This window comes from Mycobacterium sp. shizuoka-1, assembly GCF_002723835.1.
In the GTDB taxonomy this organism is placed as follows: Bacteria; Actinomycetota; Actinomycetes; order Mycobacteriales; family Mycobacteriaceae; genus Mycobacterium.
Window position 1 is genome coordinate 57672 of record NZ_BEWG01000115.1, and the last position, 113010, is coordinate 170681.

116 protein-coding genes (1 of these 116 cut by a window edge) are annotated in these 113010 nt (G+C 68.1%); 71 read left to right on the forward strand and 45 right to left on the reverse strand.

Annotation, left to right across the window (positions count from 1 at the left end; all coding sequences use genetic code 11):
• Positions 1-422: the 3' end of an AbrB family transcriptional regulator gene (locus tag MSZK_RS28860; protein WP_099251951.1), read on the forward strand. 691 nt of this gene lie to the left of the window's left edge; the window shows 422 of its 1113 coding nt (coding positions 692-1113); the start codon falls outside the window, past its left edge; the stop codon is at positions 420-422.
• Here the strand turns inward: MSZK_RS28860 and MSZK_RS28865 are convergent.
• A complete protein-coding gene (locus tag MSZK_RS28865; protein ID WP_099251952.1) occupies positions 341-1126 on the reverse strand; it encodes a purine-nucleoside phosphorylase in 786 nt (261 codons plus the stop codon). The two genes, MSZK_RS28860 and MSZK_RS28865, sit on opposite strands and share 82 nt — an antisense overlap.
• A gap of 37 nt (positions 1127-1163) precedes the next feature.
• On the opposite strand from MSZK_RS28865, the gene MSZK_RS28870 reads away from it, so the two are divergent.
• The 4 genes from MSZK_RS28870 to MSZK_RS28885 all read left to right on the forward strand — a co-directional run bounded on the left by MSZK_RS28870 (position 1164) and on the right by MSZK_RS28885 (position 5472).
• Positions 1164-2351 carry a M20 family metallopeptidase gene (locus tag MSZK_RS28870; RefSeq protein WP_099251953.1) on the forward strand — a complete coding sequence of 396 codons (1188 nt, stop codon included), beginning with the start codon at positions 1164-1166 and terminating at the stop codon, positions 2349-2351.
• Positions 2348-3517, forward strand: coding sequence for an amidohydrolase (locus MSZK_RS28875; RefSeq protein WP_099251954.1), 1170 nt, complete (start codon positions 2348-2350; stop codon positions 3515-3517). The genes MSZK_RS28870 and MSZK_RS28875 overlap by 4 nt, the downstream gene beginning before the upstream one ends.
• Positions 3517-4476 carry a UDP-glucose 4-epimerase GalE gene (gene galE / locus MSZK_RS28880; protein WP_099251955.1) on the forward strand — a complete coding sequence of 320 codons (960 nt, stop codon included), beginning with the start codon at positions 3517-3519 and terminating at the stop codon, positions 4474-4476. Before MSZK_RS28875 ends, galE begins: the two co-directional genes overlap by 1 nt.
• A 108-nt stretch (positions 4477-4584) precedes the next feature.
• A complete protein-coding gene (locus tag MSZK_RS28885; RefSeq protein ID WP_099251956.1) occupies positions 4585-5472 on the forward strand; it encodes a hypothetical protein in 888 nt (295 codons plus the stop codon).
• A gap of 57 nt (positions 5473-5529) precedes the next feature.
• On the opposite strand, the gene MSZK_RS28890 is transcribed toward MSZK_RS28885, so the two are convergent.
• Positions 5530-6015 (reverse strand): gamma-glutamylcyclotransferase, encoded by a 486-nt coding sequence (locus MSZK_RS28890; protein WP_099251957.1) that lies wholly within the window; start codon positions 6013-6015, stop codon positions 5530-5532.
• 152 nt (positions 6016-6167) lie between these two features.
• Here MSZK_RS28890 and MSZK_RS28895 point away from each other — a divergent pair, with 152 nt between their 5' ends.
• The 3 genes from MSZK_RS28895 to MSZK_RS28905 are packed head-to-tail and all read left to right on the forward strand — an operon-like array spanning position 6168 to position 10204.
• Positions 6168-7583 (forward strand): NAD(P)H-quinone dehydrogenase, encoded by a 1416-nt coding sequence (locus MSZK_RS28895; protein WP_099251958.1) that lies wholly within the window; start codon positions 6168-6170, stop codon positions 7581-7583.
• Positions 7584-7593: 10 nt separating this feature from the next.
• Positions 7594-9339 (forward strand): glycerol-3-phosphate dehydrogenase/oxidase, encoded by a 1746-nt coding sequence (locus MSZK_RS28900; protein ID WP_099251959.1) that lies wholly within the window; start codon positions 7594-7596, stop codon positions 9337-9339.
• Positions 9340-9346: 7 nt separating this feature from the next.
• Positions 9347-10204, forward strand: coding sequence for a pseudouridine synthase (locus MSZK_RS28905; RefSeq protein ID WP_099251960.1), 858 nt, complete (start codon positions 9347-9349; stop codon positions 10202-10204).
• Here the strand turns inward: MSZK_RS28905 and MSZK_RS28910 are convergent.
• Complete coding sequence (locus MSZK_RS28910) at positions 10190-11191, reverse strand: AraC family transcriptional regulator (protein WP_099251961.1); 1002 nt, start codon at positions 11189-11191, stop codon at positions 10190-10192. The two genes, MSZK_RS28905 and MSZK_RS28910, sit on opposite strands and share 15 nt — an antisense overlap.
• Positions 11192-11271: 80 nt before the next feature.
• Here MSZK_RS28910 and MSZK_RS28915 point away from each other — a divergent pair, with 80 nt between their 5' ends.
• The 3 genes from MSZK_RS28915 to MSZK_RS28925 are packed head-to-tail and all read left to right on the forward strand — an operon-like array spanning position 11272 to position 13155.
• Positions 11272-12147 carry an alpha/beta fold hydrolase gene (locus MSZK_RS28915; RefSeq protein WP_099251962.1) on the forward strand — a complete coding sequence of 292 codons (876 nt, stop codon included), beginning with the start codon at positions 11272-11274 and terminating at the stop codon, positions 12145-12147.
• Complete coding sequence (locus MSZK_RS28920; RefSeq protein WP_099251963.1) at positions 12144-12548, forward strand: DUF1330 domain-containing protein; 405 nt, start codon at positions 12144-12146, stop codon at positions 12546-12548. The genes MSZK_RS28915 and MSZK_RS28920 overlap by 4 nt, the downstream gene beginning before the upstream one ends.
• A 49-nt stretch (positions 12549-12597) precedes the next feature.
• A complete protein-coding gene (locus tag MSZK_RS28925; RefSeq protein ID WP_099251964.1) occupies positions 12598-13155 on the forward strand; it encodes a DUF1269 domain-containing protein in 558 nt (185 codons plus the stop codon).
• Here MSZK_RS28925 and nei2 read toward each other — a convergent pair.
• Both nei2 and MSZK_RS28935 read right to left on the reverse strand, forming a co-directional pair.
• Complete coding sequence (gene nei2 / locus MSZK_RS28930; protein ID WP_099251965.1) at positions 13124-13891, reverse strand: endonuclease VIII Nei2; 768 nt, start codon at positions 13889-13891, stop codon at positions 13124-13126. The genes MSZK_RS28925 and nei2 overlap by 32 nt on opposite strands.
• A gap of 215 nt (positions 13892-14106) precedes the next feature.
• A complete protein-coding gene (locus MSZK_RS28935; RefSeq protein WP_099252060.1) occupies positions 14107-18636 on the reverse strand; it encodes an ATP-dependent helicase in 4530 nt (1509 codons plus the stop codon).
• 114 nt (positions 18637-18750) lie between these two features.
• Here MSZK_RS28935 and MSZK_RS28940 point away from each other — a divergent pair, with 114 nt between their 5' ends.
• The gene (locus MSZK_RS28940; protein ID WP_099251966.1) at positions 18751-21924 is read left to right on the forward strand and encodes an adenylate/guanylate cyclase domain-containing protein; all 3174 of its coding nucleotides are present in this window, start codon (positions 18751-18753) and stop codon (positions 21922-21924) included.
• Between the two features lie 91 nt (positions 21925-22015).
• Here the strand turns inward: MSZK_RS28940 and MSZK_RS28945 are convergent, their stop codons facing one another.
• The 5 genes from MSZK_RS28945 to MSZK_RS28965 are packed head-to-tail and all read right to left on the reverse strand — an operon-like array spanning position 22016 to position 27989.
• A complete protein-coding gene (locus MSZK_RS28945) occupies positions 22016-24631 on the reverse strand; it encodes a LuxR family transcriptional regulator (RefSeq protein WP_099251967.1) in 2616 nt (871 codons plus the stop codon).
• A gap of 21 nt (positions 24632-24652) precedes the next feature.
• Positions 24653-25915, reverse strand: a complete 1263-nt coding sequence (locus MSZK_RS28950) for a cytochrome P450 (RefSeq protein WP_099251968.1) — start codon at positions 25913-25915, stop codon at positions 24653-24655.
• A gap of 13 nt (positions 25916-25928) precedes the next feature.
• On the reverse strand, positions 25929-27299 hold the full coding sequence (locus tag MSZK_RS28955) for an FAD-dependent oxidoreductase (protein WP_199203537.1): 1371 nt from the start codon (positions 27297-27299) through the stop codon (positions 25929-25931).
• Between the two features lie 35 nt (positions 27300-27334).
• Positions 27335-27550 carry a ferredoxin gene (locus tag MSZK_RS28960; RefSeq protein ID WP_099251970.1) on the reverse strand — a complete coding sequence of 72 codons (216 nt, stop codon included), beginning with the start codon at positions 27548-27550 and terminating at the stop codon, positions 27335-27337.
• A gap of 58 nt (positions 27551-27608) precedes the next feature.
• Complete coding sequence (locus MSZK_RS28965) at positions 27609-27989, reverse strand: heme-binding protein (protein ID WP_099251971.1); 381 nt, start codon at positions 27987-27989, stop codon at positions 27609-27611.
• 72 nt (positions 27990-28061) lie between these two features.
• Here MSZK_RS28965 and MSZK_RS28970 point away from each other — a divergent pair, with 72 nt between their 5' ends.
• Together MSZK_RS28970 and MSZK_RS28975 are read left to right on the forward strand one after the other, a co-directional pair.
• Positions 28062-28325 carry a hypothetical protein gene (locus MSZK_RS28970; RefSeq protein ID WP_099251972.1) on the forward strand — a complete coding sequence of 88 codons (264 nt, stop codon included), beginning with the start codon at positions 28062-28064 and terminating at the stop codon, positions 28323-28325.
• Entirely contained in the window at positions 28325-29416 is a 1092-nt protein-coding gene (locus tag MSZK_RS28975; protein WP_099252061.1) for an epoxide hydrolase family protein, read from the forward strand. Before MSZK_RS28970 ends, MSZK_RS28975 begins: the two co-directional genes overlap by 1 nt.
• 3 nt (positions 29417-29419) lie before the next feature.
• Here MSZK_RS28975 and MSZK_RS28980 read toward each other — a convergent pair whose 3' ends face one another.
• The gene (locus MSZK_RS28980; protein ID WP_099252062.1) at positions 29420-30070 is read right to left on the reverse strand and encodes a TetR/AcrR family transcriptional regulator; all 651 of its coding nucleotides are present in this window, start codon (positions 30068-30070) and stop codon (positions 29420-29422) included.
• 49 nt (positions 30071-30119) lie between these two features.
• On the opposite strand from MSZK_RS28980, the gene MSZK_RS28985 reads away from it, so the two are divergent.
• On the forward strand, positions 30120-30566 hold the full coding sequence (locus tag MSZK_RS28985; RefSeq protein WP_099251973.1) for an ester cyclase: 447 nt from the start codon (positions 30120-30122) through the stop codon (positions 30564-30566).
• Here MSZK_RS28985 and MSZK_RS28990 read toward each other — a convergent pair.
• Positions 30563-32116 carry an aldehyde dehydrogenase family protein gene (locus MSZK_RS28990; RefSeq protein ID WP_099251974.1) on the reverse strand — a complete coding sequence of 518 codons (1554 nt, stop codon included), beginning with the start codon at positions 32114-32116 and terminating at the stop codon, positions 30563-30565. The two genes, MSZK_RS28985 and MSZK_RS28990, sit on opposite strands and share 4 nt — an antisense overlap.
• On the reverse strand, positions 32113-33357 hold the full coding sequence (locus MSZK_RS28995) for a VOC family protein (protein WP_099251975.1): 1245 nt from the start codon (positions 33355-33357) through the stop codon (positions 32113-32115). The genes MSZK_RS28990 and MSZK_RS28995 overlap by 4 nt, the downstream gene beginning before the upstream one ends.
• Positions 33358-33495: 138 nt before the next feature.
• Between MSZK_RS28995 and MSZK_RS29000 the strand changes: the two genes are divergently transcribed.
• The 3 genes from MSZK_RS29000 to MSZK_RS29010 are packed head-to-tail and all read left to right on the forward strand — an operon-like array spanning position 33496 to position 36064.
• Positions 33496-33969, forward strand: a complete 474-nt coding sequence (locus tag MSZK_RS29000; protein ID WP_099251976.1) for an Lrp/AsnC family transcriptional regulator — start codon at positions 33496-33498, stop codon at positions 33967-33969.
• 48 nt (positions 33970-34017) lie between these two features.
• Complete coding sequence (gene lat / locus MSZK_RS29005; RefSeq protein ID WP_099251977.1) at positions 34018-35379, forward strand: L-lysine 6-transaminase; 1362 nt, start codon at positions 34018-34020, stop codon at positions 35377-35379.
• Positions 35380-35389: 10 nt separating this feature from the next.
• Positions 35390-36064: a sensor domain-containing protein gene (locus MSZK_RS29010; protein WP_099251978.1), complete on the forward strand. Its 675-nt coding sequence runs from the start codon at positions 35390-35392 to the stop codon at positions 36062-36064.
• Between the two features lie 56 nt (positions 36065-36120).
• On the opposite strand, the gene MSZK_RS29015 is transcribed toward MSZK_RS29010, so the two are convergent.
• The 3 genes from MSZK_RS29015 to MSZK_RS29025 all read right to left on the reverse strand — a co-directional run bounded on the left by MSZK_RS29015 (position 36121) and on the right by MSZK_RS29025 (position 36852).
• A complete protein-coding gene (locus tag MSZK_RS29015) occupies positions 36121-36360 on the reverse strand; it encodes a CsbD family protein (RefSeq protein ID WP_099251979.1) in 240 nt (79 codons plus the stop codon).
• 16 nt (positions 36361-36376) lie between these two features.
• Entirely contained in the window at positions 36377-36559 is a 183-nt protein-coding gene (locus MSZK_RS33640) for a Rho termination factor N-terminal domain-containing protein (RefSeq protein WP_099251980.1), read from the reverse strand.
• A gap of 80 nt (positions 36560-36639) precedes the next feature.
• Positions 36640-36852: a hypothetical protein gene (locus MSZK_RS29025; RefSeq protein WP_099251981.1), complete on the reverse strand. Its 213-nt coding sequence runs from the start codon at positions 36850-36852 to the stop codon at positions 36640-36642.
• A gap of 65 nt (positions 36853-36917) precedes the next feature.
• On the opposite strand from MSZK_RS29025, the gene MSZK_RS29030 reads away from it, so the two are divergent.
• Together MSZK_RS29030 and MSZK_RS29035 are read left to right on the forward strand one after the other, a co-directional pair.
• On the forward strand, positions 36918-38414 hold the full coding sequence (locus MSZK_RS29030) for an FAD-dependent oxidoreductase (RefSeq protein WP_099251982.1): 1497 nt from the start codon (positions 36918-36920) through the stop codon (positions 38412-38414).
• A 94-nt stretch (positions 38415-38508) separates the two neighbouring features.
• Positions 38509-39711 (forward strand): glycosyltransferase, encoded by a 1203-nt coding sequence (locus MSZK_RS29035; protein ID WP_099251983.1) that lies wholly within the window; start codon positions 38509-38511, stop codon positions 39709-39711.
• 49 nt (positions 39712-39760) lie between these two features.
• Here MSZK_RS29035 and MSZK_RS29040 read toward each other — a convergent pair whose 3' ends face one another.
• Positions 39761-39910: a hypothetical protein gene (locus MSZK_RS29040; protein ID WP_371411411.1), complete on the reverse strand. Its 150-nt coding sequence runs from the start codon at positions 39908-39910 to the stop codon at positions 39761-39763.
• 206 nt (positions 39911-40116) lie between these two features.
• Between MSZK_RS29040 and MSZK_RS29045 the strand changes: the two genes are divergently transcribed.
• Together MSZK_RS29045 and MSZK_RS29050 are read left to right on the forward strand one after the other, a co-directional pair.
• Positions 40117-40554, forward strand: a complete 438-nt coding sequence (locus tag MSZK_RS29045; protein WP_099251984.1) for an ATP-binding protein — start codon at positions 40117-40119, stop codon at positions 40552-40554.
• A complete protein-coding gene (locus tag MSZK_RS29050; RefSeq protein ID WP_099251985.1) occupies positions 40551-41342 on the forward strand; it encodes an RNA polymerase sigma factor SigF in 792 nt (263 codons plus the stop codon). Before MSZK_RS29045 ends, MSZK_RS29050 begins: the two co-directional genes overlap by 4 nt.
• Here MSZK_RS29050 and MSZK_RS29055 read toward each other — a convergent pair.
• Positions 41313-41714 carry an STAS domain-containing protein gene (locus MSZK_RS29055; RefSeq protein WP_233211574.1) on the reverse strand — a complete coding sequence of 134 codons (402 nt, stop codon included), beginning with the start codon at positions 41712-41714 and terminating at the stop codon, positions 41313-41315. The genes MSZK_RS29050 and MSZK_RS29055 overlap by 30 nt on opposite strands.
• 270 nt (positions 41715-41984) lie before the next feature.
• On the opposite strand from MSZK_RS29055, the gene MSZK_RS29060 reads away from it, so the two are divergent.
• Positions 41985-42542, forward strand: coding sequence for an NTP transferase domain-containing protein (locus tag MSZK_RS29060; protein ID WP_099251987.1), 558 nt, complete (start codon positions 41985-41987; stop codon positions 42540-42542).
• Here the strand turns inward: MSZK_RS29060 and MSZK_RS29065 are convergent.
• The 8 genes from MSZK_RS29065 to MSZK_RS29100 all read right to left on the reverse strand — a co-directional run bounded on the left by MSZK_RS29065 (position 42526) and on the right by MSZK_RS29100 (position 49172).
• Positions 42526-42852, reverse strand: a complete 327-nt coding sequence (locus MSZK_RS29065; protein WP_099251988.1) for a hypothetical protein — start codon at positions 42850-42852, stop codon at positions 42526-42528. The genes MSZK_RS29060 and MSZK_RS29065 overlap by 17 nt on opposite strands.
• Position 42853: 1 nt before the next feature.
• Entirely contained in the window at positions 42854-43201 is a 348-nt protein-coding gene (locus tag MSZK_RS29070; RefSeq protein WP_199203531.1) for a DUF1707 domain-containing protein, read from the reverse strand.
• 51 nt (positions 43202-43252) lie between these two features.
• Positions 43253-45040 carry an acetyl/propionyl/methylcrotonyl-CoA carboxylase subunit alpha gene (locus MSZK_RS29075; RefSeq protein ID WP_099251990.1) on the reverse strand — a complete coding sequence of 596 codons (1788 nt, stop codon included), beginning with the start codon at positions 45038-45040 and terminating at the stop codon, positions 43253-43255.
• A 114-nt stretch (positions 45041-45154) separates the two neighbouring features.
• Complete coding sequence (locus MSZK_RS29080) at positions 45155-45574, reverse strand: SufE family protein (RefSeq protein WP_099251991.1); 420 nt, start codon at positions 45572-45574, stop codon at positions 45155-45157.
• A gap of 2 nt (positions 45575-45576) precedes the next feature.
• Entirely contained in the window at positions 45577-46473 is an 897-nt protein-coding gene (locus tag MSZK_RS29085; protein ID WP_099251992.1) for a sulfurtransferase, read from the reverse strand.
• Positions 46474-46493: 20 nt separating this feature from the next.
• A complete protein-coding gene (locus tag MSZK_RS29090; protein WP_199203538.1) occupies positions 46494-47138 on the reverse strand; it encodes a nucleoside triphosphate pyrophosphatase in 645 nt (214 codons plus the stop codon).
• Positions 47135-47413 carry an acyl-CoA carboxylase epsilon subunit gene (locus MSZK_RS29095; protein WP_233211576.1) on the reverse strand — a complete coding sequence of 93 codons (279 nt, stop codon included), beginning with the start codon at positions 47411-47413 and terminating at the stop codon, positions 47135-47137. Before MSZK_RS29095 ends, MSZK_RS29090 begins: the two co-directional genes overlap by 4 nt.
• A 130-nt stretch (positions 47414-47543) precedes the next feature.
• Positions 47544-49172 (reverse strand): acyl-CoA carboxylase subunit beta, encoded by a 1629-nt coding sequence (locus MSZK_RS29100; RefSeq protein WP_099251994.1) that lies wholly within the window; start codon positions 49170-49172, stop codon positions 47544-47546.
• Positions 49173-49259: 87 nt separating this feature from the next.
• On the opposite strand from MSZK_RS29100, the gene MSZK_RS29105 reads away from it, so the two are divergent.
• The gene (locus MSZK_RS29105) at positions 49260-49778 is read left to right on the forward strand and encodes a PH domain-containing protein (RefSeq protein ID WP_099252064.1); all 519 of its coding nucleotides are present in this window, start codon (positions 49260-49262) and stop codon (positions 49776-49778) included.
• Here the strand turns inward: MSZK_RS29105 and MSZK_RS29110 are convergent.
• Positions 49733-50383, reverse strand: coding sequence for a GtrA family protein (locus MSZK_RS29110; protein WP_099251995.1), 651 nt, complete (start codon positions 50381-50383; stop codon positions 49733-49735). The genes MSZK_RS29105 and MSZK_RS29110 overlap by 46 nt on opposite strands.
• 57 nt (positions 50384-50440) lie before the next feature.
• Here MSZK_RS29110 and MSZK_RS29115 point away from each other — a divergent pair, with 57 nt between their 5' ends.
• Genes MSZK_RS29115 through MSZK_RS29125 form a run of 3 tightly spaced genes read left to right on the forward strand, consistent with a single transcriptional unit; the run spans position 50441 to position 53359 of the window.
• Entirely contained in the window at positions 50441-51658 is a 1218-nt protein-coding gene (locus MSZK_RS29115; protein WP_099251996.1) for a 5-(carboxyamino)imidazole ribonucleotide synthase, read from the forward strand.
• Positions 51651-52157: a 5-(carboxyamino)imidazole ribonucleotide mutase gene (purE, locus tag MSZK_RS29120; RefSeq protein WP_099251997.1), complete on the forward strand. Its 507-nt coding sequence runs from the start codon at positions 51651-51653 to the stop codon at positions 52155-52157. The genes MSZK_RS29115 and purE overlap by 8 nt, the downstream gene beginning before the upstream one ends.
• 41 nt (positions 52158-52198) lie before the next feature.
• On the forward strand, positions 52199-53359 hold the full coding sequence (locus MSZK_RS29125) for an acyl-CoA dehydrogenase (protein ID WP_099251998.1): 1161 nt from the start codon (positions 52199-52201) through the stop codon (positions 53357-53359).
• Here the strand turns inward: MSZK_RS29125 and MSZK_RS29130 are convergent.
• Genes MSZK_RS29130 through MSZK_RS29145 form a run of 4 tightly spaced genes read right to left on the reverse strand, consistent with a single transcriptional unit; the run spans position 53356 to position 57328 of the window.
• On the reverse strand, positions 53356-54150 hold the full coding sequence (locus MSZK_RS29130) for a biotin--[acetyl-CoA-carboxylase] ligase (RefSeq protein WP_371411412.1): 795 nt from the start codon (positions 54148-54150) through the stop codon (positions 53356-53358). The two genes, MSZK_RS29125 and MSZK_RS29130, sit on opposite strands and share 4 nt — an antisense overlap.
• A gap of 21 nt (positions 54151-54171) precedes the next feature.
• Complete coding sequence (locus MSZK_RS29135; RefSeq protein ID WP_099252000.1) at positions 54172-55149, reverse strand: cation transporter; 978 nt, start codon at positions 55147-55149, stop codon at positions 54172-54174.
• Positions 55146-55853: a TIGR03089 family protein gene (locus MSZK_RS29140; protein WP_099252001.1), complete on the reverse strand. Its 708-nt coding sequence runs from the start codon at positions 55851-55853 to the stop codon at positions 55146-55148. The genes MSZK_RS29135 and MSZK_RS29140 overlap by 4 nt, the downstream gene beginning before the upstream one ends.
• A complete protein-coding gene (locus tag MSZK_RS29145) occupies positions 55853-57328 on the reverse strand; it encodes an LCP family protein (RefSeq protein WP_099252066.1) in 1476 nt (491 codons plus the stop codon). The genes MSZK_RS29140 and MSZK_RS29145 overlap by 1 nt, the downstream gene beginning before the upstream one ends.
• 88 nt (positions 57329-57416) lie before the next feature.
• On the opposite strand from MSZK_RS29145, the gene rfbD reads away from it, so the two are divergent.
• Genes rfbD through MSZK_RS29160 form a run of 3 tightly spaced genes read left to right on the forward strand, consistent with a single transcriptional unit; the run spans position 57417 to position 60262 of the window.
• On the forward strand, positions 57417-58295 hold the full coding sequence (gene rfbD, locus MSZK_RS29150) for a dTDP-4-dehydrorhamnose reductase (protein WP_199203532.1): 879 nt from the start codon (positions 57417-57419) through the stop codon (positions 58293-58295).
• Positions 58292-59167, forward strand: coding sequence for a glycosyltransferase family 2 protein (locus tag MSZK_RS29155; RefSeq protein ID WP_233211577.1), 876 nt, complete (start codon positions 58292-58294; stop codon positions 59165-59167). The genes rfbD and MSZK_RS29155 overlap by 4 nt, the downstream gene beginning before the upstream one ends.
• Positions 59168-59176: 9 nt before the next feature.
• Positions 59177-60262 carry a sugar phosphate nucleotidyltransferase gene (locus MSZK_RS29160; RefSeq protein WP_099252002.1) on the forward strand — a complete coding sequence of 362 codons (1086 nt, stop codon included), beginning with the start codon at positions 59177-59179 and terminating at the stop codon, positions 60260-60262.
• Here MSZK_RS29160 and MSZK_RS29165 read toward each other — a convergent pair.
• The 3 genes from MSZK_RS29165 to cofD are packed head-to-tail and all read right to left on the reverse strand — an operon-like array spanning position 60259 to position 63166.
• Positions 60259-60798, reverse strand: a complete 540-nt coding sequence (locus tag MSZK_RS29165) for an NUDIX hydrolase (RefSeq protein WP_099252003.1) — start codon at positions 60796-60798, stop codon at positions 60259-60261. The two genes, MSZK_RS29160 and MSZK_RS29165, sit on opposite strands and share 4 nt — an antisense overlap.
• Positions 60795-62168 (reverse strand): coenzyme F420-0:L-glutamate ligase, encoded by a 1374-nt coding sequence (locus MSZK_RS29170; RefSeq protein ID WP_099252004.1) that lies wholly within the window; start codon positions 62166-62168, stop codon positions 60795-60797. Before MSZK_RS29170 ends, MSZK_RS29165 begins: the two co-directional genes overlap by 4 nt.
• Positions 62165-63166 carry a 2-phospho-L-lactate transferase gene (gene cofD / locus MSZK_RS29175; RefSeq protein ID WP_099252068.1) on the reverse strand — a complete coding sequence of 334 codons (1002 nt, stop codon included), beginning with the start codon at positions 63164-63166 and terminating at the stop codon, positions 62165-62167. Before cofD ends, MSZK_RS29170 begins: the two co-directional genes overlap by 4 nt.
• Positions 63167-63465: 299 nt before the next feature.
• Here cofD and MSZK_RS29180 point away from each other — a divergent pair, with 299 nt between their 5' ends.
• Positions 63466-63825 (forward strand): WhiB family transcriptional regulator, encoded by a 360-nt coding sequence (locus MSZK_RS29180; protein ID WP_099252005.1) that lies wholly within the window; start codon positions 63466-63468, stop codon positions 63823-63825.
• 12 nt (positions 63826-63837) lie between these two features.
• On the opposite strand, the gene MSZK_RS29185 is transcribed toward MSZK_RS29180, so the two are convergent.
• Positions 63838-64260, reverse strand: a complete 423-nt coding sequence (locus MSZK_RS29185; RefSeq protein ID WP_199203539.1) for a metallopeptidase family protein — start codon at positions 64258-64260, stop codon at positions 63838-63840.
• Positions 64261-64422: 162 nt separating this feature from the next.
• Here MSZK_RS29185 and MSZK_RS29190 point away from each other — a divergent pair, with 162 nt between their 5' ends.
• From MSZK_RS29190 to MSZK_RS29210, 5 genes are all read left to right on the forward strand, one after another.
• A complete protein-coding gene (locus MSZK_RS29190; RefSeq protein WP_199203533.1) occupies positions 64423-64851 on the forward strand; it encodes a DUF3499 domain-containing protein in 429 nt (142 codons plus the stop codon).
• Between the two features lie 77 nt (positions 64852-64928).
• Positions 64929-66320, forward strand: a complete 1392-nt coding sequence (locus tag MSZK_RS29195; RefSeq protein ID WP_099252008.1) for a phosphomannomutase/phosphoglucomutase — start codon at positions 64929-64931, stop codon at positions 66318-66320.
• A complete protein-coding gene (locus tag MSZK_RS29200) occupies positions 66317-67393 on the forward strand; it encodes a TobH protein (RefSeq protein ID WP_099252009.1) in 1077 nt (358 codons plus the stop codon). The genes MSZK_RS29195 and MSZK_RS29200 overlap by 4 nt, the downstream gene beginning before the upstream one ends.
• A 7-nt stretch (positions 67394-67400) precedes the next feature.
• Positions 67401-68627, forward strand: coding sequence for a mannose-6-phosphate isomerase, class I (manA, locus tag MSZK_RS29205; RefSeq protein WP_099252010.1), 1227 nt, complete (start codon positions 67401-67403; stop codon positions 68625-68627).
• Positions 68628-68645: 18 nt separating this feature from the next.
• On the forward strand, positions 68646-69566 hold the full coding sequence (locus tag MSZK_RS29210; protein WP_099252011.1) for a cation diffusion facilitator family transporter: 921 nt from the start codon (positions 68646-68648) through the stop codon (positions 69564-69566).
• Here the strand turns inward: MSZK_RS29210 and MSZK_RS29215 are convergent.
• Positions 69523-70923: an NAD(P)/FAD-dependent oxidoreductase gene (locus tag MSZK_RS29215; protein WP_099252012.1), complete on the reverse strand. Its 1401-nt coding sequence runs from the start codon at positions 70921-70923 to the stop codon at positions 69523-69525. The genes MSZK_RS29210 and MSZK_RS29215 overlap by 44 nt on opposite strands.
• A 57-nt stretch (positions 70924-70980) precedes the next feature.
• Here MSZK_RS29215 and MSZK_RS29220 point away from each other — a divergent pair, with 57 nt between their 5' ends.
• From MSZK_RS29220 to secA, 20 genes are all read left to right on the forward strand, one after another.
• Positions 70981-72468 carry an amino acid permease gene (locus MSZK_RS29220; RefSeq protein WP_099252069.1) on the forward strand — a complete coding sequence of 496 codons (1488 nt, stop codon included), beginning with the start codon at positions 70981-70983 and terminating at the stop codon, positions 72466-72468.
• A gap of 136 nt (positions 72469-72604) precedes the next feature.
• A complete protein-coding gene (locus MSZK_RS29225; RefSeq protein WP_371411417.1) occupies positions 72605-73801 on the forward strand; it encodes an alkane 1-monooxygenase in 1197 nt (398 codons plus the stop codon).
• On the forward strand, positions 73798-73971 hold the full coding sequence (locus MSZK_RS29230; RefSeq protein ID WP_099252014.1) for a rubredoxin: 174 nt from the start codon (positions 73798-73800) through the stop codon (positions 73969-73971). The genes MSZK_RS29225 and MSZK_RS29230 overlap by 4 nt, the downstream gene beginning before the upstream one ends.
• Positions 73968-74168, forward strand: a complete 201-nt coding sequence (locus MSZK_RS29235) for a rubredoxin (protein ID WP_099252015.1) — start codon at positions 73968-73970, stop codon at positions 74166-74168. Before MSZK_RS29230 ends, MSZK_RS29235 begins: the two co-directional genes overlap by 4 nt.
• Before the next feature lie 86 nt (positions 74169-74254).
• Positions 74255-74797, forward strand: coding sequence for a TetR family transcriptional regulator (locus MSZK_RS29240; RefSeq protein WP_233211584.1), 543 nt, complete (start codon positions 74255-74257; stop codon positions 74795-74797).
• A gap of 105 nt (positions 74798-74902) precedes the next feature.
• Positions 74903-76363, forward strand: coding sequence for an adenosylhomocysteinase (gene ahcY, locus MSZK_RS29245; protein ID WP_099252016.1), 1461 nt, complete (start codon positions 74903-74905; stop codon positions 76361-76363).
• Between the two features lie 16 nt (positions 76364-76379).
• The gene (locus MSZK_RS29250; protein WP_099252017.1) at positions 76380-77009 is read left to right on the forward strand and encodes a dTMP kinase; all 630 of its coding nucleotides are present in this window, start codon (positions 76380-76382) and stop codon (positions 77007-77009) included.
• A 73-nt stretch (positions 77010-77082) separates the two neighbouring features.
• Complete coding sequence (gene mtrA, locus MSZK_RS29255; RefSeq protein ID WP_036340245.1) at positions 77083-77769, forward strand: two-component system response regulator MtrA; 687 nt, start codon at positions 77083-77085, stop codon at positions 77767-77769.
• 10 nt (positions 77770-77779) lie between these two features.
• On the forward strand, positions 77780-79453 hold the full coding sequence (gene mtrB, locus MSZK_RS29260; RefSeq protein ID WP_371411413.1) for an MtrAB system histidine kinase MtrB: 1674 nt from the start codon (positions 77780-77782) through the stop codon (positions 79451-79453).
• Between the two features lie 11 nt (positions 79454-79464).
• On the forward strand, positions 79465-81216 hold the full coding sequence (gene lpqB / locus MSZK_RS29265) for an MtrAB system accessory lipoprotein LpqB (RefSeq protein ID WP_371411418.1): 1752 nt from the start codon (positions 79465-79467) through the stop codon (positions 81214-81216).
• 11 nt (positions 81217-81227) lie between these two features.
• Complete coding sequence (locus tag MSZK_RS29270) at positions 81228-81758, forward strand: VOC family protein (RefSeq protein WP_099252072.1); 531 nt, start codon at positions 81228-81230, stop codon at positions 81756-81758.
• Between the two features lie 80 nt (positions 81759-81838).
• Entirely contained in the window at positions 81839-82144 is a 306-nt protein-coding gene (locus MSZK_RS29275) for a WXG100 family type VII secretion target (RefSeq protein WP_158230654.1), read from the forward strand.
• The gene (locus tag MSZK_RS29280) at positions 82137-82427 is read left to right on the forward strand and encodes a WXG100 family type VII secretion target (protein WP_099252020.1); all 291 of its coding nucleotides are present in this window, start codon (positions 82137-82139) and stop codon (positions 82425-82427) included. Before MSZK_RS29275 ends, MSZK_RS29280 begins: the two co-directional genes overlap by 8 nt.
• A 114-nt stretch (positions 82428-82541) precedes the next feature.
• Positions 82542-84788, forward strand: a complete 2247-nt coding sequence (locus MSZK_RS29285) for an ADP-ribosyltransferase (protein ID WP_099252021.1) — start codon at positions 82542-82544, stop codon at positions 84786-84788.
• The gene (locus MSZK_RS29290; RefSeq protein ID WP_142390026.1) at positions 84788-85354 is read left to right on the forward strand and encodes a hypothetical protein; all 567 of its coding nucleotides are present in this window, start codon (positions 84788-84790) and stop codon (positions 85352-85354) included. Before MSZK_RS29285 ends, MSZK_RS29290 begins: the two co-directional genes overlap by 1 nt.
• A gap of 3 nt (positions 85355-85357) precedes the next feature.
• Positions 85358-85819, forward strand: a complete 462-nt coding sequence (locus MSZK_RS29295; RefSeq protein ID WP_142390027.1) for a hypothetical protein — start codon at positions 85358-85360, stop codon at positions 85817-85819.
• 40 nt (positions 85820-85859) lie between these two features.
• A complete protein-coding gene (locus MSZK_RS29300; protein ID WP_099252024.1) occupies positions 85860-86213 on the forward strand; it encodes an SseB family protein in 354 nt (117 codons plus the stop codon).
• Between the two features lie 2 nt (positions 86214-86215).
• Complete coding sequence (locus MSZK_RS29305; RefSeq protein ID WP_099252025.1) at positions 86216-86845, forward strand: ComF family protein; 630 nt, start codon at positions 86216-86218, stop codon at positions 86843-86845.
• A gap of 293 nt (positions 86846-87138) precedes the next feature.
• Positions 87139-87813: a ribosome hibernation-promoting factor, HPF/YfiA family gene (gene hpf, locus MSZK_RS29310; RefSeq protein ID WP_371411414.1), complete on the forward strand. Its 675-nt coding sequence runs from the start codon at positions 87139-87141 to the stop codon at positions 87811-87813.
• Between the two features lie 98 nt (positions 87814-87911).
• Positions 87912-90683 (forward strand): preprotein translocase subunit SecA, encoded by a 2772-nt coding sequence (secA, locus tag MSZK_RS29315; RefSeq protein ID WP_099252027.1) that lies wholly within the window; start codon positions 87912-87914, stop codon positions 90681-90683.
• On the opposite strand, the gene MSZK_RS29320 is transcribed toward secA, so the two are convergent.
• Positions 90680-91141 carry an Rv3235 family protein gene (locus MSZK_RS29320; RefSeq protein WP_099252028.1) on the reverse strand — a complete coding sequence of 154 codons (462 nt, stop codon included), beginning with the start codon at positions 91139-91141 and terminating at the stop codon, positions 90680-90682. The two genes, secA and MSZK_RS29320, sit on opposite strands and share 4 nt — an antisense overlap.
• A 180-nt stretch (positions 91142-91321) precedes the next feature.
• On the opposite strand from MSZK_RS29320, the gene MSZK_RS29325 reads away from it, so the two are divergent.
• The 7 genes from MSZK_RS29325 to MSZK_RS29355 all read left to right on the forward strand — a co-directional run bounded on the left by MSZK_RS29325 (position 91322) and on the right by MSZK_RS29355 (position 98812).
• A complete protein-coding gene (locus tag MSZK_RS29325; protein WP_099252029.1) occupies positions 91322-92731 on the forward strand; it encodes a wax ester/triacylglycerol synthase family O-acyltransferase in 1410 nt (469 codons plus the stop codon).
• A gap of 15 nt (positions 92732-92746) precedes the next feature.
• The gene (ppk2, locus tag MSZK_RS29330; protein ID WP_099252030.1) at positions 92747-93604 is read left to right on the forward strand and encodes a polyphosphate kinase 2; all 858 of its coding nucleotides are present in this window, start codon (positions 92747-92749) and stop codon (positions 93602-93604) included.
• Between the two features lie 20 nt (positions 93605-93624).
• A complete protein-coding gene (locus MSZK_RS29335) occupies positions 93625-94128 on the forward strand; it encodes a hypothetical protein (protein WP_371411415.1) in 504 nt (167 codons plus the stop codon).
• A 62-nt stretch (positions 94129-94190) separates the two neighbouring features.
• The gene (locus MSZK_RS29340) at positions 94191-95339 is read left to right on the forward strand and encodes a ferredoxin reductase (protein WP_099252031.1); all 1149 of its coding nucleotides are present in this window, start codon (positions 94191-94193) and stop codon (positions 95337-95339) included.
• Between the two features lie 71 nt (positions 95340-95410).
• A complete protein-coding gene (locus MSZK_RS29345) occupies positions 95411-96673 on the forward strand; it encodes a fatty acid desaturase (RefSeq protein ID WP_099252032.1) in 1263 nt (420 codons plus the stop codon).
• 451 nt (positions 96674-97124) lie between these two features.
• Complete coding sequence (locus MSZK_RS29350; RefSeq protein WP_099252074.1) at positions 97125-98045, forward strand: phosphotransferase; 921 nt, start codon at positions 97125-97127, stop codon at positions 98043-98045.
• A 20-nt stretch (positions 98046-98065) separates the two neighbouring features.
• Positions 98066-98812, forward strand: coding sequence for an HAD family hydrolase (locus MSZK_RS29355; protein WP_233211578.1), 747 nt, complete (start codon positions 98066-98068; stop codon positions 98810-98812).
• Position 98813: 1 nt separating this feature from the next.
• On the opposite strand, the gene MSZK_RS29360 is transcribed toward MSZK_RS29355, so the two are convergent.
• Genes MSZK_RS29360 through aroA form a run of 3 tightly spaced genes read right to left on the reverse strand, consistent with a single transcriptional unit; the run spans position 98814 to position 101978 of the window.
• A complete protein-coding gene (locus MSZK_RS29360) occupies positions 98814-99662 on the reverse strand; it encodes an aldo/keto reductase (RefSeq protein ID WP_099252033.1) in 849 nt (282 codons plus the stop codon).
• Between the two features lie 40 nt (positions 99663-99702).
• On the reverse strand, positions 99703-100692 hold the full coding sequence (rsgA, locus tag MSZK_RS29365; protein WP_099252076.1) for a ribosome small subunit-dependent GTPase A: 990 nt from the start codon (positions 100690-100692) through the stop codon (positions 99703-99705).
• A complete protein-coding gene (gene aroA / locus MSZK_RS29370; RefSeq protein ID WP_099252034.1) occupies positions 100689-101978 on the reverse strand; it encodes a 3-phosphoshikimate 1-carboxyvinyltransferase in 1290 nt (429 codons plus the stop codon). The genes rsgA and aroA overlap by 4 nt, the downstream gene beginning before the upstream one ends.
• Positions 101979-102054: 76 nt before the next feature.
• On the opposite strand from aroA, the gene MSZK_RS29375 reads away from it, so the two are divergent.
• From MSZK_RS29375 to MSZK_RS29385, 3 genes are all read left to right on the forward strand, one after another.
• Complete coding sequence (locus MSZK_RS29375) at positions 102055-102819, forward strand: SOS response-associated peptidase (RefSeq protein WP_099252035.1); 765 nt, start codon at positions 102055-102057, stop codon at positions 102817-102819.
• Between the two features lie 55 nt (positions 102820-102874).
• On the forward strand, positions 102875-104413 hold the full coding sequence (locus MSZK_RS29380) for an aldehyde dehydrogenase family protein (protein ID WP_099252036.1): 1539 nt from the start codon (positions 102875-102877) through the stop codon (positions 104411-104413).
• Between the two features lie 160 nt (positions 104414-104573).
• Positions 104574-106331, forward strand: coding sequence for a sensor domain-containing diguanylate cyclase (locus MSZK_RS29385; RefSeq protein WP_233211579.1), 1758 nt, complete (start codon positions 104574-104576; stop codon positions 106329-106331).
• 3 nt (positions 106332-106334) lie between these two features.
• On the opposite strand, the gene MSZK_RS29390 is transcribed toward MSZK_RS29385, so the two are convergent.
• The gene (locus MSZK_RS29390; protein ID WP_099252037.1) at positions 106335-107183 is read right to left on the reverse strand and encodes an NAD(P)-dependent oxidoreductase; all 849 of its coding nucleotides are present in this window, start codon (positions 107181-107183) and stop codon (positions 106335-106337) included.
• Between the two features lie 9 nt (positions 107184-107192).
• A complete protein-coding gene (locus MSZK_RS29395) occupies positions 107193-107681 on the reverse strand; it encodes a YbaK/EbsC family protein (protein WP_099252038.1) in 489 nt (162 codons plus the stop codon).
• A 241-nt stretch (positions 107682-107922) separates the two neighbouring features.
• Here MSZK_RS29395 and MSZK_RS29400 point away from each other — a divergent pair, with 241 nt between their 5' ends.
• Entirely contained in the window at positions 107923-108558 is a 636-nt protein-coding gene (locus MSZK_RS29400; RefSeq protein WP_199203540.1) for a sigma-70 family RNA polymerase sigma factor, read from the forward strand.
• Positions 108555-108863 (forward strand): mycothiol system anti-sigma-R factor, encoded by a 309-nt coding sequence (rsrA, locus tag MSZK_RS29405; RefSeq protein ID WP_099252039.1) that lies wholly within the window; start codon positions 108555-108557, stop codon positions 108861-108863. Before MSZK_RS29400 ends, rsrA begins: the two co-directional genes overlap by 4 nt.
• 51 nt (positions 108864-108914) lie before the next feature.
• Here the strand turns inward: rsrA and MSZK_RS33645 are convergent, their stop codons facing one another.
• Positions 108915-108989: a 50S ribosomal protein bL37 gene (locus MSZK_RS33645; RefSeq protein WP_099252079.1), complete on the reverse strand. Its 75-nt coding sequence runs from the start codon at positions 108987-108989 to the stop codon at positions 108915-108917.
• A gap of 142 nt (positions 108990-109131) precedes the next feature.
• Between MSZK_RS33645 and MSZK_RS29415 the strand changes: the two genes are divergently transcribed.
• Complete coding sequence (locus MSZK_RS29415) at positions 109132-109347, forward strand: biotin/lipoyl-binding carrier protein (protein WP_047333209.1); 216 nt, start codon at positions 109132-109134, stop codon at positions 109345-109347.
• Between the two features lie 4 nt (positions 109348-109351).
• The gene (locus tag MSZK_RS29420) at positions 109352-110848 is read left to right on the forward strand and encodes a sensor histidine kinase (RefSeq protein WP_099252040.1); all 1497 of its coding nucleotides are present in this window, start codon (positions 109352-109354) and stop codon (positions 110846-110848) included.
• Between the two features lie 97 nt (positions 110849-110945).
• On the opposite strand, the gene MSZK_RS29425 is transcribed toward MSZK_RS29420, so the two are convergent.
• Together MSZK_RS29425 and MSZK_RS29430 are read right to left on the reverse strand one after the other, a co-directional pair.
• Complete coding sequence (locus MSZK_RS29425) at positions 110946-111200, reverse strand: WhiB family transcriptional regulator (protein ID WP_078020443.1); 255 nt, start codon at positions 111198-111200, stop codon at positions 110946-110948.
• A 237-nt stretch (positions 111201-111437) separates the two neighbouring features.
• The gene (locus tag MSZK_RS29430) at positions 111438-112415 is read right to left on the reverse strand and encodes a diacylglycerol kinase family protein (protein WP_099252041.1); all 978 of its coding nucleotides are present in this window, start codon (positions 112413-112415) and stop codon (positions 111438-111440) included.
• Positions 112416-112506: 91 nt separating this feature from the next.
• Here MSZK_RS29430 and MSZK_RS29435 point away from each other — a divergent pair, with 91 nt between their 5' ends.
• On the forward strand, positions 112507-112980 hold the full coding sequence (locus MSZK_RS29435) for a GtrA family protein (RefSeq protein ID WP_099252042.1): 474 nt from the start codon (positions 112507-112509) through the stop codon (positions 112978-112980).
• Positions 112981-113010: the final 30 nt, after the last annotated feature.

Consider the following 113010-nt stretch of genomic DNA (forward strand, 5'->3'; position numbering starts at 1 on the left):
TGCTGGTTTCGGCCGCCTACATGGTGATCGGCTGGCAGGCCGGCGTGGCGTTCACCAGGGAATCGCTGCGCGCGATCGAACGGTTGTTGCCCGCTGCTCTCGGGCTGATCGTGCTGCTGAATGTCGCCACCGCCGGGCTGGGGGTGGCGCTGGCCAAGATCACCGGCGTCAGCATGCTCGACGGATACCTGGCCACCAGCCCGGGTGGGATCTACGCGGTGCTGGCCACCGCGGTGGAGACCGGCTCCAACGTCACGTTCATCATCGCCACACAGGTGCTGCGGGTGCTGCTGATGCTGTTCGCCGCGCCCCTGCTGGCTCGAGCGTTCGTGCGGCTGACCTACAGGCGCGCCAGCACCGAGGCCAACAGCGACCCCATCGCGGTGGCCGAGGCGCGCCCGGCGGCCAAGACCTCGTCGTGACTGAGCGGCTGACCGGTCATCCCGGCGGCCAGGTTCGTCACCAGCGACACCCCGAGCACTTCGGCACCCACCGCCCGCGCCGCGATCGTCTCGTGCACGGTCGACATCCCGACCAGGTCGGCGCCCAAGGTCCGCAGCATCCGGATTTCGGCGGGCGTCTCGTAGTGCGGCCCGGGCAGGCCGGCGTACACGCCCTCGGTCAGGCTCGGGTCCACCGAGCGGGCCAGTTCGCGCAGCCGCGGGGAGTACGCATCGACCAGGTCGACGAACTGTGCTCCGACCAGCGGCGAGCGGGCGGTGAGATTGAGGTGGTCGCTGATCAGCACCGGCTGTCCGACCCGGTATTCGGGCCGCAGCCCGCCGGCGGCGTTGGTCAGCACCACGATCTGCGCCCCGGCCGCCCGCGCGGTCCGCACCGGATGGACGACGGCGCTCAGGTCATGACCCTCGTAGGCGTGGATGCGACCAAGTAGCACCAGCACGTGGCGGTCACCGACCGGCACCGACAACACCCGACCGCGATGCCCGAGCGCCGACGGCGGGGTGAAGCCGGGGATGACCGACATCGGGACCTCGGCCACCGGAGTTCCCAGCGCCGCGGCCGCCGGCGTCCAGCCCGAGCCGAGGACCACCGCGACGTCGTGTCGCGGCACGCCGGTGCGTTCGGCGATCACCGCGGCGGCGTGCTCGGCGTCTGGACTCACAGCCTGCGAGCCTAGCGGTGAATGCGATACTGCGTGGATGCCTACCGCCACCGCGTCGACCCGCGTCGAGGACGTGGTCGCGGCACGCCGGGGTGATCTGATCGAACTGTCGCACGCCATCCACGCCGAGCCGGAACTCGCGTTCGACGAGCATCGCAGCTGCGCCAAGACCCAGGCGTTGGTGGCCGAGCGCGGCTTCGAGATCAGCGCCGCGCCGGGCGGTTTGACCACCGCCTTTCGCGCCGACTTCGGTTCTGGCCCGCTGGTGATCGGGATCTGCGCCGAGTACGACGCCCTGCCCGGCATCGGCCACGCCTGCGGGCACAACATCATCGCCGCCTCGGCCGTCGGCACCGCCCTGGCGCTGGCCGAGGTGGCCGACGACCTTGGCCTCACCGTGGCGCTGATCGGCACGCCCGCCGAGGAGTCCGGCGGCGGCAAGGCCCTGTTGATCGAGGCGGGAGTGTTCGACGATGTCGCGGCCGCGGTGATGCTGCACCCGGGGCCGATCGACATCGCCGCGGCGCGTTCGCTGGCCCTCTCCGAGGTGGTGGTGACCTATACCGGCCGCGAATCGCACGCGGCCGTCGCGCCGTATCTGGGGATCAACGCCGCCGACGCGGTAACGGTCGCCCAGGTGGCGATCGGGTTGCTGCGCCAGCAGATGGCCCCCGGCCAGCTGGCCCACGGCATCGTCACCGAGGGCGGTTCGGCCACGAACATCATTCCGGGCCGGGCGCGGCTGCAGTACACGATGCGCGCGGTCGACACCGACTCGCTGCGCGGCCTGGAGGCCAAGATGCGCGGTTGCTTCGCGGCCGGGGCCGTGGCCACCGGCTGTGAACACGACATCGCCGAAGCTGCGCCGCCGTATGCCGAGCTGACCCCGGATCCGTGGCTGGCGCAGGTATGCCGCGACGAGATGACCCGGCTGGGCCGCAGCCCGGTGCCGGTCGAGGTCGAAGCCGAGATGCCGCTGGGCAGTACCGACATGGGCAATGTCACCCAACTGCTGCCGGGCATCCACCCGGTGGTGGGCATCGAATCCGGTGGCGCGGTGATCCACCAGCCCGGGTTCACCACCGCGGCCGCGTCGACCAGTGCTGACCGCGCTGTGACCGAGGGGGCAGTCATGTTGGCGCGCACGGTCGTTCGATTGGCGCAGACGCCTGACGAGCGCGACCGTGTGCTCGCACTGCGAGACGAACGGAGGACCCGCGCATGAGCATCGCCGACGCGTGTGAATCCTGGCTGGCCGCGCACTTCGACGATCTGGTCGAGTGGCGCAGGCACATTCACCGCTATCCGGAGCTGGGCCGCCAGGAGTTCGCCACCACCCAGTTCGTCGCCGACCGGCTGGTGGAGGCCGGCCTCAATCCGAAGGTGCTGCCCGGCGGTACCGGTCTGACGTGTGATTTCGGTCCCGAGCACGCGCCGCGGATCGCGCTGCGCGCCGATATGGACGCGCTGCCGATGGCCGAGCGCACCGGTGCGCCGTACAGCTCGACGATGCCCAACATCGCGCATGCGTGCGGCCACGACGCCCACACCGCGATGCTGATCGGTGCCGCGACGGCACTGGCGTCGGTTCCCGAACTGCCGGTCGGGGTGCGGCTGGTCTTCCAGGCCGCCGAGGAGCTGATGCCTGGCGGCGCGATCGACGCGATCGCCGCGGGCGCGCTGGTGGGGGTGTCGCGAATCTTCGCCCTGCACTGCGATCCCCGGTTGGCCGTCGGGCGGGTCGCGATCATCCCGGGGCCGATCACCTCGGCCGCGGATTCGATCGAGATCACCCTGCATTCGGCGGGCGGCCATACCTCGCGGCCGCATCTGACCTCGGATCTGGTGTACGGGATGGGCACGCTGATCACCGGGCTGCCCGGAGTCCTGTCCCGCCGGATCGACCCCCGGCACAGCACCGTGATGGTGTGGGGGGCGGCCAACGCCGGTGTCGCGGCCAATGCGATCCCGCAGATCGGGACGCTGGCGGGCACGGTGCGCACCGCCAGTCGTGAGACCTGGGTGGGTATGGAAGATCTTGTGCGGGAGACGATTTCGGGCCTCCTTGCGCCGCTCGGTATCGAGCACACGCTGCAGTACCACCGTGGTGTCCCACCGGTGGTCAACGAGGAACGCTCGACGCAGATCATGACGCACGCCATCGAGGCGGTGGCGCCCGATGCCTTGGCCGACACCCGCCAGTCCGGCGGCGGCGAAGACTTCTCCTGGTACCTCGAGGAGGTGCCCGGCGCGATGGCGCGGCTGGGGGTGTGGAGTGGCCGCGGACCGCAACTGGACCTGCATCAGCCGACCTTCGATCTCGACGAGCGGGCGCTCGCGGTCGGGGTGCGGGTGCTGGTGAACATCGTTGAGCAGGCGGCCGCGTTCTGATGAAGCTTCTGGTGACGGGCGGCGCCGGATACGTCGGCAGTGTCTGCGCGGCAGTGCTGCTGGAGCAGGGCCACGAGGTGGTGATCGTCGACGATCTGTCCACCGGCAACGCCGACGCGGTGCCGGCCGGGGCGCGCTTCGTCGAGGCCGATGTGACCGGGGCGGCACCCGAACTACTGGGCGACGGCTCCTTCGACGGTGTGCTGCATTTCGCGGCGAAGTCTCTAGTGGGGGAGTCGGTCGAGGAGCCGCAGCGGTACTGGCAAAACAATGTGGTCAAGACGCTGGCCTTGCTGGATGCCATACGGGCCGCAGGTACGCCGCGGCTGGTGTTCTCCTCGACCGCGGCGACCTATGGGGAGCCGGAATCGGTGCCGATCACCGAGGACGCCCCGACCCGGCCGACGAATGCCTATGGCGCCACCAAACTCGCGATCGACCATGCGATCGCGTCGTATGCCACCGCCTACGGACTGGCCGCCACCAGCCTGCGTTACTTCAACGTCGCGGGCGCCTATGCCGGGCTGGGTGAGCGCCATGCCACCGAAACCCATCTGATTCCGCTGGTGCTGCAGGTGGCCGCCGGAAAGCGTTCGGAGATCCTGGTGTTCGGCACCGACTGGCCGACGCCGGACGGCACGTGCATCCGCGATTACATTCACGTCCGCGATCTCGCCGATGCCCATCTGCTGGCCCTGCAGGGCGCGCGCCCGGGCGAGCACCGCATCTACAACCTGGGCAACGGAACCGGATTCTCGGTACGTGAGGTGATCGCTTGCTGCGAGCGCGTCACCGGTGGACCGATCGCGGCGCGCTACGTCGAGCGCCGGGCGGGTGACCCGGCCGTGCTGATCGCCTCGAGCGAGCGGGCCGTCACCGAGCTCGGCTGGCGTCCCCAGCACAGCTCGATTGACGAAATTGTCTCCGACGCTTGGGAGTTCACCACCCAAAGGGTGTGAGGGTGCACTTCGGCGCAGCGACACGCCGCATTCCCGGTCATTTCGCGCACGCTCGTCATCCACAGGTCTGACTTTCTGTTCGGCTGATGAGCGTCCAGCATCACCTCCATGGATGAGCGGCTTGTTGCCCTGTTCGAGAGACAGGGCGGGGTGGCGACGACCGATCAAATCCGCGCCGTGGTGGGTCGACGCTATCTGGAGATGCTGCTGGAAAGCACTGCCGTTGAACGTATCTGGAGGGGCATCTACAGCCTGGGCCCTGCCGATATGTCTCGGCGGCTGTTGGGTCTCGACCTGGCGTGCGGTGAGGTGGTCGGCATCTGCATGGCGACTGCGGCCGGCGTCTACGGCTTCGACACCCAGAACGGCGCCGATCTGCACGTGTTGAATCCGGCCGGCCGCCAGCTCCGGTCCGGCGAGGGACTGGTGGTCCACCGTCGCGAGGGTGCGCCGCTGATCATGCTGTCCGGTCGACCAGTGACGGCCCCGGCGTGGACAGCGGTCGAAGTGGCTCGGACCTTGCGGCGGCCGCGGGCGCTCGCGACACTCGACGCAGCACTGCGATCGGGGCGCTGCGATGTATCGGCGTTGCAGCAGGCCGTGCTCGCACAGCAGGGACGGCGGGGGATCCTCGAGGTCAGGCGACTGCTTCCGCTCGCCGACGGGCGAGCTGAGTCGCCGATGGAGAGCGAAGCCCGGCTGGTCATGATTGAGGGTGACCTGCCCAGCCCGGTCCTGCAGTTCGAAGTCGTCGACTCTCGCGGACGATTGCGCAGACTGGACTTCGCCTGGCCGGCGCAGAGGGTCGCGGCAGAATACGACAGCGACGAATGGCACGTTGGGCCGGACGCGCTCCGGCGCGACAGGGCAAAACAGGCTGCGCTGCAAGATCTCGGATGGATCGTCGTGCCGATTGTCGCCGATGATGTCCGGCGTCAGCAGCGTGCGCTCGTCAACCGGATTCGTGCCCACTTGTCTGCCCGCGAGTGTGCGTGAAGTGTGCACTGCGCCGGCGTTTCGGCGTCGGTAAGCGCACGCTCGCGGCGAAGAGTGCTAACCGCCGCCGTGGCCGCCGGGGCCGATGTTGCGGGCTGGGCGGGTCCGCAGGTCGTGCACGTATTCGGCAGGTGCACCGGCGATTTCGGCGGCGTCGGCCATCACGCCGAGATAGCGCGCCGACGGCAGGCCGCCCTCCCAGGCGTCCAGCACGTACAGCCAGGCGAGCACGGGATCGGTTGTGGTGTCCGTAGATTCGCACTCGATGCGGCACCGGATCTTCTTGTGGAAGCCCAGCTCGGAGCCTTCCCAGCGGTCCAGGTTCTGCTCGTCTGCGGACGTCATGTCGTAGAGCACCACGAACACCTTGGAGTCGGGGTCCTCGACCAGGGTGGCCAGCGCGCCCTCCCAGCCGATGTCCTCCCCGGCGAAGGTCAGCCGCCAGCCGTGCAGCCAGCCGGTGCCGGCCATCGGGGAATGCGGCGCACGCTCCAGCATCTGCTCGGGATGCATGTTGGACCCGTAGGCGGCGTAGAGCGGCACGGGGAAAGCCTAGAGCGTCTCGCCGCCAGGGGCGCAGGGAGTCGGGGAACTGGCGACCCGGGCTACTAGGTTCGGTGGGCAGGAGCGCAGCGACCGGGGTGACTAGGTTCGGTGGGCAGGAGCGCAGCGACCCGGGCTACTAGGCTGAGCGCGTGACGACGCGGATCGTGATCATCGGTGGCGGGCCGGCAGGCTACGAGGCCGCGTTGGTCGCGGCGGGCCGCGGTAAGGACGTGGCCGAGGTCACGGTGGTGGACTGTGACGGCATCGGCGGCGCCTGCGTGTTGTTCGACTGCGTGCCGTCCAAGACGTTCATCGCGTCGACCGGGGTGCGCACCGAGTTGCGCCGCGCGTCGGGGCTGGGGTTCGACATCGGGATCGACGACGCCAAGATCTCGTTGCCGCAGATCAACAACCGGGTCAAGACCCTGGCCCGCTCCCAGTCCGCCGACATCGGCACTCAGCTGCTGCGCGAGAAGGTCAACGTGGTTGCGGGTCGCGGCGAGCTGATCGACGCCGTGCCGGGGATGGCCCATCACCGGGTCCGGGTGACCGCCCCCAACGGCCAGGTCGGGGTGCTCAAGGCGGATGTGGTGTTGATCGCCACCGGCGCCAGCCCCCGGGTGCTGCCCAACGCGGTGCCCGACGGCGAGCGCATCCTGACCTGGCGGCAGCTCTACGACCTGCCCGAACTGCCCGAACACCTGGTGATCGTGGGCTCCGGGGTGACCGGCGCGGAGTTCTGCAACGCCTACACCGAGCTCGGCGTCACTGTCACAGTGGTGGCCAGCCGCGACCAGATCCTGCCGCACGAGGACAGTGACGCGGCCGCGGTGCTCGAGCAGGTCTTCGCCGAGCGCGGGGTGACGCTGGTCAAGAACGCGCGGGCCGAGTCGGTGCTGCGCAGCCCGAACGGTGTGAAGGTCACCATGGCGGACGGCCGCGTCGTCGAGGGCAGCCACGCGCTGATGACCGTCGGCTCGGTGCCCAACACGTCTGGCCTGGGCCTCGAGCGGGTCGGAGTCGAGCTCGGAGCAGGCAACTACATCCCGGTGGACCGGGTGTCGCGGACGGCGGCCGCCGGCATCTACGCTGCCGGGGACTGCACCGGCCTGCTGCCGCTGGCGTCGGTGGCGGCCATGCAGGGCCGAATCGCGATGTATCACGCGCTGGGCGACGCGGTGGCCCCGATCCGGCTGCGCACGGTGGCCTCGGCCACGTTCACCAGGCCCGAGATCGCCGCGGTCGGGGTTCCGCAAACCGCGATCGACGATGGATCGGTGCCGGCCCGCACGATCATGCTGCCGCTGAACACCAACGCGCGGGCCAAGATGTCGCTGCTGACCCGCGGCTTCGTCAAGATCTTCTGCCGCCCGGCGACCGGCGTGGTCATCGGCGGTGTGGTGGTGGCGCCGATCGCCTCCGAGCTGATCCTGCCGATCGCGCTGGCCGTGCAAAATCGCATCTCGGTGACCGATCTGGCGCAGACACTGTCGGTGTATCCGTCGTTGTCGGGGTCGATCGTCGAGGCTGCGCGCCGCCTGATGGCGCACGACGATCTCGACTAGCCTGGGGCCTATGAGCGACCCGATCCTTCGACCGGGCACCGGTCAGACCCTGCTCGGACCAGCCGAACGCGCGTGTGCCTGGGAGCGGCTGGGCAGCGAACAGTTCGACGTCGTCGTCATCGGTGGCGGGGTGGTCGGCGCGGGGTGCGCACTGGATGCGGCCACCCGCGGGCTCAAAGTGGCCCTGGTGGAAGCCCGCGACTTCGCCTCCGGAACCTCCAGTCGTAGCTCCAAGATGTTCCACGGCGGGCTGCGCTACCTGGAGCAGCTGGAGTTCGGGCTGGTGCGCGAGGCGCTGCACGAGCGCGAACTGTCGCTGACCACACTGGCGCCCCATCTGGTCAAGCCGCTGCCGTTCCTGTTCCCGCTGACCAAGCGTGTGTGGGAGCGGCCCTATGTCGCAGCGGGCATCTTCCTCTACGACCAGCTCGGCGGCGCGAAATCTGTTCCGCCGCAGAAGCATTTGACGAAGGCCGGGGCGTTGCGGCTGGCGCCCGGACTCAAGCGCAGTTCACTCATCGGCGGGATCCGCTATTACGACACCGTCGTCGACGATGCCCGGCACACCATGACCGTCGCGCGGACCGCCGCCCACTACGGCGCGGTGGTGCGCACCTCGACCCAGGTGGTGTCGCTGCTGCGGGAGGGCGACCGGGTGGTCGGCGTCACGATTCGCGACTCCGAGGACGGTGCGGTGGAGGAGGTCCGCGGCCACGTGGTGATCAACGCCACCGGGGTGTGGACCGACGAGATCCAGGCGTTGAGCAAGGAGCGCGGCCGGTTCCGGGTGCGGGCTTCCAAGGGTGTGCACGTCGTGGTGCCGCGGGACCGGATCGTCTCCGAGGTGGCGATCATCCTGCGCACCGAGAAGTCGGTGCTGTTCGTGATCCCGTGGGGCACACACTGGATCATCGGCACCACTGACACGGACTGGAATCTGGACCTGGCCCACCCGGCGGCGACAAAGGCCGACATCGACTACATCCTCGGCCACGTCAACACGGTGCTGGCCACCCCGCTGACCCATGACGACATCGACGGGGTGTACGCCGGGCTGCGGCCGCTGCTGGCCGGTGAGAGCGAGGAGACCTCCAAACTGTCCCGCGAGCATGCGGTCGCGGTGCCGTCGCCGGGGCTGGTGGCGATCGCGGGCGGCAAGTACACGACGTATCGGGTGATGGCCGCCGACGCCGTCGACGCTGCCGCCGAGTACATCCCGGCCCGGGTTGCGCCCTCGATCACCGAGAAGGTGCCGCTGATGGGCGCCGACGGCTACTTCGCGCTGGTCAACCAGACGCAGAGCGTGGGAGCCCGCTACGACCTGCATCCCTACCGGGTGCGCCATCTGCTGGACCGGTATGGCTCGCTGATCGGGGACGTGCTGGCGTTGGCTGCCGACAAGCCCGAACTGCTCGAGCCGATCACCGATGCGCCGGTCTACCTCAAGGTCGAGGCCGCCTACGCCGTGGCCGCCGAGGGAGCCCTGCACCTGGAGGACATCCTGGCCCGCCGGATGCGGATCTCGATCGAATATCCGCACCGGGGAGTGGACTGCGCCCGGGAGGTCGCCGAGGTCGTCGCGCCATTCCTGAACTGGTCGCAGGCCGATATCGACCGCGAGGTGGCGACCTACCAGGCGCGGGTCGAAGCCGAGGTGCTCTCGCAGCGCCAGCCGGATGACGCCTCGGCCGACGCCCTGCGTGCGGCGGCGCCGGAAGCCCGGGCCGAGATCCTCGAACCGGTGCCACTGAACTGAGCGAGCCGTGAGACGACATGCTCCGCTGCCCGATCGCGACGGGCTGGGTCCGGCGCGAGTGCGGCTGCGTGGGGGAGCGGTGCTGGTCGAGCTGGCCGACCGGTTCGGTGCAGCCGCCGCCGAGAAGGTGTTCAACGGCGAGGTGGTCGACGCCGACGGCACGGTGATCACCGCGGCCACCGTATTGCCGCCGGGCGCGCACATCTACCTGTACCGCGACCTGCCCGACGAGGTGCCGGTGCCGTTCCCCGTCCCGGTGCTCTACCGGGACGACGACATCGTCGTCGTCGACAAGCCGCACTTCCTGGCCACGATGCCCCGTGGTGGGCATGTCGCCCAGACGGCGCTGGTGCGGCTACGCCGTGAACTCGGCCTGCCGGAGCTCAGCCCGGCTCACCGGTTGGACCGGCTGACCGCCGGGGTGCTGATGTTCACCGTTCGTCGCGAGATTCGCGGTGCCTACCAGACGTTGTTCGCCCGCGGCCTGGTGGCCAAGACGTATCTGGCCCGGTCGTCGGCGGTGTCGCAGGTGGTGTTGCCGACAGTGGTGCGCAGCCGAATCCTCAAGGAGCGCGGCCGGTTACAAGCCTTCGAAGTGCCCGGCGAGCCGAATGCCGAGACCTCGGTGGAGCCGCTGGGAGACGGGCGCTACCGGCTGCGGCCGCGGACCGGGCGAACCCACCAATTGCGGGTGCACATGGCCTCGCTGGGCCTGCCGATCGACAACGACCCGCTCTATCCGCGGGTGATCGAGGTGGCCGCCGACGATTTCACCGCGCCGCTGCGGCTGGTGGCGCACCGGCTGGAGTTCGAGGATCCGCTCACCGGCACACAGCGGTCGTTCGAGAGCTCAACCGGTGTGTAGTCGTTTGCGGTAGGCGGCCGGCCCGCTTCCGAACCAGCGGCGACACGAGCGGGTGAGCACACTCTGCTCAGCGTAGCCGAGTTCACGAGCCAAGTGCGACAACGTTATTCGGGTGTCCCGCAGATAGCGTTCGGCAAGCTCGCGGCGGACCTCGTCGACGATGGCGGCGAAGGTGGTGTCGTCGGCGGTCAGTCTGCGCTGCAACGCCTTGGGATGCAGGTGTAGCTGCTCGGCGATCAGGTCGAGGGTCACCGTGCCGCTCGGCAGCAGCTGACGCACCAACGTCCGTACCGACGCGACGATGCGTGGCTCGGCGATGGTGATGGTGCTGAGGTAGTGGACGACGGCGTCGTGGGCCAGCTGGTCGCGCTGCAGCGGACGGGACAGGTCTGCAGTACGGATGGTGAAACCCATTGCCCGCTCGTCGAATACCGGCCGGCAGCCGAAGTAGTCCCAGTAGTCCTCGACCGTGGTGAGCGGCTCGTGCGGCACATGCACCGACAGTGGGCAGTAGTGCGCGCCGAGCAGGAAGCGCAGTACCCGGAGCGTGACACCGAGGGAAAGTTCGTTGCCCTGGGGATGCAGGGGCAGGTCGGCGCCGACCATCAGGTATTCGATGAAGGTGCACTCCGGGTCGGCCAGTGTCGTGGTGCGCAAGCTGATCGCCGGGCTGTAGGCGGACAGGAAGTTCTCGAAGATGCGCAGTGCGTCGGCCACCGTGCCGGCGGTGCGGGCGGCGACGCCGACCGGCCCGAGGATCTCGATGCCCTGCAGCCGGGCGAGCCGTCGGCCGAAGTCCGGGGTTTCGGTCACCTCCGCGGCCGCCTCGATGGCGGCGGCCACCCTCGGCAGGGGCACGAACACGTCGTCACGCCCTACCGCGTCGGGCTCGAGTCCTACCGCGGCCATCAGCAGGCCGGGGTCCGCGCCGAGCTGGGTGACCAGCTTCGGGAAGTTCGACAGCGACGTGCCGCGCACGATCGACATGCACACCAGTGTCCTGGAAAGCCAAGTTTTTGTCCTCAATTGTCAAGACGTGAGGGTGGGTCGCGGACCAGCATCAAGACATGACGTCCCTGCAGTCCCGGCGGGTCACCGTCGCAGGCATCACCACATCGGTGCTGGTCGGAGGTGGCGGTGCACCGGGTGAAGCGGTGGTGTTCGTGCACGGCAACCCCGGCGCCGGCGCGGACTGGATGCCACTGCTGACCCGAGTCGCCGAGTTCGCCACCGTCGTCGCCCCGGACCTGCCGGGCTTCGGCGCCGCCGACGCGCGGGCCGACGGCGACTACACCGTGAATGGATACGCCAGGTTCCTCGACGGGCTGATCGCGCAGCTCGGCATCGGCCGGGTCCACCTCGTGGCCCACGACTTCGGTGGTCCGTTCGCGGTTGCCTGGGCCGCCGATCACCCGGACCAGGTCGCCAGCATCACCTTGGTCAACACCGGCGTGATGATCGGCTACCGCTGGCACCGGATGGCGCGGGTGTGGCGCACGCCGCTGGTCGGCGAGTTCATGATGCGTCGGACGACGCTCCCGCTCGCCCGGGCGGTGCTGGGCCGGGAGAACCCCGGCCTGCCGCGCGAGTGGGTGGACACGGTGGCCCGCCATCTGGTGCGCGACGAGACCAAGCGCGCGGTGCTCAGGCTCTACCGGTCGACCCGGGTCAAGGACATCACCGCGCTGGTGCCGCGGCTGCGCGCCGGCGACCACGACGCCCTGGTGGTCTTCGGTGGAGCCGATCGCTACATCCCGGTCGCCCAGGCCCACCGCCAACCACAGGCGTTTCCCCGCGCGGAGATTCATGTCCTGCCGGGGCTCGGCCATTGGCCGTGGCTGGAGTCCACCGACCGGGTCGCCGAGTTCGTGGTGCCCTTCCTGCGCCGCCGAGTCGGCGCTGTGACTTCTGATAACCAACTCGCACAAGGAGATTCGATATGAACCATGCTGTGGACGATCGTCCGGTGAACCTCAAGGCGTTCGCCAATCTGCCCGCGGACGCGCCGGTGGTGATGATCAACCTGCTGAAGTTCCACGAGGGCGACGGGCTGGCGCACTACCTGCGCTACATCGAGGCGGTGCAGCCGCATCTGGAGCGGGTGGGCGGTTCGGTGCGCTATGCGGGGACTACGCCGTACAGCATCATCGGTGACGGTGATCGCCCGTGGTGGGACGCCATCCTGGTGGTCGAGTATCCGTCACCGCAGGCGTTCGTCGACATGGTGCTGGACCCGGAATACCAGAAGGTTCACGAGCATCGGGCGGCCGCGTTGGAGCGAGGCGATCTGGTCGCCACCTCCCAGTGGATGTTGGGCGCTGGGGACGCAATGCCCTCGCGGTGATGACCTTCGGTCCCTAGTCGCCAATTGTGAACTGCATCACCCTCTAGGTATGGACGACGACCACGAACTGGTGCTGGTGGCGGCATATTCAAGCGTCGATCGGGCGACGACCGACTTTCGCGAGCTGCAGAAGCGGATCAAGCACGGTCTGGAATTGCGGGCCGCGGCGCTGGTCACCAAGGATTCCGAGGGACACCCGCACGTCCTGGAGGCGCACAACCGGCACGGCCGGGTCGCGGCCGGGCTGGGGGCGAGCGCAGGGATTCTGGTCGGGTTGTTTCTGCCACCGGTGGGCTTGGCGGTGGTGGTCGGTGGAGCGGCGGGCGCCCTGGTCGCCGCCTTCGCCGAACACGAGCTGCGCAGCGGCCTGCAACGCGAGATCGGCGGGGCGCTCGACAGCGGTACCGGTGTGGTGATCGCGCTCGTCTATCCCAATGGCCGCGGGCCGGTGGAGACGACGTTGTACCGGGCGGCCGAGATCAGGTCGGTGCGGATGGACAAGTCCACCATCAACAGCCTCGACGAGCTGGTCGCCGACGAGATGGCGAAGATGTCGCACCCGCAGGTCGACGCGGTCACCGCTGACACGACGGACACCAGTAGGTGACACGTTCGGCATCGCCGGACTCGGCCCGGCGGATCGGCGTGCCGCAGCGTCGGCACGGTTCGCCCGCGCGGCCGTAGACCCAGAGTTCGTGGCCGGTCCTGCGGTTGCCGGTTGTGGTGCGCTGCCAGCGGGCGCGATTGGCCCACAACATGTCTCGCGCGCGAGTGACCACGCGCAACGGGTCGGCCACGCTGCTCACCGGGCTGGTCGGAAGCCGGCCGAACACGAAGCACAGCTCGTTGGCGTACACGTTGCCGACGCCGGCGAGCACCCGTTGGTCCAGCAGGGCCGCGGCGATCGGCCGGTCGGGTTCCCGGGCCAGATTCGCCGCGGCGGCCTGAGGGTTCCAGTCGGTGCCGAGGAGGTCGGGGCCGAGGTGGGCGACGGCGTCCTGATCGCGGTCGCGGTCGAGCACCTCCAGGACGCCCAGATCGATGCCGAGTGCCTGAACATCGGCGGTTTCCAAGATGATTCGGATCTTGTGGGCCTGGCGGGCTGGCTTGCAGCGGGGGCCGACGCGCCAGCTGCCGTCCATCTTCAGATGCGAATGGATGCTGGCCGGGCCGACCCGGATGAACAGGTGCTTGCCGCGGCTGATCACCTCGTCGACGGTGCTGCCGCGCAGATCCACGGTGGCATAGCGCGGGACCCGGATATCGCAGCGGGTCAGCGTCTTACCGACCAGCGCATCGCGCAGGGTGGCGGCGGTGTGGAAGACGGTGTCGCCCTCGGGCATTCTTTCAGCCTAGAAGGGCGGCGGATCGGCTGCGGTGGCCGCCTCGTTGCGCCCCCGCTCCCACCGGATCCGGTCGGCCCGCTCCTGACTTCGGCTGCGGCGGCGCGCCGGCATCATCAACCCGCGGTCGGGCCCGCGGGCCTGGGCCACGAGGTTGGCCGGTTTCAGTTCCTCAGTGGGTCGGGCGAACTACTCGTCGGGTGTGACAGAACTCGTCAACGCAGGCGCAGGCCGCGCGGGGTGCGGGCGAACCCGGCATCCACCAGGGCATCGGCCGTCACCCGCTGCTCGGGATGGGCGGCGGCCTCGAGCACCGAGACGCCGTCGAGCTTTTCGACCAGCACGCCGCCGATCCGGCCACTGCCCACCAGCTCGGCCAGCGTGCCCGCCGCCGCGCGCTGCGCCTCGGCGTCGGAGCTGAAGTTCAGCAGCGAGCGGCCGCCCCGCTCCAGGAACCACACCACCTCGCCGTCCACCAAAACCACCAGCGCGCCGGCCTTGCGACCGGGGCGGTGGGCGCCGTCGGAGTCGGCGCGTGCCGGCCAGGGGAGAGCGGCGCCATAGGGATTGGCGGGATCGGCCGCCGCGAGCACCACCGCGCGATAGTCCGGCCGCTCGGGATCGACCCCGTCCAGATACGTCCGAAGCCGGTCGACCGTCGACGCCACCGCGAACTGGGCCCCGCCCAGGGACTCGACGAAATACCCGCGCTGGCAGCGCCCCGCTTCTTCGAACCCGGTCAGCACTTTGTACAGCGTGGCGAACCCGCCCGGCACCCCTTCGGCCGCCACTGCGCCCTTCGTGAGCACGCCGTGCCGACCCAGCAGCAGCTCGGCCGAGAAATGCGCGCGGACAGTGGAATCCGGCTCACGGGCCGGTACCGCCGACCAGCGTCCGGCAACCGTGGCATCCACCGACCGGGTCTGCGGATGGGCCACCGAGTAGCGGCTCAGCCGCGGCGCCCGGCGCTGCCGATGGGCGGGCGCCGCGGGCCTGCGGGTTCCCGGCCTGCGTCCGCCGGCAAGCATCGCGCGCACCGGCGCGAAGGTGTCGCCGGTGACCCAACCGGCCCAGATCAGATCCCACAGCGCGGCTTTGAAGGCTTCCTCGGAGCCGCTCACCAGCTGCCGGAAGAAGAACGCGCCGCGGGCCTCGCCCGGCTCGCCGAGCACCTCGAGGATCGCCCGGTGGGTGTCGGTCAGGTCGATCTCGGTGGGCGCGGCCAGCGTCAGCGGCGCGGTGTCGGCGTGGTGGAACGCGATCCAGCCGTCGCTGCCGGAGATGGAGCCCGCTCCCGACCAGGTGATCTCACCCGAGGCCAGCAGTTCGTCGAGCATCGCCGGCTGATAGTCGCGCACCCGCGGCCCGAACACCAGCGGCTCGACCGCCGACGCCGGCAGCGGAACCCCGGCCAGCTGGTCGATCACCGCGGCCAGCCCGTCGACGCCGGCCGTGGCCGAGTTGCCGACCTGCTGCCAGGCCGGCAGGAAGCGGGCATAGGCGGCGGTGCTGACCGGTTCCACCTGTGCGCGCAGCGCGGCCAGCGAGCGGCGCCGCAGAATGCGCAGCACCTCGGCGTCGCACCATTGATCGGGATCAGGGCCGGCCACGAATTCACCGCGAACCAGCTTGCCGTCCACCGCCATCCGGCCCAGCACGTCACCGGCGACCCGCAGGCCGAGGCTGAACCGGGCCGCGGCCTCGGCGGTGGTGAACGGTCCGCGGGTCCTGGCGAACCGGCCCATCAGCTCGCCGAGCGGATCGGGCACCGTCTCGGTGAAACTCGTCGGAACGCCGACCGGTACCGCGACACCGACCGCGTCACGCAGCCTGCCGATGTCTTCGATTCCCGCCCACCACGATTGACCGCCGTACGACAGCGGCAGCACCCGTTTGGCGGCATACAGGCCCTCGAGCCAGCCGCCGACATCGGCGGCGGTACACCGCTGCGCGATCTCGTCCTCGGTCAGCGGGCCGAGCAGCCGCAGCAGGTCGGCTACCCCCTCGGCGTCGCGGGCCTTGCGGTCCTCGGAAAGGTGCTGCAGCTGGCGCGACGTCGCGGCGATGACGTCGGGGTCGAGCAGCTCGCGCAGTTCCACCCGCCCGAGCAGTTCGGCCAGCAGGGTGCTGTCCAGCGACAGTGCGGCGGCGCGGCGCTCGGCCAGCGGACTGTCGCCCTCGTACATGAAGGCCCCGACGTAGCCGAACATCAACGAGGCCGCGAACGGCGACGGCATCGGGGTCTCGACCTCGACCAGCCGCACCCGCCGCTGGGCGATCCGGCCCATTAGCTCGGTCAGCGTCGGAACGTCGTAGACATCCTGCAGGCACTCGCGCACGGCCTCCAGCACGATCGGGAAATCCGGGTATTTGCGGGCGACGTCGAGCAGTTGGGCGGCGCGCTGGCGCTGATGCCACAGCGGTGAACGCTTGCCGGGGTGGCGTTTGGGCAGCAGCAGCGCCCGGGCGGCGCACTCGCGGAACCGGGACGCGAACAGCGCCGAGCCACCCACTTCGGTGGTGACCAGCGGCTCGATCTCCTCGGGGGCGAACACGAACAGGTCCGCACCCGGCGGAGCGTCTTCGGTGTCGGGGAGTCGCACCACGATGCCGTCGTCGGAGGCGGTGGGTTTCTCGTCGATCCCGTACCGCTCCAGCAGTCGCCGGCTGACGGCCAGCGCCAGCGGGCCGTGCACCTTCAATCCGTATGGCGAGTGCAACACCACCCGCCAGTCGCCGAGCTCGTCGCGGAAGCGTTCCACCAGCAGGGTGCTGTCGCTGGGCACGATCGAGGTGGCGTTGCGCTGATCGTCGAGCAGCTGCCACAGGTTGTCGGTGGCATAGTCGGCGAAGCCCAGTTCGGCACAGCGCGTGTCGAAGTCGTCGCGGCTCAGGCCGGCCAGCTCGCCGGTGAACCTGCCGATCGCCTGGCCGAGCTCGGCGGGCCGGCCGGCATCGTCGCCGCGCCAGAACGGCAACCGGGCGGGTTGCCCGGGCGCCGGGATGACCAGCACCCGGTCATGGGTGATCTCGGTGATCCGCCAGCTGGTGGCGCCCAACGAGATCACGTCGCCGGGGCGGGATTCGTACACCATTTCCTCGTCGAGTTCGCCGACGCGCGAGGGCTTTTCAGAATCCGTCGCCAGATAGACGGTGAACATGCCGCGATCCGGGATCGATCCGCCGGAGGTCACGGCCAGGCGCTGGGCGCCGGGGCGGGCGGTCAGCGTCCCGGTGTCGCGGTCGTAGACCAGCCGGGGCCGCAGCTCGGCGAAATCCGTGGACGGGTACTTGCCCGACAGCAGATCGAGCGTCGCCTCGAACGCGCTGCGCGGCAACGTCGCGAACGGGGCGCTGCGGCGGACGACGTCGAACCACTCGTCGGCGCTGACCGGCTCCAGGGCGCACGCGGCCACGGTGTGCTGGGCCAGGATGTCGAGGGGGTTGGTGGGCACCCGCATGGTTTCGATCTGGCCGGCGAGCATGCGCTGCACGCTGACCGCGCAGCAGATCAGATCGGTGCGGTGCTTGGGAAACAGCACCCCGCGCGAGATCTCGCCCACCTGATGGCCGGCGCGTCCGATGCGCTGCAAACCGCTGGCCACCGACGGCGGTGCCTCGACCTGGATCACCAGGTCGACGGCACCCATGTCGATGCCGAGCTCCAGGCTGGAGGTCGCCACCACCGACTTGAGCCGGCCACTCTTGAGATCGTCCTCGACCGCGGCGCGCTGCTCCTTGGACACCGAACCGTGGTGGGCGCGCGCCAACAGCGGTTCGGCACCGTAGGTCTGACCGCTGCCCATGATGTGGGCGGGCGCCCCGCCGGACACCTGCCGGTTGGCAGCGGTATCCAGCTCGACACCGGAGCGCTCGGCGTGAATCTCGTTGATGCGGGCCGTGAGCCGCTCAGCCAGGCGCCGGGAGTTGGCGAACACGATGGTCGAGTTGTGCGCTTCGATCAGGTCGACGATGCGGGCCTCGACGTCGGGCCAGATGGTGTTGTTCTCCAGGTTGGCCATGTCGGGCACCGGCACCTGCACGGTCAGCTCGAACGTCTTGGCCGCCGGGGGCGCGACGATGGTCGTCGGCCGGGTCCCGGACAGGAACCGGGCCACCTCCTCGGGCGGACGAACTGTCGCCGACAGGCCGATGCGCTGGGCCGGTTTCTCCAGCAGTGCGTCGAGCCGCTCCAGCGACAGCGCCAGATGCGCGCCGCGCTTGGTGCCCGCGACGGCATGCACCTCGTCGACGATCACGGTCTGGACAGTGGCCAGCGTCTCGCGCGCCGCGGAGGTCAGCATCAGGAACAGTGATTCGGGGGTGGTGATCAGGATGTCGGGCGGCTTGGTGATCAGCTCCCGGCGGCGGGCCGGCGGGGTGTCGCCCGACCGGACGCCGACGCTGATCTGCGGAACCGGTACCCCGTCGCGTTCGGCGATGCGGGTGATGCCGGTCAACGGGGTGCGCAGGTTGCGCTCGACGTCGACGGCCAGGGCTTTGAGCGGGGAGATGTAGAGCACCCGAGTGCCCCTGTCCTCGGGCGCCTGGGCCAGCCGGTCGATCGCCCAGAGGAATGCCGCCAGCGTCTTACCGGAGCCGGTCGGCGCGATCACCAGGGTGTTGTCCCCGTCGGCGATCGCCGACCAGGCGCTGGCCTGCGCCGAGGTCGGTGCCGCGAACGTGCCCGTGAACCAGCGCCGGGTCAGCGGACTGAACCGGGCAAGAGGATCGGGGGGACGCACGACTCCAGGGTGCCAGGGGGTACCGACAGCGGACACGATGCTGGCCAGTTTGCCCCGCACAACCCGCTGACCAGCAATACCCTTGCCTCACCGCTTCGTGAGGCTGGGGGTGCAGTGACGACGGTGACGCCAAGGTGTCGGTCTTGCGGGACCGAGTCGCCCCACGGCGCCCGGTTCTGCAGTTCGTGCGGCGCCCGGCTGGCGGCGGGAGCCGATGCCGCGGAGTACAAGCACGTGACGGTGCTGTTCGTCGACGTGGAGCGGTCCATGGACCTCGCCGCCGCCCTCGACATCGAGCGGCTGCGCGAGGTGATGACCGAGCTGGTGGAGCGGTCGACGACGGTGTTGCGCCGCTACGGCGGAACCGTCGAGTACAACGGCGACGGTGTGATGGCCCTGTTCGGCGCGCCGGTGGCGCTGGAGGATCACGCGTTCCGCGCGTGCCTGGCGGCCCTCGAGGTCCAGGGTGAGGCGAGCCGGCTCGCCGCCGAGGTCCAGCGGCGCGATGGCATCGATGTGCGTGTGCGGGTCGGCCTGAACTCCGGGCCGGTGATCGCCGGGGCGATCGGGTCGGGCGCGCTGGGTTATCGCGCGACCGGCGAAACCGTGGGCTTCGCCCAGCGGATGGAATCGGTGGCACCGCCGGGCGGGGTGATGCTGTCGGCATCGACCGCCGGCCTGGTCGACGACCTCGTGCTGCTCGGTCCACCGGAACGCGTGCAGATCAAAGGATCCGAGCAACCGGTCCCGGTGCGCCGGCTCTTGGGGATCACCGGCCGCAGCGGCCGCATCCGGCGTCACGAGTCGAGCCTGGTGGGCCGGCGCGCGGAGATGGCCGTCATCGACTCGGCACTCGAGTCCGCCGTCGACGGCCGGGGCGGCATCGTGCATGTCGTGGCGCCGCCCGGGCTCGGGAAATCCCGCGCGGCCCGCGAGGCGGCGGCACTGGCGGCGGCGCGCGGCATGGAGACGATCTGGGTCTTCTGCGAATCGCACGCCCGGGATCTCTCGTTCGGGGCGATCGCGCGGCTGTTGCGGGCGGCCACCGGAGTCTCGGACCTGGACAGCGCGACGGCGCGCGCCCGCGTGCGCAGCGTGGTGGCCGAGGCCGATCCGCAAGACCTGCTGTTGCTCGACGACCTGCTCGGCATCGCCGAGCCCGGAGTTGCCCTGCCTGCGATCGATCCGGGCGCGCGCCGGCGACGGTTGACCGCACTGGTCGGCACGGGCCTGCTGACTGGTGGCGGGCCGGTGCTCGTGATCGTCGAGGACGCCCAGTGGATCGACGCGGTGAGCGAGTCGATGCTCTCCGAGATCGTCACCGCCGTCGCCGAGTCGCCCGCCCTGGTGCTGGTCACCTCGCGCCCCGAATACGATGGCGCGCTGCTTGCGCACAGCTGCGCGAACGCGATACACCTTACGCCCCTTGACGATTCCGAAATCGCCGCACTCCTGGCCGAACTGCTGGGATCGGATCCCGCCCTGGGCGACCTCGCGGCGATCATCGCCGACCGTGCGGCCGGCAACCCGTTCTTCGCCGAGGAGATGGTGCGCGAGCTGTCCCAACGCGGCGTCCTCGCCGGCGAGCGCGGCGACTACCGTTGCCACGGAACCGTTTCCGACATCAGCATTCCGGCCACCGTGCAGGCGGCCATCGCCGCGCGGATCGACCAGCTGGACCCGCAGGCGCGACAGACCTTGCACGCGGCATCGGTGATCGGCGAACGATTCAGCGCCGAGCTTGTCGCGGCGCTGGGCATCGACGTCGACTTCGCCGAGCTGGTGAGCACCGAGTTGATCGATCAGGTGCAACTGTGGCCCGCCGCCGAGTACGCCTTCCACCATCCGCTGATCCGCGCCGTGGCCTACGAGACCCAGCTCAAATCGGGTCGCAGCGGCTGGCATCGGCGCCTGGCCGCGGTGATCGAGGCGGGTGCGCCCGACCTGGTGGAAGAGAACGCGGCACTGATCGCCGGGCACCTCGGCGCGGCCGGCGAGCCCGCGGCGGCCTACGGCTGGCACATGCGCGCGGCGGGCTGGTCGGCCAGGCGAGATATCAGCGCCGCCCGGCTGTGCTGGCAGCGGGCATTCGGTAGCGCCGAGCTCATTGCGGGCGACGGGCCTGCCGAGTTGTCGATGCGGATCGCGCCGCTGACGATGCTGTGCGCCAGCGACTTTCACGCCGGTAACGCCGGCGAGAGCCGCGGTCGGTTCACTCAGCTGCGTGATCTGTGTGATGCGGCCGGCGACAAGGTCTCCCTTGCCATCGGCATGACGGGGCTGGTGACCGAATGCCTCTATGCCGGCAGGTCCGGTGAGGCCGCACGGCTGGCATCCGAGCAGATGGCGCTGCTCGACTCCATCGGTGACCCCACCCTGACCGTCGGGCTGGGATTCGTCGCGTTCGCCAGCTGGTTCACCCAGGGTGAGTTCGGTGAGATCCTGCGGTGGAGCCAGGCGGTCATCGATCTGGCCGCGGGCGATGCCACCATGGGCGCCGGTTTCGGTATGGCGTCACCGCTGTCCGCCGCGCTGGCGTTCCGCGGAGTCGCCCGCTGGTGGGTCGGGCGGCCGGGGTGGCGCGACGATCTGCGCGACGCCCTCGCCATGGCGCAGAACTCCGACCCGGCGACGCTGGCGTTCATTCTCGCCTGGACGTACGCCCTCGAGATCGCCTACGGCGTACTGCTGGCGGACGATTCGGCGATCGCGGCCAGCGAGCAGGCGTTGCACACCGCGCAGCGGACCGGCAACGACAACGCGGTGACCCTGTCGGAGTACGGGTTGGGTATGGCGCTGTTGCATCGCAACAGCAGCGCCGACCGGCGGCGCGGGCTCGAACTCATGGAACGGGCTCTGGTGATGCTGCGCGTACGCACCCCTTCGCTGGTGCCGGTCACCGCGCTGTGGGTGGCCCGAGAGCGGGCGAAAACTGGCAATCGCGACGAGGCCGTCGCGATGATGCGTGACGCTCTCGCCGAACTCACCGACGCCGGACGGCTCGGTTATGTCGTCGCGGGTGTGGCAAATCTCGTCGAGACGTTGGTCGAGCGGGGCGCCGAGGCCGACATGGCCGAAGCCGAGGAGATGATCGACCGGTTGGCGAACCTGCGCGCGCAGGACGTCTCGGCCATCCGGGAGATCACCCTGCTGCGATTGCGTACGCTGCTGGCCCGGGCGCGCGCGGATCCCGCCCTGACCGAGTGGGTAAATCACTATCGGACGATGGCGGAATCGCTGGGCTACGAGGGACATCTCGCCTGGGCTCAGGCGATGTCGCGAGGGTGAGCGCCAACTCCAGCCTGGTCCCCCCAGCCGGCCGGAGTTAGCGCTCAGGGGAATCATCACAGCCACGCGCCCCGAATGCTGCAGTAGTGCACTACTGCATCTGCCCGAACGGACGGGCCACCAAGGCCGCCAGCTCGTCGCGGCTGGTGGTGCCGGTCTTGTTCATGGCCCGCAGAACATGACTCTCGATGGTGCGCACCGACAGCGTCAGACGTTCGGCGATCGCTCGGTTGGCCAATCCCTGGCCGATCAGCATCGCGATCTCCCGCTCGCGTTCGGTCAACGGCAGGGGCTCGGCGGCTTGCCGCAGAGCGGGAGTGACCAGGCCGCACCGCAGCGCCAACGCCTCGGCCCGGGTCGAGCAGCTCAGCGCCGACCCGCGTTGGTTGTGGCGCCGGTAGACCAGTGCGGCGTGCGCCGCGGCGTCGACTGCGGCGATCGGATCGCCGATTACCTCGAAGCCGTCGGACACCGCAGCCAGTTCGTCGGCGTCGCCGTCGCGCAGGGCCGCGGCGAACCGGGCCGCCAGGCCGACCCGCGGTCCCTCCACGAGGGATTCCAGCTCGGCCAATCTCGCTGCCCGGGTGCGATCCCCGAACTGGGTGGCCGTCTGCAGACACAGCACCTCGGCTGCGAATTGACCGTCGCCGGCAGCGCGTTCGGCAGCGGACAGACATCCCGCCACCGCCTCGCTGATCGCGCCCTGGCCGGCGGCCACCCACGCGCGAGCCAGACTCCGCTCGTAGTCGAGTGACCGGAACGGCCGCCGGACACTGTCGAGTTCGGCGAGCACGGCGGCCGCCGCGTCGGCATCGCCGTGCATCGCGAGCGCGGTCACCAGTGGGACGCTGTAGCGAAACGCCCATCCCATCGCGTGGCCGGCGGCGGACAGTCCGACGGTGGCGTGCCGGAGTAGTCGACACGCCGCGTCGAGTCGTCCCGCACCGAGCTCGGCGCGGCCGGTCACCGCGCCGCCCAGCAATTGCGCTTCGCCGGGAAGATCGGCGGCTTGTCGTCCGACGTCCTGCGCCACTGCGGTGGCGTCCCGCACCCGGCCGGCGAGCAGCAATGCCGTCAGGTGGGCGTCGGCGATGTTGAACCGCATCTGAGGGGCGTCGAATCGGCGGGTCGCGGCCAGGTAACCGGACTCGGCGCGGGCCTCCGCTTCGCCGGTCTGGCCGGCCTCGCCCGAGATCGCGGTCAGCGCCCACCCGATCTCGGCGCCGACGACCGGGGGCAACTCGGCGAGGTCCAGTCCGCGCGCGGACTGCCCGGCGGCTCGGGGATTGTCGGTGGCGAAGTGATACACCGCGGCGAAGGCGTCCAGGTAGGTACGCGCAGCCGGCGGGGCGACACCGGACGCCTCGTCGAGGATCTGCTTGGCGCGCTGCGGATCGCCCAGTGCCCAGAGCATGTTGCTGGCGCGCAGGAAGGCCAGGCGCGCCAGGTCGTCCTCGGAGAGGTCACCGGCGGCCACCTCGGTGAGGACGGCATCGGCCTCCTGGCCGCGAGACAGCCAGGACAGGGCATGTGCGCGAACAAAATTCGGCTCCGGGCCGGCGCCCGCAGCGACCGCCGCCTCGGCAAGGCGATCGGCGAGGCGCAGGTCTGCCAGCCAGACTGCGCCGTGCGCAGCCTGCACGAGCAGATCCATGTCGGGCGGTAGATCGGACTCGATGCTCAACGCCGCCTGCTTGACCACACTCCGGATGTCGCTGCGGTCAACGGATCGGGCCAGCTCGGCCGCGACCAGTCCCCGCAACCGGCGTAACCGGGTCACTGACGCGCGGCGGCGGCGCACCTCGCTGTACATCGGATGGGCCACCCGGACGTGCACTGTGCCGCCGGCGGGTTCGAGTGTGACCAGCCCGCGGGTCTCCGCCTCCTCGATCGCGGCGGGATCGGCGATGTGCATGAGGGTGTCCAGATCGATCGGCTCGGCGACGGCGAGGATGTCGATCACGTCGCCGACCGGCATCGCCAGCGTGCCGATCCGCGATTCGACCAATCCCACCAGGTCGGCGGGCAGCGCCGGGTCGCCGCTCCAGTGCCAGGTGTCGCGTCGCTGGGTGAGCCGGCCGTCGGTGACCTCCTGCTCGACGATGTTGCGCAGGTACAGCGCATTACCACCGGTCAGCTGCCAAAGCCGTTGGGAAGAGGCCGGTTCGATGGATCCGTTGAGAGTCGCCGACAACACCGCGGTGGTCTCGTCCGGCGTCAGCGGCGCAAGCTCGAGACGGTCGAATCGGCCGGCAGTCCAGATCTCCTGCAGCGCGGGCGGAATCGGCTCGCCGTCCCGGACGGTGAGCAACACCGTGGCCACGTTCCGTTGCACGAGCTGATGGACGACGAAGATGGACAGCTCGTCGAGTAGGTGGGCATCGTCGACGGCCAGCACGACCCGCGCACCGGGGGCGGCCAGGGAATCGAGCACCCCCCGGATCAGCTGGACGGTCTCGGACGCGCCGGGCCGGGTCCAGGCGGTGAAGGCACCCAACGGAATCGAGCGCGCCGAGGACGCCCCCACGACCCACCGGATCTCGAACCCCCGCGACGTGGCGAAACTCAAGGCCTCGCGGGCGATTCTGGTCTTACCGACACCCGCCGCGCCCGACACGACAACGCCGGCCACGTCCGGTGCCGCGATCGCGGACTCGATCGCCTTCATCTGCCCGGTGCGGCCGATCAGAGGCCACGACAACCGCATTCTGAAAATCGTAGCGGTGCGCTAGTCGTCGATCGAGGCAAAATCGACCCACAGATGCCGCGGCCCGCGGAACACCTGATTGTGCCGGTACGGTGGCGGGTCGACGACGAGCCGGGGGGAGCGGACGCGGCGCAGGAAGATCTCCAGGGCGATGTTGATCTCCAGTCGCGCAAGCGGCCCGCCGAAGCAGGTGTGGATGCCGCTGCCGAAACCGAGGTGCTCGTTGTCCTCGCGCAGCGGATCGAACCGGTCCGGGTTCTCGAATCGGCGGGGGTCGCGATTGGCCGCCGCCCACACCAGAAACACCGCCGATCCGGCCGGGATGCGCGTTCCGCCGATCTCGATGTCCGCGGTGGCCCACCGGCTCGGGAAGAACTGCACCGCCCCCTGCAGTCGCTGCACCTCTTCGATGGTCCGCGGGATCAGGTCGGGGTTGTTGGCCACCAGGTCCCACGCCCCCTGGTTGCGCAATAGGGTCATCACGCAGTTGCTGATGGTGTTCACCGTCGAGTCGTGGCCGGCGACCAACAGCAGCATAGCGTTGGACTCTGCCACCGGTTTCGACACCGGGCCGTCGGGACCGTCGTCGTGCAATGCCGCCGACAACAGACCCGGCTGCGGTTCACGGCTCAGGCGGTCGACGAGATCGTGGACGTAGGAACCCAATTCGGCCATGCTCGCGGCGGCCTTGGCGGCGGCGGCCCGTCCCTCTTCGGTGTGCGCCTCGGGTCCCACGTCGGCGCCCTGCATGAAATCGGTGACGAGTGCGTGGAATTTCGGCTCGTCGGCCATCGGCGCACCCAGCACCCGGAAGATCACCGACACCGGGATCGGGTAGGAGAAGTCCTCGACGACGTCCATCCGAGTTCCACCGCGCGCCTTGACCTTGTCGAGCAGTCCGTTGGCCAGGTCGGCGACCATGGCGGCCATGTTCGGAATCAGATCGGGGGTGTGCGGCGGGCCGAAATGCCGCATGAACTGCCTACGCATCCGGTCGTGCTCGGGCGGGTCGGAGACGAGCATGCTCAAGTCACGCGCCTGGGCGGTTTCCGTCTCGTCGAGTTGGGTGAGCTTCTCGCCGAACAGACCCGACGGGCTGCGGCTGATGTCGGAGCTGATCCGCGGGTCATGCGACAGCGCAACCGCTTCCGGATAGCCGGTGACCACGTAGGTGTGCTCCGAAACCTTGGCGACCGGTGTCTTGCGCAGTTCTTCGAAATAGGGGTACGGGTTCGGGCGGTTCTCGAATTTCATCGCCTCTGCCCAGGCGGTTGCGGCATCCATGCGGGGGCCTTCCTCAGCCGCGCGGCCGGAACTCGGCGCTGCGCTCGGTCGGGTTGTGTCCGGTGAGTATCACGTCGGGGTTGCCGGCGGGCTCACGCGGATCGGGGAACCGGGCGGGCACCACCTCGGCATCCACCGGCCGGTCGTAACCCGGCGGCGGCGGGGGGAACGGCGCCGACTTCTCGATCAAAGACGCGTAGTACGGCAGCCACTTGCCATGGTTGAAGGTGACGGCGCCGACGATGCGACCCCGCTTGCCGTAGGCGGCGGCGAACCGCCGTTCGGACGGGGACCCCTGGGTGAAGACGATCTGGTCGCCGTAGGAGCACACCCCGACGCTTTTGATGTTGACCCCGAACTGCCCCGACCAGAATGACGGCAGCGGTAGGTGCGGCACCCGGCCGACTTCCAGGTTGATCATGTTGTTGGCGGCCACCTGGGCGCCGAAAACAGCGTTGTCCCAATGCTCTTGGGACATGAACTCGTAGTCGTAGAGCACATGCGGGGCTCTGGCGACGTCGCCGGCGACAAAGATGTGGTCGGTGACGACGCCGTTGATGTCGAATGCTCGGCAGCCGGCGTCGCAGCCGACGCCCCACTGCCCGGCGGCCAGGCCGGCTCCCTCGAGCCATTCCACGTTGCGAATCGAGCCCAACGAGGCGACCACCACGTCGACGTCGAGAACCGTACCGTCGGACAGGTGTGCGCGACGGACCTTGCCGCCGTCGCCCTCCAGTGACTCGACGGCGACGCCGGTGCGCAGGTCTACCCCGGCATCGCGCATCATGCCTGCCGCGATCTCACTGATCACGCCGCCCAGGGCGCCCATCAGCGGTCCTCTGCCGCGTTCGGCCACGGTCACCGGCAGGTCCAGATCCCGGCACACCGAGGCGATTTCAGAGCCGACGAAGCCCGAGCCCACCACCAGAACACGCCGGGGGCGAGCCTTCAGCGCGGCGGCCAGGCCGGCAGCGTCCTCCACCGTTCGCACGGTGAACACGCCGTGCAGCGCCCCCTCGGCCGGGTTCGGCCAGGGCCGGGCCCGGGTTCCGGTGGCGATCAGCAGCCGGTCGTATTCGACGTCTTCTCCGTTGGCCAGTTTGACCACGTGGTTGAGCCGGTCGAGGCTGACCGCGGCCACCCCGAGCTTCCAGGTGGCGTCCACCCGTCGCAGCCGCGGCAGCTTGGTGTGGTCGGCCGGCACCCAGCCCTTGAGCACCTGCTTGGACAGCGGCGGACGATCGTAGGGCTCGTGCGGTTCGTCACCGATGATGGTCAGTGATCCGTTGAACCCCTTCTCCCGCAATGCCTCCGCCGCACGCAGACCGGCCAGCGAAGCACCCACGATGGCGATCCTGCCCTCGGCGCGGAACTTGCGGACCACCTCGTCGAGCGAGTACGTCCCGCTTCCCCCGGCGGTCACAGGGTGTCCCGGTCGGCGGGCGGATCGATCTCCAGGATGATCGCCTGCACCGGGCAGGACGCCGCCGCACGCAATACCTGCTGGCGTTGCGACTCGTCCGGGTTGGGGTTGTAGGCCAAGGCTTCCTCGCCCACGAGCTGGAGCACCTCCGGTGCCAATGGCACGCACTGGGCGTAGCCCTGGCACTTGTTGAGATCGACCACGAGCCGCATGAGCGCAGACATTAGACCCGCGTGAAGCGCCAAGGGGCGCTTTACGTTGACGGGTCGGTTAAATGACGCCGGCTATTTCCGCCTTCAACGGGATGTTGCAGCGGTTGCGCAGGTCGACCCCGGGCTGGCGGATGGCGGCGAGCTCGTCGCGCACCTGGGGGTTGTCGGCGAGGTACGCCTGCGTGCGCTGCTTGGCGTCGGCCTTCGACAGCCCCTGCAGACCGGTCAGGAAGTCGTTGACGTCGGGATGGGTGAACAGATACGTCGTCATCGACGCCGAGACACCGGTCATCACCGCGGTCACGTCGCCTGCGGTGCAGCCCGGAATCGGGTCCGCGTTCGCGGCCGTCGTCACGCCGAGCGCGATGCCGCCGGTGACGAGGCCCACCGCGACGGTGCGACCGACAAGACGACCGAGAAAACGACGTGCAGACGTCATGCTGCTCCTAAGTTCTGGGGTGCTGGGAAGTCTAGCTGGGTACGATTGCGCAAACCGACGTAAAGGACAGCTATGCCACGGATACGCCAGTTGCTGCTAGTGCCCGCCCTCGGGATCGGCGTTGTGGCCGCGGTGCTGTCCGCGCCCATCGCCGCTGCCGACGACCAGCCGAATCCGTCGCCGCTGCCGCAGTGCGAAACGTTCGACGGCAGTTCGGTCGCGGGCGGGCAGACCACCGAGTGCGAGACTCCCGGCAACGTCCAGCTGAACTCGACGCCGCAGCAGTACCCCGGCGAGGAGGGCTTCTACGGGTTCCCGGCCTTCGGATTCTGGTGATCCGGCCGTTCCGTATCGCGGTACCCGACGAGGCCGTGACCGATCTGCGTGACCGGCTCGCCCGTACCCGGTGGCCCGATCGGGAGTGCGTCGACGACTGGAGCCAGGGCATTCCGCTGGATTACACCCGCGATCTCGCCACCTACTGGGCCGACGAGTACGACTGGCGGCAGCGCGAAGCCGCGCTCAACCGGTTCGATCAGTACGTCACCGAGATCGACGGCGTGAACCTTCATTTCATCCATCAGCGCTCGTCGAACCCCGATGCGCTCCCGCTGGTGATCACCCACGGCTGGCCCGGGTCGGTGGTCGAGTTCAGCAAGGTGATCGAGCCGCTGACGCAGGATTTCCACGTGGTGTGCCCGTCGCTGCCGGGCTACGGATTCTCCGGCAAGCCGACCTCCACCGGCTGGGGGATCGAGAAGATCGCCCTCGCCTGGGACGCGCTGATGTCGCGGCTGGGCTATCAGCGGTACGGCGCCCAGGGCGGCGACTGGGGTGCGGCGGTGACCACCCAGATCGGCCGCAACGGCGGTAACTGCATCGGTATCCACACCAACATGCCGGTGGCCTTCCCGAGTGGCCCGCTCACCGATCCCACCCAGGAGGAGAAGGACGCACTGGCCGCCGGCGAGTACTACGCGAACTGGGATTCGGGCTACTCCAAGCAGCAGTCCACCCGGCCCCAGACGCTTGGTTACGGGTTGGCCGATTCCCCGGTCGGCCAGCTGGCCTGGATCATGGAGAAGTTCTGGGCGTGGACCGACTGCGACGGGCATCCGGAGAACGTGCTCAGCCGGGACGAACTGCTGGACAACGTGATGATCTATTGGGTCACGAATTCCGCGACGTCGTCGGCGCGGCTGTACTGGGAGAGCTTCCGCTTCTTCGGGGCGCAGGGCAGGGTGGAGCTTCCCACCGGGATCGCGCGGTTCCCGAAGGAGATCATGCGGCCGCCACGCAGCTGGTGCGAGAACGCCTACAACGTCACCCGCTGGACGGACATGCCGCGCGGCGGGCATTTCGGGGCGTTCGAGCAGCCGGAGTTGTACGTCGAGGACGTGCGGGCGTTCTTCGCCACGCTGCGCTGAGGTTCAGCGCCGCTGCGCGGCCTCGGCGAGTGCGGCCGGGATGCCCGGCACCCGTGCGATGGCGTCCAGCAGGGCATGGGCTCCTGAGTCGGCCATGTGGTCGGCATCCACCGACGGGTCGAGCACCCGCTGGCGGCACAGCTCGAAGGTGAACGCCAGCCAGGCGTAGACGATGACCCGCAGGTCACGCTCGACCTTGGAGTCCAGGTCGCCGCGTACCACGTCGGTGATCGCGGCCATGATCCGCTGCATCTGACGCTCGTTGTCCACGTCGTCGATGCCCCGCAGCACCGGATCGGTGCGGCCCATCCCGATGTAGGCGGCCCACGCGCCGTGCGGATGCTCCTCGTCGTAGCGGATGTAGGCCGCCACGCCGGCGCGCAGCCGCTCGAACAGGGTGGCGCCGTCGGCCGCGGGGGTGTTGGTGGCGTCGAACAGGCGCTCGCTCTCGGCCCGCACCACCGCGGCGAAGAACGCCCGCTTGTCGGGAAAGTAGTGGTACATCAGCGCTCGGGAGACTCCGGCGCGCTCGGCGATCTCGTCGATGCGGACCTCGTCGTAGGGGCGCTGGCCGAACACCTCGGCGCCCAGGGCGAGCAGCTCGCTGCGCCGGTCGTCGGGCGACAGGCGGCGGCGGGCGGGCGGTACCGGCATGCGGACATACTGACACAGGTACAACAGGCCAAGCCGCGGGGAGGAACCGATGATCACCGACGAATTATGCCGGCGCCGGCTCGACGTCATCAAAGAACACATGGACACCGAGGTGACCAAGGAATTCGACCGCACCCTGTCCACCTTCAACGGCCACCCTCGGTACGAGATCATCCCGACCAAGCAGGTCTTCGACGGTGATGACGAGGTGATGACCTACTACCTGACCACGCGCACCGCGTTCCCCGACCAGCGCCACGAGAACGCCCGCTTTCACGTCACCGATGACGCGGTGATCGTCGAGTTCGATCTGCTGGGAACCAATCTCGGCGAGTTCTACGGGCTGCCGCCGACCGGTAAGTCGTTCCGGGTACCGGTCATCGCCGTGTTCTCGTTCGACGGTGACCGAATCACCAACGAACGCATCTACTTCGACGCCGCGACACTGGTCAACCAGATCGGCCGTGGCGAGCTACTGAGCCTGCTGGGCAATTAGCCGAAGTGCACGCCCTGGGCCAGGGGCAGCTCCGAGGAATAGTTGACCGTGTTGGTGGCCCGGCGCATATAGGCCTTCCACGAGTCGGAGCCCGATTCCCGGCCGCCGCCGGTCTGCTTCTCGCCGCCGAACGCCCCGCCGATCTCCGCGCCGGAGGTGCCGATGTTGACGTTGGCGATCCCGCAGTCGGATCCGTCGGCAGCCAGGAAACGCTCGGCCTCGCGAACGTCGGTGGTGAAGATCGCCGACGAGAGTCCCTGCGGCACGGCATTGTTCACCGAAATTGCCTCGTCCAGCGTGTCGTAGGTCAGCACGTAGAGGATGGGCGCGAACGTCTCGTGATGCACGATCTCGGTCTGCGCGGGCATCCGGACCACGGCAGGTTCGACGTAGAAGGCCTCGGTGGCATCGTCACCGCCGACGGGCTGGCGCGCACCGCCGATGACTTCTCCGCCGTCGGCGCGTGCCTGCTCCAGGGCGCCGACCATGTCGCGGTAGGCGGTCTCGTGGATCAGCGGTCCGACGAGCGTGCCCTCGGCTGCCGGATCGCCGATCGGCAGGGTGCGGTAGGCCGCGGTGATCCGTTCGACCAGCGCGTCGGCCACCGAGGTGTGCACGATGAGGCGCCGCAGGGTGGTGCAGCGCTGGCCCGCCGTGCCGGCCGCCGAGAAGACGATGGCCCGCACGGCCAGATCGAGATCGGCAGAGGGGGTTACGACGGCGGCGTTGTTGCCGCCGAGTTCCAGGAGCACGCGGCCGAACCGCTGTGCGACACGGGGACCGACCTCGCGGCCCATTCGCACCGAACCGGTGGCCGACACCAGCGCCACCCGGGGATCGTCGACCAGGGCTTCGCCGACCTCGCGGCCGCCGAGCACCAGCCGGCTCACCGCGGCCGGCGCACCGACGTCGGCGGCGGCCCGTTCGATCAGCGCCTGGCAGGCGATCGCAGTCAGCGGCGTGAGCTCGGACGGCTTCCACACCACCGTGTCACCACACACCAGGGCTACCGCGGCATTCCACGCCCAGACCGCCACCGGGAAGTTGAACGCGGTCACCACGCCGACGACGCCGAGCGGATGCCAGGTTTCCATCAACCGGTGTCCGGGGCGTTCGGAGGCGATGGTGCGCCCGTAGAGCTGGCGGGACAGTCCGACGGCGAACTCGCAGATGTCGATCATCTCCTGGACCTCGCCGAGGGCCTCGGAGGTGATCTTGCCCGCCTCGACGGTCACCAGCGTGGCCAGATCGGCCTTGTGTTCGCGCAGCAGCTCCCCGAGGCGGGCGATCAGCTGCCCACGGACCGGAGCCGGGGTGGTGCGCCAACCGGAAAACGCCTGCGCTGCTTCGGCAATCGCGGACTGCGTCTGCTCGGCGGTGGTCTCGGCGACGGTGAACAGGATGTCACCGGTCACCGGCGTGCTGGCCTGCAGACCGTGCCCACCCGGCTCGGCGAGCTCGGTGCGGGCGCCGATGGCCTCGAACGAGCGGCGAACGGCCGTGCGCAGATCCGCGGCGGTGGGCAGCGAGGTGACGGTGGTGGTGCTCATGCGGGGGCCTCCTGGGCGATCGCGTCGTAGAGGTCGTAGGGGTCGTGGATTTCGCGGCCGAGGGTGCCGGCCATCCACTCGATGTCGTAGCCGGATTCGTCTGGGACGGCAGCGGCCTCGGTGTCGGCGTCGAGGTTGGACCGGAAGATCCCGGCCGCCGACGCCGGGAGGAAGTCCTCGTACACCACCGGAGCCGACGGGTCGCCGCGGTGGTAGTACGCCAAGCCCTGCGAGGCCATCTCGTCGTCGGAGTCGGGGAAGTAGTCACCCCACACCCGGCCCGGATCGGCGCTTGCCATCGCGGCGTCGTAGCGTTCGCGGCCCTTGCGGGTCAGCGCGACACCTCGGGCCTCCACCTCGCCGAAACGCACCCGCAGCGTGCCGTCGGTGATGCTGCCGTCGGCCTCGCGGAATCGGCGCGGCTCGGCGAGCGCGCGAAACGAGGTCTGGCGCAACAGCACATCGGGGCCGTCCCAGCGGGGTGGGCCCTGAATCGCGTCGATCATCGTGACGCCGCGTTCGCTCATCCGCCGGTACAGGTCATCGATGTCGAGGACGCGGGGGGTGAGGTGATTGATGTGGGTGGTCGGCACTCCCGCGATGTCGGCGGCGACGGCCGAGACCGCGGTCAGCTCCGCGTACCAGGCCCGGTCCACCGGCTCACGCGACAGCGCGAACGCCGCCACAGCGCGCGACACGAAGTCCACCGCGGTCTCGGCGTCACAGCCGCCTTCGACCGCGATCCGGCGGGCGTCGGCGATCAGTGCGGGGTCGAACAGTGTTCTGCTGCTCAAGCATTCATCGACTCGGCGGCGCAGGTCGGCGTCGAAGAACCGGCCGTCGCGGGTGGCCAGCATGGACGTGAACACCCGAAAGGGGTTGTGCGCCAGTTCTGCGGCGGTCACCGGCCGGAATGCGGTGGACACCACGGGTACCGGGGAGGCGGCCTCGCGCAGATCGTAGTAACCCACCGGGTGCATGCCGAAGGCGGCGAAAAGGTCTGCGACATCGGTCAATTCGACCGGCGTGCCGACGCGGATCGCGCCGTGACGTTCGGCGGTGACCCGCTCGATCGATCCCAGTCGCTGGGCGTGCGGATGGGCGGCGACGTAGTCGCGGTTGACTGCCTCGCTGACCTCGACCAGCGTGGTGTAAGCCGGTACCTCGGAGCCGTACATCGCCGACAGTGCGGCGGCGAATCGGGCGCGTAGCTGCCAGGTCGGCACCTCAGGTGTGCTCATGGCGCACCGCCTGTTTCCCGGGTCGCTGCGCTCCTGCCCGCCGCTCCCATTCCCCGGGTCGCTGCGCTCCTGCCCTCCGCTCCCATTCCCCGGGTCGCTGCGCTCCTGCCCTCCGCTCCACTGGGATAGTCTGCGCCGATGGCGGACAGCGCAGAGGCGACGCACGGTCTGGACGAGATCGATCGCACCCTGGTGCGGGAGCTCGTCGCCGACGGCAGGGCCACACTGGCCGAACTGGCCGCCGCCACCGGTCTGTCGGTGTCGGCAGTGCAGTCGAGGGTGCGACGCCTGGAATCGCGTGGGGTCGTGACCGGGTACAGCGCCCGGGTGGACCCCGAAGCGTTCGGGCACATGCTGTCGGCGTTCGTGGCGATCACCCCTCTCGATCCTTCCCAACCTGATGATGCCCCCGCCCGGCTGGAACACATCGCCGAGATCGAGGCGTGCTATTCGGTGGCCGGCGAGGAGAGCTACGTCCTGTTCGTGCGCGTCGTGTCACCGCCGGCGTTGGAAGGCCTGCTGCAACAGATTCGGACCGCGGCGAACGTGCGGACCCGAAGCACGATCATTCTAAACACATTTTACAGCGATCGCGTATATCTGCCGGAATAGTTCGTGCTGAATGGCGAACCATCGTAAAAATTACGATAGGATCGCCCAATGACGGAACTCTTGTCCCGAGATGACCAGCTGGCGCCCGCGCTTTCCGGTGAGCGCGGGGCCATCGAGCCTGCGAACGTCCGCACCGTGCTGGCCCGCAGCATCCTGGCCGACGGTCTCGATCTGGTCCTGGACCTGCAGCGATCGTCGGGCTCGTGGCTCGTCGACGCCCGCGACGGCAGGCGCTACCTCGACATGTTCACGTTCTTCGCCTCGTCGGCGCTGGGGATGAACCATCCGGCGCTCGCGCACGACGCGCAGTTTCGTGCCGAGCTGGTCGAGGCCGCGATCAACAAGCCGTCCAACTCCGACGTCTACACCGTGCCGATGGCGCGGTTCGTCGACACCTTCGCCCGTGTGCTCGGCGATCCCGCGCTGCCGCACCTGTTCTTCGTCGACGGCGGCGCGCTGGCCGTGGAGAACGCGTGCAAGGTCGCTTTCGACTGGAAGAGCCGGTTCAACGAGGCGCGCGGGATCGACCCCGCGCTGGGTGGCCGGGTCCTGCATCTGCGCGGCGCGTTCCACGGGCGCAGCGGCTACACCTTGTCGCTGACCAACACCGATCCGGTCAAGGTGGCCCGGTTCCCCAAGTTCGACTGGCCGCGGATCGACGCCCCCTATCTGCGCGCGGGAGCCGACATGGACGCGCTGGAGGCCGAGGCGCTGCGCCAGGCCCGGGCGGCGTTCGACGCTCACCCCCACGACATCGCCTGCTTCCTGGCCGAACCCATCCAGGGAGAGGGCGGGGACCGGCACTTCCGCCCGCAGTTCTTCGCGGCGATGCGCGAGTTGTGCGACTCCTACGACGCGTTGATGATCGCCGACGAGGTCCAGACCGGCTGCGGTATCACCGGCACGGCCTGGGCCTACCAGCAGCTCGGCTTCACCCCCGACGTCGTCGCGTTCGGTAAGAAGACGCAGGTCTGCGGGGTCATGGCGGGCCGGCGGGTAGACGACGTCGCCGACAACGTCTTCGCTGTCAGCTCCCGGATCAACTCGACCTGGGGCGGCAACCTCGTCGACATGGTGCGGTCGCGACGGATCCTGGAGGTCATCGAGGCCGACGACCTGTTCGGCAACGCGGCCCAGATGGGGGCCTACCTCCTCGCCGGGCTCGGCGACCTCGCCGGGCAGTTCCCCGGCCTGATCGGTGACGTCCGAGGGCGTGGGTTGATGTGCGCATTCAGCCTGCCCGGCACGGAACGCCGCGACGCCGTCCTGAGTGCCCTGTGGGAGCGCGGCGTGATCATGCTCGGCAGTGGTCCGGACAGCGTGCGGTTCCGCCCGGCGCTGACCGTGACACGCGCGGAGCTGGATCGCGCGCTGACCGCATTGAGGGAGGTATTGCTCGCGGCGGTCTAGCATTCGGGACATGCGCTTGCCCGCGATCCTCGGTGCGGCGGCGGTGGTGCTCGCCGGGTGCGCGCAGACCGTCGCCGGCAGCGCGGTGTCGAATCCGACCGAGGGGATCACCCCGCTGCGTGCCGACGATGTCGACCAGGTGCTGGTCAGCCCCGAGCAGCTGCGCGAGATCGTCGGGGTGAAATTGCAGACCGACGCCGACCAGACCCGGCCCATCCCCGGATCGTCGGCGGTGCCCGCTTGCTCCGCGCTCGACGCCGCCGGGATGGCCGCCTTCTTGGGCGACAAGTGGCTGGGCCTGCATGTGATGTTGTTCACCGACGGCGACCGGCATGACCACGTGGTGGCCGAGGCCGTCGCCATCTACCCCGAGGCCAGTCTGGCGTCGGCGCAGTTCGACACCGGCACGAAGAGCGCCAAAGCTTGTGACGGCCAGCGGGCGTTGAGTGCCGGCGGGGATGCCGCCTGGAAATTCACCGTTCCCGAGATCAGCGCCGACACCGTGCGCTGGAGCAAGCAGCAGATCGGCATCCCGTTCGACTGGACCTGTTATGCGGAGGCCAGGCTGCGCAACAACGTGATCGTTCAGGCGATGGCCTGTCAGGGCGACGACGGCGGTCAGTCCACTGTGACGGCGATGACAGACGAGATGTCGGCGAGCGTGTGGGAATTGTCCGGGCGCTGACCGTCATCGACGACAAAAGCCCAGCGCATGCGCTGGGCTTCTGTCGTCGACCGGTGCTACTGGTGGGCTTTCTGACGCTCCTCGGCGGCCTTGGCGCCCGCGCGGGCGGCTTCCGCCTCGGCTTCCTTCTTCGCAGCATCACGCTGGGCATCGGCCTTGTCCTGCTGGGCCTTACCTTCGTTGACCAAGTCGTTGCGGCCGGCCACCGTGCCGATCGCTTCCTTGGCCTTGCCCTTGACGTCCTCGACGACGCCCTTGATGGCTTCTTCCGGTCCGCTGTTGCGGTCGTCAGACATTCAAACTTCCCTTCCGTCAATAACTACGGATCAGTGCGATGAGATTTTCCTTGCTCAGCCCGGAATATCCCGAAATCCCAAGCTGCTTAGCCCTTTTCTTGAGCTCGGCGACGGTCCAGCCTTCGTAGGCGCAGGACCGACTGGGTCGAAAGAACCGGATGTCATCGACATCGGATCGTGCCGCGGCGGCGCTCGACATCTCCTACCCCCTTTGCTGAGGTTCCGTTTCCCCGCAGGGTCCTGTACCCAGCGGGACTGTCGGGCCAAACATGGGCCTGACTAGCGAATGTCGTCTTGATCGGGATCGTCGACGACCTGGCGTTGTTCCTGCCAATCTGATTCGTTGCTCTCCAGCGGTACGGGGCCGTCACCGGCCGATACCTGCTGCACGGCGTCGGTGCCGTCGTCGTCAGCCGATTCGGTGACGAGCCGGTTTTGCTCGACCGCATCGGCGACGGGCACATCGTCGGGGAATGAGTCGCGCGAGTTCATTTCGTCCAATTTACCGCGTGTTGGGGGATCGGTTTCGGTGTGGTGGGTGTGGGTATCGGCGTGGCATGACGTCGTTGTGGCTCGACCAGGACCAAGCCGAAATTTACGCTGGCGCAACCGATACGGTGCCGGACGCCGAGGTGATCGTCGTCGGCGCCGGCATCGTCGGGCTGGTGACGGCCGTTCTGCTGGCCCGCGGCGGCAAGCGCGTCGTGGTGGTCGAGGCCCGCACCCCCGGTGCGGTGACCACCGGCAATACCACGGCGAAAGTCAGCCTGCTGCAAGGCAAGCGGCTCTCGACGATTGCCCAGCGGCATTCGCTCGAGCTGGTCGAGCAGTATGTGGAGGGAAACCGCGAAGGGCAGGGGTGGCTGGCGCACTACTGCACCGAGCATGGCGTCGACCTCCAGTATGAAGACGCCTACAGTTACGCCCAGACCGAGCGCGGCCTGCCCACTGCGCGAGCCGAATTCGACGCCGCGCAGGCCGTGGGGCTGGGCGTGGAGTGGGCCGACCGGCTGGACGTGCCCTTCGAATTCCGCGGTGGTGTGCGCCTGGCCCAGCAGATTCAGTTCGATCCGATGCCGTTTCTGGTTGCGTTGATCGCCGAACTGCGCGATCGCGGTGGCCGGCTGGTGACGGGCCTGCGAGTCCACTCGGCCTCCACCGCTGGCGGGCGGGTACGACTGAAACTTCGCGCAGCCGACGACGCCGAGCAGATCGCGGCGGCCGACCACTGTGTCCTGGCGACCGGCTCGCCGATCCTGGACCGCGGTGGCTTCTTCGCCCGCCTGCATCCCAGCCGCTCCTACTGCGTGGCGTTCGACGTGCCCGCCGCCCTGCCGCGGCCGATGATGCTGTCGGTGGACCAGCCCACCCGGTCGGTGCGCTATGCACCGATCGGTGACGGCGAACGGTTGATCGTCGGCGGGGGAGGGCACACCGTCGGCCGCAAGGACAGCGCGCGCACCTCCTACGACGAACTGGTCGGCTGGACCAAACGACATTTCCCGGGCGCACAGCCCACCCATTACTGGTCGGCGCAGGACTACGTGCCGATCGACGAACTGCCCTACGTCGGCCCCCTGCTTCCCGGCAGCGACCACTTCCTGGTGGCGACCGGATTCGCGAAATGGGGCATGACCAACGGCGTCGCCGCCGCGCTACTGCTGGCCAAGCACCTCCTCGGCGGAGAGCAGGCCCGCTGGGCGCCGGCATTCGCCAGTTGGAGTCCGCATGAGCTCTCCGGCCTGACCACGGCGCTCAGGATCAACCTCGAGGTCGGCTGGCACCTGGCCGCCGGGTGGGCCACCCCGGTCGCACACCGCGACGGCGTCCTGCGTGAGGGAGCCGGATCGGTGAGTGGACCGCCGTGGCGCATGATGGCCCGCAGTGTGGTGGACGGCGTCGAACAGTGCGTCTCGCCGGTGTGCACCCACTTGGGCGGGGTGTTGGCGTGGAACGACGCGGAGAAGTCCTGGGATTGTCCCCTGCACGGTTCGCGATTCGGGCCCGACGGAGCGGTCCTGGAGGGGCCCGCGGTCCGCGATCTGTCGCGTTGAGCGCGGCGCGGTCAACGTTTGGGGGCCCGATCGTCGGGTACCACCAGCACGTGGGGTAGCCCGCCGAGGAGAGGTAAAGCCGACGAAGATCGCGATGATTTCCGAACACGCAAGTCCGTTGGTGCACGACGGCTTGCCCGCCGAAACCCAGAGTGCCATGGTGGCCGGGTTGTCCGCGGCCCTGGCTCGGCTCGGCCACGAGGTCGTCGTCTACACCCGACGGGATACCCCTGACGGGCCGGACCAGGTCACCGTTGCTCCCGGCTACACCGTGGTGCATGTGCCGGCCGGACCGGCTCGACAACTGAATGATGACGAGTTACTGTGCTGCACAGGCGAATTCGCGGACTTCCTGGATTCTGCGTGGGAGATCGACCCGCCGGACGTGGCGCACGGGTACCTCTGGTTGTCAGGTCTGGCAACCCATCTCGCGGCGCGCGCCCATGACGTAGCCACAGTGCAGACCTTTCGCACGCTCGGAGCGGTCGAACACCGCCACGGCGTGCACGAGGCGAACCTCGAGGTCCGGTTGAAACTGGAGACCCTGGTGGCCAGGCAGGCCTCCTGGGTCGTTGCGACGAGCACGGACGAACTCTCGGACCTGATCGCGCTGGGGCGATCCCGTTCCCGGAGTTCGGTGATTCCGTGCGGGGTCGACGTCGACGTGTTCTCCACCGAGGGTCCGATTGCCGAGCGAGGCGCCCGGCATCGCCTGCTTGCCGTCGGAAAAATACTGCCTCGCAACGGCTTCGACACGATGATCGAGGCGTTGCCCGCCATTCCGGACGCCGAGTATGTAATCGTCGGAGGCGTCATGGACGGAAACTTCGGCGCGGATCCGGAGGTGCGGCGGCTGCGCGGGCTGGCCGACGATCTGGGAGTGTCGGACCGGGTGGTGTTCGTCGGCGCGGTCGCCCATACCGACATGCCGGCGATGCTGCGATCCGCCGACGTGGTGACCAGTACGCCCGCCTATGAGTCGTTTGGCCTGGTTTCGCTGGAGGCGATGGCCTGCGGGATACCGGTCGTCGCTTCGGCGGTCGGGGGCATGCTGGACACGGTCGTCGACGACGTCACCGGGCGCCTGGTGCCTCCGCATCGGCCCAGGGAGTGCGCCGAGGCGGTGACGGGGATTCTGCGCGACTCTTTTCGGCGGCGCAGCCTCGGGCTCGCCGGACGGGATCGGGCCTGCGCTCGCTATACCTGGGACCGCGTCGGCGCCGACACGAGCCGGATCTACGACCGGCTGGCCGCAACGCAAGACGAAAAACGGCATCTGGCAACCCAATCCGCTTAGACCCCGCCTGGAAATGGCCGGCCGGATGTGGCGAGATTCACACATGGCGTCAATCCGGCGGAATCGCCAGATCTTTGATGCGCTGCAGCGTGTGTTCGTCGGTCAGCAACGCGCCATGCGTGTCGTAGTAGGAGAAACCCTTGCCGCGGCGAACCCGCCGCAGACCGGGGCCGTCGACCGAGCTGCGCCGCAGTCTCACGGCGCACCGAACAAGTATTTGCGGCAAGCAGGTTTGGCGCGGGGCGCAGGGTGGGTATGAAGGGGCCACCATGACGACGACTTCCTGGGCCTTGCTGCGCGTGCGACCGGTGAGTTCACGCGCATCGGATACCCGGCCGACCCGGTCTGCACACGACCGTGGTTAGCGTGTGGAGTAAGGTCGGGTCGACATTGCCAGGAGGCCAGATGAATGATGCTGAAAGCCGAGGTAGCGCCGCACAACGGGGTGCCGGCGCTGTCGAATTGAGGGTTGCTGCCAGGTTGGAGAACCTTGCCGTTCTGCGCACCGTGGTCGGCGCGGTCGGCACGTTCCAAGACCTGGATTTCGACGCCGTCGCAGATTTGCGACTGGCCGTCGACGAGGCCTGCACCCGACTGATCCGCTCGGCGTCGCCGGACGCGACGCTGGTGGTCATCGTCGATGCGCACGACGACGTCGTCGTCGTGGAGGCCTCCACCACCTGCGACACCTCCGACGTGGTCACGCCGGGCAGCTTCAGCTGGCACGTGTTGAGCTCGTTGACCGACGATGTGCAGACGTTCCACGACGGTCACGACTCCGGTGGCGACGGCCAGGTTTTCGGCATCACCCTGACCACGAGGCGGGCGGTCTCCGGGCGGTGACTTCCCGAGCCACGGACAGTTCGCCGCGACGGACGAACTCGGAGTATGCCGACGTCCCGGACATGTTCCGGGAGTTGGCGAAACTCGACCCCGACTCCCCGGAGCGCCAGCGGCACCGCGACCGCATCGTCGAGCGGTGTCTTCCGCTGGCCGACCACATCGCGCGGCGCTTCGACGGTCGCGGTGAACCCCGCGACGACCTGGTGCAGGTGGCCCGCGTCGGCCTGGTGAACGCGGTCATCCGCTACGACGTCGAGACCGGCTCGGATTTCGTGTCGTTCGCGGTGCCGACGATCATGGGCGAAGTCCGCAGGCACTTCCGCGACAACAGCTGGTCGGTCAAGGTCCCGCGTCGGCTCAAAGAACTCCACCTGCGCCTAGGCGCGGCGACGTCGGAACTGTCCCAGCGGCTGGGGCGCGCGCCGACCGCCTCCGAGCTGGCCGAGGAACTCGGAATGGATCGTGAAGAGGTCGTCGAGGGCCTGGTGGCCGGCAGCTCGTACAACACGCTGTCGATCGACAGCGGTGGCGGCGGCAGCGACGAGGACGCTCCGGCGATCGTCGACACGCTCGGCGACGTGGACCTGAGCCTGGATCAGATCGAGAACCGCGAAGCGCTGCGCCCGCTGCTCGAATCACTGCCGGAACGCGAGCGCACCGTGCTGCTGCTGCGGTTCTTCGAGTCGCTCACCCAGACTCAGATCGCCGAGCGGGTGGGCATCTCCCAGATGCACGTCTCGCGCCTGCTGGCCAAGTCGCTAGCTCGGCTCCGCGACCAACTGGAGTGACCGGCGCGGCTCGCCGTCGAGCAGCTCGCTCGCCTCGGCGATCGAGGCGGCGACGGGCAGCGTATGGTCCGGGTCGCACACCCGCAGCAGCCGGGATACGGCTTCGCCGGTCACCAGCGCCCATCGGGACGAGGCGTTGGCGCACCGGACGTTGATGGTGTGCAGGGCCGAGAAGCCCGCGGTGCCGAAGAATCTCAGTGCGCTGAGATCCAGGATCAAGCGCGAGCCGGCGACGGCGCATTCCTCGACATGGTCGGCGAAGGCGGCGGCATTGGACGCGTCCAGTTCACCCTGGACGGTGATGATCCCGACGGTGTCGTCGGACCAACGTGTGATGAAGCGTGCGGTGTGGCAATCACGAGAAAGCGACACAGCCGAACGCCTGGACTGATCTGTACCTGTGACAGACATAGTGACTCCATCAGTGAACGACTATTCGTACTGTGGATCACGCCAAGTGGGGAGACCCGTAAAGTGCGGGAGCAAGCGCCTCGCACGTCATTGACTCTTTGACGTAGTTCCGGGCGGCTGTGAACTCAACCTGACCTGAACACTACGCCACCTGCGCGGCCCCGGCGCAACTGTTGCGGCGGTTCTCATCATCTTCAGAAGACTCGCGGCTGCGCCCGGCACACTGTGGGTATGGCTACCCGCGACCACAGTGCCGGCGTGCTGCTGGCCGCGGGTGCTGGAACCCGCTACGGAATGCCCAAAGCCCTTGCCGCGCAAGGGCAGTGGTTGGCTTCGGCGGTGGCGGCGTTGTCCGGTGGTGGCTGCGACGACGTGGTGGTGGTGCTCGGCGCGGCGGTGGTCGACGTCCCGGCCCCGGCCCGCGCGGTGATCGCCGAGGACTGGCAACAGGGGATGAGTGCCTCACTGCGCACCGGTCTGGCGGCGGCCGGCGACGCCGATTACGTCGTCGTGCTCACCGTCGACACCCCCGACATCGGTGCCGCCGTGGTCGATCGGGTGCTGCGGGCGGCACGCTCCTCGCCGTCCGGGATCGCCCGGGCCGGCTACGCCGGCCGGCCGGGCCATCCGGTCGTCGTGGCCCGCCGGCATTGGCCGGCCCTGCTCGAGACCCTGCGCGGCGACGAGGGCGCCCGCCGTTTCCTGGCCGCCCGTCCCGACGTGGTGTCCGTCGATTGCGCCGACCTGGCCGGTGGGCGCGACATCGATACGCCTACACCGTCAGATTGAGCGCCGCCGCGGCGAAGCGACGCACCGCGGTGGCCGCCACGACAGCGGCGTCGTCGTGGCCCGGCCTGGCCCGCGTGGCCAACGTCGCCGCCGTCGGGTCGATGGTCACCTCCGCCAGCAGTTCCCCGGTCGTCGGCTCGCAGACCGCCCAGGAGTAGCCCGTCTCGGCTGCCCACTGCGCCGACCGGATGCTCACATACTCCGGATCGGTCTCACCGAGGTCGGCCAAGGCCGGGCGGTCGTCGATCCGGTCATCGGCCCGCAGGGCGCGCAGATACCAAGTGCCGGCGTTGATTTCGACCGGATCCATGTCAGCGCCGGCCGTACAAGACGATGCCCAGTACCGGCAGCGCCAGCCAGGCCAGCCACCCGTGCGGCACCAGGATGGTGAAACCCAGTGCCACCAGCGGGACCAGCGCCATCACGATCGCTCGCCAATCCCGCGTGCGTTCGATGTCCCAGCCGGTGGCGTTCTGCGGAGGTTTGACCGGCAGATCGGCGAACACCGGGTCGAGGTCGGCGCGGGTCACCGCGGCCGCGACGGCCGCGCTGCGCTCGGAGAACTCGTCGGGATTCAGCCGACCCTCGGCGAACTGCCTGCTGAGCAAATCCATCGCCCGCTCACGTTCGGCAGTGCCGATCCGCACGTCGTCACTCACGCCATCCATCATGGCCGATCGCGTGACGATCGTGCGGCGGGCGCCGTCGGCTTACTTGATCTCCGCCAGCACCGTGCCCTGCGTGATGGCGGCACCGGCCTCGACAGCCAGCCCCGTGATGACACCGTCCTTGTGGGCGGTCACCGGGTTCTCCATCTTCATGGCCTCCAGCACCACCACGAGATCGCCGGTCGCCACGGTCTGACCCTCTTCGACGGCGACCTTGACCACGGTGCCCTGCATCGGCGCCGTCACCGCGTCACCCGAGGCGGCGGCGCCGGCGTGGGCGCCGCGCTTGCGCGCCTTCGGCTTCTTGCGGATCGCGCCGGACTCGGCCGGGCCCGAACCATTGCCCAAGGCCAGGTCGCCGGGCAGCGACACCTCGACCCGGCGGCCACCGACCTCGACGACCACCTTCTGCCGCGGCTGAGACTCTTCTTCGTCGACGGGGCCACCACCGGTGAACGGCTCGATGGTGTTGTTCCACTCGGTCTCGATCCAGCGGGTGTGCACCGTGAAACCGTCGTCGTCACCGATGAAGGCCGGGTCGCTGACCACCGCGCGATGGAACGGGATGACGGTGGCCAGACCCTCGACGGTGAACTCGTCCAGAGCCCGCCGAGCCCGCTGCAGAGCTTCGGTGCGGGTGGCGCCCGTGACGATCAGCTTGGCCAGCATCGAGTCGAACTGCCCGCCGATCACCGAACCGCTCTCCACGCCGGAATCCAGCCGCACGCCGGGACCCGTCGGCGGTTCGAACTTGTTCACCGGCCCGGGCGCGGGCAGGAAGCCGCGGCCGGCGTCCTCGCCGTTGATGCGGAACTCGATGGAATGCCCGCGCGGCGCGGGATCCTCGGTGATGTCCAGCTTCTCGCCGTTGGCGATGCGGAACTGCTCGCGAACCAGGTCGATGCCGGAGGTCTCCTCGGTGACCGGATGCTCCACCTGCAGGCGGGTGTTCACCTCGAGGAACGAGATCAGGCCGTCCTGGCCGACCAGGTACTCGACGGTGCCGGCGCCGTAGTAGTGCGCCTCCTTGCAGATCCGCTTGGCCGACTCGTGGATCTCCTTGCGCTGGGCGTCGGTCAGGAACGGCGCGGGGGCCTCCTCGACCAGCTTCTGGAAGCGGCGCTGCAGCGAGCAGTCACGGGTGCCCGCGACCACCACGTTGCCGTGCTGATCGGCGATCACCTGCGCCTCGACGTGGCGCGGCTTGTCCAGGTAGCGCTCGACGAAGCACTCGCCGCGGCCGAACGCGGCGACCGCCTCGCGGGTGGCCGACTCGAACAGCTCGGGGATCTCCTCGATGGTGCGGGCCACCTTCATGCCGCGTCCGCCGCCACCGAACGCTGCCTTGATCGCCACCGGCACGCCGTACTCCTTGGCGAAGGCCACCACCTCGTCGGCGTCCTTGACCGGGTCGGGGGTGCCGGGCACCAGCGGTGCCTGCGCGCGCGCGGCGATGTGGCGGGCGGTGACCTTGTCACCGAGGTCGCGAATGGACTGCGGGCTCGGCCCGATCCAGATCAGCCCGGCATCCAGAACGGCCTGCGCGAAGTCTGCGTTCTCACTCAGGAAGCCGTAGCCCGGGTGAATGGCGTTGGCGCCGGACTTGGCCGCGGCGTCGAGGATCTTGCCGAAGTCCAGATACGACTCCGCCGAGGTCTGCCCGCCCAGCGCGAACGCCTCGTCGGCGAGCCGCACGTGCGGAGCGTCGGCGTCAGGCTCGGCGTAGACCGCCACGCTGGCCAGTCCGGCATCCCTTGCCGCTCGGATCACCCGGACCGCGATTTCACCACGGTTGGCGACGAGGACTTTGGAGATGGTCTGACTGGGCACCGCGCCTCCTGCTTTGCGTGACTCTAAGAACGTTCTTTAAAAATAGGTTCGCACGGCAGTGTAAGCGCCGCTGCTTAGACACGAACCAGCTGGTACCCCTACTAATGAGTAAGTTCAGCTTCTTTCCCGTAGCCGGCGCTTGATCCGGGCCAGCATCGCCGACATTCCGCGCAGGCGAAGGGGACTGATCAGCGCCGCCAGCCCCAGCTCCGAGTAGAAGTCGTCGGGCACGGCCAGAATGTCGTCCTTGGACTGCCCGTCCAGCCCGGCCGCCAGAATCGACGCGAAGCCGCGCGTGGTCGGCGCCTCGGCGGGCGCGCTGAAGAACAGCCGCACATGGTCGGTGTCGGAGGCGTCGACGTGCAGAAAAAGCGGCGACTGGCATTCCGGCACCGGTTCCATCGCCGCCTCTTCGAGATCGGCAGGCAGCGCGGGCAGCTCGTCGGCGAACTCCAGCAACAGCTTGAGCTTGTCCTGGCCGGCCACGTCGCCGAAGTCGGACACCACCTCCGCGAGTGGCGCGGGCATGGTCATGCTCATGCCGATCCCGGTACAGATCCTGGTTCAGTGCCGGCGACGATCGGGACGCGTACGGTGTTGCCCCATTCCGTCCACGAGCCGTCGTAGTTGCGGACGCCGGGAATGCCCAGCAGATAGGTCAGCACGAACCAGGTGTGGCTGGACCGCTCGCCGATACGGCAGTAGGCGATGATGTCGTCACCGGGCTCGACGAACGAGTAGACCTCCTCGAGGTCGGCCCGGTTGCGGAAGCGGCCGCTGTCGTCGGCCGCCTTGGCCCACGGCACCGACACCGCGGTGGGGATGTGCCCGCCGCGCAGCGCACCCTCCTCCGGATAGTCGGGCATGTGGGTGCGCTCGCCGGTGTACTCCTGAGGCGATCGCACATCGATCAATGTCGAATGGCCAAGGGAGGCAAGCACATCGTCCTTGTATGCCCGGATGGCGGCGTCGTTGCGCTCGACCACCGGATAGCCGGAGCCGGTCTTGCTCGGAACGTCGAGCGTGGTGTCCCGGCCGTCGGAGATCCACAGGTCCCGGCCGCCGTTGAGCAGCCGGACATCCTGGTGGCCGAACAGGGTGAACACCCACAACGCGTAGGCGGCCCACCAGTTGCTCTTGTCGCCGTAGATGACGACGGTGTCGTCCCGGGAGATGCCTTTGCGGTTCATCAGCTCGGCGAACTGCGCGCCGCTGATGTAGTCGCGCACCTGGGGATCGTTGAGGTCGGTGTGCCAGTCGATCTTGACCGCACCCGGGATGTGGCCGATGTCGTAGAGCAACACGTCTTCGTCGGACTCCACGATGGCCAGGCCGGGGGTACCCAGGTGCGCAGACAGCCAGTCCGCGGTGACCAGGCGTTCCGGGTGGGCGTAGTCCTTGAGGACGGGGCTGGGATCTGCGGGAAGTGGCACGACGATGAGCCTACCGCCGATCAGCGGACCGGATTGGCCGCCCAGAGATCACCGATCGCCAGCCCGAGGTCGCCGAGCAGCCGATGCGTCACCGACAGGCCCAGGCCCACCACGTTGGACGGGTCGCCGTCCACGCCGTCGACGAACCAGCCGCCCAGCCCGTCCAGGGTGAAGGCGCCGGCGACCTGCAACGGCTCACCGCTGGCCAGGTAGGCCGCCAGGTCGGCGGGGCTGGGGGTGCCGAACCGCACCCGGGTGACGACCGCCTCGGTCGCGGTCCGCACCGCCCCGCCGTGGCGCACCCGGATCAGACAGTGTCCGGTGTAGAGCAGGCCGTCGCGACCCGCCATCGAATCCCATTGCTGCGCCGCCTGTTCGGCTGTCCCCGGTTTCCCGCACGGCCGACCGTCGAGGTACAGCATCGAATCGCAGCCGATCACAACACAATCCGCGGCGACCGCGTGGTCGAGGACCTGCGCCACGGCGTGGGCCTTGGCCGCGGCCAAAGCGGTGACGACGTTGCCGGGTTGCGCCTCGGTGCCGAGGTTCGCCAGGATCGCGTCCTCGTCGACGCCGGAGACCACAACCAACGGGTCGATACCGGCGCTGCGCAGCACTTTGAGCCGGCCGGTCGATGCCGAGCCGAGGACGATGCGCGTCATCAGCGACGCATGTGCGTCCGCTCCAGCAGCGTCACCCGATGCCAGCTGTGGATCGAATAACGCAACTTGTCGACCGGATGACCCCACATGTTGAGCTCCTGGGCGCCCGGTCCCGGGTTGCCGCCGCTGGCCGCGGCCAGCACGGTGACCAGGGCCGCGATGTCCTCGTCGGACGGGTTGCCCCGCTCGATGCGGATCTCGGGAGCCTGCGCTTGCGGGTTGTCCAGCGTCATGTCCCGAGGGTCGCTGACCTCGGTGATGTCTTCGTGCTTCGTCACAGTGGTCCGATCGTTCGCTCGTTCGCTGCGCTGTATCGACTCACGCCGCCCCAACCGTTCGTCTCGTTCGCTGCGCTCTCTCGACTCACGCCGCCCCAACCGTTCGTCTCGTTCGCTGCGCTCTCTCGACTCACAGCGGGATGTTCCCATGCTTCTTCGGCGGAACCTGGGCGATCTTGCGTTCCAGCAGTCGCAGCGCCGTGGAGATGTAGCCGCGGGTGTGCGACGGCGGGATCACCGCGTCCACGTAGCCCCGCTCGGCGGCGATGTACGGGTTCACCAGCGTGTCCTCGTAGTCCTGCTGCAGTTCCAGACGCAGGGCATCGACGTCCTTACCCTCGGCGGCCGCCTCCTTGAGCTGTGAGCGGTACACGAAGCCGACCGCGCCCGACGCACCCATGACCGCAATCTGCGCGGTCGGCCAAGCCACGTTGACGTCGCAGCCCATGTCCTTGGAGCCCATGACGCAGTACGCGCCGCCGTAGGCCTTGCGGGTGATCACGGTGATCTTGGCGACCGTGGCCTCGCCGTAGGCGTACAGCAGCTTGGCGCCGCGCCGAATGATGCCGTTGTACTCCTGCTCGGTACCGGGCAGGAAGCCCGGCACGTCGACCAGCATCACGATCGGGATGTTGAAGCAATCGCAGGTCCGGACGAAGCGGGCGGCCTTCTCCGAGGCGTTTATGTCCAGGCAGCCGGCGAACTGGGTGGGCTGGTTGGCGACGATGCCTACGGGGCGACCGTCCACCCTCCCGAAGCCGACGATGATGTTCTGCGCGTAACCGGCCTGGACCTCGAGGAACTCGTCGTCGTCGAGGATGCGGGTGATCACCTCGTGCATGTCGTACGGCTGGTTCGGCGAATCCGGGATCAGCGTGTCCAGCTCGAGGTCCTCGTCGGTGAGGTTCTCCTCGATCGCGCCCGGGTGCGGCGGCGCCGGGTAGCGCGGCGGCTCGGCGTAGTTGTTCGGCGGCAGATAGCTCAGCAGGTCGCGGACGTAGTCCAGGGCGTCCTGTTCGCCGGAGGCGACGTAGTGCACGGTGCCCGACTTGGCCATGTGGGTGTGGGCGCCGCCCAGTTCTTCCATGGTCACGTCTTCACCGGTGACGGTCTTGATGACGTCGGGACCGGTGATGAACATCTGGCTGGTCTGGTCGACCATGATCACGAAGTCGGTCAACGCAGGGGAGTACACGTGGCCGCCGGCGGCCGCGCCCATGATCAGCGAGATCTGCGGGATCACGCCGGACGCCTTGATGTTGTTGTGGAAGATCCGGCTGTAGAGGCCCAGCGAGACCACACCCTCCTGGATGCGGGCACCGGCACCGTCGTTGATGCCGATCAGCGGCCGGCCGGTCTTGAGGGCCAGTTCCTGGACCTTGACGATCTTCTCGCCGTAGACCTCGCCGAGACTGCCGCCGAACACGGTGGCGTCCTGGCTGAAGATGCAGACCTCGCGGCCGTCGATGGTGCCGTAGCCGGTCACCACGCCGTCGCCGACCGGGCGGTTCTTCTCCAGGCCGAAGTTGGTGGAGCGGTGCCGGGCCAGCGCGTCGAGCTCGACGAACGAGCCCTCGTCGAGCAGCGCCAGGATGCGTTCGCGAGCGGTGAGCTTGCCCTTGGCGTGGACCTTCTCCACGGCGGTCTCGCCGACCGGGTGCAGCGATTCCTCGGCACGCTGGCGCAGGTCGGCCAGCTTGCCTGCGGTCGTGTGGATGTCGATCGTGTGCTCGGCTGCCGGTTCCTTAACGCTCGTCATGGGTGACGATGGTATCGGCAACCTTAAGGAGGCGCTAAGGGCACCACGTGTCTTGCCTTCGCGTGTCCGGTGGCGTAGGAGATGACCATGGGATATCCCGAGAACGTGCTGGCCGCGGGCGAGCAGGTCGTGTTGCACCGCCACCCGCACTGGAAGCGCCTGGTCGGCCCGGTTCTGGTGCTGCTGATCGCGACCGTGGCGGCATCCTTCGTGGCGGCGCTGGTCAACAACACCAGCTGGGATCCGACCGCCAAGAAGGTGCTCTTCGGCGTCATCGCCGCGATCTGGCTGATCCTGGTGGGCTGGCTGACGCTGTGGAAGTTCTTCAATTGGCTCACAACGCATTTCGTGATCACCGACCGTCGGGTGATGTTCCGCCACGGGCTGCTGACCCGCTCGGGCATCGACATCCCGCTGGCGCGGATCAACAGCGTGGAGTTTCGGCACGGACTGCTCGACCGGATGCTGCGCACCGGCACGCTGATCATCGAATCGGCGAGCCAGGACCCCCTGGAATTCCACGACATTCCCCGCGTGGAGCGGGTGCACTCACTGCTGTATCACGAAGTCTTCGACACCCTGGGCGCCGAAGAATCGCCCAGCTGACGCTGGGACCGACGGCGCCGCAGCGGTGTCACGGTGCCGCCGGCCTCGTACTCGTCCTCGAGCGCCTCGGCGAAACCGCCGCCGGTGAGCGCGGACTCCAGCCCCTTGTCGTGGCTCGGGCCGAACTCGTCGGGGAACACCCAGCGGCGGAACGCCCAGAACCGGAATGCCATCTGCAGCAGGTTGCCCAGCACGTAGGCCGAGATGAAGTCGGCGATGTTCTCGACGGTCAGCGTGACGTGCGGCACGCGCAGCTCCAGGACGTAGCTGGAGAACCACAGCGGCGCCATGCTCAACAGCACGCCGACGCCGCTGACCGCGAAGAACAGCAGCGCCTCATGGTGACGTTCGCGGCCTCCGCGGTTGCGGAAGCTCCATTCCCGGTTCAGCACATAGGAGGCGATCACCGCGACGATGCCTGCGATCACCTTGGCGGTGACCGGCTTGGGCTCGAGGATGGTCAGCTTCAGGGTGTAGAAGATCGCCGAGTCGATGATGAACGTCGTCGCACCGACGATCGCGAACTTGATGAGCTCGTGATGCCGCTCGGCGAAGGGCCGGATCGGTCGGGGCAGCCGAGCGATCGTGGCATCTGCGAAAGACACAAGGAGCAAGTCTACGGAAGTCACCGTAGGTGTGCGTACTCGCGCAGGTCTGACACCATGATGGCCGTGTCAAAGCGCCCCACACCCCCCACCGTCGCCATGGTCGGCGGCGGCCAGTTGGCCAGGATGACCCACCAGGCGGCGATCGCGCTGGGCCAGAGCCTGCGGGTGCTGTCCGTCAGCGCCGACGATCCGGCCGCCCAGGTGGCCCCGGACGTGGTGATCGGCGAGCACACCGACCTCGACGCGCTGCGCCGGGCGGCCGAGGGGGCCGCCGTGCTGACGTTCGACCACGAGCATGTGCCGACCGAGATGCTCGACACGCTGGTCGCCGAGGGCGTCACGGTCGCGCCACCGCCCGAGGCACTCGTGCATGCCCAGGACAAGCTGGTGATGCGGCGCAAGCTGGCCGCGCTGGGCGCACCGATCCCGCGGTTCACCGCGGTCGCCGGCGTCGAGGACGTGGACGCATTCGCCGCCGAGATCGGTGGCCCGCTGGTCATCAAGACCGTTCGCGGCGGGTACGACGGCCGCGGCGTGGTGCTGGCCGACGATCTGGCGCAGGCCCGCGAGGTGGTCGCCGGCTACCTGGCCGAGGGCGTGCCGGTGCTGCTCGAGGAGCGGGTGGCGATGCGTCGCGAGCTCTCGGCGCTGGTCGCCCGGTCGCCGTTCGGCCAGGGCGCCGCCTGGCCGATCGTGGAGACGGTGCAGCGCGACGGCATCTGCGTGACGGTGATCGCCCCGGCGCCGGGGCTGTCCGAGGAGCTGGCCGGGGCGGCCGAACAGCTCGGTCTACGGCTGGCCGCGGAGCTGGGCGTGGTCGGTGTGCTCGCGGTCGAACTGTTCGAGACCGTCGACGGCGCACTGCTGGTCAACGAGTTGGCCATGCGCCCGCACAACTCGGGCCACTGGACCATGGACGGGGCGGTGACCAGCCAGTTCGAGCAGCACCTTCGGGCCGTGCTGGACTACCCGCTCGGCGACACCCGGCCCGTCGCGCCGGTGACCGTGATGGCCAACGTGCTCGGCGCCCCGCAGGCCCCGCAGATGAGCCTCGACGAACGGCTGCATCACCTGTTCGGACGGATTCCGGACGCCAAGGTCCACCTCTACGGCAAGACCGAGCGGCCGGGTCGCAAGGTGGGCCACGTCAACATCGTCGGGTGTGGGGAACGCGACGTGAACCGGGTGCGGGAACGCGCCGAGCGGGCTGCACACTGGTTGTCGCACGCAGAGTGGACGGACGGATGGGACGGGCACAGCGCCAATGACTGACAAACCGGTGGTCGGCTTGATCATGGGCTCCGACAGCGACTGGCCGGTGATGGAGGCCGCCGCCGAGGCGCTGGCGGAATTCGAGGTGCCCTTCGAGGTCGGAGTCGTGTCGGCGCACCGCACGCCGGGCCGGATGCTGGACTACGCCCGCGGCGCCGCGGCGCGCGACATCAAGGTGATCATCGCCGGGGCCGGCGGCGCCGCCCACCTGCCTGGGATGGTGGCCTCGGCCACCCCGCTGCCGGTGATCGGGGTGCCGGTGCCGTTGGCCAGGCTCGACGGGCTCGATTCCTTGCTGTCGATCGTCCAGATGCCCGCCGGGGTGCCGGTGGCCACGGTGTCGATCGGCGGTGCGCGCAACGCCGGACTGCTGGCGGTTCGCATCCTGGCCGCGTCGGATGTCGTGCTGCGCAAGCGGATGGCCAAGTTTCAGGACGACCTGGAAGCGCTGGTCTTGGAGAAGGACCGGGCGCTGCGTGAGCGATTACTCGGTGAGTGAAGACCCGGGTAAAGTGACCCGCGAGTAGCAAGGAGGCTGTGATGGCGGGAAATCCGGATTTCGACGTGTTCAAGTTGCCCGAGGAGCACGACGAGTTGCGGGCGGCGATTCGGGCGTTGGCCGAAAAAGAGATCGCGCCGTACGCGGCGGACTGCGACGAGAACTCGCGGTTCCCGCAGGAGGCGTTGGATGCGCTGAACGCGTCGGGATTCAACGCGGTGCACGTGCCCGAGGAGTACGGCGGGCAGGGTGCCGACTCGGTGGCCGCATGCATCGTCATCGAGGAGGTCGCCCGGGTCGACGCGTCGGCGTCGCTGATCCCGGCGGTCAACAAGCTCGGCACCATGGGTTTGATCCTGCGCGGATCCGACGAGCTGAAGAGCAAGGTGCTGCCGTCGATCGCCTCCGGTGAGGCGATGGCGTCGTATGCGCTGTCCGAGCGAGAGGCCGGCAGCGACGCGGCGTCGATGCGTACCCGCGCCAAGGCCGATGGCGACGACTGGATCCTCAACGGAGCCAAGGCGTGGATCACCAACGGCGGCAAGTCATCCTGGTACACGGTGATGGCGGTGACCGATCCCGACAAGGGCGCCAACGGCATCTCGGCGTTCATGGTCCACATCGACGACGAGGGCTTCACCATCGGGCCCAAGGAACGCAAGCTGGGGATCAAGGGCTCGCCGACCACCGAGCTGTACTTCGAGAACTGCCGCATCCCGGGCGACCGGATGGTCGGCGACCCGGGTACCGGGTTCAAAACGGCGCTGGCCACCCTCGACCACACCCGCCCGACGATCGGCGCCCAAGCCGTCGGCATCGCGCAGGGCGCGCTGGACGCGGCGATCGCCTACACCAAGGACCGCAAGCAGTTCGGCTCGTCGATCAGCAGCTTCCAGGGTGTGCAGTTCATGCTCGCCGACATGGCGATGAAGGTCGAAGCCGCCCGGCTGATGGTGTACTCGGCCGCGGCCCGCGCCGAGCGCGGTGAGCACGACCTCGGGTTCATCTCGGCCGCGTCGAAGTGCTTCGCCTCCGACGTCGCGATGGAGGTGACCACCGACGCCGTGCAGTTGTTCGGCGGCGCCGGCTACACCGTGGACTTCCCGGTCGAGCGCATGATGCGCGACGCCAAGATCACCCAGATCTACGAGGGCACCAACCAGATTCAGCGGGTTGTGATGTCCCGCGCGCTGCTGCGCTAGTCGGGTTGCTCGGCCGGTCGCAGGTGGGTGATGTCGCCGGCCGACACCGTGACGACCTCGGTGCCGGTGTCGATACTCAGCCGGCCCAGGGCGTCGATATCGCTTGCAACACCGGTGATCTCGCGATCGCCGGGCAGGATGGCCCGCACCTGGCTACCCAGAGTGAGGCTGCGGCTGCGGTAGTCGGCGACCAGGGCCGGGTCGGGACCGTGCGCCGCCTGCCACGCCTGGATGCGCGCGGTCAGCTCGCGCAGGATCGCTGCGATCAGGACGTCGCGGTCCAGCATCTGCGCCCCCAGCATCTGCAGTGAGGTGGCCCGGGGGTCGGGTGCCTCCGCCGCAGTCAACGTCACGTTGAGGCCGAGGCCCACCACGATGATCGGATCGGGGGCGGCCACCTCGGCCAGGATGCCGGCGAGCTTGCCGCTGCCCACCAGCACATCGTTGGGCCACTTCACGCCGGCCTCGACGCCGGTACTGGTTCGGACGGCGTCGACCAGTGCCACGCCGGTGAGCAGCGGCAGCCAGCCCCACGCCTCGGCTGGGACTCCGTCGGCGGCCACGCCGACCGACAGCGCGATCTGTGAGCGCGGTGGCGCCGACCAGCTGCGGCCGTTGCGGCCGCGGCCTGCGCTCTGGTGTTCGGCGAGCAGCACCGCGCCGCGGATGTCCTCACCGGCGGCATGCCGGGCCAGCAAGTCGGCATTGGTGGAACCGGTCTCGTCGACCACGTCGATGCGCCCGGGGACGTGGTCTCGGATCGCGCTGAGATTCAGTGGGGCTCGGTGCACCCACGGCAGCCTAGTGCTGCCTCAGGGCGTGGCATGGATGGGCAACGCGCTGAACACCAGCGTGAGCCGTAGTGGGCCGATCCGATTCCGCAGTTCGGTGAACGTCCGCGCGCGCAGTTCGTCCTGCTCGTCGACAGACATCGTGCCGGTGTAGGACACCCGCAGATCCACCTCGGTGGTCTTGCCTCGGCTGATCGCCAGCGCGTCGACCAGGGTCAGTTCGTGGTCGAGCTCGTGGGCGTGTTCTTCGGCGACGGCAGCGATCGCGGCGCGCACGGCCGCGTCGAGTTCAGGATCGGCGCGCCGTCCCGACAGTCGGCCGAACTCGAGGCGGATCTGCCGGATGGGCTCGCCCACCAGCAGCGCGCACAGGATCAGCACGATGATGCTGTCGGCGATGTCCTTGATGTTGAAGGTCGCCGACGTGACAACGGTGCCCTCCGGCAGCACGGCGACGACCACCAGGGAGGCGCAGATGCCCCCGCTGATGAGGGCCTCCATCTTGGCCGCGGTGGCCTCGACCTTCAGCAGGGCGGATGCACCGCCCACCGAGCGATTGTTGCGTTCGTGGTTCCACTTGAGCCCGAAGCAGATCAGCACGCACACCGCGGTGTAGATGGCGGCGAGCCCGAATTCCGGCTCGGATCCCTTACGAGTGATCAGGTAGTCGATCACCTTGATCGAGTTCGTCACCACCCCGACGATGACCACGCCCAGGATCATCAGCGAACGGAACAGTGCGTAGAGATTCTCCAGTGCCAGCCGGCCGTACGGGCTGTCGACATCGGCGGGCTTGGCCGCGGTGACCGCCAGCCGGGCCGCGATGAACGCCGCTGCCGCGTTGATGAGCGAGATGACACCGTCGAGCTGGGTGGCCGACACCCGGGTGATGGCGTAGATGGCGAAGCCGAGCACCGCAAGGCCGACCATGGTGACCATGTAGGCGTACAGACTGCGCCGTTCGGCCCGCAGGACCGCGGCCTCCGACGTGCCCGTCATCGGTCGCGGGTGACTTTCTCGGTCGATCGCCGACGCTCCAGCGCCGAAGGATCGGGATTGGCCACCTGCACCAGCGACGCACCGGCGACGAACACCGCCAGCAGGTGAGCCACCACCTCGTCGGGCGTCGACCACGGCAGTGACGACATCACCCGGTCGTCGGCGGTGATACCGGACTTCTCGGCGGAATCCCATGCCGCCGAGAGCACTTCGTCGACCGATCGGCCCTCCAGCGCGGGTCCGGGCGCGGTCTCGGTGATGAACTGATCGCCGTGCACGCGCACCGCTGTCGCGTAGTCGGTCACTCCGACCGGGAGATCCGGTACCGGCTTGCCGAACGGGTCCAGTGACAGCACGGCGACCTCACCGCCGGCCGCCGCCTCGTCGGCCTCGTCGAGCCGCTCGGCGGTGCACAGCGCGAGATCGGCGGCCCCGGAGAGTACGACCTCGGCGCCGATCCACCACACGCCGAGCAGGACGGCCGCCGTCTGCCAGTGTGCGGGCAACAGCACTGCCACCCGGCTGCCCGGTCCGGCGCCGAGTTCGTCGCGGAGCAGGTTGGCGGTCTTGGCCGCCCAGTTGGCCAGCGTCACCGTCGAGCACTCGATGCGCTCCCCGGTCGCGTCGTCGTAGAAGGTGATCCGCGGACCCATCGGGTCGGACTTGAGCAGTGGATCGAGCACTGCTGCAGTCAGATTGGTCATCAGTTGACGCACTTGGGGTCGTCCGACCCCGCGGTGATGATGGGCGACGGCGGAGGAGCCGTGCCGTCACCGGCCTGGCCGGCCGCCTGGCTGACCGTCGCCGAGGTCGGCAGCGAGCCCTCCAGACCGGAACCGGGGCCGGTGTAGTCGCTGGACAACACCACCCGCACGGTTCCCGCCGGAATGGCTCCGTCGGCCACCACGGGCAGTCCGCCGAGCTCCTTGGCGACCGCCTGGGCGCCGAGATCGTCTTCCTTGGCCGCCTGTACCTGGCTGCGGGCCACGTGGTCCTTGTCGTTGTTACCGACATCACCGGAACCGAAGCCCTTGGCGCTCAACACCTCCGAGACTGCGCCGGCCAGACCGTTGATGTCGGTGTCGTTGATCACGTCGGCCTTCGTCTGGTCCGGGGAGTAGGCGATCTTCTCCGTCTTGCCCTCCGCCTGGTCGTGCAGCAGGCTGGCCACCCACTCCTGCACCTGAACGGGATCGACCCGGACCACCGACTGCATGCCGTCGTCGCTCCAGCCGGCCTCGTCGAGAACCGGGATGGTCGCGAACGCCACATTGCCGCCCGCGAGGTGCTCGAGCTGCTTGATGAAATCCATGATGTCCCAGCCCGAGGACAGCACCACCGAGCGCTGGATCGCGTCCTGGAGCCGGTTCAGGGTCGACGGGCTGGTCAAGGTCTTACCGGAAATCACCTGGTGGGCAAGCGATGCCATGACCACCTGCTGACGGACCACCCGGTCGAGATCGCCACGGGGCAGGTCGTGACGCTGCCGGACGAAGCTCAAGGCCTGCGGCCCGTTGAGCTTCTGCCAGCCGGCCGGGAAGTCGGCACCGGAAAGAGGTTCGTAGACAGCATCTTTCAAACACACGTCGACTCCGCCGAGTGCGTCGGTGATCAGCGAGAATCCCAGCAGACCGATCTCGGCGTAGTGGTCGACCGTGACACCGGTGAGATCGGCCACGGTGGTGATCAGCGCCTCACGACCGGCCTCGACGGCCTTGGGCTCGGCCTCGGCAGGGTCGACACCCTGCTGCTCGACGAGCTCCTTCATCTTCTCCAGCTTCACCTGGCCGTAGACCCCGTTGATCTTGGTCTTGCCCAGGCCGGGGGCTTTGACATAGGAGTCGCGGGGGATCGAGATCGCGGTGGCGGACTTCCCGTTGTTCGGGATGCGCACCAGGATGATCGTGTCGGTGTTCGTCGACACGTCGTCGCCCGCGTGCAGGGCCGCGAGCTCCTCTTCCGACAACGGATTGCCGTGCGCGTCGGTGCGGCTGTCCATGCCCACCAGCAGGATGTCGATCGCGCCATCCTGACCGCCGCCGCCGAGCGCCGCGGTGCTCATGTGGAAGATGCCGTTCTCGAAGGACCGGATCTTGCCCCACGCCACACCGGTGCCGACCATCACCATCACGGCGATCAGCGCGAGCACCGTACGGGTCACCCGCTGGGCGCCCGTCAGTGCTTCGGAGTCAGCAGGCATCAGCCCAGGCTACTGGGGAGATGGGCGCAAGCCGGGTAGCCGAAACCGGCGTGCCAGACTCGTCTGTGTGGCAGCGCGCATCGTGATCACCGGCGCCGGTGGCCAGGTCGGGCGGTTTCTCGCAGGTGAGGCGGCCCGCCGAGGCCACGAGGTCAGCGCGCTGACCCACCGGCAGTGGGACATCGCCGACCCGGCCGCCGCGCAGCGATTCATCACCGAAGGTGACCTGGTCGTCAACTGTGCGGCGATCACCGACGTCGACGCCGCGGAGGCCGACCCCGACACCGCCTATGCCGTGAACACCGGCGGAGCCGAGAACATCGCGCACGCCTGCGCCCGAGTCGGCGCGCAGCTGGTGCACATCTCCACCGACTACGTGTTCTCCGGCGAGCAGCGGCACCCCTATGAGGTCGGCGACGAGACCGCGCCGTGCAACGTCTACGGACGCACCAAGCTGGCCGGCGAACTGGCCGTCCTGGCCGCCATGCCCGACGCGCACGTCGTGCGCACCTCCTGGGTGTACACCGGTGGCGCCGGCACCGACGTGGTCGCGGGCCTGCGCCGGCTGGCCGCCACCGAGGCGACCGTGGACGCGGTCGACGACCAGATCGGGTCGCCCACCTACGTCAAAGACCTGGTGGACGCGCTTCTCCAGATCGGTCTCGGCAGCATGCGCGAGCCGGTCCTGCACGTCGCCGACGAAGGTGCGTGCACCCGGTACGAGCAGGCCAGGGCCGTGTTCGAAGAGCTGGGTGCCGACCCGGACCGGGTCCGGCCGGTCAGCTCCGCACAGTCCGCCCGTCGGGCACCGCGCCCGGCCTATTCGGCCCTGTCGATGGCGATGTCGGTGCGCGCCGGGGTCAGCCCGCCCCGGCCGTGGCGCGCGGCGCTGGCCGAGGCGCTTGCTCAACCCGTCGACGACGGACAGTTACCCTCTACGCCGTGACGTCGAGCCGCCCCCTGACCGTGGTCACGGTGACGTACTCGCCGGGCTCCCATCTCGATCGCTTCCTGTCGTCGCTGACCGTGGCCACCGACCGCCCGGTGACGGTCGTGCTGGCCGACAACGGGTCCACCGACGGCGCCCCGGAAGAAGCGGTCGAGCGCTACCCCGGGACCACGCTGCTGCGCACCGGTGCCAACCTCGGCTACGGCAGCGCCGCCAACCGCGGGGTGGCCAGCGCCCCGGCCGACGACGAGTTCGTGATCGTGGCCAACCCCGACGTGGTCTGGGGCCCCAACAGCATCGACGAGCTCCTCGAGGCTGCCGAGCGCTGGCCGCGCGCCGCGACACTGGGACCCCTGGTCCGCGATCCCGACGGAGCCGTCTACCCGTCGGCCCGGCACCTGCCCAGCCTGGTGCGCGGCGGGATGCACGCCGTCGTCGGGTTCGTCTGGAAAACCAACCCGTGGACCCGGGCCTACCGGCAGGAATACCTCGAGCCCACCGAACGGCCGGTGGGGTGGCTGTCGGGCTCCTGTCTGCTGATCCGACGCGCGGCGTTCGACCAGGTGGGCGGCTTCGACGAGCGCTACTTCATGTATATGGAAGACGTCGACCTCGGCGACCGGCTGGGCCGGGCCGGCTGGCTCAACGTGTACGTGCCGTCGGCGGAAATCCTGCACGACAAAGGCCACTCGACGGGCCGTGACCCGGCCACCAATCTCCGGGCTCATCACCAGAGCACTTACATTTATCTGGCCGACCGCCATTTCGGCTGGTGGCGCGCGCCGCTGCGGTGGACGATGAAGGGCGCGCTGAAGGTTCGGTCGCGCGCGGCGGTACGCAAGTCCCGCCGTGAGCTGGCGCAAAGGTAGGGGGCCTTGGTGAGTGACGTTGATCCGTCGAAAGTCGACGCGGTGGTGCTCGTCGGTGGGAAGGGCACCCGGCTCCGGCCGCTGACCCTGTCGGCCGCCAAGCCGATGCTGCCCACCGCCGGCCTGCCGTTTCTGACCCACCTGTTGTCCCGGATCGCCGAGGCCGGGATCGAGCACGTCATCCTGGGCACCTCGTACAAGGCGGCGACCTTCGAATCCGAGTTCGGCGACGGCTCCAAGCTCGGACTGCAGATCGAATACGTCACCGAGGAACACCCGCTGGGCACGGGCGGCGGCATCGCCAACGTCGTCCCGAAACTGCGCAACGACACCGTGATGGTGTTCAACGGGGACGTGCTCTCCGGGATGGACCTGCGGCAGATGCTGTCGAGCCACTACGCGTCGCAGGCCGATCTGACCCTGCACCTGGTGCGGGTCAGCGACCCGCGGGCGTTCGGATGTGTGCCCACCGACGCCGACGGCGTGGTGCAGGCCTTCCTGGAGAAGACCGAGGATCCGCCGTCCGACCAGATCAACGCCGGCACCTACATCTTCAAGCGCGAAATCCTCGACCGGATCCCGCGCGGGCGGGAGGTGTCGGTGGAGCGCGAGATCTTCCCTGCGCTGCTGTCCGACGGCGTCAAGGTGTGCGGCTATGTCGACTCCAGTTACTGGCGAGACATGGGTACACCGGAAGACTTCGTCCGCGGCTCGGCCGACCTGGTGCGCGGACTGGCGCCCTCGCCGGCGCTGGGCGGGCGCCGCGGGGAGAGCCTGGTGCACGACGGGGCGTCGGTGTCGCCGGGAGCGGTCCTGGTCGGCGGGACCGTGGTCGGCCGCGGCGCGGAGATCGGGCCGGGAGTCCGCCTGGACGGCGCGGTCGTCTTCGACGGCGCGCATATCGAGGCGGGCTCGGTGGTGGAACGTTCGATCGTCGGCGCCGGCGCCCGGATCGGACCGCGGGCGTTGATCCGTGACGGCATCATCGGCGACGGCGCCAACATCGGGGCACGTTGCGAACTGCTGCGCGGGGCGCGCGTGTGGCCCGGAGTCGTGATCCCGGACTGCGGAATCCGCTACTCGTCGGACATCTAGTTTCGCGAGCGGCCGACGGCGACCAGGTGCGCCACCGCTGCGTCGATCCCGGCGGGCAGCGCATCGACCGGCCACCACCGCAGATCCAGGGATTCGTCACTGATCGCGATCACAGCGTCGGCCGGTGCCCTGGCGATGAACTGCAGATCCAGGTGACGGGTCGGCACCCCCAGCGAGCAGGTCAGCGCATGCACGTGAATGGCGCCCAGTGCGGCGTCGAGGCGCAGGCCCGCGATGCCCGATTCCTCGGTGGCCTCGCGCAGGGCGGCGGCCATGATGTCGGTATCGGAGTCCTCGCAGTGCCCACCGAGCTGCACCCACCGCCCGAGCCGCGGATGCAGGGTCAGCAGAACGTCGTCGCCGGAGTCGGACACCACCAGGGCGGAGGCGGTGATATGGCCGGGGACGCAGGCGCGCCGGCAGGCGTCGTCGCGCGCGTAGAGGAACGCCAGGACGGCCTCGCGTAGCGAATCCTGGCCGGAGTCGGGCGCGTCCCAGTTGCTCAGCAGGGCGATCGCCGAGTCCCGCACGGTCATCGGCGCACCAGCAGATCGCCGACCGGCGCCGGATCGCGGGGCTCGGGTGGGTCGAGCGGGTAGCCGATCGCGATGGCGCCCAGCGGCTCCCAGTCAGGCGGCAGGTCGAGAATGTCGCGGACGAGTCCGGCGGCGAAGATGGTCGAGCCGATCCAGCAGCTGCCCACGCCGCGGACGGCCAGCCCGACCAGCAGAGCCTGCACCGCCGCGCCTACCGCGACGGTGAACATGGTGTGCTCGGCCACCGTTCGGGCCTGGTCCGGATAGCTGTGCGCCCCTTCGGGAACCAGGAACGGAATCACGACCTCTGGTGCGTCGTACAGGATCTGCCCCCGGCGCACGCGCCGCTCGACGGCGTCGGCCGGCCTGCCGTCGGCGGTGAGATCGGCGCGCCAGGCGTCTTTCATCGCATCCAGCAGAGCGGTGCGACGTTCGCGGTCGGCCAGCCAGACGAACCGCACCGGCCGGGTGTGGTGCGGGGCGGGCGCGGTGAGCGCCTCGGCCACCGCGGCCTCGATGAGAGCCCCGTCGACCGGGTCGGCGGCGAACTGGCGCACCGACCGGCGCAGCAACTGGGCCTGGCGGCGGCCGAGTTCGATCGATTCGGCAGTGCCCAGCCAGAACAGGTCGTCCTCTCCGCTGCGCAACAGGCGGGCCGCGCTGGAGCCGTCGTCGTCGAGGTGCAGGCCGCGCACCACCGCGACCGGGACCGCGGTGAGTTTTCCTTTGACAAGGTCGGCGGCGGCGGCGATTTCGTCGGCCACCGCCACCTCGGTGACCACCAGCTCGTTGCCGTGCTGGTCGACGGCGCCGGCGTAGCCGTAGAGCACCGGCAGCCCGGACGAGCCGATCGCGGCATCGGTCTGACCGTTGCGCCAGGCCCGTCCCATCGTGTCGGTGACGAGCACCGCGACAGTCACACCCAACCGCTCGCGCAGCGCCGTCCGCAGAGCGGCCGCGCTGCGGTCGGGATCGACAGGCAGCAGGGCCAATTCGGTCGATCCGACATTGGAGCCATCGACACCGGCGGCTGCCTGGACGATGCCGTTGCGGTTCTCGGTGATCAGCGTCCGACCCTTGCGGGCCAGGACGCGTACCGCCTCGGCGTCGATCAGACTGCGGCGCAGGGTGTCTCGTTCCTCAGGGTCGGCTGGCGCGTCGACGATACGGCCCTCACACTTGGACATCACCTTGCTGGTGACGACGACGACGTCACCGTCGCGGAGCCAGGGCGCGGCGGTGCTCAACGCCGCGGCCAGGTCGTCGCCCGGCCGGAACTCGGGCAGGCCGGTGACGGGCAGGATCTCGACGGGTGCGGCGCTGCCGTGGTCGCCTCCGGGCGGAGGCGTCGGGCTCGAGCCGAGCGTCACCGTGCCACACCGGCCAATTCGAGGCCGGCCCGGACCATCTCGGCGGTGGCCGACGGGTCGGACATCAGCAGGGGTATCGATTTCACCGTCACTCCGGGTATTTCGGCGTGGTCTGCTTCGGAGATCAACCAGTAGTCCAGGATTCCGGTCGCCGATCGCGCGCCGTAATGGCGGGCCACCGCTTGCGACGACGTCTCGACGCCGATCACCGAGAGGCATTCGTCGGCCATGCCCCGCAATGGCTTTCCGCCGATGATGGGGGAGTAGCCGATGACGGGGGCGGGGGTGGACCGCAGGGCGGCGCGGACTCCGGGGATGGCCAGAATCGCGCCGACGCTCACCACCGGGTTCGACGGGGCCAGCAGGACGACGTCGGCGTCGGTGATCGCGTCGACGACACCGGGCCCGGCAGTGGCGCTTTCAGATCCCACGAACGCAAAGCTGTGCGTGGGGACCTGGGCCCGGTAGCGCACCCACCACTCCTGGAAATGGATGGCTTTGCGGTCACCGGTCTCGGGATCGTCGATCACCACGTGGGTTTCGCACCGGTCGTCGCTGGCGGGCAGCAGCGTGGCGCCCGGCTTCCAGCGATCGCACAGCGCCTCGGTCACCTGCGACAGCGGATACCCGGCCCGCAGCATTTGACTTCTCACCAAATGCGTGGCCAAATCCCGGTCGCCCAAGCCGAACCAATCCGGCTGCACACCGTAAGCAGCCAATTCCTCTTTGGCATTCCACGTCTCGTTGCGATGGCCCCAGCCGCGCTCGGGATCGATACCGCCACCCAGGGTGTACATGCAGGTGTCGAGGTCCGGGCAGATCCGCACGCCATGCATCCACGCGTCGTCGCCGATGTTGACCACGGCGGTCAGCGCGTGATCAAGATCGCCTGTGGCTGCGGATATCTGGCCGGCGAACTGGCCGAGCCCGAGCAGTCGTTGCACGCCGAGCAGGAAGCGGGCCCCTCCGACGCCGCCGACCAGAGCGGTGATCTTCACACCGACCGACACTAGGCGGTCGGGGCTTTCGGTGGTGCACGCGGTCACGATCGCGTCACTCCCGAGACACGCCGAGGCATCGACTCGCCGAATTGTCCAAGGGAAATGGTATTAATTTCGGTTCAATCGCTTGACCGCACCGGCGCGGCCGTGTCTAATCACATCAGTGTCATTTCCCGGTCGGACCTGCCGGTTTCGGTGTCCCAGACCGTGATTCGACCAGGTGTTCGAATTGAGTTGGGCACACTTCATAGTGGGCGACATGCAAAAGATCTACGAAACCAGGTGAGGAGGCGGAAATGTCCTTTGAGCACGTAATCGGCGCGATGGGGTTACCGCAGTCCGTTCCCGGCTCGCAGACGATGGGGGTTATGGCACGCGCTCACCTGAGTTTGGTGCCGGACCCGATCATCGACGCGACACCGGATACGGCCGAAGACGAAGACCAGTGGCAGGAACGTGCGCTGTGCGCGCAGACCGACCCCGAAGCATTCTTCCCCGAGAAGGGTGGCTCCACCCGCGAGGCCAAGCGCATCTGCCTGGGCTGCGAAGTGCGCGACGCGTGCCTCGACTACGCCCTGGCCCACGATGAGCGGTTCGGAATCTGGGGCGGGCTCTCCGAGCGGGAGCGTCGCCGCCTCAAGCGCGGCATCGTCTGACCGCGCGCGACCTTAGTCCTCTTCCATACTCGGGTCGATGACGGACGGTTCGACCCCGAGATAGGTGGCCACCTGCGCCACCAAGATCTCGTGCAGAAGATCGGTCAGATCGATCGAGTCTTTGGCTCGCCGTTCGATCGGCTTGCGAAACAGCACTATTCGGGCCCGCGTGGCGTTACCGCGAACATCGACCCCGGCCGGGATCAGCCTGGCCAGTGCGATCGGCCCATCGGCGACCACTTCGGCCGGCCACTGCACACTGTCCGGATCCTTCGGCGCGATGCGCGGGATCTCGTCGACGGCGACATCAAGACCGGTGAGCCGCTGTTGCCAGCGCCGCTCGATCGGCTCGTAGGCTTCCAGCACCGCCATGTCGAACCGCTCCGCGCGGCTGCGCCAGCCCGGCACAGTCGGTGGCAGCAACGGACCGCGCATCTCGCGTCCCCGGCGCGACCCCGGACCGCCGCCGGAGCGGCCACCTCGCCGGGAGCTGCGGGAATCGGGCACGAGGGTGATCGTAACGGTTGTGAATCGGCCGCCTGCCGGCTGCGCGTGTCCGCTGCTCACCTGTGAATGAACCGCGATAGCCTCACGGGCGTGAATGTTCCCCGTCGCTGCTGCCGGCCCGGGTGCCCCCATTATGCGGTGGCGACGCTGACGTTCGTCTATTCCGATTCCACCGCCGTCGTCGGCCCGCTGGCAACCTCGCGCGAACCGCATTCCTGGGACCTGTGCGTCGGTCATGCCAACCGCATCACCGCGCCGCTCGGATGGGACCTGGTTCGCCACGCCGGCCCGTTGCCCGAGTACCCCGACGAGGACGATCTGGTCGCCCTCGCCGACGCCGTCCGAGAAGGCCGCGACGGACTGTCGGCACGCCCACCGGTTGCCGGCTTCTCCGATCCCAGCGGCGCCGCCCACGCGCCCGCGACCGGTGCCCCGATGATGCCGGCGGCTGCACACCGGCCGACCGCAGCCGGCCGTCGCCGTGGACACCTGCGGGTACTGCCGGACCCGGCCGACTGACGAGATAGCGGCCCTTACTGCGGCGGCGGAACAGATAGGCTGGCGGCCAAGAGTCCCTCTCGGTCAGGAGATCCGCCATGTCCAGGCCCGCCGATGCGGTCCGTCGTGTGATCAAGGCTTATGACGTGCGCGGCCTGGTCGGTCAGGAGGTCGACGAGGGCTTCGTGGCCGACGTCGCCGGCGCGTTCGCCCGCCTGATCCGGGTCGAGGGCGGCCGACAAGTGGTCATCGGCTACGACATGCGGGAAAGCTCGCCCACCTTGGCTGCGGCCTTCGCCGAGGGGGTGACCGCACAAGGTCTGGACGTGGTGCGGATCGGATTGTCCTCCACCGACCAGCTGTACTTCGCGTCCGGCTTCCTCGGCTGTGCCGGAGCGATGTTCACCGCCAGCCACAACCCGGCCGCTTACAACGGCATCAAACTGTGCCGGGCCGGAGCCAAACCGGTCGGCGAGGACACCGGGCTCGCGGTGATCCGCGACGAGGTGATCGCCGGGGTGCCCGGCTACGACGGCGCGCCCGGTCAGATCCGCGACCAGGACGTGTTGGCCGACTACGGCCAGTTCCTTCGCTCGCTGGTCGACATGGCCGAGCTGCGCCCGCTGCGGGTCGCGGTCGACGCGGGTAACGGCATGGCCGGGCACACCACGCCCGCCGTGCTGGGGCCGATCTCGTCGCTGACGGTGTTGCCGCTGTACTTCGAGCTCGACGGGGCGTTTCCCAACCATGAGGCGAACCCGCTGGAGCCGGCCAACCTGGTCGATCTGCGGCGGTTCGTGGTGGACACCGGCGCCGATATCGGGCTGGCGTTCGACGGGGACGCCGACCGCTGTTTCGTGGTCGACGAGCGCGGCGAGCCGGTCTCGCCGTCGGCGGTCACCGCGCTGGTGGCGGGTCGCGAACTCAGCCGGGAGATCGGCGCGACGGTGATCCACAACCTGATCACCTCGCGCGCGGTGCCCGAGCTGGTCATCGAGCGCGGCGGCACACCGGTGCGCTCACGCGTCGGGCACTCTTACATCAAGGCGCTGATGGCCGACACCGGGGCGATCTTCGGCGGAGAACACTCCGCGCACTACTACTTCCGGGACTTCTGGGGCGCCGACTCCGGCATGCTGGCCGCGTTGCACGTCCTGGCCGCACTCGGCGAGCAGGATCGGCCGCTCTCGGAACTGATGGCCAACTACCAACGGTACGAAGCTTCCGGGGAGATCAACTTCCGGGTCACCGACGCACCAGCCTGCGTCGACGCGGTGCTGAAATCCTTTGGCAATCAGGTTGTTTCGCTGGACCACTTGGATGGCGTGACGGTCGACCTCGGTGCCGGCGCGTGGTTCAACCTGCGCACGTCCAACACCGAGCCGCTGCTGCGTCTCAATGTCGAAGCGCGCACGTCCGCCGAGATCGACGAAATCGTGCGGCGGGTGTCCGACGACATCGCCGCCGAGCAGAGCGAGCCGGTGCCGTGAGTGCTGCGCACGTCACCGTCGACCTCGACGACACCGAAGGTCTGCTGGAGGCCGACCGAGACGGGTTGTTACGGGCCGCGGCGATGGCGGGCGCTCAGGTGCGCGCCACCGCGGCCGCGGTCGACGAAGGCGAGTTGGCATCCATCGCCGGCGGCCACCGGCCGCGGACGGTGATCTGGGTGGCCGGTCGGGGAGCCGCCGAGAGTGCCGGTGCGATGCTGGCCGCCACGCTGAGCGGGGTGGCCGGCGAGCCGATCGTGGTGGCATCGGAGTCGCCGCCCTGGATCGGCCCGCTCGACGTGCTGATCGTCGCCGGCGACGACGCCGGAGACCCGGCACTGGTGACCGCGGCGGCGACCGCGGTGCGCCGCGGCGCCCGGGTTGTCGTGGCGGCACCCTACGAGGGACCGCTGCGCGATGCCACCGCTGGGCGCGCGGCGGTGCTGGAACCGCGGCTGTGGGCGCCCGACGAATTCGGGCTGAGCCGCTACCTGGCGGCCGGGTTGGCGGCAGTGCAGGCCGTCGATCCGGCGTTGCAGACCGATCTCGCGACCCTGGCCGACGAACTCGACGCCGAGGCACTGCGTAACAGCGCCGGCCGTGAGGTGTTCACCAATCCGGCCAAGGCGCTGGCCGAGCGGATGTCCGGTCGCGACGTCGTGCTCGCCGGTGACGGAGCGGCCACCCTGACTCTGGCCCGGCACGCTGCGGTGGTGCTGCTCCGACTGGCCGGCAAGGCAGTCGCCGCCGCGGGGCTCTCCGACGTCCTCGTCGCGTTGCGCACTGGTGTGGCAACGCAATTCGGTGACCCGGTGGACGCGCTGTTCCACGACGAGGAGCTGGACGGTCCGCTGGCCAGAGGGCCGCGGGTGCTGGCACTGACCCTGGAGGCCGACCGGCCGCTGGTCGCCGCCCGGGTCAGCGGATTCGACGACGTCGATCTGGTGGGGGTCGAGGACATCGGCGAGGCGGGGGCGGCGCCCGCACCGAGTGGACGTGCCGAACAACAGTTGGCAACGCTGGCCGTCCGACTGCAGATGGCCGCGGTTTACCTGAGATTGGTGGGGGGATAGCTTCGGCGTGGAATTGCTACGAGGGGCGACCCGTACCTACGCGTGGGGATCTCGGACGGCCATAGCGGAATTCACCGGACGGCCTTCGCCGACCCCACACCCGGAGGCCGAGCTGTGGTTCGGTGCGCATCCCGGGGATCCGGCCTGGCTACAGACCGCCGACGGCGAAACGTCACTGCTCGAGGCGGTGCGCTGCGACCCCGACGGTCAGCTGGGGTCCGCGGTGCGTCACCGCTTCGGTGACGTGCTGCCGTTCCTGGTCAAGGTGCTCGCAGCCGAGGAGCCGCTGTCCCTGCAGGCCCATCCCAGCGCCGAACAAGCCGTGGAGGGTTACGTTCGGGAGGATCGGGTCGGCGTGCCGCTGAATTCGCCGATCCGCAACTACCGCGACCGCAGCCACAAGCCGGAACTCCTGGTGGCGCTCAGCGATTTCGAGGCGCTCGGCGGCTTCCGGCCCGCGGCCCGTTCGGTCGACTTCATGCGGGCGCTGTCGGTGTCGGACCTCGACCCGTTCATCGCGTTGCTCAGCGGACAGTCCGATGCCGACGGGCTGCGCGCCCTGTTCACCACCTGGATCACGGCGCCACAACCGGACCTGGACACGCTGATCCCGGCGGTGCTCGACGGTGCGGTGTCCTACGTCCGGTCCGGGGCGGCGGAGTTCGCCGACGAGGCCAAGACGCTGCTGGAGCTGGGAGAGCGGTATCCCGGCGACGCGGGCGTGCTGGCGGCCCTGCTGCTCAACCGGATCTCGCTCGCCCCGGGCGAGGCCATCTACATGCCGGCCGGCAATCTGCACAGCTACATCCACGGTGTGGGCATGGAGATCATGGCCAACTCCGACAACGTCCTTCGCGGTGGGCTCACCCCCAAGCACGTCGACGTCCCCGAGCTGTTGCGGGTGCTGGATTTCACCCCGGCCGACGAGGCGACCCTGCGCACGCCCACCCATCGCGACGGCATCGAACTGATCTACGACACCCCCGCGGTGGAGTTCGCCGCCTGCGTCCTCATGCTCGACGGGGACAACCTGGGTCACGAGATCGACGCCCCGTCGCGCCATGACGGCCCGCAGATCCTGGTCTGCACCGAGGGGTCGGTGGTGGTACGTGCCAAGTCCGACGTGGTCGTGCTCGAGCGCGGCTCCGCCGCCTGGGTGGCCGCCGATGACGGTCCGATCCGGCTGGAGGCGAGCACGCCTGCCAAGCTGTTTCGGGCTACGGTTGGCCTCTAGAAACGGGAGGGGCAACCGATGTCGACCGAGGGCAGTACCAAGGCGATTCTGGCGGCGCTGGCCGCCAACGCGGGTATCGCGGCCGCCAAATTCGTCGGGTTCCTCATCACGGGCAGCTCGTCGATGCTGGCCGAGTCAGTGCACTCGGTGGCCGACACCTCCAATCAGGGACTGCTGCTGCTGGGCCAGCGCCAGGCCCGCAAGGAGGCCGACAGCCTGCACCAGTTCGGCTACGGCCGCAGCCGGTACTTCTATTCGTTCGTGGTGGCCTTGGTGTTGTTCAGCCTGGGCTCGATCTTCGCCTTGTACGAGGGCTACCACAAGATCAGCCACCCCGAGCCGCTGACGTCGCCGATCGTAGCGGTGGTGATTCTGGCGGTGGCAATCGCACTGGAGTCCTATAGCTTTCGGACCGCGATGGTGGAGTCGCGGCCGCTGAAGGGCACCAGCAGCTGGTGGCAGTTCATCCGCCGGTCCCGCAGCCCCGAGCTGCCGGTGGTGTTGCTCGAAGACACCGGGGCGCTGGTCGGTCTGGTGTTCGCGCTCGCCGGAGTGGGCTTGACGATCCTGACCGGCAACCCGGTGTGGGACGGTGTCGGCACGATGTTCATCGGCGGGCTGCTCGGGGTCATCGCGGTGATCCTGATGGTGGAGATGCACAGCCTGCTGATCGGTGAGGGGGCCACCGTCGAGGAGTGCCGCTCGATCCACACCGCGCTGGAGCAGACCGCGAACGTGGACCGGGTGATTCACCTGCGGACCCAGTACCTCGGTCCCGAGGAGATGCTGGTGGGCGCCAAGATCGCGCTGGCGGCCGACACGGACCTGGCCACCGTGGCCGCGACGATCGACAACGCCGAGGCCGCCGTGCGTGCGGCGGTGCCCGCCGCCCGGGTCATCTATTTGGAACCGGATCTGGATCGCGCGCTGGCGCGTTAGCGCGCCGCCCGCCCCACCACAGCGACATGTTGTGCCGGATCGTGCGGCCGATGATGGTTGCGGGCGGCACCATGTAGAGACTGTCGAGCAGGCTGAATCGGCGCAGAAACCATTCCGCCAGTACCGGGTCGGTTTCCGCGGCGCCGAGGAACTGGTCGAACAGTGCTCCCACCGGCCGGTACCACCACGGCCCCGGTCCGTCGCTGCCGTGCAGGGTGAGGTCGCCGATCGCGTTCATCGTCCACACCGGGTAGGTGGTTTTGGCCGTGGCGCGGGCGAATTCGTGGGCCAGATCGCCGGTCGGCGACCGCAACGCTGCGCGCAGATGACCGGCCTGCAGTGCGGTCATCGTCATGCCCTGCCCGTAGGTCGGGTTGAAGCTCACCACGGCGTCACCGAACGGCACGATGCCGGCTGGGAAGCGGGTCAGTTTGTCGTAGCGGCGCCAACGACTGACCGGGTAGCGGTGGAATGCGATGTCGCCCAACGGTTCGGCGGCGCGAACCGCGGCGGCCAGCGGCGCGGGCAGGACCTCATCGGCGACGGCACAGATCTCGGCGAAGGTCTGTGGGGCGGCGGTGTGGCCGACGGTGAAGGCGGTCAACCCCCAGGTACGGTCCTCGTAGAACAGCATGCCCAGCCCCGCCGGCTGGGTCCGCGAGACTCCCGCGACCACCACTTTCTCGGTGATCAAGCCTTCTGGGATGCGCAATTGCTGTGTGGCATAGCCGATTCCGATGTCTACGGTGTTCTCGGCCGGGCGGGCGAAGCCCCATTCGTCAAGCCAAGCGGGTAGCCGGGTGCCGCGCCCGGACGCGTCGACGACCAGGTCGGCGGCCACGAATTCGTCCGCACCGGGCGTCGAGAGCAGCACTCCGGTGACGGCCTGACGCTCCCCGTCGAAGCGCGGCGCACTGACGTCGCGATGCTCGATGGTGACACCGGCCAGCGCGGCGGTGCGCCGGCGGATCTGCCATTCCAGCTGTTTGCGGCTGGGCACATAGGCGGTGAACTCATGACGCAGGGTGTGCCCGGTGCCCAGCACGTGTCCGGCGGCGCCGAAGTGGATGCAGTCAGGGCGGTTCTCGAGTTTGGCCACGCCGGCGTCGACCATGTCGTCGAGCAGGCCGGGGAACAAGGCCTCGAACTCGCCGGCGCCACGGGCCATCAGGATGTGCACGTGGCGGTCCTGCGGCACCGCGCTGCGGTGTTCGGGGGTCGCGGGCAGCACATCACGGTCGTAGACGGTCACCCGGTCGAAGTGCTCGGACAACACCCGGGCGGCGCACAGCCCCGCGATGCTGGCGCCGACGACAATTGCGTGTTTCCGATGCGCGGTTCTCCCGGGGCGTACCACGCCGACCGCGTACCCTGCTGCAACACCGGCTAACCGGGTATGAGGAGGGACATGCGCATGAGCCGAAACTGGCGAACCAAATCGGTGGAACAATCCATCCTCGACACCGACGAGCCGGGGACCCGGCTACGTAAGAATCTGACGTGGTGGGATCTGACGGTTTTCGGCGTCTCGGTGGTCGTCGGCGCCGGTATCTTCACCGTCACCGCGTCGACCTTCGGCAACATCACCGGTCCGGCGATCTCGGTGTCGTTCATCATCGCCGCGGTCACCTGCGGTCTGGCCGCCCTGTGTTACGCGGAGTTCGCCTCGACGCTGCCGGTCGCGGGCAGCGCGTACACCTTCTCCTATGCGACGTTCGGTGAGTTCACCGCCTGGATCATCGGGTGGGACCTGATCCTGGAGTTCGCGATCGGCGCGGCTGTAGTGGCCAAGGGCTGGTCGAGCTATCTGGGCACCGTCTTCGGTTTCTCCGGCGGGGTGATGGCGATCGGCCCGCTCAACTTCGACTGGGGTGCGCTGCTGATCGTCGCGGTGGTGGCGACGCTGCTGGCGCTGGGCACCAAGTTGTCCTCCAACTTCTCCGCGGCGATCACCGCGGTCAAGGTGGCGGTGGTCGCGCTCGTGGTCATCGTCGGGGCCTTCTACATCAAGGCGGCCAACTACTCGCCCTTTGTCCCGCCGTCGGATTCCGGGAAAGGCGGTGGCGGGCCTGAGGTCGATCAGTCGGTGTTCTCGCTGCTCACCGGGGCGGACAACAGTCACTACGGCTGGTACGGGGTGCTGGCCGGCGCGTCGATCGTGTTCTTCGCGTTCATCGGGTTCGACGTGGTGGCCACCACCGCCGAAGAGACCAAGAACCCGCAGCGCGACGTGGCGCGGGGGATTCTGGCGTCGCTGGCCATCGTCACGGTGCTCTACGTATCGGTGTCGATCGTGCTGGCCGGCATGGTCAGCTACACCGAATTGCGGGACAAGTCCGCGGACGGCCACGCCAACCTCGCCACCGCGTTCGCGCTCAACGGCGTCGACTGGGCGGCCAAGCTGATCTCGATCGGTGCGCTGGCCGGGCTGACCACCGTGGTGATGGTGCTGATCCTGGGCCAGTCCCGGGTGTTGTTCGCGATGTCCCGCGACGGCCTGCTGCCTCGCAGCCTGGCCCGCACCGGGTCGCGGGGCACTCCGGTGCGGATCACCGTGCTCGTGGCGGTCCTGATCGCTGTCGCGGCGACCGTCTTCCCGATCGCCAAGCTCGAGGAGATGGTCAATGTCGGCACGCTGTTCGCGTTCGCGTTGGTGTCGGCGGGAGTGATCGTGCTGCGCCGCACCCGGCCCGACCTGGAACGCGGGTTCCGGGCTCCGTTCGTCCCGGTGTTGCCGATCATCTCGATCGTCGCCTGCGCCTGGCTGATGCTCAATCTCACCGCGGTGACCTGGATCCGATTCGGCATCTGGATGGCGGTTGGCCTGGTCATTTACCTGGTCTACGGCCGCCGCCACTCGGTGCTGGCGCAACGGCAGCGGGAGGCCGCCACCGCCTCCTGATTTACAAATCAACTCTGTTTGTCTAGACACACGACAAAATTGCCTCTATAGTCAACTCATCAACGGTGATGGCACTCACATGGAGGTATGAGTCGTGACGTCTCAGCTGGACACCGGCGCCGGGCAGGCGCCGTCGATGCAATGGCGCGACCGCAAGCGCTATCTGTGGCTGATGGGTCTGGTCGCGCCGACGGCGCTGTTCGTGGTCCTGCCGATCGTCTGGGGTCTCAACCAGCTCGGCTGGACGACGGCGTCGCAGGCGTTCTTCTGGATCGGCCCGTTCCTGATCTACGTGCTGCTGCCGTCGCTGGACCTCAGGTTCGGCCGCGACGGGCAGAACCCGCCCGACGAGGTGATGGAGTACCTGGAGAACGACAAGTACTACCGGTACTGCACGTACGCGTTCATCCCGTTCCAGTTCGCCAGCCTGATCTTCGGCGCCTACATGTTCACCGCCACCAACCTGAGCTGGCTGGGCTACGACGGCGCGCTGGGTTGGTTCAGCAAGCTGGGTCTGGCCTTGTCGGTCGGTGTGCTCGGCGGCACCGGGATCAACACCGCCCACGAGTTGGGCCACAAGAAGGACGCGCTGGAGCGGTGGCTGTCAAAGATCACCCTGGCCCAGACGTTCTACGGCCACTTCTACATCGAGCACAACCGCGGCCACCACGTGCGGGTGGCCACCCCCGAGGATCCGGCGTCGTCGCGTTTCGGTGAGACCTTCTGGGAGTTCTTGCCGCGCAGCGTGTTCGGTAGTGCCCGCTCGGCGCTCGCCTTGGAGGCGGCCCGGATTCGCCGGCTCGGCAAGAGCCCGTGGGACCCGCGCACCTGGCTGGGCAACGACGTCCTGAACGCCTGGCTGATGTCGGTGGTGCTGTTCGGTGCGCTGATCGCGGTGTTCGGCCCGGCGGTGATTCCGTTCCTGATCATCCAGGCGGTGTTCGGGTTCTCGATGCTCGAATCGGTGAACTACCTCGAGCACTACGGCCTGCTGCGTCAGAAGAACGAGAACGGCCGCTACGAGCGGTGCACGCCGCAGCACAGCTGGAACTCCGATCACCTGGTGACCAACCTGTTCCTCTACCACCTGCAGCGGCACAGCGACCACCATGCCAATCCGACCCGGCGCTACCAGACGCTGCGCAGCATGGACGGGGCCCCCGAATTGCCCAGCGGCTACGCCACATTGATCGGTGTGACCTACTTCCCATGGGTATGGCGGCGGATGATGGACCACCGGGTGCTCGAGCACTACAACGGTGACATCACCCGGGTGAACATCGATCCGCGGCGGCGGGCCAAGATCCTGGCCCGGTACGGGGTGACCGCATGAGCGCCTACAAGTGTCCCGTGTGTGACTACGTGTACGACGAAGCGAAAGGGGCTGCCCGGGAGGGCTTTCCGCCCGGCACAGCCTGGGGTGAGGTCCCCGACGACTGGTGCTGTCCCGATTGCGGAGTGCGGGAGAAGGTCGATTTCGAAGCGATTGGAGCGATGCAGTGAGCGCAGAGCAGACCGACGCGGACTACAAACTCTTTGTCTGCGTGCAGTGCGGATTCGAGTACGACGAGGCCAAGGGCTGGCCGGAGGACGGTATCGCGCCAGGTACCCGCTGGGACGACATTCCCGAGGACTGGAGCTGCCCGGACTGCGGAGCCGCGAAGTCTGACTTCGAGATGGTGGAAGTCGCGAGGCCGTGACCACTAGTGTCGCGCATGTGAAGAGGCCTCGGGTTCCCTATCCCGAGGCCTCTCGCGCGCTGTTGCGGGAAACGGTCCTCGACGCGATGCGGGAGGAGTTGCTGACCAAGGACTGGTCGGCGATCACGCTGACCGACGTCGCGCGTACCGCAGGGATCAGCAGGCAGACCATCTACAACGAATTCGGCTCGCGCCAGGGCCTGGCGCAAGGGTATGCCCTGCGGCTGGCCGACCGCCTGGTGGACGCCATCGGCGACGCGATCGCCGCCAACGTCGGCGACGTCTACGCGGCCTTCACCGAAGGCTTCCGGCTGTTCTTCACCGAGTCGGCCGCCGACCCGCTGGTCATCTCATTGCTCACCGGCGTTGCCAAACCCGACCTGCTGCAGATGATCACGACCGACAGCGCGCCGATCATCAGCCGCGCGTCGGAGCGGCTGACGGACGCCTTCGTGAACAGCTGGGTCAACGCCAGCGAAGAGGACTCCGGGGTCCTGGCCCGGGCAATCGTGCGGCTGGCCCTGAGCTACGTCTCGATGCCGCCCGAAGCGGACCACGATGTGGCCCAAGACCTGGCCCGATTGATGACGCCGTTCGCCGAACGCTACGGTGTTATCGATATTCCTTAGCTGTCAGAGCGCTTGAGCGCCTGTCCCGCGAGCCCGCAGGCTGAGGGTGTCGCCGGCGCGCGTCTGCGCGCAGAAAAGGCAATGACGAACGAATAGGGGCTCTACATGTCTGAACTGACCGTCGATGTCCGCAACGGCATCGACTTCAAGGTCGCCGACCTGTCGCTGGCCGAGTTCGGCCGCAAGGAGATCCGGCTGGCCGAGCACGAGATGCCGGGATTGATGGCGCTGCGTCGCGAGTACCACGACGTCCAGCCGCTCAAAGGTGCGCGCATCTCCGGCTCGCTGCACATGACCGTGCAGACCGCGGTCCTGATCGAGACGCTGGTCGCGCTGGGCGCACAGGTCCGGTGGGCGTCGTGCAACATCTTCTCCACCCAGGACCACGCCGCCGCAGCCGTCGTCGTCGGTCCGCACGGCACGCCGGAAGAGCCCACCGGCACCCCGGTGTTCGCCTGGAAGGGCGAGACGCTGGAGGAGTACTGGTGGGCGGCCGAGCAGATGCTGACCTGGGAGGGTGAGCCGGCCAACATGATCCTCGACGACGGCGGCGACGCCACGATGCTGGTGCTGCGCGGTGCCCAGTACGAGAAGGCCGGCGTGGTTCCGCCCGCCGAAGAGGACGACTCGGCCGAGTGGAAGGTCTTCCTGGAGCTGTGCCGCACGAGCTTCGAGAAGGACAACACCAAGTGGACCACGATCGCCCAGTCGGTCAAGGGCGTCACCGAGGAGACCACCACCGGTGTGCTGCGGCTCTACCAGTTCGCCGCCGCCGGTGAGCTGGCGTTCCCGGCCATCAACGTCAACGACTCGGTCACCAAGAGCAAGTTCGACAACAAGTACGGCACCCGGCACTCGCTGATCGACGGCATCAACCGCGGCACCGACGTGCTGATCGGTGGCAAGAAGGTGCTGATCTGCGGTTACGGCGACGTCGGCAAGGGCTGCGCGGAGTCGCTGGCCGGCCAGGGTGCCCGCGTGCAGGTCACCGAGATCGATCCGATCAACGCGCTGCAGGCGCTGATGGACGGCTTTGACGTGGTCACTGTCGAACAGGCCATCGGTGACGCCGACATCGTCGTCACCTCGACCGGCAACAAGGACATCATCACCCTCGACCACATGAAGGCGATGAAGGACAAGGCCATCCTGGGCAACATCGGCCACTTCGACAACGAGATCGACATGGCCGCCCTCGAGCGTTCGGGCGCCCGGCGGATCAACATCAAGCCGCAGGTCGACGAGTGGATCTTCGGCGAGGACGGCAAGTCGATCATCGTGCTGTCCGAGGGTCGGCTGCTGAACCTGGGCAACGCGACGGGTCACCCGTCGTTCGTGATGAGCAACAGCTTCTCCAACCAGGTGATCGCCCAGATCGAGCTGTGGACCAAGAACGACGAGTACGACAACGAGGTCTACCGGCTGGCCAAGCACCTGGACGAGAAGGTGGCCCGCATCCACGTCGAGGCGCTGGGCGGCACGCTCACCAAGCTGACCAAGGACCAGGCCGAGTACATCGGCGTCGACGTCGAGGGTCCGTACAAGCCGGAGCACTACCGGTACTGACGGCTAGGCTGCCCGCGTGCTGATCGTCATCGAGGGACTGGACGGGGCCGGCAAGCGCACGCTGACCGCCGGCCTGCAGCGCGCGTTCGAGGCGGACGGCAAGTCGGTCACCACGCTGGCCTTCCCGCGGTACGGCCAATCGGTCACCGCGGACGTGGCCAGCGAGGCGCTGCATGGTCAGCACGGCGACCTGGCCTCCTCGGTCTATGCGATGGCGATGCTGTTCGCCCTCGACCGGGCCGGGGCCAAGGACCAGATCGCCGTGCTGACCCGCGAGCACGACGTGGTGATCCTGGATCGCTACGTCGCCTCCAACGCCGCCTACAGCGCCGCCCGCCTGCATCAGGACGCGGCCGGGGAGGTGGTGTCCTGGGTCGGCGAACTCGAGTACGGCCGATTCGGCCTGCCGCGGCCCGATCGGCAGATCCTGCTGGACGCCTCGGTGGAGCTGGCGGCCGAGCGGGCCCGACGCAGGGCCGAGCAGGAAGCCGACCGGGCCCGCGACGCCTACGAGCGTGACGACGGGTTGCAGCGCCGAACCGGCGCGGTGTACGCCGAACTGGGCGCCGCGGATTGGGGAGGGCCCTGGTCGATCGTCGGCCCGCAGGTCGACCCGGCCGCTCTGGCGGCGTCGCTGCTGGCATAGCGGACCGCCATGCAGCGGAAATGTCGCAACTCGCCCGTGTGGTAGCCGGGGTTTGTCCCAATTCGGTGACACCATGGACTCCATGAGGCAAAGGATTCTCGTAGTCGACGACGACCCATCGCTGGCCGAGATGCTCACCATCGTGTTGCGTGGCGAGGGTTTCGACACCGCGGTGATCGGCGACGGCTCTCAGGCGCTGACGGCCGTGCGTGAGCTGCGCCCCGATCTGGTGTTGCTGGACCTCATGCTGCCCGGCATGAACGGCATCGACGTCTGCCGGGTGCTGCGAGCGGACTCCGGCGTGCCGATCGTCATGCTGACCGCCAAGACCGACACGGTGGACGTGGTGCTGGGCCTGGAGTCCGGCGCCGACGACTACGTGATGAAACCGTTCAAGCCGAAGGAGCTGGTGGCGCGGGTCCGCGCCCGGCTGCGACGCAACGAGGACGAACCGGCCGAGATGCTGTCGATCGCCGACATCGACATCGACGTGCCGGCTCACAAGGTGACTCGCGAGGGCGAGCAGATTTCGCTGACGCCGCTCGAGTTCGACCTGTTGGTGGCGCTGGCACGCAAACCGCGGCAGGTGTTTACTCGTGATGTGCTGCTCGAACAGGTGTGGGGATATCGGCACCCCGCGGACACCCGTTTGGTGAACGTCCATGTCCAGCGGTTGCGGGCGAAGGTCGAGAAGGACCCGGAGAACCCGCAGGTGGTGCTGACCGTTCGAGGAGTGGGTTACAAGGCCGGACCCCCGTGATCCGCCGCGCATGATTCGCGTCGGCTCCAAGCCGCGCATCCGAGGTCCGTGGGGGCGATCGGGTCCCCTGGTGCGGGGTACGAGTGCGCTCAGTCGTGCGCTGGGACTCATCTGGCGGCGCTCGCTGCAACTGCGCGTGGTGGTGCTCACGCTGGGCCTCTCGGCGGCGGTCATCCTGGTGCTGGGGTTCGTGCTCACCAGCCAGATCACCAACCGGGTACTCGACGTGAAGGTGCATGCGGCGACCGAGGAATTGGATCGGGCGCGCAACTCCGTCAGCGGCACGGTCAGCGGGGAAGAGGCCCGGTCACTGGACAGCAGCCTGCAGCTGGCCCGGAACACGTTGATCTCCAAGACTGGTCAGTCGTCGGGTGCCGCGCTGGCCGGCGCCTTCGACGCGGTTCTGGTGGTTCCCGGCGACGGGCCACGGGCGGCCACGGCCGCGGGACCGGTGGATCAGATCCCGAAATCGTTGCGCGACTTCGTGAAAGCCGGCCAGGTCAGCTACCAGTATTCGACCGTACGCACCGACACCTTCACCGGACCGGCACTGGTGATCGGCACTCCGACGCCGTCGCGCGTGCCGAATCTCGAGCTTTACCTGATCTTCCCGCTGAACAGCGAGGAGAGCACGATCACGCTGGTGCGCGGCACGATGGCCACCGGCGGGCTGGTGCTTCTGGTACTGCTGGCCGGGATCGCGCTGCTGGTGTCGCGGCAGGTGGTGCTGCCGGTGCGCTCGGCATCGCGGATCGCCGAACGGTTCGCCGAGGGCCATCTGTCCGAGCGCATGCCGGTCCGCGGCGAGGACGACATGGCCCGGCTGGCGGTGTCGTTCAACGACATGGCCGAAAGCCTGCAGCGCCAGATCACCAACCTCGAGGAGTTCGGCAACCTGCAGCGCCGCTTCACCTCCGACGTCAGCCATGAGCTTCGCACCCCGTTGACCACGGTGCGGATGGCCGCCGACCTGATCCACGACCACTCCGAGGAACTGGATCCGGCGCTGCGCCGCTCCACCGAACTGATGGTCAACGAACTGGACCGGTTCGAGACGCTGCTCAACGATCTGCTGGAGATCTCCCGCCACGACGCCGGCGTCGCCGAGCTCTCGGTGGAGGCGGTCGATCTGCGCTCGACGGTCAACAGCGCGCTGGGCAACGTCGGACATCTCGCCGACGAGGCCGGTATCGAGCTGATGGTCAACCTGCCTGACCACGAGGTGATCGCCGAGGTCGACGCCCGGCGGGTGGAGCGCATCCTGCGCAACCTGATCGCCAACGCCATCGACCACGCCGAACACAAGCCGGTCCGGATCCGGATGGCCGCCGACGAGGACACCGTCGCGGTGACGGTGCGCGACTACGGCGTCGGATTGCGGCCCGGCGAGGAGAAACTCGTGTTCAGCCGGTTCTGGCGCTCCGATCCGTCGCGCGTGCGCCGCTCCGGCGGGACGGGGCTGGGGCTGGCGATCAGCATCGAGGACGCCCGCCTGCATCAGGGCCGGCTGGAGGCGTGGGGCGAACCCGGCAAGGGGGCGTGCTTCCGCCTGACTCTGCCGCTGGTGCGCGGCCACAAGGTGACCACCAGCCCGCTGCCGCTGAAACCCGTTGCCGCAGAGCGTGACAACCGCAAAGATCAACGCCAGGTGCGTCAGCGGGAACCGGCGGGGGAGAGCGTGTGACACGCCGGTTGCTGGCCTTGGTGGTGGCCGGGCTGGTCGCGATACTGACGGGTGGATGTGCCGGGGTGCCGAATTCGTCGGCGCCACAAGCGATCGGCACCGTCGAGCGGCCCCAGCCCAAGAGCCTGCCGAAGCCGACTCCCGGGATGGATCCCGACCAGTTGTTACGTGAGTTCCTCAAGGCCACCGCGGATCCGGCCAACCGGCATCTGGCCGCCCGGCAGTTCCTCACCGAATCGGCGTCCAGCGCCTGGGACGATCAGGGTAGTGCACTGCTGATCGACAACGTCGTGTTCGTCGAAACCCGCACTCCGGACCGGGTTGCGGTGACCATGAAGGCCGATATGCTCGGGTCGCTGTCCGATGTCGGCGTCTTCGAGACCGCCGAGGGACAGCTGCCCGACCCGGGACCGCTTGAGCTGGTGCAGACTCCGGACGGCTGGCGAATCAACAAGCTGCCCAACGGCGTGTTCCTGGACTGGCAGCAGTTTCAGGCCACCTACAAACGCAACACCCTGTACTTCGTCGACCCGACCGGAAAGACCGTCGTACCCGATCCACGCTATGTGGCGGTGTCGGACGCCGACCAGCTGGCCACCGAATTGCTGACCAAGCTGATCGCCGGTCCCCGGCCGGAGATGGCGCGGACCGTGCGCAACCTGCTGGGGCCGCTGAAGATGATCGGTCCGGTAACCCGCGCCGACGGCGGCAAGACCGGCATCGGCCGCGGCTACGGTGGCGCCAAGATCGAGCTGGAGAACTTGACCACGACGGACCCGCACAGCCGGCAATTGCTTGCCGCCCAGATCATTTGGACGTTGGCGCGCGCCGATATCAAAGGTCCGTATGTGATCGACGCCGACGGCGCCGCGCTCGACGACCGGTTCGCCGACGGCTGGAACACCACCGATGTGGCGGCCACCGACCCCGGTGCAGTCGATGGCGCATCGGCCGGTGTGCATGCGCTGATCAACGGGTCGATGGTCTCGCTCGACGGTCAGCAGGCCACCCCGGTGCGCGGAATGTTCGGCCAGATGCCGGCGCAGGTGTCGGCGGCGTTGTCGCGCACCGGCCAGGACATCGCCTCGGTGACGGTGCTGCGGCCCGGCGCGCCGGACATGCTGTCGTCGCTGTGGATCGGGCCGAACGGTGGATCGGCGGCCAAGGCCACCGATGCCCGGTCGTTGACCCGGCCCTCGTGGGCGTTGGACGACGCGGTGTGGGTCGTCGTCGACGGCAACAGCGTGGTGCGGGTGATCCAGGAAGAGGCCTCCGGTCAGCCCGCGCGGATCCCGGTGGACTCCGCGGCGGTGACCTCTCGATTCCCCGGCGCGATCACCGAATTGCAGCTGTCGCGGGACAGCACCCGCGCGGTGATGGTGATCAACGGTCAGGTGGTCCTGGCGGGTGTGGAAGTGACGCCGGCGGGGGAGTTCTCGCTGACGTATCCGCGCCGCATCGGCTTCGGCCTGGGCTCGTCGGTGGTGTCGCTGTCGTGGCGTACCGGCGACGATATCGTCGTCACCCGAACCGATGCCGCGCATCCGGTGTCCTACGTCAATCTCGACGGGGTGAACTCCGACGGGCCCAACGGCAACATCGTCATGCCGGTCACCGCGGTCGCGGCCAACCCCGCCGCGGTCTACGTCTCGGACTCCCGCGGAGTGCTGCAGCTGTCGGGTACCAGCGCGGAGAACGGCCAAACGTGGTCGGATGTCCGGCCTTTCCTGACGCCCGGCGCGGTGCCGGTGCTCCCCGGCTGAGAGGACCTGTGGTGTCTGGACCCGTGCTGCCCGGCGTCATCCGCCAAATCGGTTACATCGTGCAGGATTTCGACAAGGCGCTTGCGCAGTGGCTGGCATTGGGCGTCGGTCCGTTTTATGTGCTGCGCGGTATCGAGCAGACCGGGATCTATCGCGGTGAGCCCTGCACTGTCACGCTGACGCTGGCATTCGCCAACAGTGGCGATCTGCAGGTCGAGATCATCCACCAGGACAACGACAGCTCGTCGATCTACTCCGAGTTCACCGCGGCCGGCGGCGACGGATTTCACCAGTTGGCTTATTGGGCCGAGGATTTCGATGCGGCTCTGGCGGCCGGGCAGGCTGCGGGGTGGCCCGTGGTGTGGTCGGGCGGCGACGCCGCGACGGGGCGCTACGCCTACTTCGAACCGCCGCCCGGCACCGCCGCGACGATCATCGAACTGATGGAGCTCACCCCAGCGACCATCGGGATGGGTGAATTGGTGCGATCGGCCGCAGTGAACTGGGACGGCAGCGAGCCGGTACGGACGCTGTTCGGATAGCGGCAGCCTTTTGCTTGCAGCTGCAACCCCTGCTCAGGGGTGAATTGTGGACGTGGCGCCACGCTCGTAGCGTTTGCTCTGTGAGTGGGGATTTACGGGTTGACCCGGCGGTGCTGCGGGCCGTGTGTGAGTCGCTGACCGCCGGGGCTCAACACCTGCACACTGGGTTGCGCGATCTCGATACCGAAGCACAGCACGTGCTGGGTAGCTGGGAGGGCGCAGCGGGCACCTCGTATGACGCCGCCTGGCGACAATGGCACGACGGGTCGCTGAAAGTGCAGCAGGCGTTGCAGGCGATAGCCGAGCGGCTTGGTCAGGCCGGGCAGGCTTTCGCGGCTCACGAGCAGGCCTCCGCGACAGAACTCGGCAGGATTCGCCGTGGCTGATGCATTCGCAGTCGATCTGGTCCGACTCTCCGACATTGTCGAACGCATGGCCGCTTACCAGGCGGTGGTCGACTCCATGTTGGAGGAGTGCGACGTCGTGGTGGCGAACCTGCACGCGCAATGGGAAGGGGTTGCCGGCGAATCCCACGCCGCCGTCCACCAGCAGTGGAAGGAGGGGGCCGACATGATGCGTGATGGTCTGAGCCAATTACGGTTGGCGGGCCGGCACGCACACACCTCCTACCGCGGCGCGGTCGAAGCGAATCTGAAGACCTGGGGCTGATGCCCGTGATGGCCGCCGGGATTGCTCGTGGGTGAGCCGTTGCGAGTCGACCCGGTGGCGCTGTCCGGGGCAGGGACGTCGATCGCGGGCACGAGTGCGCCCCTGGGGGCGGCAGTGAGCTCGCTGACCGTTGCCTACAACGCCAACACCGGTCAGGATGCGGCTGGAACGGCGTTCGGATTCGCCTATCAGGACTCCGCTCGCGCGCTCGTCGATGCCGCGGCGAAGGGCGTCAACGCAGTGCGCCACATCGGCTATCTGATCCAGGGCTCGGCGGTCAACTACTCCCGCGCCGAGGCCGCGGCCGATCTGCGCGGCGGAGCCTCGCCCCTGACGGCACCGGTGACTGCACCCGAGTACGCCGCACCAGGCACTGCCCCGGATGTCAACGGCCCCGGGCAAACTCCGCCGCTGTTGTGGTATCTGGTGGAGGCTTTGGTGGGGGACTGGTGGCCGAACGGCAGTCCGGGCGAACTCCGCGCCGCCGCGGCGGCCTGGAACGCATTCGCCGCCCCGCTCTACGGGGTTGGCGGACAGAACGCAGGTGCCTACGCGACCATCGGCGCGCAACAGATGCCGGACAAAGAGCCGATGCAGCAGGCGGTACGTGAGGTCGGCACCGCGATGTCGTCGCTGGCAGGCGAGGCACAACAGCTTGCGAGCCAGCTGAGCAGCTTCGCAACCGATGTCGCGACAACGCAGAACGCGATCCGCGACCTCCTCGGCAAGCTCACATCGGTGGTGGGATCGGTGATCGACCGCGGGGTTATGGGCACCGTGTTCGAGTTGCTGAGTGACGACGCCGAAGAGAAGATCCAGCAGGTCGCCGACGACATCAAAGCCGTCATCGCCAACCACAAGCGGCAGTCCGCAGCGCGCAAAGATCTCTTGACACAACTCGTCAACGGGATCAAGAACTACACGCGCGCAATGGAAATCATCACCCGGGTGGAACTGGTCAACTACCTCGGCGAAGACGCTGGGCGGGTTGTCGCCAACATCAACGATGCCGTGACCGACACCAGCGTTGGCATAGCGCTCGGCGGAATCAATACGGTGGGCGGTCTGGTCACCGGATTCGATCCGGTCGGTGATCCGAAGGGTGTCTGGGCCACCATCCAAGGGCTGAACAAGATGGCGCAGACGCTCAACCCGATGTCCGCCCCGACTTCCCTTGTGACGGATCCGCGCGGATCCATCGACATGGTCAAGGCGGTTACGCATTTCGACGATATCTTCACCGGCAACCGGCCCTTCGTCGGAGTTGGCGAGCTGGGCTTCGACATCGGCACGGCTGTTGTGCCCGGTGGAGGGGGAGCCAAAGCCGTTGGTGGTGTGCGCGCCGCAGAGGGAGCGGCAGCGCGTAGTGAAATCGCGACAGGTGAACGGGCTGCCAGTAGAGCAGCCGGCATCGCCTCGGTGACAGGTGGTTTGCGCAACGTCGCGCGCGATGCCGACGGAGTCGCTGCCCGACTCGGCAGCCTGAGCAAGACGACCCTCGACGGCGGCAAGCCGGCATCTGCTCCGCCGTCGGCCCATTCGATATCGGCACCAGTGACCCATGCGCCGGAGACCGCTGTCGCCGCTGTACCCCACAGCGGCGACTTATACGCTGCCGGGCTCGGCGATCAGCCGAACAATCCACCCCATACGGGTCTGCACGACCCGCCTGCGAATCACGGCGTTCCCGGTGGTCAGCTGCCGGACTTGTCTGACATCAACAGCGAATATCGGTTGTCAGGTGGAGCCGTCGATCCTGCGCGGTTCGATGAATGGACGGAGAAGGTCTCGGAGAGGTACGAGCCGATTTCCCCGAGGGGAGTTGCAGGTGTGTACGACTACAGCTCCGAGTTGCATCAGGGAATGAATCCTTACCTCCGAGATGTAGCCGCACTCAGCGAGAGGCAACAATCGGTCTTGGGTGTCGACTCGTTGAGCGATTTGACGCCCGAACAACGTGCATTGTGGGAACAGCGGATCTCGCGTACTGACGAAGGTCTTGCAGCGTTGCCACCGTATCGAGCCGATCCCACGGACCTGGCCTCGACGACATGGCGCGGCATGCGGGTATCAGACTCGCTGCTCGCGCAGCTGGACGAGGGAGCGATATTCAGCGATCCGGGATACCTCAGCACGACGACCGATTCATTCGTGGCGGAGTCGTTCGCCAGAGGCGCGCTGCCGGGGGAGACGCCGATTCTGATAGAGGTAGTTGGAGCGGATGGAGTGAACGTGAGCCAACTTTCACAATATATGGACGAATCCGAGATCCTCTTTCCCCGAGGATCCCGATTCGAAATACTGTCCCGGCAGGTCGGGGATGATGGGGTATTGCGGATGACAATGAAGCAGGTCAAGTGATGAACTCCGATCAGCTGAGCTCGCTCGAAGCGGTCGAAGACTGGATCAATAGCCATCCGACAAAGGGTGAGGGCATGACCCGGCCCTACAGCAGGAAGTGGGAGAACGGCGGTTGTCGGCCGACTCACTCCCTGCGGCATTGGCGCACCGACCCTGTCAAAACCCTTGCGAGCGGATTGGTTTCGCTGGGGTATTCAGTGGTTGGCGTAGATAACGGGGTATTGGTGGACGTCGATGGCCTCCCCGTCCGTGTTTCAGGTAACCGCAGCGTACGAGGGGAGGGGCCGCCGCAGGAGTATGTGCTTCAGGTCGACGGCAGGCCGGTCGAGTTCGTCGGTGACGCACCCGAGGTCGTTGTCGAGTTGGTGAGAGATCTACCGTCACGTCCATCCCCGCCTGCCGAAGTCGACTTCATCCAGATCGGCTTTCCCGGTCATGGGCAAGATGAAGTCACGTATGTCGGCAGCTGGCAATGGGACATACATGGCGAGGCGCGGGGAAGTGAGTTCGTCGACCGGGCGGCCGCGGCCACATTGGCTGCTATCGAGGCAGCCGGAAGGGACTGACACATGGCCGAAGACATTGTGACTACGCTGTCCAAACTGCCTGCGATGCCGGCAATCACGTATCGAGGTATGGCGGGCCCCAGACCGAACGGGTCCTTCACACTCAGCGGAATCCTGCCCACATCGATGGATCCTCGAGTGGCCAGCGAGAACTTCACTGCCGACTGGCTGGCGGCGATCGTGAGCATCACCGGTCGGCTCGTCGCGCCGTTCGCGCGGTATCGCGAGGAGCAGGAGATCGCCATGCTGCCGGGCACACTGCTGTTGCTGGTCGGCTCGGTCGACGTACCTGGTCTTTCGGACGACGTTGTTCTTCTCGCCGAGCCAGGAGACGCACCCGGTCTGCCCGCCGACTCCGCGGCGTTGAAACAAGCTGTGATCGAACAAATCACAGCTGCGCTCGCGCGACCGCCCGTGACCGTCAATACACCGGGCCGGTTCGCTTTCCGACCGCCTCAGAGGTGAGTTGTCGGCAGCAGTCGCGCGGCATAGGAAGTAGGCCGGAGTGGAACCAGTCGACCACACCATCGCCCGCAGAGCCGTCGCATCCTTTGCGGCACAGCCCAATCAAGTCACCGCACTCGAAGTGTTGCGGTCGTGCATGTTCGGCGACCTCCCGCTGCGCAATCCGAACAACGAGCACTCGAGACGGCGACGCGCGACCGCCATGCCCGACGGGTCGGCCGGGCTGTTCGTCTTTACGAGCGCCCCCGAGGTCGTGACCTACAACGCTGCGGATGCCGTGATGTCGAGCACCACCATCAAGGCAGTCGAGATGGCCCGCAATGACGGTTACGGCGGCCTCGTCAATCCACGTGGCCCGTACGTTGTCGCGACGTTGGCCGAGTTGAGCAGCTGACCATGCTCGACCTCGTCCTGCCGCTGGAATGCGGGGGCTGTGGCGCACCCTCCACGCGGTGGTGTGACGCCTGCGCGGCGAGCCTGAAGGTCCACACCGACGAGCCGCACCTGGCCGCCCCGCGCATCGACCCGGGGGTGCCCGTCTTCGCCCTCGGCCGCTACGCCGGCCCGCGCCGGCAGGCCATTGTCGCGCTCAAGGAACACGGCCGCCGCGACCTCGTCGTACCGCTGGCCCGCGCGCTGGCCCTCGGCATCCACCAGCTCATCGGCTGGGGCATCCTCGACCCGCCGTTCACCATCGTCCCGGCTCCTACCCGCACCCTGGCCGCCCGGCGTCGCGGGGGCGATCCCGTCACCCGCATCGCCGCGCGGGCCACCGACCATCACCCGCAGATCGTCGTCACGCCGGCGTTGAAGACCCGCGCGTTCGTCCGCGACTCCGTCGGCCTCGCCAGCGCCGACCGTGAGCGCAACCTGGCCGGCCGGATCCGGCTGACCCGAGAGGTCGCCGGCCCCGTCCTGCTCGTCGACGACATCGTCACCACCGGCGCCACCGCCCGCGAAGCGGTCCGCGTGCTCCAGAAATCGGGCGCCGATGTGACAGCCGTGCTCACCCTCGCGCACGCCTGACCTGTGCATGCCCCGCGTCTCTGTAACGAGGGTCGAAAGAACTGAAAACAGGTGCGCAAAAAGGTGGCACACCGGTGTGAACAACGACTACCGTCGGGGCCAACACGCCGTGAACACATCACGGGGGCGGTCCAGTCACTAGGCCGCCACTTCGCCGAGTAACGGTAGGAGGTGAGGTTTCTCGACCCCTGGCGCCGGCGGATGAATCTCGTGCCAATCCTGTCGGCGCAGCTTCCGAAGCAGGCCGGCACGCCTGAGTGCGTGCAACCCGTAAGAGAAACGAGTTGTCAAGCATGTCAATCGATTCCGTGAACACCGGTCAACTACTCGCCGACGACGACCTTGCCGAAGCCGACGCCAACGCCGAAGTGCAGGTGTGCGGGCGCAACGTCGAGATCCCCGATCACTACCGCGTCTACGTCTCCCAGAAACTCGCTCGCCTCGAACGCTTCGACCGTTCCATCTACCGCTTCGACGTCGAGCTCGAGCACGAACGCAACCGCCGCCAGCGCAAGAACTGTCAGCACGTCGAGATCACCGCGCGAGGCCGCGGGCCGGTCGTCCGTGGTGAAGCCTGCGCCGACAGCTTCTACGGTGCCTTCGAGGCCGCCGTCCACAAACTCGAGAACAGGCTGCGGCGCACCAAGGACCGGCGCAAGGTGCACTACGGCGACAAGACCCCGGTGTCGCTTCACGAGGCCACCGCGGTCACGCCTCTCGTCGACGCGGCAGCGGCGTTCACGCCCGAGCAGCCCGCCGCCCAGGAGCCGATGGTCGAGGATCACGAGCCGGGTCGCATCGTGCGGACCAAGGAGCATCCCGCCAAGCCGATGACCGTGGACGACGCGCTCTACGAGATGGAACTGGTGGGTCACGACTTCTTCTTGTTCCAGGACAAGGAGACCGATCGGCCGTCGGTCGTCTACCGCCGGCATGCCTATGACTACGGGTTGATCCGCCTGGGCTGATCGACGTTGCCCGGGCTCGACCAGCGCGTCACCTAGGATGGGGGGCGCCCACGCCTCCCATCACGGGCGGCTCCTCCTAGATGTTCCAGGGGAAACACGTGCTGTCGAAGTTGCTGCGCCTCGGTGAAGGTCGCATGGTCAAGCGCCTCAAGGGGGTGGCTGACTATGTCAACACCTTGTCCGACGACGTAGAGAAGCTTTCCGACGGGGAGCTGCGGGCCAAGACCGACGAGTTCAAGAAGCGCGTCGCGGACGGCGAAAGCCTCGATGACCTGTTGCCCGAGGCTTTCGCCGTGGCGCGCGAGGCGGCTTGGCGAGTGCTGTCCCAGCGCCACTTCGACGTCCAGGTGATGGGCGGGGCGGCCCTGCACTTCGGCAACGTCGCCGAGATGAAGACCGGTGAGGGCAAGACCCTGACCTGTGTGCTCCCGGCCTACCTCAACGCGCTGTCCGGCAACGGTGTGCACGTCGTCACCGTCAACGACTACCTGGCCAAACGTGACAGCGAGTGGATGGGCCGCGTGCACCGGTTCCTCGGCCTCGACGTCGGCGTCATCCTGTCCGGCCTCACCCCCGACGAGCGTCGCGTCGCCTACGCCGCCGACATCACCTACGGCACCAACAACGAGTTCGGCTTCGACTACCTGCGCGACAACATGGCGCACTCGGTCGAGGAGATGGTGCAGCGCGGCCACAACTTCGCGGTGGTCGACGAGGTCGACTCGATCCTCATCGACGAGGCCCGCACCCCGCTGATCATCTCCGGTCCCGCCGACGGCGCCTCGCATTGGTACACCGAGTTCGCCCGGCTGGCCCCGTTGATGAAGAAGGACACCCACTATGAGGTGGACATCAAGAAGCGGACGATCGGTGTCCACGAATTGGGTGTGGAGTTCGTCGAGGACCAGCTCGGCATCGACAACCTCTACGAGGCGGCCAACTCGCCGCTGGTCAGCTACCTGAACAACGCGCTGAAGGCCAAGGAGCTGTTCGAACGCGACAAGGAGTACATCGTCCGCAACGGCGAGGTCCTGATCGTCGACGAGTTCACCGGCCGCGTGCTGATCGGGCGCCGCTACAACGAGGGCATGCATCAGGCCATCGAGGCCAAAGAGAACGTCGAGATCAAGGCCGAGAACCAGACGCTGGCCACGATCACCTTGCAGAACTACTTCCGGCTCTACGACAAGCTCTCTGGCATGACCGGCACCGCCGAAACCGAGGCCGCCGAGCTGCACGAGATCTACAAGCTCGGTGTGGTTCCGATCCCGACCAACCGCGCGATGATCCGCAAGGACCAGACCGACCTCATCTACAAGACCGAGGAAGCCAAGTACATCGCCGTCGTCGACGACGTCAGCGAACGCTACGAAAAAGGGCAGCCGGTCCTGATCGGCACCACCAGCGTCGAGCGCTCGGAGTATCTGTCGCGGCAGTTCCAGAAGCGGCGCATCCCGCACAACGTGCTCAACGCCAAGTACCACGAGCAGGAAGCCGGCATCATCGCCGAGGCCGGCCGCCGCGGGGCGATCACGGTGGCCACCAACATGGCCGGCCGCGGCACCGACATCGTGCTCGGCGGCAACGTCGATTTCCTCGTCGACCAGCGTCTGCGTGAGCGCGGGCTGGATCCGGTCGAAACCCCCGACGAGTACGAGGCCGCCTGGCAGGAGGAACTGCCCAAGGTCAAGGCGCAGGCCGCCGAGGAGGCCGAGCACGTGATCGAGGTCGGTGGCCTCTACGTGCTGGGCACCGAGCGGCACGAGTCGCGCCGTATCGACAATCAGCTGCGCGGTCGGTCCGGGCGCCAGGGCGACCCGGGCGAATCTCGGTTCTATCTGTCGCTGGGCGACGAACTCATGCGGCGGTTCAACGGCGCGACCTTGGAGAGCCTGTTGACCAGGCTCAATCTGCCCGACGACGTGCCGATCGAGGCCAAGATGGTGACCCGCGCGATCAAGAGCGCGCAGACCCAGGTCGAGCAGCAGAACTTCGAGATCCGCAAGAACGTCCTCAAGTACGACGAGGTGATGAACCAGCAGCGCAAGGTCATCTACGAGGAGCGCCGCCGGATCCTGGAGGGCGAGAACCTGCAGCAGCAGGCCCACGACATGCTGGTCGACGTCATCACCGCCTACGTCGACGGAGCCACCGCCGAGGGCTACGCCGAGGATTGGGACCTCGAGCAGCTGTGGACCGCGCTGAAGCAGCTCTACCCGGTCGGCATCGACCACCACGACCTGCTGGACTCCGACGCCGTCGGCGAACCGGGCGAGCTGACCCGCGAGGAGCTGCTCGACGCGCTGATCGAGGACGCCGAAAAGGCTTACGCCAAGCGGGAAGCCGAGATCACCGCACTCGCCGGTGAGGGTGCGATGCGCCAGCTGGAGCGCAACGTGCTGCTCAACGTCATCGACCGCAAGTGGCGCGAGCACCTCTACGAAATGGACTACCTCAAGGAAGGCATCGGCCTGCGGGCCATGGCGCAGCGCGACCCGCTGGTCGAGTATCAGCGCGAGGGCTACGACATGTTCGTCGGCATGCTCGAGGGTCTGAAGGAGGAGTCGGTCGGCTTCCTGTTCAACGTCCAGGTCGAGGCCGCGCCCGCGCCCGCGGTGGCTCCGGTCGAAACCCCGCAGGGCCTGGCCGATCTGGCCGCCCAGTCGCAGGAGCCGGCACCGGCCCTGCGCGCCAAGGGAATCGACGAGGAGGACTCGCGCCAGCTGACCTACTCCGGTCCCGCCGAAGACGGGTCCGCCGAGGTGCAGCGCAACGGGGGCGGCAAGCACGCGGCGGGCACCACCCGCAAGGAGCGGCGCGAAGCCGCCCGCAAGCAGGCCAAGGGCGGCCGCACGCTACGTCGCGGTTAGCCGATGTGTAGGGCCACCACCTGCCAGCGGTTCCCGGCAGCGGTGGCGACCTGCTCGACCCGGCACGCGATCGCGTGGCTGCGAGGACCCCGGCTGTAGATCGCGGCGACCTCGGCGGCCGATCCGTCGGTGCCGACCGGCTGGACCCGCAGCCGCCGCAGCCGCGCGGCGTCGCGACCGTCGTGGCGGGCGACTGCGGGCAGCAGTGAGTCCACCAGCCCGGCGGCCATCAGCGGACGCAACTGGGCCAGCGAGCGGCGCCGGTCGATGACCTCGAGCACCCGGCGCAAGGCGGCGTCGGCGAACCCGGCCGCCGCACGCAGGGGTGCGGTTTCGGCCGGCGGCAGAGCGGGCCTGCGCGGCGCGGTGCCCGTGGGCGGGCGCACCAGATGCACGCGCTCGGGCGCGGTGCGCAGCACGGGTGGCTCGTAGTCGACGACGGGAACGACGCAGGACATGACACTCTCCGGGGATCGGTCGGCGGGGACCGGCTGCCGGAGAGGGGCGAGCCGATGGCGACATGATGGCACACTCGCCGCGCCGGTGTATGCACCCGCGATGCGGCCACCTGGGTCCGGCGGTTACCGTGTCGGGACGGAGTGGGTGGGGGAGTAGTCGATGAGGGGATTGTCGCGACGATGGTGACTCGACTGTCGGCATCGGATGCGGCGTTCTATCACCTGGAGAACACCTCGACCCCGATGTACGTCGGCTCGCTGGCGATCCTGCGCAAGCCCCGGTCCGGCCTCAGCTACGACGCCCTGCTGGAGACCATCGAGCGTCGCCTGCCCCAAATCCCGCGCTACCGCCAGAAAATCCGCGAGGTGACCCTGGGGCTGGCGCGTCCGGTGTGGGTCGACGATCCCGATTTCGACATCACCTATCACGTGCGACGTTCGGCGCTGCCGTCGCCGGGCAGCGATGCCCAGTTGCACGAACTCATCGCCCGGCTCGGCTCCCGTCCGCTGGACCGGTCGCGCCCGTTGTGGGAGATGTACCTCATCGAAGGTCTGGCCAAGAACAGGCTGGCCATCTACACCAAATCCCACCAGGCCCTCGTCAATGGGATGACCGCGTTGGAGGTCGGTCACGTCATCGCCGACCGGACTCAGAAACCGCCGACATTCGGCGAGGACATCTGGATCCCGGGTCGCGAACCGAGCAACAGCCAGCTGCTGATCGGCGCGGTCGGGGAGTGGCTGGCCCGGCCGCGGGTGCAGCTGCAGGCGGTGCGCTCGGCCATCGGTGAGGTGGCCACCAACAGCGGCGAGCTGGCCGATCTGGCGCGCCGGCTGACCGATGTCGCGCGCACGGTCGCCCGCGGCACCGCGCCCAACAGCCCACTGAACACCAAGGTTTCCCGCAACCGCCGGTTCACGGTCGCCGTCGGTTCCCTGGCCGACTATCGGCTGGTGCGGTCCCGCTACGACTGCGACGTCAACGATGTCGTGCTGGCGGTGATCGCCGGTGCGCTGCGCAACTGGCTGCTGTCCCGCGGGGAACCGGTCACCACCAGTTCCACCGTGCGGGCGATGGCGCCGACGTCGGTCTACCCCGAGGCGGTGCTGGAATCGACCGGGCCCGGCCAGGCGATCAGCGAGGTCGCCCCGTTCCTCGTCGACCTGCCGGTGGGAGAGGGCAACGCGGTGGTACGGCTGTCCCAGATCGCGCACACCACCGAATCGCACTCGGCGGCGGCCAGTCTGGTGGATGCCCGCACCATCGTCACGCTGTCGGGGTTCGCGCCGCCGACGCTGCACGCGATGGGCACCCGGGTGGCCACCCAGTTCTCGGCCCGCCAGTTCAACCTGCTGATCACCAACGTTCCGGGCCCGCAGTCGCAGATGTACGTGGCCGGCGCCAAGCTGTTGGAGATCTATGCGGTTCCGCCGCTGCTGCACAACCAGGTGCTGGCCATCGGCGTCACATCGTATTGCGGCCAGTTGTATTTCGGCATCAACGCCGACCGTGACGCCATGAGTGATGTCGACGTGCTGCCGACGCTGCTGGCCGAATCGCTCGAGGAACTGCTCGAAGCCGCTCAGTAGACGTACTATTCGGCGATGAGTAAGGCGAACTCCGACGGCGGCAAGTCGGTTGCCCGGGTCAACCGCAAGATCCCCAAAGACATCTACAACGCCGAATTGTTCCGGCTGCAAACCGAATTGGTGACGTTGCAGGAATGGGTCAAGGACACCGGGGCGCGGGTCGTTGTCATCTTCGAAGGTCGCGACGCCGCAGGCAAGGGCGGCACGATCAAGCGCATCACCGAGTACCTCAGTCCCCGCGTCGCGCGGATCGCGGCCCTGCCCGCGCCCACCGAACGCGAGCGCGGCCAGTGGTACTTCCAGCGCTACATCGAGCATCTGCCGGCCCGCGGCGAGATCGTGCTGTTCGACCGGTCCTGGTACAACCGCGCCGGTGTGGAGCTGGTGATGGGCTTTTGCACTCCGCAGGAGCACACGCTGTTCCTACGCCAGTGCCCGATCTTCGAACAGATGCTGATCGACGACGGCATCATCCTGCGCAAATACTGGTTCTCGGTGTCCGACGACGAACAGCTCCGTCGGTTCAAATCCCGCCGCAACGACCCGCTGCGGCGCTGGAAGCTCAGCCCGATGGACCTGGAGTCGGTGTATCGCTGGGAGGACTACTCCCGCGCCAAGGATCAGATGATGGTGCACACCGACACCCCGGCCAGCCCGTGGTTCGTGGTGGAGTCCGACGACAAGAAGCACGCGCGGCTGAACATGATGGCTCACCTGCTGGCGAGCATCGACTATGAGCAGGTCGAGCTGCCCAAGGTCGACCTGCCCAAGCGGCCGATGCTGGGCAACTACCACCGCCCGGCGCGGGAGTTGTCGACCTACGTCAACGACCATGTCTCGACGCTGCTCGGGGACCATGAGAAGGCCGACTGAGCGGCGGCTAATCTGCGTGGGTGCGGGTCTACATCCCGGCCACGTTGGCCATGCTGCAACAGCTGGTCGCTGACGGGTCGCTCCAGCCGCGCAGCGGGACGGCGTTCGCGGTGACGCCGACGTTGCGGGAGTCCTACGCCGAGGGCGACGACGACGAACTGGCCGAGGTGGCCATCGGTGAGGCGGCGCTGGCGTCGCTGCGGCTGTTGGCCGCCGAAGCGGAATCGGGCGAGGGTGCGCTGCCCACCCGCCGTGCGGTGCTGATCGCCGATGCCGATGCCACCGTCCGTCCCGATCTGGACGACGCGGTGGTACGGATCACTGGGCGGGTGGATCTGGACCAGGTGGTGGCGGCCTACGTCGACAACTCCGATGCCGAGCCTGCGGTGAAGGCCGCGATCGCCGTCGTCGACGACGCCGATCTGGGCGACGAAGACGCCGAGTTCGTTGTGGGTGACGCCCAGGACCACGCGCTGGCCTGGTACGCCACCCAGGAGCTGCCGTTCCTGCTCGATTTGCTCTGAACGCCTGGATACGGGACCGTAAGTTACGGTACCGTAGGTTTGCGCGCGTCAGGAGGTGCAAGATGGCGAAAAGCCAGGTCAAGATCAGTGCGAACGTGGTCGACACGGTGCGGCCAACGGTGGCCGGTGAGGGGCGCAACCCCGCGGTCGACGCAGTTCGGGCCCTATTCGGCCGGATCACGACGCCGTTGCTGCCCGACGATTACCTGCAGCTGGCCAACCCGCTGTGGTCGGCGCGGGAGATGCGCGGAAAGGTGCTCGACGTCCGCCGGGAGACCGAGGATTCGGCCACGTTGGTGATCAAACCCGGCTGGGGCTTCACCTTCGACTACCAGCCCGGCCAGTACGTCGGCATCGGCCTGCTGATCGACGGCCGCTGGCGGTGGCGCTCGTACTCGCTGACCTCGAGTCCGCACTCCGACGGGTCGGGTCGGTCGCGCACCATCACGATCACCGTCAAGGCCATGCCGGAGGGATTCCTGTCCACCCACCTGGTCGGCGGCGTCAAGCCCGGCACGATCGTTCGGTTGGCCGCACCTCAGGGCAATTTCGTGTTGCCCGATCCTGCGCCCGCGTCGGTGTTGTTCTTGACCGGCGGTTCGGGTATCACCCCGGTGATGTCGATGCTGCGCACCCTGGCCCGTCGTGACCAGATCGGTGACATCGTCCACATCCATTCCGCCCCAACAGAATCCGATGTCCTGTTCGCTGCCGAGCTGGCCCAGCTGGCCCGTGACCACGACGGCTACCGGTTGACCGTGCGCACCACCCGCACCGAGGGCCGGCTGGACCTGCGTCAGCTCGACGAGGTGGTCGGTGACTGGCGGGCCCGCCAGACGTGGGCCTGCGGCCCGGAGGGGATGCTGACCGAGGCCGAGAAGGTCTGGGAGGCGGCCGGCATCGGCGAGCGGCTGCACCTGGAGCGCTTCGCGGCATCCCGGGCCGCTGCCCACGGGCAGGGCGGAACGGTGACCTTCGACCGCAGCGGTAAGACGGTGACGGCCGACGCTGCAACGTCGTTGATGGAGGCCGGCGAGCAGGCCGGCATTCGGATGCCGTTCGGCTGCCGGATGGGCATCTGCCAGTCCTGCGTGGTGAGTCTGGTCGACGGCCACGTCCGCGACCTGCGCACCGGCGCCGAGCACGAGCCGGGTACCCGGATTCAGACGTGCGTGTCGGCCGCGTCAGGCGACTGCGTGGTCGATGTCTAAGGTTTACTGGCTAGTAACCTACGGGAACGTAGGTTACGGTAGCGTAGGAACAAGAAGGGAGGCGTGACTTTATGGCCATCACTGATATCGATGCGTTCTCGCACCTGACCGATGCGGACATCGAGAGTCTGGCAGTCGAACTCGACGCCATCCGTCAGGATGTCGAGGATTCCCTCGGCGCGCGGGATGCGCGCTATATCCGTCGCACCATCGCCGCCCAGCGCGGACTGGAGATCGCCGGGCGGTTGATGCTGACCGCCGGCTCCAAGCGATCCGCGTGGTGGGCCGGCACCGTGACCCTGGGCGTGGCCAAGATCATCGAGAACATGGAGATCGGCCACAACGTCATGCACGGGCAGTGGGATTGGATGAACGATCCCGAGATCCACTCCTCGTCGTGGGAGTGGGACATGAGCGGGGCATCCAAGCACTGGCGCTTCACTCACAACTTCATGCATCACAAGTACACCAACATCCTCGGAATGGATGACGACGTCGGCTACGGCGTGATCCGCGTGACCCGAGACCAGCGTTGGAAGCCGTTCAACCTGTACGGCAACCTGCTGTTCAACACGATGCTGGCGATCGGCTTCGAGTGGGGCGTCGGTCTGCAGCACCTGGAGCTCGGCAAGATCTTCAAGGGTCGCGACGACCGCAAGGCCACCCTGATCCGGGTGCGTGAGTTCGGTGCCAAGGCCGGGCGGCAGCTGCTCAAGGATTACGTCGCCTTCCCGGCGCTGACATCGTTGTCGCCGGGCGCCACGTATCGGTCGACAGTCACCGCCAACGCCGTGGCCAACGTGATCCGCAACGTGTGGGCCAACGCGATCATCTTCTGCGGCCACTTCCCGGATGGCGCAGAGAAATTCACCAAGACAGACATGGTGGGCGAGAGCAAGGGCCAGTGGTATCTGCGCCAGATGCTGGGCAGCGCGAACATCGACGGCGGCCGGGCCATGGACTTCATGTCCGGCAACCTGTCCTACCAGATCGAGCACCACCTGTATCCGGACCTGCCGAGCAACCGGCTGGCCGAGATCTCGGTGCGGGTGCGCGCGCTGTGCGACAAGTACGACCTGCCCTACACGAGCGGGCCGTTCTTGGTGCAGTACGCCAAGACCTGGCGGACCATCGCCAAGCTGTCGCTGCCGGACAAGTACCTGCGTGACACCGCCGACGATGCACCTGAGACCCGCAGCGAGCGGATGTTCGCCGAATTGGGTCCGGGCTATGCCGGCGTCGATCCGCGCACCGGCCGCAAGCGTGGGCTGAAGTCCGCGATCGCGGCGGCGCGGCAGTGGCGACGGGACAAGCGCACGGCCAAGGCGGCGTAAGGATTCAGATCGAGATCGACGCCGGCGAGGGGATGTTCGAGCGATCCCCGCGCCGGCGTCGATTTCGTTTATGTGGAGCATGATTGATCGATGTGGCGATTGCGGGCCGGCAGTGCGCACGATCTCGACATCGTCGAACCCCAAACCTGACACCCTGCTGGTGCTCGCCAGCAGCGACGACCAGGTGATCGGCTACGGGCTGGCGCACATCCCTCGGCTACCGGCCGACCTGGCTGTACCTGTCGAAGTTCGCCGGTCGGGACTGAGCTGCTCGACAGGCCAATCCCGGGCATCGCCGCTATCGTGTGAACGATTGGTGACCGTTCGGCGAACACATCCCCTCGCCGCTGGCCGTCGGGGAGGCGTCGTAATCGGAAAGTACGTCGGCTACGTCCGCCGTGACGACCGGCTGCATGGGTTTCTCGGAGGTATCTGCCGAGACCATCTCGGCGTGCACACCGCCTCGCCGGCGTTTCGGGCGTTCCGGCTGCACGGCAGCAATGAGGTGTACGCCTACGAGGAGAAGCGAACCCGCACCAGGATCATCTGCAAGTTCTACGGATCGCGGTACGGGTCGGATCGCGCCGGCGGCATGGCGTACCGCGAATTCGACAGCCTGCAGCGCTTGCGCGGCTATGACCTGGTCGGCTCGCCGCACCACGTGATCCGTCCGCTGGGTGTGGAGCCGGACATCAACGGCGTGATCGCGCTGGAATTCTATTCCGGAGAGCAGTTCAGCCAGGCAATCGCCCGCTGCATTCAGGGCAATGACCACGCGCATCTGTTCTGGCGGCTCAAGGCGCTGGGGTATTTCCTTGCCACCCAACATAATCGGACTGCGAACGGCAGGACGGTGGACTTCGACGACGACTGCCGGTATTTCGGTCAACTGATCGACCGGCTGCACCGGATCCAGCGAATCGGCCAGTGGGACGTCGACGAACTGCTGTGGCTACAGGCGCTCTGGTACGAACGGCCTGCGATGTGGCAGGACCGGCAGGTCTGGCTGCACGGTGACGCCACCCCGGCGAACTTCCTGTTCGGTCACGGACTCGACGTCGCCGCCATCGACCTCGAACGGATGCGGCGAGGCGACCGCATGTTCGACGTCGGCCGGGTTGCCGGGGAACTGCAGCATGCGTTCATGCTCGGCACCGGATCGAGCAAGCGGGCCGAACCTTTCATCGGCCACTTCCTGTGGGAGTACAGCTGCCACTTCCCGGACCGGCGGCAGGCATTCGACTCGATCACCGCGCGGCTGCCCTACTACATGGCGCTCAACCTGCTCAGAATCGCCCGCAACGGCTACATTTCAGAGGAATACGGGGCGCGGCTTGTCCGTAAGGCCAAGCGGCTTCTGCAGGCCTCGTAGCCCTTCCGCTCGACGTTAGGATGCCGCGCATCGCCATGGAAGTCGCCGCCATCGCCTTCGACGTGAACGGCACGCTGATCCACATCCGCACCGAGGACGACCGCGAGGAAGCGTTCCGTGCGGTCGGTCACTTCCTGACCTATCAGGGAATCGATCTGCGCCGCAACCACATCCGCGAGTTGTACTTTCAGCGCCTCAAGGCCCAGCAACGCCACAGCCACGAGACGCATCCCGAATTCGACGGCCCGGGGATCTGGAAGTCGATCGTCGACGATTTCGCCAGCGACTACACCAGAGCCCTGCCGCCGCAGCGGCTGGCCGAACTGCCGCTGACGCTGGCCGAGATCTACCGCGGGGTGACTCGGCGCAAGCTGAAGCTCTACCCGCACGTGCGCTCCACACTGCGGGTGTTGCGCGACCACTTCCCGCTGGGGATCGTCAGCGACGGCCAGAGCAGCTACGCCCGCGGGGAACTGCACAAGGTCGGGCTGACCGACTTCTTCAAGCCGGTCGTCGTCTCCGGCGATCACGGATTCCGCAAGCCCGATCGCCGGTTGTTCCAGCTCGCCCTCGACGGGATGGGTGTACCCGCCGAGCGAACGCTGTATGTCGGCAACGACATGCACCGCGATATCTTCGGTGCCCGCGAAGCTGGCATGCGCACCGTGATGTACGACTCCGATCAGGGCACCAAGCACCACGAAGGCTGCCGGCCCGACCACCGGATCACCGACTTCCGCGATCTGCTCGCGATCGTCGGACTGTGACCTAGTCCGGGATCCAGTTGAAGTCGTCCGGATTGGGGCCCTGGCGCCCCGCTTCGCCCTTGTCGAGCGCGGTGATGGCGTCGATGTCCTCATCGCCGAGCTCGAAGTCGAAGATCTCGAGGTTCTCCTTGATCCGTTCGGGAGTAACGGATTTCGGGAACACGATGTCGCCGCGTTCGATGTGCCAGCGCAGCACCACCTGGGCCGGGCTCTTGCCCAGCGGCTCGGCGATCGCACCGATCACCGGATCGCCCAGCACCGCGCCCTGCGCGATCGGTGACCAGGCCTCGGTCAGGATGGTGTGGTCGATACCGTATGCGCGCAGCGCGTCGTTGGCGAAGTAGGGGTGCACCTCGATCTGGTTGACGGCGGGCACCGTCTCGCTGTCGCGGGCCAGCTGCTCGAGGTGATGGATCTGGAAGTTGGACACCCCGATGCTGCGGGCTCGGCCGTCGTTCTTGAACTCCTCCAACACCTTCCAGGTGGAGACGAAGTCGCCGTCGTACAACCCCGGCAGCGGCCAGTGGATCAAGAACAAGTCGACATAGTCGAAGCCCAGTGCGTCGATCGTCGCGTCGAAGGCGCGCCGGGCGTCATCGGGCTTGTGGAATCCGTTGTTCAGCTTGCTGGTCACGTACACCTCGCCACGGTCGATGCCGAAGTCGCGGATGCCTTGCCCGACGCCCTTCTCGTTCTGGTACATCTCAGCGGTGTCGATATGGCGGTAGCCGATCTCCAGGGCCGTACGCACCGCTGCCGCGGTCTCGTCGGGCGGGATCTGGAACACGCCGAACCCGAGCTGGGGGATGCGGGTGCCGTCGTTGAGTGTCAGGTGCGGAACAGTGCTCATGTGTGCGGCGTGCCCTCTCGGTTGGTGTTGCAAACAATTATCAATACGCCGCGCCTTCTGACAACGCGGACAGCAGCCGCCGGGCTGCCGCGACGCGCCGCGCGGGCGCCCCGGTGAGGGCGTCCAGCGCGCATTCCGGGTCGGCTGGTGGTCCCATGTGGCCGCAGCCGCGGGGGCAGTCCCCGATGGTGTCGGCCAGGTCCGAAAAGGCCCGCAGGACATCGTCGGGCTCGATGTGGGCAAGCCCGAACGACCTGATGCCGGGGGTGTCGATCACCCAGCCGCCGGCCGGCAGTGGCAGCGCCACCGACTGGGTGGAGGTGTGCTTGCCCTTGCCGACGCCCGACACCTCACCCGTGGCCCGATCCGCTTGTGGTACAAGGCGATTCACCAGTGTGGATTTGCCGACGCCGGAGTGTCCGAGGAGCACGGTCACCTGCCCGGTCAATAGCCGGGCGAGCTCGTCGATCGGGTCGTCGCGGCCGGCGATGAGCACGGTGAGCTCCAGATCGGCGAATTGTTGGGCGAACGCCGCCGCAGGCGCCAGATCGGTCTTGGTCAGGCACAGGATCGGCCGCAGGCCGCCGGCGTAGGCGGCGATCAGCGTGCGGTCCACCAGTCCGGTGCGAGGCGGCGGATCGGCCAGGGCGACCACGATGAGCAACTGGTCGGCGTTGGCGACGACCACCCGTTCGGTGGGATCGGTGTCATCGGCGGTGCGGCGCAACACCGTTCGCCGCTCACCCCGGCGCACGATCCGGGCCAACGTGTCGGGCCGTCCGGTGAGGTCACCGACGACGTCCACCTGGTCGCCGACGACGATGGGGGTGCGGCCCAGCTCCCGCGCCCGCATCGCGGTGACGTGCCGGTGGGGATCGCCGCCCAGGACACAGCCCCAGCGGCCGCGGTCGACGGTGACGACCATCGCCGCCACCGCATCGGCGTGCTCGGGACGATTCTTGGTGCGGGGCCGCGAGCCACGGCCCGACCTGATCTTGACGTCGGACTCGTCGTACTCGCGTCGGCTCAACCGCGGTTCACCATCTCGGCCCACAGCTGCGGGAATTCCGGCAGTGTCTTGGCGGTGGTGGCGATGTCCTCGACGGTGACGCCGGGCACCCGCAGCCCGACGATCGCCCCGGCCATTGCCATCCGGTGATCGGCGTACGAGTGCCAGGTGCCGGCCTGCAGTGGTACGGCGGTGATCACCAGACCGTCGTCGGTCTCGGTGCAGTCGCCACCGAGACCGGTGATCTCGGCGCGCAGGGCGGCCAACCGGTCGGTCTCATGACCGCGCAGATGGGCGATGCCGGTCAGCCGGGACACCGAGCCCGGCGCGGCCAGGGCCGCCAGCGCCGCGACCGCAGGCGCCAGCTCACCCACATCGTGCAGGTCGACCTCGAAACCCTGGTAACCCCCGCTGGGGCCGCGCACCTCCAGGTACGAATCCGTCTGGTGCACAGTCGACCCCAGCAACTTCAGGATGCCAAGGATGGTGTCGGCGGGTTGCACGCTGGCCACCGGCCAGCCGGCGATGCGCACCGCGCCGCCGGTGACCACGGCCGCGGCCAGGAACGGCACCGAGTTGGAGAGGTCCGGTTCGACGTCCCAATGCCGGGCCGCGATCGCACCCGGAGCCACCCGCCACTGATTGGCGCCGCTGTCGTCGACGTCCACTCCGGCATCACGCAGCATCGCCACGGTCATCGCGATGTGCGGCGCCGACGGCACCGACGTGCCGGTGTGGACGACGGTCAGGCCCCGGGTGAACGCGGCGCCAGAGAGCAACAGGCCGGAGACGAACTGCGAAGAGCCAGAGGCGTCGATGTGGACCGTCCCGCCGTCCACTGCGCCGCCCCCGCGCACCAGGAACGGCAGCCCGGTGCCGTCGATGTCGACGCCCAGTCCGCGCAGCGCGTCGAGCAGCGGCGCGATCGGGCGCGCCCGGGCCTGCTCGTCGCCGTCGAACTCGACGACCGCCGTGCCCAGCGCGGCCAGCGGCGGGACGAAGCGCAGCACCGTCCCCGCCAGCCCGCAGTCGATGCGGGTCTGCGGCGCGGGGGTCAACGCCCCGCCGACCACCAGCTCGGCGCCCGTGCCGGCGACGTCGATACCGAGTGCCTGCAGCGCGCCGATCATCAGGTTGGTGTCGCGGCTGCGCAGTGCGCCGCTGATCGAGGAATCGCCCTGGCCCTGGGCGGCGGCCAGCGCGGCCAGCACCAGCGTGCGGTTGGTCTGTGATTTGGATCCGGGCACCGTCACCGTGGCGTCGACGGCCGTCGCTGTCCAAGGGGCCTGCCACAGCTCGGTGCTCACAGCTGTACATCCTGCCTTGTCGGCGTGGTCGGCCTCGGCAGAGGCCGCCTATCGAACTTTGCGCCACCATGGAGTCATGTGCGGACGATTCGCGGTGACCACCGACCCGGCCCTGCTGGCCGAGAAGATCCACGCCATCGATGAAGCCACCGCGGCGGCGAAAGAGGGGCGGGGGCCGAACTACAACGTCGCCCCGACGGCCACCGTCGCGACCGTGGTGAGTCGACACGCCGAACCCGACGACGAACCGACCCGACGGATCAGGTTGATGCGCTGGGGTCTGGTGCCGCCGTGGGTCAAGGCGACCGAGGACGGAACCCCCGAGAACAAGGGCCCGATGCTGATCAATGCCCGCGCCGAGAAGGTCACCACATCGCCCGCCTTCCGGGCGTCGGCGAAGAGCAAACGCTGCCTGGTGCCGATGGACGGCTACTACGAATGGAAGCCCAACCCTGACACCCCGGCCGGCAAGAAGGCCCGCAAGACGCCGTTCTACATGCACCGGGTCGACGGTGAGCCGCTGTTCATGGCCGGGCTGTGGTCGGTGTGGCGGGCCGACGACGCCGCTTCACCCCTGCTGACCTGCACCATCATCACCACCGACGCAGTCGGCGAGCTCGCCGAAATCCACGACCGGATGCCGCTCGTGGTCGGTGCGGCCGACTGGGACCGCTGGCTGGATCCCGACCAGCCGGCCGACGCCGAACTACTGCGCGCCCCGCCCGACATCTCCGGTATCGACGTGCGGGAGGTTTCGACCCTGGTCAACAGTGTGCGCAACAACGGCCCGGAGCTCATCGAGCCGGCCGATCCACACAACCAACCGGTTGGCCTGTTCTAGCGGCGTGACGGCGGTTACGCTCACAGGCGAGATCCGACCAGCGAGAGGAACCGCCATGACCGCGGTCGAGCCCAAGGCCGATCAAGCCACCATCACCGTGCGTAATCCCGCCGACGGACGCGTGGCAGGAACTGTTCCGGTCGACGACGCCGACACCGTGGCCGCCAAGGCTCGGGAGCTGCGGCTGTTCCAGACCGAGTGGGAGGAGATCGGCCCCCGCGGGCGCAAAGCCTGGATGTTCACATGGCAGGACTGGATTCTGGACAACGCCGACCACCTCACCGAGGTGTTGATGTCGGAAACCGGCAAATCGCATGGCGACGCCAGCCTCGAGCCAGTCGCCTTGGCCGACTCCATCAAGTACTGGGCGACCAACGCCGAGGAGTTCCTCGCAGACCGGCACCCCAAGGCGCACAGCCCACTGTTCAAGATCAAGAAGTTGACCACCGTCTACCGGCCGTACCCGCTGGTGGGGATCATCGAGCCCTGGAACTTCCCGCTGGCGATGCTGGCACTCGACGTGGTGCCCGCACTGGCCGCCGGCGCGGCGGTGCTGCTCAAACCGTCCGAGGTGACCCCGCTGTCCGCGGTCGAGTTCGCCCGCGGCTGGACTGAGGTCGGCGCCCCACCGATTCTCGGACTCGCCACCGGGTACGGCGCGACCGGCGCGGCGGTGATCGAGAACTCCGATTACGTCCACTTCACCGGATCGACGGCCACCGGCCGCAAGGTGGCGATGGCCTGCGCGGAGAGGCTGACTCCGTTCAGTCTGGAGCTCGGCGGCAAGGATCCGGCGATCGTGCTGGCCGACGCCGACGTCGACCGTGCGGCCAATGGCATCGCCTGGGGTGGCATGTTCAACTCCGGGCAGGTGTGCATCTCGGTCGAGCGGGTCTATGTCGAGGCTCCGGTGTACGACGAGTTCGTTGCCAAGCTCACCGCGAATGTCCGCAACCTCAAGCAGGGACAAGAGGATTCGGGCTTCAAGTACGACACCGGCGCGATGGCCACCGCCGCGCAGCGCGACATCGTCGAGCGCCACGTCCAGGAGGCGGTCGATGCCGGGGCGCGGGTGCTGGCCGGCGGTAAGCCGACCGGGGTCGGCACCTTCTTCCAGCCGACCGTGCTGGCCGACGTCACCCCGACGATGTCCTGCATCGCCGAGGAGACATTTGGCCCGACCTTGCCGGTGGTCAAGGTCGCCGACGAGGACGAGGCCATCCGGCTGGCCAACGATTCCCAATACGGCCTGTCGGCGTCCGTGTGGACCGGGGATGTCGAGCGCGGTGAACGGGTGGCGCGACGGCTGGAGTGCGGTGCGGTCAACATCAACGACGCGCTCGCCAACGTGTTCTGCCCGTCGCTGCCGATGGGTGGCTGGAAGGACTCCGGCGTCGGCTACCGGTCCGGTGGTGCCAACGGGTTGATCAAGTTCTGCCGCCAGCAGGCGATCACCGCGCCGCGGATCCCGACGCAGAAGTCCGAGCTGATGTGGTACTCGTCCTCGCGGCGGCAGGGCCGGGTGGCGCTGGCGGCGATGCGGGCTTTCGCGGGCAAGGGCGTGCGTCGCTTCGGCCTCCGGCCGAACAAGTAACCCAGCGGCCTCCGGCCGAACAAGTAACCCAGCGGCCTCCGGCCGAACAAGTAACCCAGCGGCCTCCGGCCGGCCATCGGGCGTTATTTGACGGCAATGTCGATAACGCCGGCGGGCGGGTGCGGCACAATTCGGTTCACATCGCGTGGGGGAGAACCGATTGGCCAAGGCCGAACCGGATGCTGATCTCGAAGCGCTGGTAACCCGCTCGGGCCCGGCAGCGCTGGCGATGGTGCTCGTCCTCAGCACGTCGAACTGGATCGGCTGGGCGACCGGAAACGAGCTGCTGACCCGGATCTTCCGCTCGTGGCCGCAGATGACGCCTTGGGCGGCTCTACTGCTGGCCACCCTGGCCGGCTCGATCCTGGTCCAGTCCGGGACCCCGACCCGTACCCGGATGTGGATCGGTCGCGGGTTGGCGGCGGCAGCCGCGCTGGTCGCGCTCACGATCCTCGCCGAGTACGTGATCAATCGGCCGTTGGGCATCGATCGGCTGTGGTTCCCGGAGGGGGTCAGCACCCTGCAGCGCACCTGGCCGGGCCGGCCCAGCCCGCAGACGGCCTCGACGGTGCTGCTGGTCGCCATCGCTGCGGGACTGACCCGACTGGATCGCTGGTGGGCCCGGGTGGTCCGTACGGAGAGTCTGGTGGTCGCCCTCGCGATTCCGTTCATCGTGGTCACCACCTATGCGTCGCAGTCGCTCTCGGTCAGTCAGGTGCCGCCGTCCACCGGCATGGGGATCGCGACGGCAGTCGGGCTGCTGCTGCTCATCGCCGCGGCCTTCGCGGCCCGGCCCGACTGGAACCCGGTGGCCTGGTTGTTGGCCCGCCCCGACGGTCGGGCCCTGATCCGGATGTTCGGCCTGCTCGCCGCCCTGCCGATCGTCGTGGGTATGGCCCGGTTGGCGTTCCTGGCGCTCGGGGTACGCGAGGACGCGGTCTGGGCGCTGTCGATCTCGGTGAGCGCGCTGGTCATCGGGGTGCTGGTGTTTTACCTCAGCCAACGCGAACAGCGGCTGCTGATCGACCGGGCGGTGTTGGTGCGCGAGCGTGAAGACGCCGAAACGCGCTACCGCATCCTCGCCGAGAACGCCGTGGACGCCGTGGTCCACCTCCGCGGCATGCAGATCGTGTGGATCTCGCCGTCGGTGCACACGACGTTCGGGAAAAGACCTGAGGCGTGGATCGGGTCGGATTTCCGCAGCCACCTGCACGCCGACGACGCCGAGCTGGTGCGGATCGGCGACGAGCGCAGCGACGCGGGCGAACCCGCGGTCGAACGCTTCCGGATCTGCCGGACCGACGGTGGATACCACTGGGTCGACTGCCGGTCCAAGCCGTACGTCGACGGCGACGGAGGTTCCGACGGCGTGATTGCCGCGCTGCGCGTGGTCGACGATCAGGTCGAGTTCGAGCGGCGCCTCGAGCGGTTGGCCCGCTTCGACACGCTCACGGGTCTGGTGAACCGTGCCGAAGCCCTGCACCGGCTGGAGTCGGCACTGGCCGGACGTGGCGCCGCCGACTCGCACATCGGGGTGCTGTTCTGCGACATCGACGGCTTCAAGGGCATCAACGACTCCTACGGTCACGCGGTCGGTGACTCGGTGCTCACCGCCGTGGCGCAGCGGATTCAGGCGTGCGTGCGGGCCGACGACACGGTCGGGCGCACCGGGGGCGACGAGATCCTGGTGGTGTTGCCCGGGGTGCGCAGCCTCGATGAAGTGTCGACGATCGCCGAGGACATTCGTCGACGCGCGGCCGAGCCCGTCGACTACCCGGGCGGAATCATCAATGCCACCTTGAGTATCGGTGCCACGCTCGCTGTTCCCGGTGAATCCGCCACCACCGCGACCGCACGCGCCGACGCGGCGATGTACCGGGCCAAGCAGACCGGCCGCAACAGCGTCGTACAGATCTGAGCGTCAGGGATTGCGGTACCCGGGCGGGTTGGGGGTGTCGACCCACAGGTCCACGCCAAGCTCGGAACCCGGAATGCAGTCGTAGACCGACAGGTCGGTGACCCCGGACTCCAGCAGCACGTCCTCGCACAGCAAGGTCTGGCCGGTGTACTGCCCAGCCGGCTTGCCCAGCACCGCGTAGGCGGCGTCGGCGTACACCTCGGGCTTGCGGGAGCGGGCCATCGCCTCATCGCCGCCCAGCAGGTTCTGCACGGCGGCGGTGGCGACCATGGTTCGCGGCCACAACGTGTTGGACGCAATGCCCGCGCTGCGCATCTCCTCGGCAATACCCAACGCGCACAACGTCATTCCGAATTTCGCCATCATGTACGGGGTCGGCTTGAGCCACTGCGATTCCAGCCGGATCGGCGGGGACAGCGTCAGGATGTGCGGGTTCTCCCGGCCCTTCATGTGCGGAATGCAGGCCTGCGAGACGGCGTAGGTGCCGCGCACCTGGATGCCGTTCATCAGATCGAAGCGCTTGAGCGGCACCTCCTCGATAGAGCCGAGGTTGATCGCCGAGGCGTTGTTGACACAGATGTCGATGCCACCGAACTGCTCGACGGCCTTGGCCACGGCGGCTGCCACCGAGTCACCGTCACGGACGTCGCCGACGATCGGCAGGGCTTGGCCGCCGACCTCCTCGATCTCCTTGGCGGCGGTGTAGATGGTGCCCGGCAGCTTGGGGTGGGGCTCGGTGGTCTTGGCCACCAGCGCGATGTTGGCCCCGTCGGCCGCGACGCGTTTGGCGATGGCCAGGCCGATGCCACGGCTGGCCCCCGAGATGAACATGGTCTTGCCGGAGAAGGACATTGCGTCACCCTAGACCGCGCGCAGGTCCGCGGTCACCGCCTGCGTCAATCGCACCAGATCCTGCGGCGCCAGCGCGATGTCCCAGCCGCGCTTACCTGCGCTGCACAGCACCGTGTCGAACGTCAGCGCGGAGCTGTCGACCACCGTCGCAAGCCGCTTGCGCTGGCCCAACGGGGAGATGCCGCCGAGCACGTAGCCGGTGGCGCGCTCGGCGGCCGTCTGGTCGGCCATGGTGACCTTGGCCAGGCCCAGCGCCGCGGCGGCGGCCTTCAGCGACAACTTCCACGGCACCGGCAGCACCGCGACCGCCAGCACCGGTCCGGCCGCGATCACCAGCGTCTTGAAGATCTGCTCGGGCACCAGACGGTCACCGGCCAGGGCGGTCACCGCCTCCTCGCCGTACGAATGTGCCCGCGGGTCATGGTGGTAGCGCAGCACCTCGTAGGGTGCTCCGGCCGCCGCCAGTGCGGCGATGGCTGGGGTGGCGGCACGACTCACGGGCACAGCCTAACCACGGGAAATAGGGCGGTGAGAAATCCTGTTGTGGACAGTGTTCGCGGCGGTCAAGGGCCGCGAACGGAAAAGCTGTTGGTCACAGCCTTAGGATTGGGAGGAGAGAAGTCAGGTGTCAGCTGCAGTCATGATGGCCGAAGCGCGCACACCCGCATTTCTCATCCGTCCGATACCGCTGCCGGAGCTCATCTGGAGCACCGCGGCAGAAGGGACTGTGTCACCCACGATGACCGACATCGACACCGAGGCCCCCGCTCGCGAGGAGTCCGATGCGGAGCTGACCGCGCGCTTCGAGCGCGACGCGATCCCGCTGCTGGACCAGCTCTATGGCGGTGCGCTCCGGATGACGCGTAACCCCGCGGATGCCGAGGACCTGTTGCAGGAAACCATGGTCAAGGCCTACGCGGGGTTCCGGTCGTTCCGGGAGGGCACCAACCTCAAAGCGTGGCTGTACCGCATCCTGACCAACACCTACATCAACAGCTACCGCAAGAAGCAGCGCCAGCCGGCGGAGTATCCGACCGAGGAGATCACCGACTGGCAGTTGGCGGCCAACGCCGAGCACACGTCCACCGGACTGCGCTCGGCCGAGGTCGAAGCCCTCGAACTGCTGCCCGACACCGAGATCAAAGAAGCTCTTCAGGCATTGCCGGAGGAGTTTCGGATGGCGGTGTACTACGCAGACGTCGAAGGCTTCCCGTACAAGGAGATCGCCGAAATCATGGATACCCCGATCGGGACGGTGATGTCCCGGCTCCACCGGGGCAGGCGCCAGTTGCGTGGCCTGCTCGCCGACGTCGCCAAGGAGCGTGGCTTTACGCGCGGCCAGACGGAGGACGCGCCCGAGGAGGTGTCCTCGTGAGTGGCGACAACGTATCCGAGGAGGACTGGCGCCCGCCGGTAGGGCCGGTCGACCCGGACCATCCCGAGTGCGCAGCGGTGATCGCCGAGGTGTGGACGCTGCTCGACGGTGAATGCACCGCCGAGACCAAGGACCGGCTGCGTCACCACCTCGAGGAGTGCCCCACCTGCCTGCAGTACTACGGGGTCGAGGAACGCATCAAGAAGCTGGTCGCCTCCAAATGCAGCGGAGACAAGGCTCCCAAGCACCTGCTGGAGCGGGTCCGCCTGCAGATCAGCCAGACCACCATCATCAGGCGCGGTTAGCGCGTCGAGAGGACCTCACATACAAAAGTGNNTTGCCGGGCACTTTTGGTTTCAGCTGTTGGGCCGCCTGCCGTGGTTGGCCTTGCTGTGCTTGCGGTCACGCTTCTTCCGGCCACGCTTGGCCATGATGTACCTCCGTTGTTCTGCGCTGCATGGTTGAGCCCTGAATAAAGTGTCTCACGACCCCATCGAACCTCTGACCACACGGTGTTGTGGTTCGATAGAGCCGCATCGAGAGTTCGCGTAGCACCAAAGAGTGAGGGTGAAGATGGCCGAGGATGTTCGCGCCGAGATCGTGGCCAGTGTGCTGGAGGTCGTGGTCAGCAAGGGTGACCAGATCGGCGCGGGCGACACCCTGGTGCTGCTGGAGTCGATGAAGATGGAGATTCCGGTGCTGGCCGAGGTCGGCGGCACCGTCACCGAGGTCAGCGTGTCCGTGGGCGATGTCATCCAGGCCGGCGACCTCATTGCCGTGATCGACTAGCTTCGTGTCCACCCTCGGTGACCTGCTCGCCGAGCACACGGTGCTGCCGGGCAGCGCTGTGGACCACCTGCATGCGGTGGTCGGCGAATGGCAGCTGCTGGCGGACCTCTCGTTCGCCGACTACCTGATGTGGGTGCGCCGCGACGACGGCGCGGTGGTCTGCGTGGCCCAGTGCCGACCCAACACCGCACCGACGGTCCTGCTCAAGGACGCCGTCGGCACGGTCGTCGCGCCGGGGGAGCTGCCGCTGGTGACCGCGGCGTTCACCTCGGGGGCGATCGGTCGCGGCGACAGCGACGCCAAGCTGCGCGAACCCGGCATCGACGTCGAAGCCGTGCCGGTGCGCTACAACAACAACGTGGTGGCCGTGCTGACCCACCAGACTGCGCTGGCCGAGCGGCGCACGTCCTCCCCGCTGGAGCGGGCCTACCTGGACTGTGCCGGCAATCTGCTGCACATGCTGTCCGAGGGCACGTTCCCCAATGTGGGTGATCTGGCGTTGTCGCGATCGAGCCCGCGGGTCGGCGACGGCTTCATCCGCCTCGATGTCGACGGTGTGGTCGCCTACGCCAGCCCGAACGCGTTGTCGGCCTATCACCGGATGGGGCTGGCGGCCGAGCTGGAGGGGCACAACCTGGTCGCGATCACCCGCCCGTTGATCTCCGACCCCTTCGAGGCCCTGGAGCTCGCCGAGCACGTGCGCGACTCGCTGGCCGGCGGGTCGAGCATGCGGCTGGAGGTCGACGCCGGCGGTGCCGCGGTGCTGATGCGCACGCTGCCATTGGTGGTCCACGGCGCCGCCGCCGGGGCGGCCGTGCTCATCCGGGACGTCACCGAGGTCAAGCGCCGCGATCGGGCCCTGCTGTCCAAGGACGCCACGATCCGGGAGATCCACCACCGGGTCAAGAACAACCTGCAGACCGTCGCCGCGCTGCTGCGCCTGCAAGCCCGCCGCACCAGCAACTCGGAGGCGCGTGAGGCGCTGATGGAGTCGGTGCGCCGGGTGGCTTCCATCGCTCAGGTACACGAGGCCCTGTCGATGTCGGTGGACGAGGAGGTCAACCTCGACGAGGTGATCGACCGGATCCTGCCGATCATGAACGACGTGGCCCGGGTCGACACACCCATCCGCATCAATCGGGACGGCGCATTGGGGGTGCTGGACGCCGACCGGGCTACCGCCCTGGTGATGGTGGTCACCGAACTGGTTCAGAACGCCATCGAGCATGCCTTCGAGTCGTCGGCGAAGCAGGGCTGCGTGACGATCCGGGCCGAACGCTCGGCGCGCTGGCTGGACGTCGTGGTGCACGACGACGGCCGCGGGCTGCCGGAGGGTTTCAGCCTGGAGAAGTCCGACCGGTTGGGTTTGCAGATCGTGCGCACGCTGGTGACCGCCGAACTCGACGGATCGCTGGGAATGCACGACGTTCCGGGGGGCGGAACGGATGTGGTGTTACGTGTGCCACTCGGGCGCCGTTCGGGCCCGCGAGTTCCGCAATAGCAAATTGTGACGGACGCTACATCGAAGCTCGAGTGTAAAAGAAATCGCGGCCCCTGGCATTTGCCGGGGCCGCGATCTTACGAACTGTGAAGAAGTCTCAGACGGTGCTGCGGGCCCGGGTGCGAGCGTTGCGGCGCTTGAGCGCGCGACGCTCGTCCTCGCTCATGCCGCCCCACACGCCGGCGTCCTGACCGGAATCCAAAGCCCAGGTCAGGCATTCCGTCGTGACCGGGCACCGGTTGCAGACGAGCTTCGCATCAGCGATCTGGGCGAGCGCCGGTCCGCTGTTCCCGACCGGGAAAAACAGTTCCGGATCCTCGTCCCGACAGACCGCCTTGTGGCGCCAATCCATTTGTCGCTACTCCTTACTAAGTGCGCGACTGAGCGCGCTCGCTTTTCCTTCGGCTGTTAACGCGTGCACACAAATGTTTCTGTGCTGTTGCATCCGATCGTTTCACAGCCTCGACGGATGTCAATAGGACTCAGTTAACACGTGTGCAATGTCACTACGGGGGTGGGTTACCGAACCCTCTACCCGTTTGTACTACACTCAACCCACCTGCGCCCTGAAGCGGCTGACGCCGGTGCATCACCGCTGGTCAGCGGGTGTGGCAGGAGGCGGAGCGACCACGCTCAACACCCCGGGGACCGACCGGAACGTCATTTCCTCGCGCAAGCCGAGAAAATCTCCGTCGATCTGGCTGGCGACCGGCTCGGAGCTCCGGATCCGCACCCACGCGATGTCGTCCTCCCGGATCAGGTGCTTGGCTTTGATCACGGGCTTCTGGGACACCATGCGCCTCACCAGCATCAGATTTCTCCAGACATTCATGCTGGTCACGGCGAACAATCCCAGGCCGGTCTCGAAGGTGGTGTCCGGGTTGGTCCACACCGGCCTGGTGTTGGCGTAGGTCCACGGGCTCGAGTTGGAGATGAACGCGAAGTAGACGCCGGTCAGCGGCTCCCGCTCGGGCAGCTCGACGGTGAGCAGGGGTGCTTTGCGGGCGCTGGCCAGCATCTCGCGCACCGCCACCCGGATGTAGCGGCCGGCAGTTACCTTGCGCCCTTTGGCGCGCTGCGCCTCGACCGCGGCCACGACGTCGCCGTCCACGCCCATCCCCGCGGTGAACACCGCCCACCGCTCGCCGCAGTCCATCAGTCCGATCCGCCGCCACGGCGCGCCGCTGCGGCGGGCGGTGAGCAGGTCGACGAGCTGATTGGTGGCCTCGATCGGGTCCGGACTGATGCCCAGGGCCCGGGCGAAGACATTCGCCGACCCGCCGGGAACCACCGCGACCGCGGGCAGGGCGTCCGGCAGCGGTTCCTGACGGCTGGGCCGGCCCAGCAGCCCGTTGACCACTTCGTTCACCGTGCCGTCGCCGCCGTGCACGATGATCACGTCGGTGCCGTCCTGCCTGGCGGCGGCGGCGATCTCGATCGCGTGGCCGCGGTGATCGGTGTGGACGACCGCCAGATCCACGCGACTCTCCAGCGCATGCGCGAGCAGGTCACGGCCGGCGGCGGTGGTGGAGGTGGCGTTCGGGTTGACGATCAGGACGGCGCGCACGAGCCATGAGCCTAACCGCGCCACGGGTGAGACTCCGAAGTGTTTGCCTGCTCATCACGCAGGGGTCAGCTGCCGGTGGCATGCTCGCGACGTGATCGTGGGGTCGGAGCCGGGTTCGGCCAGTGCTGTCGGCCGGTTCCACCGGGTCTGTGAGGCTGTCGTCGATGCGCTGCCGTTCGGCTTGAATTCCGTTGTCGCGCCGACTTTCTTGGGCTTCGTGGTGATCAATTCCGGCACCTTTGCGCTGGACTTGGTGATGCTCACCCTGTTGCACGGCGCCCTGGGCGTGCCATTCGGGTTTGCGGTCACAGTGGCGTATGCGTGCGCGTTCGCCGCGAGTTACCTGCTCAACCGCGTGGTGAACTTTCAGTCGCACGGGGCGGTCGGGCCGCAGGTGGTCGTCTACATCGTCGTGGTGGTGATCAACTACCTGGCGTTCATCCTCGGCGTGTCCAGCGCGCTACGTGCGCTCGGGGTCGAGTACCACCTGGCCCGCATCGTGGCGGGGGCCTGCGAGGGGATCTACATGTATTGCGCGATGCGGTGGGTGGTGTTCCGGCGCTAGCCGGGGGAGACGATCCGCCGGGCCGCGTCG

Coding starts and splice junctions, on each gene's coding strand:
- MSZK_RS28870 (WP_099251953.1), top strand. CDS start 1,164: ATGCCTACCGCCACCGCGTCGACCCGCGTCGAGGACGTGGTCGCGGCA.
- MSZK_RS28875 (WP_099251954.1), top strand. CDS start 2,348: ATGAGCATCGCCGACGCGTGTGAATCCTGGCTGGCCGCGCACTTCGAC.
- galE (WP_099251955.1), top strand. CDS start 3,517: ATGAAGCTTCTGGTGACGGGCGGCGCCGGATACGTCGGCAGTGTCTGC.
- MSZK_RS28885 (WP_099251956.1), top strand. CDS start 4,585: ATGGATGAGCGGCTTGTTGCCCTGTTCGAGAGACAGGGCGGGGTGGCG.
- MSZK_RS28900 (WP_099251959.1), top strand. CDS start 7,594: ATGAGCGACCCGATCCTTCGACCGGGCACCGGTCAGACCCTGCTCGGA.
- MSZK_RS28910 (WP_099251961.1), bottom strand. CDS start 11,191: ATGTCGATCGTGCGCGGCACGTCGCTGTCGAACTTCCCGAAGCTGGTC.
- MSZK_RS28915 (WP_099251962.1), top strand. CDS start 11,272: ATGACGTCCCTGCAGTCCCGGCGGGTCACCGTCGCAGGCATCACCACA.
- MSZK_RS28920 (WP_099251963.1), top strand. CDS start 12,144: ATGAACCATGCTGTGGACGATCGTCCGGTGAACCTCAAGGCGTTCGCC.
- MSZK_RS28925 (WP_099251964.1), top strand. CDS start 12,598: ATGGACGACGACCACGAACTGGTGCTGGTGGCGGCATATTCAAGCGTC.
- nei2 (WP_099251965.1), bottom strand. CDS start 13,891: ATGCCCGAGGGCGACACCGTCTTCCACACCGCCGCCACCCTGCGCGAT.
- MSZK_RS28945 (WP_099251967.1), bottom strand. CDS start 24,631: ATGCGGTTGTCGTGGCCTCTGATCGGCCGCACCGGGCAGATGAAGGCG.
- MSZK_RS28950 (WP_099251968.1), bottom strand. CDS start 25,915: ATGGATGCCGCAACCGCCTGGGCAGAGGCGATGAAATTCGAGAACCGC.
- MSZK_RS28960 (WP_099251970.1), bottom strand. CDS start 27,550: ATGCGGCTCGTGGTCGATCTCAACAAGTGCCAGGGCTACGCCCAGTGC.
- MSZK_RS28965 (WP_099251971.1), bottom strand. CDS start 27,989: ATGACGTCTGCACGTCGTTTTCTCGGTCGTCTTGTCGGTCGCACCGTC.
- MSZK_RS28970 (WP_099251972.1), top strand. CDS start 28,062: ATGCCACGGATACGCCAGTTGCTGCTAGTGCCCGCCCTCGGGATCGGC.
- MSZK_RS28980 (WP_099252062.1), bottom strand. CDS start 30,070: ATGCCGGTACCGCCCGCCCGCCGCCGCCTGTCGCCCGACGACCGGCGC.
- MSZK_RS28985 (WP_099251973.1), top strand. CDS start 30,120: ATGATCACCGACGAATTATGCCGGCGCCGGCTCGACGTCATCAAAGAA.
- MSZK_RS28990 (WP_099251974.1), bottom strand. CDS start 32,116: ATGAGCACCACCACCGTCACCTCGCTGCCCACCGCCGCGGATCTGCGC.
- MSZK_RS28995 (WP_099251975.1), bottom strand. CDS start 33,357: ATGAGCACACCTGAGGTGCCGACCTGGCAGCTACGCGCCCGATTCGCC.
- MSZK_RS29000 (WP_099251976.1), top strand. CDS start 33,496: ATGGCGGACAGCGCAGAGGCGACGCACGGTCTGGACGAGATCGATCGC.
- lat (WP_099251977.1), top strand. CDS start 34,018: ATGACGGAACTCTTGTCCCGAGATGACCAGCTGGCGCCCGCGCTTTCC.
- MSZK_RS29010 (WP_099251978.1), top strand. CDS start 35,390: ATGCGCTTGCCCGCGATCCTCGGTGCGGCGGCGGTGGTGCTCGCCGGG.
- MSZK_RS29015 (WP_099251979.1), bottom strand. CDS start 36,360: ATGTCTGACGACCGCAACAGCGGACCGGAAGAAGCCATCAAGGGCGTC.
- MSZK_RS33640 (WP_099251980.1), bottom strand. CDS start 36,559: ATGTCGAGCGCCGCCGCGGCACGATCCGATGTCGATGACATCCGGTTC.
- MSZK_RS29025 (WP_099251981.1), bottom strand. CDS start 36,852: ATGAACTCGCGCGACTCATTCCCCGACGATGTGCCCGTCGCCGATGCG.
- MSZK_RS29030 (WP_099251982.1), top strand. CDS start 36,918: ATGACGTCGTTGTGGCTCGACCAGGACCAAGCCGAAATTTACGCTGGC.
- MSZK_RS29035 (WP_099251983.1), top strand. CDS start 38,509: ATGATTTCCGAACACGCAAGTCCGTTGGTGCACGACGGCTTGCCCGCC.
- MSZK_RS29045 (WP_099251984.1), top strand. CDS start 40,117: ATGAATGATGCTGAAAGCCGAGGTAGCGCCGCACAACGGGGTGCCGGC.
- MSZK_RS29060 (WP_099251987.1), top strand. CDS start 41,985: ATGGCTACCCGCGACCACAGTGCCGGCGTGCTGCTGGCCGCGGGTGCT.
- MSZK_RS29065 (WP_099251988.1), bottom strand. CDS start 42,852: ATGGATCCGGTCGAAATCAACGCCGGCACTTGGTATCTGCGCGCCCTG.
- MSZK_RS29080 (WP_099251991.1), bottom strand. CDS start 45,574: ATGACCATGCCCGCGCCACTCGCGGAGGTGGTGTCCGACTTCGGCGAC.
- MSZK_RS29100 (WP_099251994.1), bottom strand. CDS start 49,172: ATGACGAGCGTTAAGGAACCGGCAGCCGAGCACACGATCGACATCCAC.
- MSZK_RS29105 (WP_099252064.1), top strand. CDS start 49,260: ATGGGATATCCCGAGAACGTGCTGGCCGCGGGCGAGCAGGTCGTGTTG.
- MSZK_RS29115 (WP_099251996.1), top strand. CDS start 50,441: ATGATGGCCGTGTCAAAGCGCCCCACACCCCCCACCGTCGCCATGGTC.
- purE (WP_099251997.1), top strand. CDS start 51,651: ATGACTGACAAACCGGTGGTCGGCTTGATCATGGGCTCCGACAGCGAC.
- MSZK_RS29125 (WP_099251998.1), top strand. CDS start 52,199: ATGGCGGGAAATCCGGATTTCGACGTGTTCAAGTTGCCCGAGGAGCAC.
- MSZK_RS29135 (WP_099252000.1), bottom strand. CDS start 55,149: ATGACGGGCACGTCGGAGGCCGCGGTCCTGCGGGCCGAACGGCGCAGT.
- MSZK_RS29140 (WP_099252001.1), bottom strand. CDS start 55,853: ATGACCAATCTGACTGCAGCAGTGCTCGATCCACTGCTCAAGTCCGAC.
- MSZK_RS29165 (WP_099252003.1), bottom strand. CDS start 60,798: ATGACCGTGCGGGACTCGGCGATCGCCCTGCTGAGCAACTGGGACGCG.
- MSZK_RS29180 (WP_099252005.1), top strand. CDS start 63,466: ATGTCCTTTGAGCACGTAATCGGCGCGATGGGGTTACCGCAGTCCGTT.
- MSZK_RS29185 (WP_199203539.1), bottom strand. CDS start 64,260: ATGCGCGGTCCGTTGCTGCCACCGACTGTGCCGGGCTGGCGCAGCCGC.
- MSZK_RS29195 (WP_099252008.1), top strand. CDS start 64,929: ATGTCCAGGCCCGCCGATGCGGTCCGTCGTGTGATCAAGGCTTATGAC.
- MSZK_RS29210 (WP_099252011.1), top strand. CDS start 68,646: ATGTCGACCGAGGGCAGTACCAAGGCGATTCTGGCGGCGCTGGCCGCC.
- MSZK_RS29220 (WP_099252069.1), top strand. CDS start 70,981: ATGAGCCGAAACTGGCGAACCAAATCGGTGGAACAATCCATCCTCGAC.
- MSZK_RS29225 (WP_371411417.1), top strand. CDS start 72,605: ATGCAATGGCGCGACCGCAAGCGCTATCTGTGGCTGATGGGTCTGGTC.
- MSZK_RS29230 (WP_099252014.1), top strand. CDS start 73,798: ATGAGCGCCTACAAGTGTCCCGTGTGTGACTACGTGTACGACGAAGCG.
- MSZK_RS29240 (WP_233211584.1), top strand. CDS start 74,255: ATGCGGGAGGAGTTGCTGACCAAGGACTGGTCGGCGATCACGCTGACC.
- ahcY (WP_099252016.1), top strand. CDS start 74,903: ATGTCTGAACTGACCGTCGATGTCCGCAACGGCATCGACTTCAAGGTC.
- mtrA (WP_036340245.1), top strand. CDS start 77,083: ATGGACTCCATGAGGCAAAGGATTCTCGTAGTCGACGACGACCCATCG.
- mtrB (WP_371411413.1), top strand. CDS start 77,780: ATGATTCGCGTCGGCTCCAAGCCGCGCATCCGAGGTCCGTGGGGGCGA.
- MSZK_RS29290 (WP_142390026.1), top strand. CDS start 84,788: ATGAACTCCGATCAGCTGAGCTCGCTCGAAGCGGTCGAAGACTGGATC.
- MSZK_RS29295 (WP_142390027.1), top strand. CDS start 85,358: ATGGCCGAAGACATTGTGACTACGCTGTCCAAACTGCCTGCGATGCCG.
- MSZK_RS29305 (WP_099252025.1), top strand. CDS start 86,216: ATGCTCGACCTCGTCCTGCCGCTGGAATGCGGGGGCTGTGGCGCACCC.
- hpf (WP_371411414.1), top strand. CDS start 87,139: ATGTCAATCGATTCCGTGAACACCGGTCAACTACTCGCCGACGACGAC.
- MSZK_RS29320 (WP_099252028.1), bottom strand. CDS start 91,141: ATGTCCTGCGTCGTTCCCGTCGTCGACTACGAGCCACCCGTGCTGCGC.
- MSZK_RS29325 (WP_099252029.1), top strand. CDS start 91,322: ATGGTGACTCGACTGTCGGCATCGGATGCGGCGTTCTATCACCTGGAG.
- ppk2 (WP_099252030.1), top strand. CDS start 92,747: ATGAGTAAGGCGAACTCCGACGGCGGCAAGTCGGTTGCCCGGGTCAAC.
- MSZK_RS29340 (WP_099252031.1), top strand. CDS start 94,191: ATGGCGAAAAGCCAGGTCAAGATCAGTGCGAACGTGGTCGACACGGTG.
- MSZK_RS29345 (WP_099252032.1), top strand. CDS start 95,411: ATGGCCATCACTGATATCGATGCGTTCTCGCACCTGACCGATGCGGAC.
- MSZK_RS29355 (WP_233211578.1), top strand. CDS start 98,066: ATGCCGCGCATCGCCATGGAAGTCGCCGCCATCGCCTTCGACGTGAAC.
- MSZK_RS29360 (WP_099252033.1), bottom strand. CDS start 99,662: ATGAGCACTGTTCCGCACCTGACACTCAACGACGGCACCCGCATCCCC.
- MSZK_RS29375 (WP_099252035.1), top strand. CDS start 102,055: ATGTGCGGACGATTCGCGGTGACCACCGACCCGGCCCTGCTGGCCGAG.
- MSZK_RS29380 (WP_099252036.1), top strand. CDS start 102,875: ATGACCGCGGTCGAGCCCAAGGCCGATCAAGCCACCATCACCGTGCGT.
- MSZK_RS29390 (WP_099252037.1), bottom strand. CDS start 107,183: ATGTCCTTCTCCGGCAAGACCATGTTCATCTCGGGGGCCAGCCGTGGC.
- MSZK_RS29400 (WP_199203540.1), top strand. CDS start 107,923: ATGACCGACATCGACACCGAGGCCCCCGCTCGCGAGGAGTCCGATGCG.
- MSZK_RS29415 (WP_047333209.1), top strand. CDS start 109,132: ATGGCCGAGGATGTTCGCGCCGAGATCGTGGCCAGTGTGCTGGAGGTC.
- MSZK_RS29425 (WP_078020443.1), bottom strand. CDS start 111,200: ATGGATTGGCGCCACAAGGCGGTCTGTCGGGACGAGGATCCGGAACTG.